This window comes from Lysinibacillus sphaericus OT4b.31 (assembly GCF_000392615.1).
In the GTDB taxonomy this organism is placed as follows: Bacteria; Bacillota; Bacilli; order Bacillales_A; family Planococcaceae; genus Lysinibacillus; species Lysinibacillus sphaericus_B.
The window spans coordinates 373,400-488,742 of sequence record NZ_KB933398.1; the positions used below are offsets into that span (position 1 = coordinate 373,400).

Consider the following 115,343-nt stretch of genomic DNA (forward strand, 5'->3'; position numbering starts at 1 on the left):
AACGGGGCTGTAACACCAACTTATGAAGTTGATTCTTTAACAGCTTTATTAAAACTAGTGAATAAGTTGTAATTTAAAAATGTACTGATTCCTCGATGAATCAGTACATTTTTGTTTTTTTAATTTTGTCGAAACAGTTTACAGCAGGTATGTTCTTTATAGTAAAAAATGGCCTGAGTACTTAAACTCGGGCCATTTTATTGATTATATAAAATTATAGGTCAATTGCTTTTACTTCGTCGATGTTTTCAAGTTGTGAAACAAATGCTAAGTCTTCATCTGTGACAACATTATCGACAGTTAGCATCATCACCGCAGTCCCGCCTACTTGTGCACGTCCAACTTGCATTGTTGCAATATTGATGTCTTTTTCAGCAAGCTTTGTTGCTACGCGACCAATTGCACCTGGTTTGTCTGTGTTTTTAATATATAGAAGGTGACCTTGTGGGATAACGTCAACAACATACTCTTCTACTTTGACAATACGTGCGCCAAGACCATTTAATAATGTACCTGCAACTGTATGTGTTTCATTAGCAGTTTTTACTTCAATTGTAATTAAGCTCGTGAAGCCTTTAGCTGTTGTTGTTTTGTGTTCGTTAATTTTCATGCCGATACGTTCAGATAGGTAACGAGCATTTACGTCATTTACATGATTACCATGATTTTTAGAAAGTAACCCTTTTAGTGCGTTTGAAGTTAATGGGCGCACATCATAGTTTGCTACTTCACCAGCATATGATAAGTTAATTTCTTTAACTGGTTCAGCAGTTATTTGAGATAAGAATGAACCAAGTTTTTCTGCTAATTCGAAGAAAGGCTCAACCTGTGCAAGTAGTTCTTTCGGAATTGAAGGCATGTTTACTGGGTTTGTAACAGTACCTGTTTTATAGAATTTAATGATGTCATTTGATACGTCAACTGCTACAGACTCCTGTGCTTCAATTGTTGATGCACCTAAGTGAGGTGTTGCAATGACCTGTGGTAAAGTAAGTAATTTATGATCTGTTGCTGGCTCAGAAACGAATACGTCAAGCGCTGCACCTGCTACCTTACCTTCTGCAATTGCATCGTATAAATCATCCTCATTGATGATACCGCCGCGTGCACAGTTAATGATGCGAACGCCGTCTTTCATCATAGCGAATTTCTCTTTATTAATGAGATTACGTGTTTCAGGAAGTAATGGTGTGTGCACTGTAATGAAATCAGCGGCTGCACAAATTTCTTCAACTGTAGATTTTATAACACCGAGCTCTTTTGCCCGTTCATCTGTTAAGAACGGATCATATGCCATGATATTCATACGTTGACCTTTAGCACGGTAAGCTACTTCTACGCCGATACGACCGAAGCCGACAACACCTAGTGTTTTATTTTTAAGCTCAACCCCAACATAAGATTTGCGGTCCCATTTACCGTTTTTAAGTGTGTTGAATGCTTGCGGAATGTGACGAGCAAGAGAAGTCATCATCGCAATTGTATGCTCAGCAGCAGAGTTCGTGTTACCATCTGGAGCATTGACAACAATGATCCCATGTTCAGTTGCAGCAGCAAGATCGATGTTATCTACACCTACTCCAGCACGACCGATTAATTTTAAATTTTTAGCCGCTTCGATTATTTCACGTGTCACAGTTGTTTGAGAACGAACTAGTAATACGTCAACATCCCCAATTTTTGCGATTAACTCCTCTGGTGCAAGGCCAGTATCGATAATAACATTTAAATCTAAATCTTTTTCTTGGCGAAGAGGGAAAATACCATCTTCACTTAGTGGATCAGCGATAAATACATTAATTGTTTTTGTTGCAGTAGTCATTTGTAATTAGCTCCTTTTAATAAAATTGATAGTGATGGTTTTTATATAGGACAATCTAAAATTTGTGAAATTGATACATCTTACAACATGCAAACAATCTCATTTCTTTGTTCGAAAACAATATAAAAGCCTTCCGCGCCTTACAAACACACTCATTGTGTCGTAAGGGGCGAAAGGCTGAAAAAACATTGGTTCGCGGTACCACCCTTAATCACTGCTTCGAAAAGTTATGCATTTTCTTGCAGTCTTAGCTATATGCGTAACGTGCATGTGACGGATAAGCTTACTTTGGATGTTCGGCTTATCTATTCAGGAGTGGAACTATATCGTAGAAATCACTGATTTACACCAACCATCAGCTCTCTTTGGATTCTCTTGCGACTAGCGTGTCTCCGTCGTTATATTTTTGTGTGATTAAATTTGATAACATCATAATCCCTATTGTTCACCTTTGTCAACAATATTTCTAAAAAAGATAAAAAAACTTCACTTCAAAAGTCTGAAAACTAACAAATTACGAACTATTTTATGCATTAATATAATTAATGTTCGTCTTTTTAGGGAGGACAATGAAAGCGCTATCGAAATATACTAATACAGTTAGCATGGGCGTTTATCGAATCTTAAATGTCAGAAATAATGTGGGAATAATTTGGAATAAAATAGATTAACTGAATAAAACTCACTTTCTTTTGATATGGAATACGAACGTTTTTACCTTGTCACACTTTTGTCATTTTTTTAAAGTAAATAGGTGGGAAAGTAACGCAGAGAGAAGAATGTATGTAAATAAAGTAAGATTTTCGGGGGTGTACCATGAAATATGATGTAGCAATTGTTGGTGCAGGACTAGCGGGACTAGTGGCCGCTTGTGAATCAGTTGATGCGAACAAAAAGGTACTGTTAGTAGATCAGGAACCTGAAAACTCTATGGGGGGGCAGGCATTTTGGTCATTTGGTGGCGTATTTTTAGTGAATACACCCGAGCAAAGAAGACTTGGCATTAAGGATAGCAAGGAGCTTGCATGGCAGGATTGGCTTGGGACGGCTGGCTTCGATCGCCTGGAAGACGAAGATTCCTGGGCCAATAAATGGGCGAGAGCATATGTCGATTTTGCTGCTGGTGAAAAATATGAATGGCTCAAATCGTTGGGCATTAAATTTTTCCCTGTTGTTGGTTGGGCCGAACGAGGTGGGTCATTAGCGGGAGGGCATGGCAATTCGGTTCCTCGATTTCATATTGTTTGGGGTACTGGCCCCGGCATTGTGAAGCCATTTGTTGACAAGGTGAAAAAGGCGATGAAAGCAGGTTATCTAGACTTTAAGCCAAGGCATCGTGTAGATGAGTTTATACAACAAGATGACGGCATTGTGGGCATTAGCGGAACAATTCTTGCAGAAAGTTTTGCACAGCGAGGAGAGAAGAGTTCCAGGCTTGGTATTGGAGAATTTTCATATGAAGCAACTGCAGTTATTGTAGCGAGTGGTGGCATTGGAGCAAATATGGATTTAGTACGGAAAAATTGGCCAGAGCGTCTCGGCACACCTCCGAAAAATATGGTTTGCGGTGTACCTGCTTATGTAGATGGACGCATGCTAGAAATTACGGAGCATGCGGGTGGACGTATCGTCAATCGTGACCGCATGTGGCATTATACAGAGGGCTTAAAAAATTGGGATCCTATTTGGCCGAATCATGGTATTCGTATATTACCAGGGCCTTCTTCATTATGGTTTGATGCAGCAGGTAATCGCTTCGGGGCACCAAATTTCCCAGGGTTTGATACGTTAAGTACGTTGGAAGCCATCCAGAAAACAGGGTATGATTATTCGTGGTTTATTTTGACAGAAAAAATTATTGAAAAAGAGTTTGCTCTATCAGGCTCCGAGCAAAATCCTGATTTAACAAATAAAAGTATTCGTGAAGTACTGAAACGTGTATTGCCTGGTCCTCCTGCATCTATTCAAGCATTTAAAAATCATGGCGAGGATTTTGTCATTGCCTACGATTTAAAAGGGCTAGTCGATGGGATGAATAAGCTAGCAGGCAATGACCTTCTTGATTTTATGAAAATTAAGGAGCAGATTTTAGCCAGAGACCGTGAAATTGACAATAAGTTCACGAAGGATTTACAGCTAACTGCTATTCAAGGTGCAAGAAATTATGTTGGTGATAAAATTGTGCGTGTTGCGAAACCACATAAATTTTTAGATACGAAAAATTGGCCTCTGATTGCAGTAAGGTTAAATATTCTGACGCGCAAGACATTAGGCGGTTTACAGACAAATCTAGATGGTGCTGTACTCGGAATGGATGGTAAGCCTGTACCTGGGTTATACGCAGCCGGAGAAGTTAGCGGCTTTGGTGGTGGCGGTGTGCATGGCTATCGCGCGTTAGAAGGCACTTTTGTTGGAGGTTGTTTATTTAGCGGACGACAAGTCGGACGATATTTAACATCTGATAAATAAGAACTGAAATAGCAGGCAGTATCTTATCGCTCAGGTGGAGAGGTTTACCGCTCGGGTAAGCCGAGTTATCGCTCAGGTAGTGTACCATACTGCTCTGCTAAAGTATTGTCCCTCTCAGGTAAGCCAAGCTCAACCCCACTCAGTTCTGAAGAAGTAATTGAAAGTTCAACTGGATGCATAAGTCGTTCTAATTCTAATATAGAATACTTGTCACTAATGTTGTCATGTACAGTGCAAAAAAGCATCTTCCTAGCTGATCTGCCCCGTAAAAGTTAGACACCAATCTAACTTTTACGGGGGTTTTAGAAGTTGCTTAACTAAATATGTCTAACTTTTTTGGGTCAGATCATAGCGGGAGATGCTTTTTCTTATTAATCATCAGACTGTACTCATTTTAAAAGTTATTTTGGAGATACTTGAGCCTGTGCAATTTTTGCGATTTGTTCCTCGACTTGCGTTGTTGTCCATTCATTTTCTACAACGAAGAAGTTATGTTCAGCACGACGGCAATCGTCTGAACAGCTGCGCATATAAAATGCCTCATGTTTTTCTTCGCATAGCATTAACTTATGGCAATTAGGGTTAGCGCAGTTTGTATAGCGCTCTGTCGGTTCACCCGTGAAGTAATCTTTTCCCACAACAACATGCTCAACCTGATTGATTGGAACACTGCGACGGCGGTCGAAGACAAACATTTGACCATCCCATAGCTGTCCTTTTACCTCAGGATCCTTCGCATAGGTTGCAATACCTCCATGTAATTGGCCGACACTTTCTCCATATCCTTCGCGTTTTAACCAGCCTGAAAACTTTTCGCAGCGAATACCGCCTGTACAATAAGTTAATATTTTCTTGCCAGCGAAATCTTCCTTGTGTTGTTCCATCCAAGCAGGTAAATCACGGAAGTTCTCGATATCAGGGCGCACAGCTCCACGGAAATGTCCTAGGTCAAATTCATAATCATTACGTGCATCAATGACAATCGTATTGTCCTCTTGCATACGTGTCATGAATTCCTTTGGCGTTAAGTAATCCCCTGTTATTTCTAACGGATTAATGTCATTTTCTAAACCGAGGTGGACAATTTCATGGCGAGGGCGGACATGCATTTTTTTAAAGGTATGTCCTTGTACTTCATCGATTTTCCACATAATATCGCTAAAACGAGTATCTGCTTTCATATGATTCATGTAGGTCTCTGTTTGCTCGACAGTGCCAGAAACAGTGCCGTTGATACCTTCTACACCAACTAAAATTCGACCAAGCAGTCCGATTTCCGTGCACAATGCTAAATGCTCTGCTGCAAATGCTTCAGGGTCTTCAATAGCAATATATTTATAAAAAAGTAATACACGATAGTCCATTTGAGTCACAACGATTTACCACCTTTAATTCAATATTCGTCATTAAATATAGCATAACAAGTGCTGTTTTGCGTAGGAGAGAAGGATTTTTCAGAAAAAACACGAATAGTATATAGTGAATGACTATTCATATTTGGGGGTGTAGAGCATGGAATTTACAACAATTACATTAGAAAAATTAGAGCGTCGTGCTACATTAACGTTAAATCGACCGCAGGCCATGAATGCGATGGATGATGTAATGATGCGGGAATTAGCAGAGTGTTTTGAAGCACTACAACAAGAGCAAGAAATACAAATTTTAGTTATTAGAGGGGAAGGTAAAGTCTTTTCTGCTGGTGGCGATATAAAAGCCATGGTAGATCCAACTAAGCCACTTGATATTGATGAAGCGATGGCGTATTTAACACGAATTGTAAAGGCTTATTATCAGCTACCAATGCTTGTCATTGCAGCAGTTCATGGTGCATCAGCCGGCTTAGGCTTTAGCTTGACGTTAGGAGCAGATATCGTTGTTGCATGCGAAAATAGCAAACTAGCTATGAATTTTATTGGAATTGGCTTAATTCCTGATGGTGGCGGTCACTTCTTTATGAAGGAACGTGTCGGCAATGTGAAGGCAAAACAAATGATTTGGGAAGGCAAAGTGTTATCAGCAAATGAAGCGCAAGATGCTGGCTTAATTGATTATGTAGCGCCAGAAGGTACTGTTTTTGCAATGGCTGATCAACTTGTTGGTAAAATGCTTGCGTCTCCGATTGTTTCCATGATTACCACAAAAAAAATACTACATGCGCAAAATCTACCACAATTAGAACGTATTTTAGAAATGGAAGCAGAGGGGCAATCAGCAATGCGCAAAACAGTTGATCACCTTGAAGGCATCCATGCGTTTGTAGAAAAAAGAATGCCGGTTTTTGCAGGTAAATAAAGAGCAATTAACCCTTGGCGTACTTGTATCATTGAACTGACGCTATTACATGTAGATCAAATGAAAAAATGAAAAGGCACTAGCATTAGTTTGCTACGTGCCTTTGTTTATTCCAACTTTTAAACATGGAATAAGATTAATTTACCAGATGCATTTACGAGTCGATGTGTTTTTTCTGAAACGCCCTTTTCATCAATTTGTTGTTGACCGCTTATTTTTGCGGCTTCATCGTTTTCAAATGTCCATGTTTCATCAAATAATGTTTCCCCTGTTCTTTCAAAAGCTGTAAAACGGTAATTCTCCATAGTCAAACCCCACCCTTTACTTGAAGATACTACTATTATACATAGAAGAATTATAAACTTCACGGTATAACTAGCGAATATTTTGATAATTTACAAAAAATGTGTAAATATTTTTACGATAGTAAGAAGAAATATCATTGAATTCATTTTTCATCTAGCATGAGTTATGATAAAATAGAACAAATATTCGCTTTTGGCAATAATCAGGACAAGTTCTACTCCATAAGAGTTAATTAATGGCACAATGAAACATGAGAACTTACATAATTGCGCAAAGGCGTAATTTATCTATTACTTGAGGTGATTGGATGACAACAATTCGTTTTTTCCACATGGCAGATTTACATTTAGATAGCCCGTTTAAGGGTTTATTTGGTTTACCAGAGCAAAATCTAAAAAAAATACGGACAAGTACTTTCGAAGCTTTCGAAAAAATTATTCACAAGGCAATCGATGAGAAGCCTGATTTTTTGCTAATTGTTGGTGATCTTTATGATGGAGAACACCGCAGCCTACAAGCACAAAGACGTTTCCAAGAGGCAATGGAAGTACTATTTCAGCACAACATACCAGTTATTTTAAGCTATGGTAATCACGATCATCTAAATGGCTCATGGACACGCTTTGCTTTACCTAGCAATGTTTATGAATTACCAGCTGAGACGAGTGTTGTACAATTGAAAATACGTGGTCAACAGGTTAATATTTATGGTTTTAGCTATGGTGAACGACATATAAAGGAATCAATCATTGAAAGTTACCCCATTGCAAATGATCAGCATGCTATTCATATCGGTATGTTGCATGGCAGTGAATCGAGTGATACAACACACGCTGTTTATGCTCCATTTAAAAAAGAACAACTTCTAGAAAAAAATTATCATTACTGGGCGCTTGGTCATATTCATAAGAGACAGCTTTTACACAAGGAGCCGCCAATCGTATATCCAGGAAATATTCAAAGTCGTCATCGTAACGAGCAAGGATTAAAAGGCTTTTATGATGTGACATTATCACAAAGTTCAGCTGATATGACGTTTGTGCCAACATCTGCAGTTGTCTATAACACAGTAGAAGTTGACTGTACAGGGATGTTTCATGCAAATGAATTACTTGAGAAGTGTGAAGCGGCACTAGCCGCTAATCGTCAAGAATACGGTGCATCTGTAGTAGAATTGCATTTAAAAAATATAGATGAGCAGGCAGAAGCCTTATTTGAACATGCCACGGTAGATGCTTGGCTTGAAACTATTCGAGAGGTAGAGGACGGTAATGAGCCGATGTGTTGGGTGCAAAAACTTATGTATCATCGAACGGCAACACCCTATGAACCAACTGCAGCTACTGAATCTGTGATAAATTTAATGGAGCAATGGGACATTTCAGCGTGGAAAGATATTTTAAAAGATCTGTATCAACATGCAGGGGGGGCACGATTTATCGAGCCACTTACGGAGCAAGACGTAGAACATTTAAAGTCTAACGCACAATCGTTATTAGCAGATGAAATTCAAAGGGCGTGAAGGACATGCTAACAATACAAAAAATCCAAATATACGGCTTTGGCAGACACGAAAATGTCACTATCACCTTACAAGATGGTGTTACAATTTTTTATGGTATGAATGAAGCTGGGAAAACGACGATTCAGCAGTTTATATTACAAATCTTTTTTGGCTTTCCAACAAAGCAACAAGCTCAGCGAAAATATGAACCGAAAACATCAACGAAATATGGTGGTCAGCTAACGATACTTCATCCGATGTATGGCCAGTGCACAATCGAGCGAGTCAAAGGCAAAGCGACTGGTGATGTGACCGTTTATATGGAGGACGGTGCTAAGGGCCATGAGGAACTTTTAGCGAAACTATTGCATGGCTATACAAGAGCATCATTTGAGGCAATCTTTTCTTTTTCTATTCATGAACTTCAAGGCATTGAAAAAATGTCTGAAGAAGAGTTAACACATTTATTACTTGCATCTGGCACGACTGGCATGCATCAGTTATCCGCACTTGAAAAGAAATTAGACAAGGATGCTGGAGAACTATTTAAAAAGGCAGGAAAGCTACCGCTCATTAACCAAAAAATTGAGTATATGAAGCAACTTGAAAAGACTGTTAAGCAAGAGCAAACAGCGATTCATACATTTGAGGACAAATCACTCACATTACAACAACTTGATCACAAGCTAGCGCATTTGAATAAACAACAAAAAGAGCTACAACAAAGCTGGCAGCAACTTACGATATTGAAGCAGGCAATACCACTTATTCATCAACAACAGTCGCTACAGCAGACCTTAAAAAACTATGTACAAGTCCAGTTCCCACCTGAAGGGATAAGACGTTATGAGCAGTTAAAGGACCGTCTAACCCATGAAACATTACAAATGGCGCAGCTAAAGGAGCAATATCAGGTTTTACAAAACAAGCTACAATTAACGGTAGATGAGACAATGGTTGATGAAATGGCACGACTGATGCATCAAGAAGCAACATGGAATCAGTTACTCGTTAAGGAGCAGAACTTAATCGATGAGCTTTTCTTAATCGAACAAGATATTGATGCGCAGTTTCGTTTATTAGGTGTCCAAGAAAAAGTAGCACAAAAAATCCTTCTTGAGGAAACCGTATCACTACAGCAAGAAGAAAAGTTTCAGCAGCAGTTAAGTGTTTTGCAAGAAACTGAAGAAGAGCTGAAATTTCATCTACATGCGATCGAGCAAATACATGTGGAGCTTGATGGTATAGCGCGACAGAAAAAGCAACTTGAACAGGAGTCATTAACGACTGAGGAACAACATATTTTAGCACAGTGGCCTCAACAAAAGAGAAGACTTGAACAATTGCGACAAGCGAGGTCGCAACGCACGAAACAAAAGCAGCCTACATTATTTATATTCTTTACTCTAGTTATAAGTTTGTTGGCTGTGCTATATGGCGCTTGGCAAAAAAATATGGCAGTTATCATTGGCGGGGTAGTGATGTCACTATTATCTATAGTGATTTTAAAACGTGCATGGCCCGTTGGTGAGACTACAAGCGAGCAAAATAAGCAGTTACTACGGGAATTAGAGCAAGAGGAAAATATTGTTCAAGTTTTACGCATGAAAAAGCAACGACTCGAGGATCGTCGGATGCTGATAACTGAGCAACAGCAGGAAAAAGAACGTCAATATGCACAGCTAGAACATAAAATTCAGCAGGCAGAGCAGGTAAATGCTGAAAGTACTCAAAAGCTGCAAAGTTTTTTAGGACGTTATCGTTTAGAAGGGAATGTGCCTAGAACTTTATTGCCAGAGCTGTTTATGCGTATTCGTGGTGTACAAGAACTGGAAACTAAGAAAAAAAGTATATCGAAACTATTTCAGTCTATACAAACTGAAAAAGTAACGCTATTTGAGCAGATACAGAAGGTACTACAGGAAAGTTATAGTGAGCAGGAAATTTTTATGCATCTGCGTGCATTCTATCTTACTGTACAAAGAGAACAACAAGACATGGTGCACACCAAAGAGCAGCTCACTAACCTGACAGACAACATGCAAGAAGTAGAGCCTCTTATGGAAAACTATGAATCTGAAATCGCTCAGTTATTTAGTACTGCAAATGTACAATCGGAGGACGCTTATTACGAGACTTTTGCACAGTACGAGCAACAGCAAAAACTAAATACGGAGCTACAAACAATTCAGAATCAGTTAGCCTCACTTGAAGTAATCAAACAAGAGACAATTATGACCGAAGAGCAACTCAGTGAGAAAATGCAAGCGCTAGAAGAACGTCGAAATGCAATCCAGTTAGAAATCGATCGTTGCTTAGAAGAGCGAGCCACACTACAAATGCAAAAAGAGTTTCTACTCAATGATGAAAAATATGGACAATTGTTGCAACAATTTGAGCAAGAAAAAACAGCACTACAACAGTTAATCGAGCAGTGGACTACTAAAAAGGCGTTAGCAACAGCGATTCATGAGACATTATTTCAACTTCGTGAGGAAAAATTACCCCAAGTACTTTCGCAGGTCAATGAAATTTTTAATACATTAACTGGTAGTCGTTATGACAAGCTCTTAATCAGTGAGGAAGGTCATTTTGAGGCACAAGCAGTTTCGGGATTGCGTTATCATGTCGCAGAATTATCGCAAGCCACGAAGGAACAAGCCTATATTTCTTTACGACTAGCACTTGCAAAAACCCTTGTAACAACTGCGCCTTTCCCATTTATTATGGATGATCCTTTTGTCCATTTTGATCGAAACCGCACAAACAAAATGGTACAATTGATGAAAGAAGTAGGATATGAACGTCAAATTTTATATTTTACTTGCCATGAAGCGATGCTCGGGTTTTGGCAAAAAGAGCAAATTGTCGATCTAGGAGCACTAGCAAATGAAAGGGGAGTGACGTCAACATGAAAGGTATTACGACGCTCCAAGTAGGAGAATCAGTTGATCAATTTTTATTAATTAAACAGGCGACAAAAGGTGTTACAACTGTAGGAAAGCCATTTATGTCACTGTTACTACAAGATAAGAGTGGAGACATTGAGGCAAAGCTATGGGATACAAATGAAGATCATGAAAAAATGTACCATGCAGAGGCTATTGTTCGCGTAGGAGGAGAAATCCATGACTATCGCGGCAAAAATCAATTACGCATTAAGACAATCCGTGTTGCAAAAGCAGAGGAGGGAATTGCTATTAACGATTTAGTGCCTTCTTCCGCTACTCCAAAAGAACAACTTTATGAGGAATTAACGCAATTCTTCTTTGATATTAAGAATCCAAATATCTCACGTATCACACGTGCAGCTATTAAAAAGCATCAGGATGCTATTTTAGTATTCCCTGCTGCAACGAAGAATCACCATGACTATGCATCCGGTTTACTGGATCATATGGTATCTATGTTAAAACTAGGAAAGGCAATCGCTGATTTATATCCAACATTAAATCGTGACTTGTTATATGCGGGTATTATTTTACATGATATCGGGAAGGTCGTTGAATTATCTGGTCCTGTTGCGACAATGTACACTGTTGAGGGCAATTTACTTGGTCATATTACAATTATGGTGAATGAAATTGCCAAAATTGCAGATGAGCTTGAGATTGACGGCGAAGAAGTAATGCTCTTGCAACATCTAGTGTTATCACATCATGGTAAAGAAGAGTGGGGTAGCCCTAAAAAACCAATGATTCAAGAAGCAGAAATCTTGCATTATATCGATAATATTGATGCCAAGATGAACATGCTCACGCGTGCACTCGGCAAAACAGCGCCTGGAGAATTTACCGAGAGACTATTCCCACTTGATAATCGCTCATTTTATAAACCGAATATTGAGTAAACAAAAAGGGTTACGCCTGTATGAGCGTAACCCTTTTTCATATAGTAAATTAATCACTATTTAGATTCTTTTTCAGTATCTTCAGCTTTACCTTCTGCTTTGTCTTCTTCAGCAGCTTTTTTAGCTTCTTCTTCAGCAGCTTTTGCTTGATCTTCACTTGTCGTTGTGAAGAATTCTAGTGATTGTTTTAAATCTTTATCAGATGTTTTGACGCCAGCATCTTTCGCCATTTTTGCGATGATATCTTTTAGAATTACTTGTGCTTCGCCTGTTTGGTTCAACTTACCAAGCATTGTTGTACGAATGTTTTCTTCTTCGTCTTCGAATTTGCCAATATCCTTCGTATCACGCTTGTCCGTAATTTCGATAACGTGGTAACCAAAGCTTGATTGAACTGGCTCACTTAATGTATTTAATTCAAGTGCATAAGCAGCATCGTTGAACTCATCTACCATCGTACCAACTGAGAACCAACCTAATTCGCCACCTTTTGCTGCTGAACCAGTATCTGTTGAGTATTCTTTTGCCACATCAGCAAACGAAGCGCCGCCTTTAATTTTTTCAATAGCTTCTTTCGCTGTTTTCTCATCAGCTACTAGAATATGACGACCATTTAATTCTGTTTTCATTTGTTCATAATATTTTTTTACGTCTTCTTCTTTAATTGCTTGATCTTTCAATGCTTTTTCTTGAAGAAGTTGAACACGTAATGAATCTTTAAAGCCACTTTCTGTTAAGCCACTTTCAGCAAGTGCTTGTGCAAAGCCATCACCAAATTGAGATGAAGTTGCGTCATAAGCTTCTTTAATTTCTTTGTCTGTTACTTCGTATTTGTCAGCTAATACTTTTTCAGTCAACATTTGTTGAAGAACATATGAGCCCGTTAAGCTTTTCGCTTTTTCGTTAAAGTCAGCTACTGAAATATCGCCTACTTTAGAAGTAACTAATGCTTTGTCATCGGCTCCGCTACAAGCACCAAGGGCTAAAATAGAAGCAGCTAATGTTAAAGATAAAACAGTCTTTTTCATAATGGATATTCTCTCCTAACTTTCATTTCGTCCATTTTTTACTATAACATAAACGATTTAAAAACAAAATGGTTCCCCCCTTGAGTATAGCCTATATTTCAAAATTCGAAGCGCATAGGATATAGAAAAGAAAGGGGGTGAAGTTATGAGCAACGGAGGATACGGTGGTGGCGGTGGCTACGGCTCAGGCTTTGCTTTATTAGTTGTGCTCTTTATTTTATTAATTATTGTTGGTGCAGCGTTCCTATATTAATTAATAAAATGGCGAAAAGCTAAGGGTTTCAAGTCCTTAGCTTTTCTTATCAATGTCTAGGCATTCGCGCCGCACGCATGAGGATGTGGCCAATAGAGTATTGGTCCAATTAGATATCACCTCCGCGCGTGCGGACGGGCGCGGATGCACTTTTCTTTTTCATTATACTGCAAATAAAATTTCAACATAAAATGAGACAAGTAAAATTGTGATGAGTATATTGATAGTTCGGAATATTTTTGGTTGGTTTTCTTCGGGAATTTCACGTCGCATGCAAAGTGCATAGGTCATGCGGTTGATTTGAAATAAATAGAATACCGAGAATAGAACTACAATCATTAATAGCAAGTCTATTCCTCCCCTCTTTCTGTATTACTAGCATAACAAAAAACGCCGATAGAACACAAGTACAAGCAATTTAGTTAATTGTTGGTGGAACTAAAATTTCATAGCCTTTAGGCGTTTCTTCAACTTGGGCATCTTTAGGTGAATTTAATAAATATTTCACGTAAAGTATATCAATTAAACATAAACTACAATGATACGCTAAAAGTAAGGTTCCGTAATGCGTATAGGTAGGTAATAGCAAAGTACCTAGCAGAATAATTGAATTTAGTACGATAAACGGCGTTAGTAATGCTAAAATATAACGGTTTTTTGATAAAGGTTCGCGAATACGCATGTGCAATACAGGAATAAAATAAAATTGGACACGCACGCGCAATTTGAGATGCTGGCGTAAGTCAAATAAAGCAAAAAAGTGAAGACATTTATGAATCGGATAAAGTGCTAGTACGGCAATAATGAATAGCCAGAACAAATGATCAGTAAATTGTTCATCATGAAATAAATTAAGTGTCACATAGGATACTGAAAAAGTTGATAAAAAAACAATCACAGCCAACATACTAATTCGTGTAGTCCCATAATGATGTTCTAGATTTAAAATTTTCCAACAATGCATTGAATATCAACTCCGGTATTAGGAAGGGTCCTATTTAATGTAAATTGATTTTTGCGAGAATGCAAGAAAAAGGAGGTATCTCAGAATTGTTTCTGAAATGCCTCCTTTTAGCATGATTTTGTGCGTAACACTAAAAGCACGATCAGTTCAATCAACGAATAAACAGCGAAGGCATAACTTTGCTAATGGAAGGTGCACCTTATCCTTTTACTGTTGGCCGTTGTTCTATCGTATCAAAGGTATCACGGAAGTGTTGGAATGAACGCTCGAAAATATCGATGAAGTCCTCACCGTAAATATTACGAATGACAGCCATAACATCTAAAAATTCTGGGAAACGACCATATAAGTCTTTTAGTGCTAACGAACCCTCGAGAACAGAGTGATACGTATTATGATAATTGCTATTCATCTCGATTATCAGCTCTGTACCAGTTTCTGTTAGTTCAACGTAAGTATTACGTTTATCGTCATCGCGTTTCGAAAACTTTAGGAATCCGCGCTCTTCCAATTTTTTTGAGAAGTTAAATGCTGTTGAAACGTGCATCACTCCAAATTTGGCTACGTCAGATATGGACGCTCCTTTTAAATGATACGAGATCCATAAAATATGATGCTCGTTAATGTTTAAATCGTAGGGTTTAATCCACTGCTGCCAATCTTTTTCAACCGCTTTCCATAAGGCTTTTGATAATTGCGCAATTCTTTGACTATAAAGCATCGCTTCTTTTTGAGTGTATAATTCCTCTGACAAAGCCATCACCTACTGCTTTCTTTAGCATTTTAAAAATATTATAGCAATAAAGGAAAAAAGTTTAAAGTTAGAAAAATTAAAAAATTGAAATGTGGTTGAAAAGTAATAATATAATCATAGTTTTTATTAATAAAAAATAATTTTTATCATCATTTATAGACTTTGGACCTACTTTATTTCTTGCGGTTTTTTCTTTTTATCAGTGAATTGTGCAATATTTTTCTCGATTTCGCTAATTGAATTCTGTAACGATTCTATTTCTTGTTGTAGATTATTCTTAGTAGGTTCGATTTCTTCAGTAAATTTAGTGATGGACTGTTTTAATTCATTTATTATTTTAGGTATATTATTTTTGGCTTCGTTTGTTAGTGAGTTTACAGATTGTTTAACATTGCCGGCTTGGTATTTTATATCTTGAAGCTTGTCCTTTGTATTATCAGCGTTTGACAGTAATGTAGTCCGTAATTGTTGTCCAGATTGAGGTGTTGAAAAAAGTACAGCGATGGTGCCACCTACGATTCCAGTTGTTAGTCCGATTAAAAATGGTTTTGCTTTCATGTTAAATCCCTCATTTCTATATTTGTTATCTTACCCTCTATTAAACCATGAAATGCGTATAGACAAAAAGAAAAAAGAAGCTAACCGAGTGATTTTACATCACGGCTTAGCTTCTTTAAATAGTGACTACGCTAAAATGCTCTTTTCACAGTTACATTGACAGTGAGAGCGGAGCATTTAACCCTTTTGCTATTTAAGCTTGAGAAATGGCTGTGTTAAATTTAGAACGTTTCACTAACTTCGCAACGATTGGATAAATAATCACAAAAGCAACAACGTTAAATGCGACGGCTGGTACCACAACACCTACAAAAAGCATTGCGAATGTAGCACCGACGTTAGCATTGAACACGAAAAGGGCAACCGATAAAAATACAGTACCCGATAAAATTGTTCCTAAACCAACTAAAACAGCTGAACCTACAAAATGGCTTACCACTTTTTTCAGCACGATTAGGACTGCCAAAAAGACAAAGCCAGTTACTGCTTTATCAATAATGTTAGGGACTAAACCTGCAGGAAATGTTGTAAATAAACCAGAGAGCACCCCTGTAGCTAAAGAAAGTAAAAACGTTTCTTTCACTGTAGGGAACAATAAAATTCCGATAAACATCATGGTTAACATGAAGTCAGGCTTCATGCCGTTTACCATACCTGGTGTGACCACATAAAGTGCAGCACCGACACCAACTAAAAGTGCCATTAAAACTAAATTCTTTGTATTCATTTCTAATCTCTCCTCGACTATGCTAATCTATTTGTTTCCTAAAGTGTCCTCTTGACCGTTAGCGAAACTTATTTGTGATTGTACGATAAAAATTATTAATTTGCAATATACTATTCTGATAATTAAATCACATATTTATGGGCTAATTACTTATAAAATCCTGCATAAAAAAAGACCATCAAAATGATCGTCTTAGACTGTAGAAAAACTCAAAAAATTGAGTTCGTTAAACAGACTTTTCTTTTAAAATAGAGGTATCTATATGAACCCGTTGATTTCCGCTATGGCAGGGTATGGCTTCAGTCTCCTCGTCGCTATGCTCCGCGGGGCCTTTTCGCTCATGCAATTCCCGCAGAGGTCACCGCCTGTGCTCCCATCAACTAGTGTATGACGACGAAATAAGGATTATCGCAAAAAACAAGTTCCTAACCATCAAAGTTTCTTCCAGTAGTTTCTCTCTTGGAAGTTCATTTTGGGAATAGACTTTAGTTGTTATTATCCATTAGTTGAACAAGCCATTTTTTTAAACCCTTAGTTAAATATAAAAAAGCCCTCAGAGCGTTTCTAAGGGCTTTCTAAGTGTCAAAAAAATTGCGGGTGGCATTAATAATAGTCCATCTGTAATCATATACGGATAAAGAAAACTAAAGATGGGCTTTAATGCTTTCTGCCACATCAGCTAATTGTTCAAGTGTATATTTTTGTGTTTGCCAATTTAAGCCTAAGCCTTCTTTTTCGTCGTAACGCGGAATAAAATGTAAGTGGTAGTGAAAAACAGTTTGTCCAGCAGCAGTTCCGTTGTTGTTTATGGTATTCATACCAATTGGATTAAATGCTGCTTTAATGGCATTAGCCACTTTTGGTGCAGCTGCATATAGATTACGTGCTACATCTTCTGGCATTTCGAAAAGATCTTGGCAGTGCTGCTTTGGAATTAATAGTGTGTGACCTTTTGCTACAGGTGCAATGTCTGCGAAGGCATATACATGGTCGTCTTCATAAACTTTAGTACTCGGAATTGATCCGTCAATAATTTTGCAAAATAGGCAATCGCTCATTCGTAAATCCCCCTTATTTATATATGTAATTTTATTCTATCATACTCATAACTGAATCATTTGCTAATTTTTGATAAAATAAAAACAAGAAGAGGAGTGAGGGCATGTCGGTATTAAACGTACAGCAAGTGACAGGTGGTTATACAAGAAAGCCTGTTATTAAAGAGTTATCATTTACGATTGAAAAAGGGGAACTTGTTGGGTTAATTGGTTTAAATGGAGCAGGTAAAAGTACAACCATTAAGCATATTATCGGAACAATGTTGCCAAAAGAAGGTGACATTCGTTTAAATGGTGTGACGTTAAAGGAAGACACGGACAAGTATCGTACGGCGTTTTCTTATATTCCAGAAACGCCTGTTTTATATGATGAGTTAACGCTACGTGAGCATTTACAGTTAACAGCGATGGCTTATGGTTTAGATGAGGCTTCACTTGCAGCACGTTCTGAAGTTTTGTTAAAGGAATTTCGTATGGAAAAACGACTCAATTGGTTTCCATCCCATTTCTCAAAAGGTATGCGTCAAAAGGTTATGATTATGTGTGCTTTTTTAGTCAATCCGAGTCTGTATATAATTGACGAGCCGTTTGTTGGTTTAGATCCACTGGGTATTCAATCATTGCTTGATCAGATGGACGAAAAGAAAAAAGAGGGCGCTTCGATTTTAATGTCAACGCATATTTTATCGACTGCCGAAAAGCATTGTGACCGAATTATTTTATTGCATGAAGGACGTGTGCGGGCACAAGGAACGATGGCGGACTTACGTAAGGCTTTTGGGATGCCACATGCTACATTGGATGATCTATATATTGCGATGACAAAGGAGCGGGACCATGAAGAACTTGCGTGATGTCTGGTCCTCTCGCTTCATGCATTATATAGGTGAAGTGCAAAAATATATGCAATTTATTTTTACAGGGCATATAGCAATTGTACTTGTATTTCTTATTGGGGCAGGGGGCTATCAATATAGTGAATGGCTGAAAATTATAGCAACCGATTTTCCAGCAGAGCCGTTAATTGCGTTAATAATTGGTGTTTTACTAGCATTTAGTCGACCGACGACATTATTACGTGAGCCAGACCAAGTATACTTATTACCATTAGAATCAAAAATGTCGCAGTATTTTACCAAGGCACTTGCATGGACATTTTGGTCACAGGTATGGATAGTTGCGATTGTTTATATTGTGACTATACCTTTGTTGAAAGCAGTTACAGAGTTAACGACATTCGAAATTTGGACGGTATTTTTCCTTATTATCGTACTGAAGTATTTCAGTGTACAAGGAGAGTTCCGTTATCGATATAGTGAACGTGGACAATTTATATGGGTGGATAGACTCGTACGTGCTGTAATATTTGGTGTAACCGTGTATATGGGACTTCAGACAAAGCCTATCCTTGCCTTTATTGCCGCTGTAATTGGTTGTGCATATATCGTGGTGTTCCGAAAAAAATCAGCAGGAGTGCCTGTGCCATACGAACATTTTGTAAAGTTAGAACAAAATCGTATGATGAGCTTCTACCGCTTTGCTAACTACTTTACGGACGTACCGCATTTACGTGGTAGTATTCGACGTCGAGGTTGGTTGGATTGGCTTTATAAGTTTGTGCCTTATGCAAAGGGAAATACCCAAAAGTATTTGGTGTTCCGTACATTTATACGCACAGACGATCATTTTTATTTATGGCTCCGATTAACGGTGATTTCTGCCGTTATTGCTGCTTTTGTAGATATTCCAATAGTTACGTGGATAGTTGCTGGTGCATTAAGCTTTGCAACAACGATTCAGTTAAAACAGGCTTTATTATCAAGCGGAGAATTCCGTATGGACATGCTATACCCATTGCCAGAGAACGCACGTAATGTAGCAGTCAAACAGGTAGTACGCCTTGCGATGATTGCTCAGACCATTATTGTAGGCCTAAGTGGTGTGGCACAGCCAATGTTCTATGTGACATTCATCATCGTATTTGTTGTAAGTGAATTGACTACGAAGATGTCAAAATCTTAACTAGCGTTGATAGTTTCACTCAGTTGAGACAGGGGAACGCTCTGGAGGCTTGAGTTACCGCTCGGGTAGGACGGAGTACCGCATGTGTAACCCAAGTTATCACTCAGGTCCTAGCTCTAAAAAAATAAAGCTCATTTTTTCCAAGATGATTGGAGAAAATGAGCTTTACCTGTTTTATTTCACAGATTGATATTCTAGAGCGGCGGTTAATAATACCTTCGCTGCAACGAGCATTCCTTTTTCATCGACATCGAACTTTGGATGATGATGTGGCGCGTACTCAACAGGTTCGGCTCCAGTGAAGAAGAATGTACCTGGTTTTTCTTCTAAGTAATAAGAAAAATCCTCACCACCCATTGTTGCTTCAATTTCAACAACTTTACAAATATCCTGTGCGACATCCCTTACAAATAATGTTTCCTTTTCATGGTTAACGATTGCCGGATAACCACGGCGGTAATCTAGTGCAATAGTACAGTCATGAGCAATTTCTGTGCCTTGTACAATACGTTTAAACTCACGTTCCATTGTTTCACGTATACCCTTATCAAATGTACGGATAGTCCCATTTAAATAGGCTGTATCAGCGATGATATTGTCGGCGTTAGATGCAACAAATGAGCCAACCGTGAGAACCGCAGATTCAGTTGGGGCAACACGGCGTGCAACAAGCTGTTGTAGATTCATAACCAGCTGAGAACCGATGACAATGGCATCCTTCGTTTGGTGAGGGTGAGCACCATGCCCGCCTTTTCCTTGAATTTTCATTTCAAAACTATCGACAGCTGCCATCATAGGTCCTACACGATAGCCAATCATGCCAGTCGGATGATTAGATGATAAATGTGTACCAAAAATGGCATCAACACCGTTTAATGCACCTGCTTGTACCATGCCGATTGCGCCTCCTGGATCAGCTTCTTCAGCATGCTGATGAATGAGCACGTACTCACCAGCTAATTCATCACGCATTTCCCAAAGTAGCTTACCTAAGATTAATAATGTGGCAGTATGGCCATCATGACCACAAGCATGCATCACACCAGGAACTTTTGACTTGTATGGCACATCCTTTTCATCTTGAATAGGGAGTGCATCAAAATCTGCGCGTAAAGCAATTGTTTTGCCTGGTTTGTTCCCTTTAATGCGTGCAATGAGTCCGAAGCCACTGACATTTGGTTCAACCGGGACACCGAGCTTTTCATAAAATTGAATAATGTAATTTGCCGTTTCTTGCTCGTGAAAACTAAGTTCTGGATGCATATGTAGATGGCGGCGAATAGCCACCATTTCATCAAAATGATTATCGATTTTTTCAAGTAAATTCTGTTTCATATGTGAATGCTCCTTTTTAAAATTAAGCTTCGTCTTCTTCTGTTGGAGCAACGCTATAAGTTGCAACATAGGCAGCGGCAGAGAAAATATTTTGCTGGCCTACGCCCGTTGGTTTTTCCCGCTCAGCGTGCGCTGTTTTATAGGCTTTGGAATTTTTCCATGCTTCAAATGAGTGCGGGCCATTCCATTGTGTCATGACGATATAGGTATCGCCATTTAATGGACGCAATAAACGAAAGGCTACGAAACCAGGCTCATTCTCGATAGCTCGCGCACGATTTAAAAAACGATGTTCAAATACAGGACGACCTTCATCAGTAACAGGGATATTATTGAAGACAAAAAAACCACGTTCTTCTAATTTATTGACAGTATCTAAAACTTCAAATTTACGTGGTGTGGCAAAGACAGATTTACCTTCAGTTTCATGTATGAGCACCGAGTTCCCATCTCCGTGTATTAGAATCATAGGCTCATTCTGATATTTATTTTTCACCTGCTCCATAAATTCAGACGTACCAGAAGTTAAATAAATATACATAAATTTGTCCTCCTTATGAATGTTCATAATAGCGTGATTATCTCCATTTAAGTGCAACTCTAACGCTTTGTCAAAAAAGAAGACACCAGAAAGAACAATTTTATGACATTTCTCTAGGAAAACTATACAATATCAAAGGAAGCGTTTACTATTGAAAACGGATATCAATAATAATGGAATAAACAAGAGAATTTTACGGATTAAATTATATCGAGGGGAAGGAAATATTCATGACAACATTTAACGATACACTTCTTCGTGCTGCACGAGGAGAAAGAACACAACATACACCGGTCTGGTATATGCGCCAAGCAGGACGCTCTCAACCAGAATATCGTGCGATTAAAGAAAAGTATTCTTTAGAAGAAATTACACATCAACCAGAGCTGTGTGCTTACGTTACAAAATTGCCGGTGGATAATTACAATGTAGACGCAGCTATTTTATATAAAGATATCGTTACACCACTACCTGGTATCGGCATTGATGTGAAAATCAAAGCAGGCGTAGGTCCCGTTATTTCTAATCCTATACGTACAGTTGCTGATGTAGAAAAACTTGGTGAATTCAATGCGAAGGAACATACTCCATTTGTGTTAGAAACGATAAAATTACTAACAGAAGAACAACTGAATGTACCACTCATTTGCTTTGCAGGAGCGCCTTTCACGCTAGCAAGCTATATGATTGAAGGTGGGCCTTCTAAAAACTATAATAAAACAAAATCATTTATGGTATCAGAACCACAAGCATGGTTTGCTTTAATGGACAAACTAGCAGATATGATTATCGCTGATGTTTCAGCTCAAGTTGAAGCGGGTGCCAAAGCGATTCAAGTGTTTGACTCATGGGTTGGGGCTTTAAGTGTCGAAGATTATCGCGTGTTTATTAAACCTGTCATGACACGCATTTTTGGCGAGTTAAAAAAAGAAAATGTGCCACTTATTCAATTCGGTGTCGGTGCAAGTCATTTAGTAAAAGAGTGGCATGATCTTCCGATTGATGTTGTTGGTTTAGATTGGCGTTTACCAATTAAAGAAGCGCGTGCAAAAGGCATTACAAAACCAGTACAAGGAAACTTAGACCCATCATTATTACTTGCTGACTGGTCTGTAATTGAAAAACGGACGAAAGATATTATCGATCAAGGTCTAGAGGTTCCAGGTCATATTTTCAACTTAGGTCACGGTGTGTTTCCAGAGGTTGATCCAGATGTGCTAAAACGCTTAACAACACTTATTCATGAATACAGTGCACAACAAATTCAAGCACGTTATTAAGTAAAGAATGCTGCCCAATAAGTACGAACAAATCTTATTAGGCAGTCTTCTAGTTTTTAGACGTTCGTGAGAAACACTTGTTTGCTTTCGTCACAATATGTTCAATAACATACAAAAAAGATAGTTTAACTATTATTTAGAGGTGAAAAGGTTAATGAAAGAAGTTAGAGGCTTATTAGTAATGGCATATGGTACACCCTACAAAGAAGAAGATATTGAACCCTATTATACGCATATTCGACATGGCCGCAAACCATCAGATGAGCACTTAGAAGATTTACGTAGTCGCTATGTGGCGATCGGTGGTTTATCACCTTTAGCTGCAGCTACGAAAGCTCAGGCGGAAGCTTTATGTGCACGTTTAAACGAGGTACAAGACGATGTAGAATACAAACTATTTATTGGTTTAAAACATATCCATCCATTCATTGAAGATGCGATAGAGGAAATGGTGGCAGCTGGTATTAAAGAAGCGGTTTCTATTGTGTTAGCACCTCATTTCTCAACATTCTCTATCAAATCATATAATGGTCGTGCAACTGATGCGGCAGATAATCGATTAACAATTACATCTGTGGAATCATGGTATGACGAGCCTAAATTTATTGAATATTGGAAGGACAAAGTAAATGAAACGTTTGATGCTATGTCGAATGAAGAACGTGAAAAAGCATGCTTAATCGTATCAGCCCACTCACTTCCTACGAAAATTAAAGAAATGGGTGACCCATACGAAGACCAATTAATCGAAACAGCTCGCCTGATTCAAGAAGCTACTGGTGTGGAGAATGTTGAGGTTGGTTGGCAATCAGCTGGACAAACGCCCGAGCCTTGGTTTGGTCCAGACGTGCAAGATTTAACACGTGATCTTTTTGAGCAAAAAGGTTTTCGTTCATTTGTTTATACCCCTGTTGGCTTCGTTACCGAACATTTAGAAGTTCTATACGATAATGATTATGAATGTAAAGTTGTATGTAATGAGCTTGGAGCAAACTACTACCGTCCAGCTATGCCTAACACTCATCCATTATTTATAGATGCGATGGTAGACGCCATTCATAAAAAACTAAGCTAAGCGAAAAGAAAGTGATGATGTTGGTGACTCAAAAAAGACGAAAGGTAGTTGTAGTAGGTGGTGGCATTACAGGCCTAACAGCTGCGTTCTATATGCAAAAGGAAGCGCGCGCAAAAGAATTGCCCTTAGATATCGTACTTGTCGAGTCGTCATTGCGCCTTGGCGGGAAAATACAAACACTAAAAAAAGATGGCTTCATCATTGAACGTGGACCAGAATCCTTTTTTGACCGTGAAAATCATATTCATGTACTTGCACAGGATTTAGGCATTGAACAACAGATAATCACAAGTAATTCAGGGCCAACTTACGTAGCTGTTGGTAGTCAATTATATCCTATTCCAAGCAGCCTAATGTCTGGAGCAACGCCACATATCTCGTCATTCATTACATCAGGGTTGTTTTCACTCAGCGGGAAAATTCGTGCAGCGGGAGACTTTGTTCTCCCAAAATCTGCACAGGATGACGACCAACCTTTAGGAGAATTTTTTAGAAGAAGATTTGGAGCAGAGATTGTAGAAAATCTAGTAGAGCCTTTACTAGCAGGAACATTTGCTGGTGATATTGAGCAACTAAGCATGCATTCTACATTTCCACAGCTGTATGAATTAGAGCAAAAGTATCGCAGTTTACTTATCGGAATGAAAAAGGCAGGTACGAATTTTTTAAGTAATAATCGCATTGCAAAAGATAAGGGGATTTTCCAAACATTTGAGAATGGACTGGAAACACTTATTGAAAAAATAGAAGAATCTCTCTTGCCAGGGACAGTTCTAAAAGGTGTCAAAGTAGAGGGAATTGAACATGGTAAAGATGGGACTGTGCAAGTTGTTTTAAATAATTTCTCTCAAATTAAAGCAGATGGAGTGATCCTTGCTACACCATTTAATGTGACAGAGAAAATGTTTAATAAGCACCAGCTATTAACTGAACTGAACTCTATGAAGGCTGCAACAATTGCTACGGTGACTATGGCTTTTAAAAAAGAGCAGATTGGAGATTTGGATGCTCTTTCATTTTTTGTCTCTCGAAATAGTGATTTTTCAATAACTTCCTGTACATTTAGCAATCGAAAATGGCCAAGTACTACTCCAACTGATTATGTGTTGTTACGTAGTTATATTGGACGTGTTGGCGATGAAGCCATTGTTGCACTTTCCGATTCAGAGATTGAAAAGACTGTCTTACATGATTTAAGAAAAACAATCGGTATCGATGGAACACCCGTAACAACAGTAGTTTCCCGATGGAAAAATGCAATGCCGCAATATACTGTAGGACATGAAGCAAAGATTGAACGTGTGAAACGAGAATTGAGCGAACATTTCCCAACAGTCAAATTGTCAGGAAGTTCGTTTGAAGGGATATCAATTCCTGAATGCGTTGAACAAGGAAAAAAAGTTGCTTCTGAATTATTAATTGAAATGTTTACACAAGAATGTATGTAAAACAATAATAGGATGTAGTGCAAACTGATGCTAATGAGACACTCAGAAGCAGAAGTTTGTACTTTTTTATTGCATTAAGAGAGTTGGGGAACATGACCAAATCATCTTCTTTATTAAAGCCATCTAACACTAGGTTGTTAATTTTGAACAAGAAAAGAAGGAGGTTAAAGCCTCCTTCTTCTCCTTTGTTGAATGATTGTAAATTTGCTAGGAAATACGATGACAAGACCACACTATCCCACCAGAGTTAGCTCCTCCAAGTGTAAGTGCAATAGTTAAACCATTAGCTTCATAAAATAGGTCGATGACATCACCAGCAGTTAAATTGACTTCACCTGCCAGTGTTACAGTACCGTTACCTAGAACTGCTCGTAAAGTTAACACGAGCGCGACATTTACATTTAATAATGGGAATAATCCACTTATTAAGTTTGTAGTAGCATTTCTGCGAATAGCAAATGATGGGTTTATCCCTCCACCTAAACTTATGCTTAATGCAGCAACTGTTGAATAGTTGATAGTAGCTTCAAATGCGTATCTTCCTGTTGTTGGAACAGTAAATACACCAGTAGTTGGATTAAAGGCAGGTGTTGTGAAATAAGGAGATGCTACGCTCCAGTTGCCAATAGTTGTAGAGCCGCTAACATTCAAACTGTTATTAAAGGCTGAGAAGCCTTCAGTCAATGCAGGACCAGTGGCCCCGGTAGTACCAGTTGATCCAGTTACGCCAGTAGCCCCAGTAGCCCCAGTAGCCCCGGTAGCCCCGGTAATACCAGTAGGACCTGTAGCGCCAGTAGCGCCAGTAGCGCCAGTAGCGCCAGTAGAACCAGTAGAACCAGTAGCGCCAGTAGCCCCAGTAGCGCCAGTAGCGCCAGTAGCGCCAGTAGCGCCAGTAGCGCCAGTAGCGCCAGTAGAACCAGTAGCGCCAGTAGAACCAGTAGAACCAGTGGCCCCAGTAGAACCAGTAGTGCCAGTAACCCCAGCAATACCCGTAGCGCCAGTAGGACCTGTAGTTCCCGTTACACCAGTAGCGCCAGTAGCGCCAGTAACGCCAGTAGCACCAGTGGCTCCAGCAATACCAGTAGCGCCAGTAGAACCTGTCGCGCCCGTTTCACCAGTAGCACCAGTAACTCCAGTAGCGCCAGTAGATCCTGTAGTTCCAGTTACACCAGTAACGCCAGTATCACCAGTAGATCCTGTAGTTCCAGTTACACCAGTAGCGCCAGTAGGACCTGTAGTTCCAGTTACACCAGTAGCGCCAGTAGCGCCAGTAACGCCAGTAACGCCAGTAGCCCCAGTGGCTCCAGCAATACCAGTAGCGCCAGTAGAACCTGTCGCGCCCGTTTCACCAGTAGCCCCAGTAGAGCCTGTAACGCCAGTAGAACCTGTAACGCCAGTAGAACCTGTAACGCCAGTAGCCCCAGTAATACCAGTAATACCAGTAGGACCTGTAGCCCCAGTAGCACCGGTAGAACCAGTAGCACCGGTAGAACCAGTAGCGCCAGTAGCCCCGGTAATACCAGTAGGACCTGTAGCCCCAGTAGAACCAGTAGTGCCAGTAACCCCAGCAATACCCGTAGCGCCAGTAGGACCTGTAGTTCCCGTTTCACCAGTAGCGCCAGTAGAGCCTGTAACGCCAGTAGCCCCAGTAATACCAGTAGGACCTGTAGCCCCAGTGGCCCCAGTGGCCCCAGTAGCGCCAGTAGCGCCTGTAACGCCAGTAGCCCCGGTAATACCAGTAGGACCTGTAGCCCCAGTAGCCCCAGTAGCACCAGTCACCCCAGTAGCCCCAGTAGCCCCAGTCACCCCAGTAGAGCCTGTACTGCCAGTGGGTCCTGTTATTCCAGTCGGTTTGACTGGCCAAACTGGGCATCTTTGAACTGGTCCATTATGACAACAACAAGGATAAGAATGACAATTGTTACAAATTTTATTTATATTAAAATCTTGGAATTTCATTATTTCACCTCCTCTCTCAAGTATCGTATTCATATAGTTGATAGAAGGAAGGGATTATTAACTACTTGTTTCTCTAAATATCTACCAAATAGTGATATTGGTACTTCCATATATTTTATGTGTCTAGTGTTTACTTACTGACTTCTCAAAAAAGCAGGGAAAGACGAAGAGAACCATGGAAATTATTGATAGGGCATTTTATTGAAAGAATTTTAAAAGAAATGTACTGAGATATTTAAACAAGGGGGATTATGAGAGATGGGGTTCACTGATAGTAAACCTCTTATGAATTGATTAAATCATTGAAAATTTTGGGAAATAGAGATGGCCCGGAAAAGTTTTGGAAATCAAGTGTCATCATAAACGCGGAAAAAGCAGACATTCTGATACTACCTAATAAAAAAAAGATGACTTAGCTAAGCTACAGTCATCTATCCATAATTTACGTTGGTACTCGCATTTATAATGAAGGCAGAAGGTTTCTAACTTTCCTTTTTTAAAATACGCTCAAAATAGTTCTTGTTAAACAAAATTTTCTTGTCATTAGGTAAGAACGTTCTTGCCAATTCATTGTGGGCATTCGCTAGTTCGTATTGTTGTAATCGATCATAGAGGACACATAGTTGTAAATGGGGTAACCAAGTAGTGAAGGATTTATCTTGAAAAGGTGCATTCGGTTTTTGTATGATTACAAGCGCTTGTTCGTACCAAAAAATGGCCTCATAATTTTTTACTTGTTCCATAAAGTGAAAGCCCAATCTACAGCATGCTTCAGGTCGCGGGATGTCGTATTCAAAACTCCTCAAGATAGAAGTCAGGTTATTTTCTTTGTCATTTAAATTAGAGTAACAATCTGCTAATTTAAAGCAGGTGCGAATATTATCTTCAATCCACCCCAATTTAGATGTCAGAAATTGCTCATAATAAAATATTGCCTCTTCATAATGCCCATGGTCCAATAATTCGTTGGCATAATAGAAAGTATCACGTGGCGACAGGGATTCTCCAGATTGAACAAGTTGTTTATAGATACTAATATTCCGAGTGTGATCATGGCTGAGGGGTAAATGGCTTACTGCCACATCACTGTCATGCAATGTTCCGCCCACTTCTAAGTATTCATGTACTGCACCAATCCATTGAAATTGTTTATCTCTTTTAACTAAACGATATCTTCTTAAAAGTGAATTAACGTTGCCTTCATCATCGAAACTCAAATTATAGTTCATAGAGATTGCATCACTATCAGCGGGAAATGAGTCTTTCAGTGCTTTGAATTTTTTTTGGTCTTCTTCTGTAAAAACATCATCTGCATCTAACCAAAGAATGAATTCCTTAGTAGCTTGCTGAAATGAATAATTTCGAGCAGCAGCAAAATGATGAATCCATTCAAAATCAAAAATACGATCCGTAAACTGTTCAACAACTTGCTTTGTATTGTCGGTAGAGCCTGTGTCTACTATATTAATTTCATCAACTAAATCCTTTACTGATTCAAGGCATCTACCAATGACCTCTTCCTCATTTTTTACAATCATACATAAACTTATTGTCACCATTTTGTGATTCCTCCTTGCAATAATCTTTGTAGTATATGTGAATTTAGATTTTCTGCTTAGATATGTGCTTATTTGATGCTGTTCTATATAAAAATTTGTAGAATTTGCTGGTTATGTTTGTCATAAATTTACCTTTCAAGTTTCACGCAGATTTCACAATTGTGAAGTATAGTATAGGACAGAGGTGATGACGTTGAAAAAATGGGCGTTCTTCATTTTTTCTTTAGTGCAAATTGCATGGCTAGCGGGATGTTCGGAGAAATCCTTTGAACCAATTGAACGCGAACGGAACTTTATTGCGTCACTAAATATACAAGAGCCATCGCTAGATTTTATAGATGAACATGGGAATGTGATTGCAACGTGGTCATTTGACAAAGCCTATTCAGGAGCATTACTACTCGGAGATGATCGTGTGTTACTATATGGTCATCAACTAGACAAAATAGATGTCTATACGTTATCGACCGGGAAAAAGCTCTATTCAAAAAAGGTAAATATTGGTACAACAAGTGTGTATTATGCTAAAAATGTTAACCAATTTTTTATTGCGAATAGCAAAATGAATACTGTGACAAGCTTTGATGAAGAAGGAAATGAGCTTGCATCACAGCAGCTGGGTAATTATCCGATGTCGATGGCTTCCTATAAGGACCAGTTATATGTAATCAACTATAAAGACACGAAACTTTCTGTGTTAGCAATCGAGGATTTATCGGTAAAGCAAGAATGGCCAATTGAAAAATCATCACATGGTATAGCAATTCTTGAAGAAACAAATGAGCTATGGATTGGTGGACATGGAGAAGGAAGTAAGCCAAATAGTTCAGTGAAGCGCTATGATTTAACGACGGGTGCAGTGAGAGGGGTAATTGAGATGCCTTTAATGCCAGTCGGGTTAACAAAGACAGAGGACAATGTATTAGTTGTTAGTCATGGACACAACGAATTATATGTAACCGATTTTCATGGAAATGTGGAATGGCACCAAGAGGTTGGCGCAAACCCTTTTGTTGTGAATCAGTTTAATGACTACATTGTTGTCGCTGGTTATGACGACCATACTTTATATTTTATAAAAGAGGGTCAAGTTCAAAAAACAGTTGATGTTGGGAAAGGCGCATTTCAATTGTTAGTGAGGGAGGAAAAATTGTGACTACCGTATTAATTGTTGATGATGAGCAAGATATGCGTAATTTGATTGAGATGATGCTGGGTAATTCTAAAATTGAGACCTTTACAGCTGCGAGTGGGACAGAGGCTTATGATATTATAGTGCGCGAACAAATCGATTTGGTACTACTTGATGTAATGATGCCACATGAGGATGGCTTTGTTGTTTGTCAGAGTATTCGTGCGATGTCCGATGTTCCGGTTATTTTCCTTACGGCACGCGATGCAAATGAGGATAAGGTGAAAGGGCTTACACTTGGTGGCGATGATTATATTGTAAAGCCATTTACAAATGACGAGTTGGTAGCACGAATACATGCGGTATTGCGAAGAAGTGGGACAAATATTACAGATTTACAACAGAAATATGTAATGTTTGGGCTAATTAAGCTCGATGAAATTGCACGTAAAGTATCGGTAAATGGTAAAGTTATTCCCCTTACATTAAAGGAATTTGAATTATTGCATTTATTTATGAAAAATCCAGGCAATGCGTATTCACGAGAACAATTACTTGAGCGTATTTGGGATATTGACTATGTAGGTGGAACACGGACTGTTGACACCCATATTAAAACGTTACGCTTGAAGCTTGGAAAGGAAGCAGCGGGGCATATTCAAACCGTCTGGGGAGTTGGCTACCGTTTTGATCCAGGCGAATGAAAAGGATTTCTACACGCATTTGGTTATTAATTTTTGCATTTTTAATCATTACGGTTGTATTTATGTATGTGCTAACAGACTTTTTGTACGAGCAACTCTATGTGGAAGATACGGAAAGTACGATGATTGAAGTAGGAACTAAGCTACAAACGATGTATTCAAGTGGCAAGGTAACAGATGAATTTATTGCAGATGTAGAACATTACAATGATTATTCCAATTTAAATATTTTTGCTGTGCGGAATCCACGTGAGCTTAGTGCTTGTGTACCGTTTGATATTGACTATGAAACACTGATTGGTGCAGAGGAACGTCAACAATTATTAGCAGGCGAATATGTACAAAAGATTGGTTATGAGCCAAGGTTTGATCGCCAACTTATTTCAGTTGTCTTACCCTTAGTAGATCAAAACAGATTAGAGGGCATCATTTATATTTATTTTCCACTAGCAAAAATTAGTGAACTGGCAAGTCAAGAGGTCATCCTCCTATTTGTCAGCGCCTTTTTCTTTTTAATCGTTATTAGCTTCTTTGTCTATAAGGGCTTACGACATATCATGCGTCCATTAAGTGAACTGCAAACAGCTGTCGAACAGATGTCGTACGGTAATTATGAAACACGGGTACCGGTTAATTCAAGTGATGAGATTGGCAAACTATCAAGCACTTTTAATGACATGGCAGAAGCGATCCAGCGTGAAGATGAGATGCAAAAGACTTTTTTAGCAACGGTTTCACATGAATTACGTACACCCATTAGCTATGTAAAAGGGTATAGTGAAGCAATGCAAAAAGGAATTATTGCAGAAGCACAAAAAGAAGAAACGATTCAGCTTATCGTGCGTGAAGCAAACCGGATGGAACGATTAACCAATGAACTTCTTCAGCTTGCACGAATGGAAAATGAACAAAAAGAAATTACTCTATATCCAATTCCCCTTGCGGAAACTTTACGGGAAGTACAGCAAATTTTAATTCATCAAGCTCAAAAAAAAGATATTACTCTACAACTTACAGCGGATGATTCATTGATTGTTAAAGCAGATGAAGTAAAGCTTAAGCAAATTTTTATAAATATTATTGAAAATGCCATCAATTATTCGCATGAACAGTCGAAGGTTGAAATTACAGCAGTTGAAAATAATGAATTTGCTCATATCACAATCAAGGACTATGGTATTGGCATTCCACAGGCAGATTTATCTCATGTCACAGAGCGTTTTTATCGTGTGAACAAAGCACGGAGTCGAGCAGATGGGGGCAGTGGACTTGGCTTGTCAATTGTCGAACAGTTATTAAAGCAACTGCATGGAAAAATAGAGATTGAAAGTGAAGTAGAAAAAGGTACAAAGGTCAACATTACGATACCATTAATGGAGGAATAGAAAATGAAGAAATGGTTGTTTGCATTAATAGCAGTACCGGCATTACTAGTAGGGTGTGGGGACAAGAAAGAACCAGCAGCTTTACCGGAACCAGAAATGCCTCAAATGTTGGAAGTTGAAATTTTAACGCCTAAAGAAGTCGCAATAAATGAACCAATTGAATTGGCGGCTCATGTTGTACAAGGCGGAGAAAATGTTGATGATGCAGTAGTAGAATTTGAAGTTTGGGAATCTGGTAAGCGTGATGAAGGGCAAATGATTGATGGGACCTTAGAAAAAGATGGAGTTTACAAGGCAACAACAACATTTGACCATGACAGTGTATATTATATGTTTGCACATACAACGGCTAATGGCATTCATAATATGCCGAAGCAACAAATTACTGCTGGTACACCTGATATGACAAAAATATTGCCAGAAGATGAAAAAACAGATACAAATATGATGGAACATGGCAAAAGTACATCGAATGATGCAGACCAAGGTGAAGATGAAAAAAATGAAAAAAATCATCATTAAATGCTTGCATTATTTTTAAAATAGGAATATGATAATGACCAGATGACCGAAATGGTTTTCTGGTCATTTTAATTTCCGTGTACAAAAGATGTATATAACCCAACAGGAAAGGATGTCACAAATGGATCGTAGGCAGGAAATTCTTGAAGCCGCTGCAAAATCCTTTACGTTGTTTGGCTATAAAGCAACAACAATGGAGCAAGTAGCGAAAATTGCCAATGTCGGTAAAGGAACAATTTATACATTCTTTGCGAATAAAGAGATTTTATTTCAAGAGATTGCTATGTCACTTGTACAAGAGATGAAGGCAGAAGCGGATGCGGTGTTGGATTCATCAGTAAGCTTTATGGACAATGCGCATAATGCTTTAATGAAAATGCTTCAGTTCCGTGAAAAACATCTTTTATTTGCGAAGTTAATAGAGGAAGAGAAGGAGTTACGCACTCCAGCAGTTAAACAAGTATTAATTCGCATCGAATCCGAAATATTATCATACGTAGCAGCTTTAATTCAAAGACGTATTGATAAAGGTGAGATACGAGATTGTGATGCCGAATTGGTAAGCTATCTGTTGTTAAAGGCGTATTTGGCGTTTATTGTCGACTGGCATGAGTTACATGACGACAAAATCCCAGAGGAAAAGATACTGAATCTTTTTAAGGAAACAATCTTTCGAGGACTAATTCTTTAAGAAAGAATCTACAAATTTTGCAAACTGTGAGGTTTGAGATTTTTTTTGCAGGAAATTGACCAAATGACGTTTTCGGTCAAAATGTATAGGAGTGAGAAAAAACATGATTAAAGCTGAATGGCTGAAAATCCTCAAAACAAGAAAAATGCTTGTTTCGATTATCGCTGTATTATTCATCCCTGTCATGTATGCAGGAATGTTTTTATGGGCGTTTTGGGATCCATATGCAGGCTTACCTAATTTACCAGTAGCGATAGTTAATGAAGATACTGGTGCGGAAATGGATGGAGTTAAGTTAGATTTAGGGGATAGCTTAGTCGATAAGCTTGTCGATAGCGAGCAGTTTAACTTTATTGAAGTATCAAAAGAAGAAGCAGAAAAGGGTTTAAATGGTCGTGACTATTACATGATCCTTGAAATCCCAACAAATTTTTCTGATCATGCAACAACATTATTAGACGACAAACCTTCTAAACTAGTAATCAATTATATTCCTAATGAAGGTTTAAACTTCCTTGGTGCACAAATTGGTGAAACAGCAATGGATCGTGTACGTGCAGAAGTAAATTCACAAGTTTCTGCTACATATGCAGAAAAATTATTTGATTCCATTGCAACATTAGGTGATGGCTTTACAGAAGCAGCTGATGGTTCTGTTAAGTTAGATGAAGGTGCGAAAAAAGTAGCGAATGGTGCCAAAGATTTAAAAGGCTATCTGGAGCAACTAGCATCAAGTACAATCGAACTTTCTAATGGTACAGACAAAATAACAAAAGGTGCTGGTCAAGCAGCAACTGGGGCTACTGAATTATCAACTGGTCTTGTGAAATTACAAGATGGTACAGTGCAGCTACAAAAAGGTGCACAACAAGCAGCAACAGGTGCAACAAATCTTGAACAAGGCCTATCTCAATATACACAAGGTGTAGCTAAGGTAGAAGCGGGTCTTACAACATTAAATGAAAAACAACAACAAATCATTGCTGGGACAGCTTCTGTTGCTGAGAGTGCGGGTACATTAAACGGTGCAGCTAATCAGTTAACAACTGGCTCTGCAAAAGTAGAAGCAGGTCTCACTGCTTTAACAGCTCAATTACAAAGTGCAATTGCTTCAATGCCAGAAGAGCAAGCTGCGGCATTAAAACAAACACTTGCAGAGCTACAAGCAGGAAGTGCAAGTGTGCATAACGGCTTAAATTCATTAGCAAGCGGTACAGAAAAATTACAGGCCGGCGCAAACCAAGTAAATTCTGGCGCAACACAAATTGCTGCAGGTCAAGCAGATGTCTTAGCAGGTGCCAATTCATTATCAGCAAAAAGTAATGCATTAGTTGAAGGTGCAAAAAATTTACAGGCTGGTAACGCAACACTTGCCAATAAACTAGGTGAACTAAATGCTGGTGTAAATACAGCAGTAGCTGGATCGAAAACATTGGCATCTGGTTTAAATGAATTAGCAACTGGCTCAACAACATTAAACAAAGGTACAACAACGCTTGCTTCTAAATCTGGCGAGCTAGCAGATGGTTCTTCGACATTAGCAGAAGGCTCAACTGAACTTGCAGATGGTACAGCAACATTATCAAGTAAGTTAGGCGAAGCAAGTGAAAAAGCAAATGAAGTACACGCTAATGACGACACATATGATATGGTCGGTAGCCCAGTAGAAGTTGATAAAGAATCTGTGAACCATGTACCAAACTATGGTACAGGATTCTCTCCTTACTTTATCTCACTTGGTTTATTCGTTGGTGCATTACTAATTTCAATTGTATTCCCACTTGTTGAACCAGCCATTCGTCCGAAAAACGGCGCATCATGGTTTACAAGTAAAGTGACTGTATTAGCAGTAGTTGGTTTGATTCAATCTTTATTAACTGTTGCTATAGTAAAATGGGGCTTAGGTCTTGAAGTGCAAAATTTAGGATATTTCGTACTCTCAGCTTTATTAACAAGCTTTGTTTACCTAGGTTTAATTCAAATGCTTGTTTCCATTTTCGGTGATCCAGGACGATTCATGGCAATCGTTGTATTAATTTTACAATTAACAACAAGTGCTGGTACATTCCCACTTGAATTGATTCCAGAGCCATTACAAATATTCAATAAATTATTACCAATGACTTACTCCGTTCAAGCATTTAAAGCAAGTATATCCACTGGTGATATGTCTTACTTATGGCAAAACTATGGTATGTTATTTGGATACATGGCTGTCTTCTTAGCTATTACTTTCGGTTATTTCATGCTATTACACACAAAACGTTACTCAAAAGTAGCGGAAGAGAATTAATAATAGCGTTTTTGCACTCACCATAACTATGGTGGGTGCTTTTTTTATGGCTGAGGGGTGATGCTGTGGGTCTTGGATGGGGTAACGGGGCGTATTGGGTAATCGTACTTACCGCTCAGGTGGAGTGTAGGGGCGCTCGGGAAGTGAGGAGCTTACCATTCAGGTGGGGTCCAGTATCGCTCAGGAACGTCCGATTACCGTTCGTAAAAGCGTGATTAACACTCAGGTGTTAGTGGTGACCTCTCCGGTAAGCGGAAAGATATCTCAACTTAGTGAGGCTGGGGTAGGCAAAACTAAAAAACAGCAGCCGATATGAGCGTATCAGCTGCTGTTTCGTAAGTGTAAGAGATTTAATTAAGGGTTCATCAAAAAATATGATGAGAGGTGTCATTATTATTACGTGTGGGGCACGTATATGACGATCACAGAATAGGCAAATGCTTATAGGCAGTTACATTTTTCACAAGTGTTGCTGTAGCATTCGCTTTGTTCATCGATTTTTTCACCGCATTCTGTGCATTGCTTTGCAGGTAAATTCTTGAAAAATTCAACTACGTTTTCTAACATTGTGGTCTCCTCCTTTAAGTTCATCTGTACTATTACTGTTTTGATATTTCTTAGTGTATTATAACAGATGCGTTTCGTCAACACAAAATGCCTAATTTACGTTAAAATAAATATGGATATTTTGTGAAGGAGGAAACGCGATATGATTTTCGTTGACAATAAAGGGATTCATGATCCACGCATTAACCTTGCTATTGAGGAGTATTTATTAAAAACAATGGACATTGAGAAGGAGCCGGTGCTGTTATTCTACATAAATCAGCCCTCCATCATTATTGGTAAGAATCAAAATACAATTGAAGAGATTAATACAGATTATGTGGAGGATAATGGCATTATTGTGGTACGCCGTCTTTCAGGTGGTGGTGCTGTGTATCATGATCTTGGGAATTTGAATTTTAGCTTTATTACAAAAGATGATGGCGATAGCTTTATGAATTATAAAAAATTCACACAGCCAGTTGTTGACGCACTTGCAAAATTAGGTGTTAATTCTGAATTATCAGGTCGTAATGATATTTTAGCGGAAGGACGCAAAGTATCTGGAAACGCACAGTTTTCTACAAAAGGCCGTATGTTTAGTCATGGTACATTAATGTTTGATACAGAAATTGACGCAGTGGTCTCGGCATTGAAAGTTAAAAAAGATAAAATCGAATCAAAGGGCATTAAATCGATTCGTTCACGTGTAGCAAATATTTCTGAGTTTTTACAAGAACAGATGACAGTTGAGGAATTCCGATTAGAAATCTTAAAATCCATCTTCGGTGGTGAAGAGAATATTCGCTATTATGAGTTAACAGAGGAAGATTGGTCCAATATCCATAAACTTTCAGCAGAACGATATCAAACATGGCAATGGAATTATGGTAAGTCTCCACGCTTTAATATTCAAAAAACACATCGTTTCCCAACAGGGGGCATCGATATTCGCTTAGAAGTCAATCACGGCATTATAGAAGAAGCACATATTTTTGGTGATTTCTTCGGTGTAGGTGATATGGAAGATGTAGAACAACGTTTAGTTGGGACAAACTATGACCGCACTGCACTTGCTGAAGCATTAGCAGACATTGATATTCCAAAATACTTCGGTGGTGTCACAACAGAAGAGTTTTTACAGTTAATCTATTAAGAAAAGCTGCCGGGGGAGTTGACTAACGCCCTTACCTCCAAAATATTTTAGCTGATGCTGTAGACTTTCGTTGCAAAGTCTTTTGCAGCTGACAGCAAGCATCTTTCAGTGTAGAAACTTGAGGCAAGATTACATTTTCTCCCCAGTAGAAATATCTGGCTGTCGCTTAACAGTCGTTACAGAAAAAAGGTTCGTTGGCAATTATGTCGTCGAACCTTTTTTTGGTACAATATGATAGAGAGAAAGGAGTGTAGATATGGAGAAGCATCGGATATTCATTGTCGAGGATGATGTAAAGATTGCATCATTGCTCGCGGAAACGCTTAGAAAATACCAATACGAAGTTGAAACAATCCAAGACTTCGATCGGCTCATTGATGAGTTTACAGCTTTTAATCCACATATGGTATTGCTTGATATAAATTTACCAGCATATGACGGCTACTATTGGTGTCGTCAGTTGCGTCAATATACAACATGTCCAATCATTTTCATTTCGGCGCGCTCTGGCGAAATGGACCAAATTTTTGCGCTTGAAAATGGGGGCGATGATTTTATTACAAAGCCATTCAATTATGAAATTGTATTGGCTAAAATCCGAAGTCACTTGCGCCGTACATATGGTGAATATGCTGCGAGACAAGAAGAACGAACGATAAAACAGGGGCAGCTTGTATTACATTTAGAACGTATGGAGCTGCATAAAAATGATTTAGAAATTCCACTGCAAAAGAAAGAGTGTATCATTCTAGAGCTTCTCATGGGACAGGCACCAAAAGTAGTGACGCGTGAGCAATTGCTGGAGGAGCTTTGGGATGATCAGGCATTTGTAGATGAAAATACATTGAATGTAAATATGACGCGAGTACGTAAAAAGTTAGCTGATTATCAGATTTCGTCTACGATAGAAACAGTTCGTGGTGCGGGCTACCGTTTTATTTTAAGTGCTGGTGAGCTGTAATGAGCTGGAAATTATTTTTGCGAGATTATGCATCATTTTTCATTTTCCAGCTCTTATTAGTCGGTTTTATCATGGTGTTGTACTGGCTAGATGGCTTTCGGAATGTCGATACTGCTATTTACTCAGTCAGTATTAGCTTGGTGTTGTTGTGCTCATTTTTATTTGTTCGCTATTTAATGCGCCAAAGCTATTTGATGAAAATATCACAGCTCCCTAAAACGATGGAAGATGTACTTCAAAAAAATGCAAAAACACCAGAGGCTGGGCAAACAGAAAAATATATGCGTGAGCTCTATCGACTGTATCAACATGAACTGCATTCGTTGTATGCCAGCCAAAAGCGACACGATCAGTTTATGAACCAATGGGTACATCAAATGAAAACACCGATTTCTGTCATTGAGATGTTGTTGCAAGATGAGCGCCCTCTTGACAAAAAGAATGTGCAAGAAGAAATTGATCGATTGCGCAGGGGGTTAGATATGGTGCTTGTTAATGCCCGATTGGAAAATTTCGAAGAGGATATGCAAGTAGAACAGGTAGCGTTAAAAACGATTATGACTGCAACTGTTAATGAAAATAAACGTTTATTTATTACGAAACGTGTTTTTCCTGAAATTCATATTGAGGATGACATCATCGTAGCAAGCGATTCTAAATGGCTTCGTTTTATAATCGGACAATTCATAACAAATGCGGTGAAATATACATTTGAAGCGAATAAAAAAATAGTGATTTCTGCCATTAAAAAAGATGAACACATTCAGTTAGCAATCTGTGATGAGGGCATTGGTATTCCTGCTTCCGATCTTTCTCGTGTGACAAAGGCCTTTTTTACTGGTGAAAACGGACGTAAGACTGGTGAATCGACAGGTATGGGCTTATATTTAGCCAATGAAATATGCGAAAAGCTTGGTCATGAGTTAGACATTAAGTCCGAGGTAGGAAAAGGAACGGTTATTACAGTCACATTTACGAATTAAGGGGGAGCAAGAATGAAAGAAGTACGTATTGAAGATTGGATTTTAAATATTGAGGTTGAAAAAACAACAGCTATGTATGAGCAAGTTACAGAAGTTTGTGATTGCCTATATTGTGAAAATTTTCGTCAGGCGAGTCTTTTACTTGATGAAGAGGTGCTGCATTTTTGTCATGTACTTGGGTTAGATTTACATAAGCCAAGTGGCATGAATGCTTTTCCTGTAGAGGGAGAACAAGTGATGTACAGTGGCCACTACACAATTTGTGGGGACATCATTGCTGGTGAATTTGAAGCCTGGGATAAAGTCGTTGGAACGCATTGTTTTAGTCTTATCGAGGCGGATGACAAGAAGCCAAGTTTAGGAACGGAGCCGCATTTTCATATCGGCTTTGAAGTTGTTTTGCAATGGCAATTACCGGAGTCTATGGAATTAATCAAGAAATAAGGTGAATAAGGTATGCCTATTTTACAAATAAAAGATGTTACAAAGGTGTATGAGGGGAAGGTAACTCATCGTGCGCTCAATCAATTAAGCTTTGAAGTAGAAAGCGGTGAGTTTTTGGCCGTCATGGGGCCATCTGGAAGTGGGAAGACCACATTACTAAATATTATCTCTACGATTGATGAACCAACAAGTGGAGAGATAATTTTAGCTGGGATGAATCCCCATAAGTTGAATGCAACCGAACTTGCTTTTTTTAGGCGACGTCAGCTTGGATTTATTTTTCAGGACTTTAATCTATTGCATATGCTGACAGTGGAAGAGAATATTGTGTTACCGTTAACACTTGATCAGCAACCATTAGAGGTCATGGAGGAGCGGCTTGCAAGTATTGTAGAAAAACTTGACTTAACTTCCTTCTTGCAAAAACGACCGAATGAAATATCAGGTGGGCAGGCGCAGAGAACAGCGATTGGACGTGCACTTATTCACAATCCGAGCCTTATTTTAGCAGATGAGCCAACGGGAAATCTAGATTCTAACTCTTCACGTGATGTACTTGAACTTTTAACCAAGGTAAATAAGGAGAGACAAACGACGATTGTCATGGTGACGCATGATCCAATTGCAGCAAGTTATTGTGATCGCGTGTTATTCATAAAGGACGGAGAGTTTTTCAACGAAATTTATAAGGATGATCGCCGTCAAATGTTTTTCCAACGAATTTTAAATGTATTGAGCTTACTAGGAGGAGGGCAAGTAGGTGACCTTTCGACAATTCGCTTACCGTAATGTCGTGCGGAACAGCCGTATTTACGGTGCCTTTTTTATGGCAAGCTTTTTTTCAGTAGCCGTATTTTTTATCTATTCAATGCTCATGTTTCATCCAGATATTGAGCGAGGAATCTTAGGAGAAGTATCACTAATTGGGATGATAGGTGCAGAAATTATACTCGTCCTCTTTACGTTATTCTTTTTATATTATTCCATGAGTGCATTTTTAGAGGCAAGATCACAAGAGTTTGCGATTTTATTGCACTTAGGTATGGAAAAACGCCAGATGAATAAGCTTATCTTTTTGGAGACAATGATTATTGGTGTAGGTTCGATAATCGTTGGCATTATTTTCGGCTTTTCATTTTCAAAGTTTTTTTTCATGATTGTACGAGAAATTTTGCATTTAGAGCAATTACCGCTCTATGTATCTTGGGAGCCGTTTTTACTGACCATTGGCGTCTTCACAAGTGCCTTTGTGGTCATTTCTTTTATTAGCGTGTACTTTTCACGAGAAAGAAAATTGCGGGATCTAATAAAAGGAGACGCTTATATAAATAGCACTGCCACTTTTTCAAAAGTTCGCGCGCTATATGGGATAGCATTAATTTTATCGACCTATGCACTGGCATTCATAGTTTCGCACACATCAATGATTGGTTTAACATTATTAATACCATTCTCAGCAACCTTTGGAACATATTATTTTTTTAGTGACTCAGTACCATTCTTTTTAGATATAGCACGTGGCCAACGGAAATTCCATTGGCAACGTTATCGCCTTTTGTCACTTGCAGAACAGACACACGTTATGATGGATAATGTGAAGATGTTCTTTGTCGTAACGATGGTGTCAACAATGGCGTTTTTATCTGTTGGGGTATTGGCCACAATGTCCTCGTATACGACACAGTATGACCGTTTAAATCCTCTTGGGCTTATTTATAAGGGAGATGTCGACAATCAGTATGAAGGTAAGCATATTAACTCTCTTCGACTACAATTGGAGGACAAGGGTCTGTCTTATCATTTATCTCGCTTTGTAGTTATAAAGCAAACCTCTTCATATACACACAATGAGGTCGAAGTATTCCGAGAATCAGATATGAACGTTTTGCTCACTTCATTTAGTTATCCGATGCTTAATCTAGCTTCGGGTGAAGCAGTTTTCATTCCTTATTCGGAGGATTCCTTGAAAAAACTTAAAAATAAAGTGGTCCATACGGTACTAGAAGAGAATTCAATTCCTTTAATCATTGATAGTGTATACCCTGAAATTGTGTTTCCTGGCTCTATTGTAAGCGTAAATTCTATTGTCATTAGCGATGAGGACTTTATAAGACTGATTAAGCCTATTGCGGATGAAAAAGTTGTGCAACCGAGCTATCATCTCTTTACGTTCTATATTCCCCAATGGATGGAAACGAAGGAAATTGGCAAGGACATTGATGATTTAGCGACGACCGAATATTTTATTAAGAAGGATAAACATAGCCCATTCTATTTCGAAAATGCAGGATTAAATTATTCTTATATACTAGCTACTTACTCATTATTTACTTTGGTAGGTGTGTTAGTGGCGACGGTATTTTTACTCGCGGCGGGTAGCTTTGTGTACTTTAAATTGCATACTTCTCTTGAACGAGAAAAGCGAAAATTTGATGTGTTAAAACGAATGGGTCTAACAGATACAGAGCTGAAAAAACTGGTTAATCGTCATTTGTTTCCCCAATTTTTCTTGCCATGGGGTGTTGCAATGATGCATAGTGCGTTTGCTTTTCTTATGGTTCAGAGAATATTGAAGGACATTGCCAATATTTCGATTGTTAAGGAAGTTTTCTTTGCATTTGGTTTTTTTGTATTAATACAAGTCATTTATTTTTATTTAATTCGTTGGCGATACATCTCACATATACGTTCTTAAAAATATGCTTAAAAGAGAGAAAAATGATATTTTTAACGCAAATTACGACATGGAATAAAAAGATTCATTGTCTTTTAGATATATTTCTTATATAATATTAATGAATAACGATTCATTTTATACGATAAGGGGATGGTGTAATTGAATTTAGTTTCATGTGTTCGTCAGCAAGCGTTAGAGCAACCAGAAAAAGTTGCGTATCATTTTATGGGGAAAGATACGTCTTATGGTGAGTTTGAAAACACAGTTAGTCGCTTTGCACAGGGGTTACAGGATTTAGGGGTACAAAAAGGGGATCATGTGGCATTTTTACTCGGCAATACGCCACATTATTTAATGGCTTTATATGCAACACTGCGTTTAGGTGCAACCGCAATTCCAGTGAATCCAATATACACGCCAGATGAAATATCATATATTTTGCATAATGGTGATGTAAAGGCTGTCATTGCACTCGATGCATTACTTCCATTAGTTGAAGTGGGTGTACAAGCCTTGCCTCAAGTCGAGGTATTTATTATTTGTGAGACTGCGGCAGATGCTGCGGAAAAGGTAGCTTCTTTATCAGATGCAGCTCGAGCTAAAACACATTTATTTACGCAAGTAATTGCCACTGCTTCAGGCTCATTAGAACCAGTAGAAGTAGCGAATGATGAAAATGCTATTATTTTATACACATCAGGTACAACGGGCAGTCCAAAAGGTGCGATGTTAACTCACGGCAATATTTACTCAAATGCTCGTGATGTAGCAGATTATCTAGGCTATCAAGCAAATGACCGTATCATTGCAACTTTACCAGTTTTCCATGTATTTGCACTAACAGTTGTTGTAAATGCACCATTAATTAGTGGTGCAACGGTATTACTTGTTCCACGCTTTAGCCCGGCTGAAATATTCGAATTAGCGAAGCAACATAAAGCAACTGTCTTTGCGGGAGTACCGACGATGTATAATTTCTTGTATCAATTACCTGAGGGCAATCCAGAAGATTTCTCGTCAATACGTTTAGCAATTTCAGGTGGCGCATCACTACCTGTTGCACTATTACATAATTTCGAAGAGAAATTCAATGTACGTGTATCAGAAGGTTATGGCTTATCGGAAGCTTCACCCGTAACGGCCTTCAACCCTTTAGATCGTGATCGTAAAGCAGGTTCAATTGGTACATCCATTAACAACGTTGAAAATAGAGTGGTTGATGCCAATGGACAAGAGGTACCTGTTGGCGAAGTAGGAGAGCTAGTTGTTCGTGGACCAAATGTGATGAAGGGATATTACAAAATGCCTGAAGAAACAGCTATGGCTATTCGTGATGGCTGGCTATACACAGGTGATTTAGCTAAAGTTGACGAAGAAGGTTATTTCTATATCGTTGATCGAAAAAAGGATATGATTATTGTGGGTGGCTATAATGTTTATCCTAGAGAAGTAGAGGAAGTGCTTTTTACACATAAAAATATAGTTGAGGCAGCAGTTGTCGGTTTCCCAGATCCTAATTTTGGTGAGGCCGTTCATGCATACGTAGTTCTTAAGGAAGTAGCAGCAACTACGTCAGACGATATTTTAACGTATTGCACAAAACATATGGTGAAATACAAAGTGCCGAAAGTAATTGAAATTATGGAAGAACTACCGAAAAATACAACAGGTAAAATTTTACGTCGCTCGTTAAAAGAAAAAGTATAGAGTAGAGGGACAGCCAGTCAAGCAGGACCTCACAGTTGCATTAGCAACTGAGGGGCTTGCCAATCCAACTCGAAAAGACAGTGAACTTTTTTACAACAAAAAATTAATAGTATAATCCAGAAAGAAATTTGACAAAGAGCTTTAAGACAGCTCTTTTTTTTTTATGTCGTAAAAGACATAAAGTGAAAATTAACAACTAATGTGGCTATTAAATTAGTTGAGCACGCAAGGCTGTAATGATAAAATCAGTCATGTGCAAAACTTCTACATACTTTAAAAGAGCAAGTCATATAGTGAGGGGAGTAGTAACACAAATATAGGTTAAACATCTGTATATAGACTGGAACCCTTTGATGCATAGGAGCGTCAAAGTTTTTAAGTAAAATTTAACTGAAAGAGAGCATACAAAAAATGATAGGACTCGTACAAGAGTTAATTAGTTTTATTATGCATATCGATGTGCATTTGGAAGAAATCATTCGTGATTTTGGTAATTGGAGTTATCTCATTTTATTTGCCATAGTTTTTGTGGAAACTGGTGTCGTGATTTTTCCATTTTTACCGGGAGACTCATTACTATTTGCCAGCGGTACATTAACAGCGGCAATGGGTGCGTTTGATTTGTGGATATTAATTCCTGTATTTTTAGCGGCAGCTATTTTAGGAGATACCATGAACTATCATATTGGCCATAAAGTGGGGACATCTATTCCACCAAAGAGCTTCCTCGGCCGTATTATCAAAAAAGAACGGATGGAAGCTGCAGAGAAATTCTTTAATACACATGGTGGAAAAACGATTGTCATTGCACGTTTCATGCCTTTCATTCGTACGTTTATACCCTTTGTTGCAGGGGCAAGTAAAATGCACTATAGCTATTTTTTATTTTATAATATTTTTGGTGCGATACTATGGGTATTCAGCTGTACATTACTAGGTTATTTCTTTGGTAATATTCCAATTATTAAAGATAATTTCTCAGTAGTCCTTATTTTAATTATTATTATTTCTGTTATACCAGCAGTAATTGGTGCGTTTAAATCAAGATTTAGTGCAAAATAAAAAGGTGCCTCAGGAGTGATTCTGAGGTATTTCGGACTGTAGACAAACTTGTGTTTGTTTACAGTCTTTTTTCTGCACTATAGAAAGCAAGAATAATCAGGTTCGAAAAAGTAACTCCCTTGTCGCTGACAAATCCTCTAGCGTTCTCCTTCGCTCGCTTCGTGCGGGGTCTAACTGACACGTTCTTCCACAGTCGTGCCGTAGCTGTTTCCTATACTTCAACGTTAACATCACAATTTAAAGAAATTATAAAAGGGTTAAATTTCCATTTATATAGGAATATACTAATTGCACTGTAAGAAGAAAATACTATAGTTTTGAAAAAATAAGCGAATAGAAACGAAAGATGCTATAATAATTACTAGAAAATGGAGAATTGGGGGGCAACGAAATGGAAGTATTTATCGGAAGGCAGCCAATCTTTAATCTTCATGAACAAGTCGTTGCATATGAATTGCTATACCGAAGTAAAAATATAAATTCATTTCCAATGGTCGATTCCGATGCGGCAACAGTTGACGTTTTAGTAAACTCATTTTTAACAATAGGTATCGACGAAGTAACGAAAGGTAAGCCCTGCTTTGTTAATTTTACAGAGAATTTACTTATGAGTTCAATAAATGAATTTATAAATCCTTCGGAAGTTGTTATTGAGATTTTAGAGGATGTACCACTCACACCGAAATTAGTAAACCGCGTAGTTGAACTGAAATCATACGGATTTAAAATTGCTTTAGATGATTTTATTTTAGATGATGACGTACAAATCTATGACGAACTTTTCGTACATATTGATTTTATAAAAGTTGATTTCTTATTGACGTCTTTACTCGAACGAATGCAAATTGAAAATAAGGTAAAAGAAAATTTTCCTCATATTAAACTGCTTGCTGAAAAAGTTGAAACGCGGGACCAATTTGAAGTGGCAAAGCATTCTGGCTACGAATTATTTCAGGGTTATTTCTTTGAGCAACCCCAAATTATTAAAGCAACAGATATACCAGGGAATGCCATTCAGTATTTTCATATTATCTCATTATTAAAAGAAGAGGAGCCAAACATTGAACTGTTGGCTGAAAATATAGAGCGTGATATTTCGTTAACGTATAAATTATTGCAAATGATTAATAATTCTAAAAGACGCCAAAAATCGAAAGTACGCTCTATTAAGCAAGCGATACTCTTGCTCGGTTTAGCGAATCTTCGTAAATGGATTTATTTACTGGCTATGCGTGAAATTGATGTCAATTCGGATTCAGACCTTTTTAAAGAAATCATGCGAACATCACTATTCAGAGCGAAGGTATGTGAAAAACTAGCAAAGCTTTCCTTTAAGCAAAATTTCTCGGAATACTTTCTGATTGGCATGTTTTCGTTAATTGATACTTTATTACAGCGACCAATGAATATGATTTTACAGCAATTACCTTTCTCAGAAGAGATTACAGAAACTATTTTAGGTGGTCAAACAGAGATGGCACCATACTTAGAGTTTAGTATGGCATTAGGTAAATTAGATTGGAATCGCTTAGAAGAATTGTCATCTCAACTTAATCTTGATATGACAAATATCGAATTTTTATATAATGAATCATTGGAATGGGCAGAAACCTCATTTTAAAACACAACGAATATGGACAAACAAAATAAGTTACCTGTTACTTCAGGTAGCTTATTTTTTTGTTAATGCCTCTAAAATTCTCATAAATGGACTATACCTTGACAATATGCTGAATTAACTATCTCTTCATCAAGATGAAGTTCTCAACGTGAAAACTATTTGCTATAATCATCTCGTCTTTAGAAAAATTCAGATAGTTGAAGTGGGCGTGGGGAAATGAATCAAACACAGGATGTAAGAGCAAGTATTTTGGAGTATGTGTATGTTATTGTTGGTGCGGTAGTTGTGGCAATAGGCTTTAATGTTTTCTTATTACCAAATCAAGTGGCGTCTGGAGGAGTTAGTGGAATCAGTACCATTTTGAATGGTTTATTTGGCTGGAATCCAGGACTTGTACAATATATGTTTAATATTCCGTTATTTTTAGCTGGTGTTGTGTTACTTGGTAAAAAATTTGGCGTAAAATCCTTTGTCGGTACAGTGACATTACCATTTGTCGTATTGTTAACGAATAATTGGGAACCATGGACAGACAATCCTTTACTAGGTGCACTTTTTGGGGGAATTGTTGTCGGTTTAGGAATAGGACTTGTCTTCAAGGGGAATGCTTCTACTGGTGGCACTGATTTACTAGCGCAGATTATTACAAAATATACCGGCATAACGCTTGGTACCAGTGTACTGTTGATTGATGGTGTTATCGCTATTAGTGCAGCAGTTGTTTTTGACTTAGAGAAAGGTTTGTATGCCCTAATCGGTTTGTATGTGACAACAAAAACGATTGATATTATACAACTCGGCTTTAGTCAATCTAAAATGGTTTATATTATTACGACGAAACAAGATGAAGTCCGTGATGCCATTTATGCTGAAATTAATCGTGGGGTAACAAAATTACCCGCCATTGGTGGATATACAGGGGAAGCAAGACCAGTACTGATGGTTGTTGTCTATCAAACAGAATTCACAAAGCTGAAACAACTCATCAAAAACGTTGACCCATCAGCGTTTGTCATCGTATCTGATGCTTATGAGGTATTAGGAGAAGGTTTCAAACGTGCATAAATTTGGTATACTATCGAGGTAAGATGTTTATCTATTATTATGAGGAGGGGTACTAATGAAGAAAGCAATGTTAACATTAGTGTTCGGTTCTGCAATTTTCTTAGCTGCATGTGGTGGCGGAGACAAAACTGCAACAAATAACAACGAAGGTGCAACTGCTCCAGATGGTGAAGCAATCGCAATGAAATCATGTATTTCTTGCCACGGCGGGGAGTTAAAAGGTCAAGGTAATACACCAGCTCTAAATGATGTAGGCTCTCGTTTATCAGAAGAAGAAATTTTAGATATTATTAATAACGGTCAAGGTAACATGCCTCCTGGTGTTGTTAAAGGTGAAGATGCCGAAGCTGTAGCAAAATGGTTAGCGTCTCAAAAATAATGTTAAAGTGAAAACTAGCGGAGCTGGAGAGCCGCTAGTTTTTTGTTTTAGACAGGAATATACTTTAGTGAGGTTTATAGTATTGCTCATTTGAAAGAATATGAGAGAGATTTCCATAGAGCTTCACCTATTATCAAGTGCAAAATCATTTCTTTTATACATAGACATGCTAAAATAAAACAATATTCAAGTCGTTTGAATGGAGGCTACAAACATTGGTCGTAGTATTAACAAGGGACGTAATGGAGAAATTTAAGTTAGAGCTATTAGGCGGCGAGGAGGGAATCGGAAGAACGATTGCCACAAGCGATATTTCAAGACCGGGACTGGAGATGGCTGGATATTTTACCCATTACCCAGCGAACCGAGTACAGTTGCTTGGCAAAACGGAACTTTCCTTTTTCGAAATGTTATCAGCAAATGTTAAACTCGAACGTATGCGTTTGCTGTGCTCTCAGGATACGCCAGCAATTATTATCTCACGTGACTTAGAGGTGCCTGAGGAACTTATTCAAGCATCCAATGAAAAGCACGTACCAGTTTTTAAAACACATATGACCACAACTAAATTTTCGAGCAGGCTGACAAATTATTTAGAAGGGCGCTTGGCACCAATGACTGCAGCGCATGGTGTTTTAGTCGATGTGTATGGCATCGGTGTATTGATTATCGGAAAAAGTGGTGTTGGGAAAAGTGAAACGGCACTCGAACTTGTGAAAAAAGGTCATCGATTAGTCGCTGATGATTGCGTAGAAATTCGTCAAGAATCAGAAAATTTATTAATAGGTAGCCCTCCGCCACTTTTAGAGCATCTACTTGAAATCAGGGGTATTGGCATTATCGATATTATGACACTCTTTGGCGCAAGTGCGGTGCGACCTTATAAGCGTATTACATTGATAATTGAGCTTGAAATCTGGGATCCAGAAAAGGTATATGATCGTTTAGGTTTAGAAGAAGAAAAAATGAAAATAATTGATACTGAGCTGACGAAGTTAACAATTCCAGTAAGGCCTGGACGGAATGTTTCCGTCATTATTGAAGTAGCTGCAATGAATTACCGGCTGAAAAAAATGGGCGTCAATGCAGCGGAGGAGTTTTCAAGACGATTAGATGAAGTCATTACATCTACAGATGAGTTAGACGATTAGCTTTCTGCATGTGTGATAGCTAGATAATGAGAGGAGCATAAAATGGACTTATTACTATTAGATATAAACCCGATTGCTTTTCATTTAGGACCTATAGCCGTTCGCTGGTATGGTTTATTAATAGTTTCGGGCATTATTTTAGCGTATTTTGTAGGGCAAAGAGAGGCTGTGAAACGAGGTCTGCCAGAGGATTTTCTAGCTGATCTATTATTGTGGGCAGTTCCCATTTCAATTCTATGCGCGCGTATTTACTATGTATCAATGCGTTGGGACTACTATGGACAAAATCCCGGCAAGATTATTGAAATTTGGAATGGCGGTATTGCTATTCATGGTGCGCTTTTAGGTGCGTTTGCGACAGCATACATATTCACACGTGTAAAAGGAGTAAGCTTTTTACGAGTGGCAGATATTGCGGCACCAAGTATTTTAATTGGACAAATTATCGGTCGTTGGGGAAATTTTATGAACCAAGAGGCGTTCGGTGGCCCGGTAACACGTGGGTTTTTAGAAAATCTGATGCTTCCTGATTGGATCATCAATCAAATGTACATCGAAGAATTAGGTACTTACGTACATCCAACGTTTTTATATGAATCTGTCTGGAATTTCATCGGTTTATTAATTTTATTAGCACTGCGTAAAGTGAATTTAAATCGTGGAGAAATTTTCTTTAGTTATTTGATTTGGTACTCAATTGGTCGTTTTTATATCGAAGGCTTACGTACAGATAGCCTCTATTTAGTTGGAGATTTACGTTCGGCTCAAGTTGTCTCGATTATAGGCATTGTAGTGGGTCTTGGTGCGATACTTTATCGACGCTGGAAGGTAAAACCTACTGTGAAATATTTAGATGAATAAATAAGGGGTGCAACACATGGTTGTAAAGGCATTGCTATTTGATTTTGATGGCACTCTACTCAATACCAATGATTTAATCATACAAACATTCATGTATATTTTAGAAGAAAGATTTCCTGGGCAATATTCGCCAAAAGATTGCCTAAATTTCATTGGCCCGTCATTAAAACAGACAATTAGTGACATATCACCTGGGGAAGAAGATGAAATGATTGCAAAATATCGTGCTTGGAATGTGCTGCATCATGATGAGCTTGTGACAGAATATCCAGATGTAGTATCAACTTTAGAGCAGTTAAAGTCGATGGGCATTAAATTAGCAATTGTCTCATCAAAACGTAATGATATGATTGACCGTGGACTTTCAGTACTAGGTGCATCCCATCTATTTGATGAACGCATTGGTACGGATGATGTAAAGAATGTAAAGCCTGATCCTGAGCCCGTATTACTTGCTCTTGAACGCCTTGGGGTATCGAAAGAAGACGCCATTATGATAGGTGATAATTCTCACGATGTGGAGGCGGGACATAATGCAGGTGTAAGATGTGCTGGTGTCGCTTGGTCGATAAAAGGTGCGGATTATTTACAGCAATTCAAGCCAGAATATATGTTGCAACATATGACAGATTTATTTGACATTGTGAAAGAGGGGTAAGCTGATGGCCCGTAAAACGGAACGTTACCGTGTTGAAGGAGCGAACTCGCTATGGAATATTTATGATACGGTGTCCTTTTGGAAGGTGATGAAGTGCTTTATTGTCATTCAAATTGGGCGCATCACACCGTTTTTACGTATGAAGAACTGGCTGTATCGTTCTTTTCTAAAAATGGATATTGGTGATAAAACATCTTTAGCTTTAATGGTCATGCCGGATACAATGTTCCCTGAGCGCATACATGTCGGAAATAATTCAGTTATTGGTTTTAATACGACAATACTGGCACATGAATATTTAATTGAAGAATATCGTTTAGGAGATGTTCATATTGGCAATGAAGTAATGATTGGTGCCAATTCAACAATATTACCAGGTGTTACGATAGGTGACGGAGCAATTGTTTCAGCTGCAACCCTTGTACATAAGGATGTGCCAGCTGGATGTCTAGCAGGCGGTAATCCTATGCAAATTATATTTACAGCAGAACAGATGGTAGAGCGTAAACGCAAGGAAGTTGTAGAATGGAGTACGCCTAAAAAGTAACATAAAACTCACGTTGTGTAGCTACGCAACGTGAGTTTTTCTTTTCCCTATAGTCAGAGGAATAACGATAACAACAAGTACACGTGAACGCTTTGCGTGTCGGAAAACTCACTGAATAAAGCTCTACTTAAAATAAATAGGTGTATAATTAACAGAATAATAAGTGTCTAAATTATTAGGTAATTGATAAGGGATTACATTGACTGATTAGTGCGAATGAGTTAGAATGCTTTTGTAATCTAATTCTCTATCACTCTAGTGAATTAAAGTGAAATGTGAGGAAGTGTCAAAATGTCATCGATTAAAATGTTTGAAAAGCCACTTGGTATGCGTGATACATTTCCACAGATTTACGAAAAAGTAGAAGCTGTAAGACAGACAGGGCGAAAATTTTTACGCTCAAGGGGCTATGAATTTATAAAAACGCCGACGGTAGAATATTTTGATACGGTTGGTAAAGCATCTGCAATTTCTGATGCACATCTATTCAAGTTAGTAGACAGCCAAGGCAACACGTTAGTACTTCGTCCAGATATGACCACACCAATTGCTCGAGTCGCTACATCAAAATTATTAAAAGAGATGATTCCGCTACGCTTAGCTTATTTTGCAAGTGTCTTTCGTGCACAAGAAACAGAAGGCGGCCGACCAGCAGAATTTGATCAAATGGGTATTGAGCTAATTGGTGATAACTCAGTATTTGCAGATGTTGAGGTCATTGTGACGGCAATGGAGCTATTGAAGCAATTTGGATTAAAAGATTTCAAAGTAACAATTGGACATGCAGGTGTACTAAATTGTATTTTACAGGACTATACAGAAAGCATTGAGCAAGAAAATACTTTACGCACATTACTTGTGCAACGCAACTATGTAGGCTTTGAGGAAGCTGTGGAATCATTTGATTTACCAAAAACAAAATCTGATGCGTTGCTGCAATTTATTGAGGAAGCAATGACTGTTAATGAAATTAAAGATATTGAAAAGTATGTACGTAAAAATGATGCACTAGAATATATGCAACAACTTGCAAAATTACTCGAGGTAGCGAATTTGGCTGATTATGTAGCGTTTGATTTTACACTTTCAAGCCATATGAATTATTACACAGGAATGCTGTTTGAGGTATTTGCATCTGGCAGTGGCTTCCCACTTGGAAACGGTGGTCGATATGACGGTTTACTTGAAGTATTTGGCTCAAAAGTAGGTGCTACAGGATTTAGTATCCGGGTGGACCGTTTGCTAGAAACGTTAGCAGGACAAACCGTTGAGAAGGAAGAGACATTTGTGGTGTTGTTTGAGGAGGAACACTATGAAGCGGCTCTTGAAAAGGTACAAGCCTTACGAGCGGCTGGTAAGAAGACAACTTTACAATTGGCAAGCAGTCTAGGCGATAAAGCTGCCTTTCAAGCACATTTTACAAAGGTAGTCGTTGTTGGACAGGGGGAAGATGACGGTGAATGAATTAACAATTGCTATGCCGAAAGGGCGTATTTTTGAAGAGGCATACCAAATGCTTATTGAAGCAGGCTTTAATTTACCGGAAGAAGTAGAGATGTCACGTAAATTAATGATTGAAATCCCTGAAGAGAAAATTCGTTTTATTTTAGCAAAACCAATGGATGTTCCTGTCTATGTGGAGCATGGTGTAGCTGATATTGGTATAGCGGGAAAAGACGTATTATTGGAGCAACAGCGAGTGGTGCATGAATTGCTTGATTTGAAAATTAGTGCATGTTATATCGCTTCAGCAGGCTTACCTCATACAACGATGAACGAAATTGCACCGAGAATTGCGACGAAGTATCCAAATATTGCGATGAAATATTATAAGGGTATTGGGGAGCAAGTCGAAATTATTGAATTAAACGGCTCAATCGAATTGGCGCCAATGATTGGTTTAGCTGATCGCATTGTCGATATTGTATCAACAGGACGTACGCTCAAAGAAAATGGCTTAGTCGAGTATGAACATATTACAGAAGTTTCATCTCGTTTAATCGCCAATCCAGTAAGCTATCGCATGAAGGGCGATCGAATAATCGACCTCGTGAAACGCTTAAAACAATGCGTCAATTAAAGGGGGCTTTGTGAATGAAGATTACCAAACTAGCAAAAGGAATTTCTTTAAAACGTCCACTTGAGGGCGGGAATGAAGAACAGTTACAGGTTGTGCGGCAGGTATTAGCAGATGTTCGAGCACAAGGCGATACAGCTGTACGTACCTATACAGAAAAGTGGGATGGCTTTGTACCAGATGAGTTACGTGTCACAAAAGAAGACATTGTAGCGGGTGCCAATGCGCTTGATGCTCAATTATATGCTGATTTGAAGGAAGCAGCGGATAATATTCGCCTCTATCATGAACAACAAATGCGCACAGGCTATCGTTTAGACTTAGCTGATGGCTCTTGGCTTGGACAGCGTATAACAGCACTGGAAGCAGTCGGTCTCTACGTTCCAGGGGGGACAGCAGCCTATCCATCATCGGTGTTAATGAATGTTATTCCTGCGAAAGTTGCAGGTGTAAAGCGTATTGTGATTACATCACCTGCAGGACGAGATGGGAAATTACCAGTTGGTGTGCTTGCAGCTGCGCATATTTTAGGGATAGAGGAACTATATAAAGTAGGTGGCGCACAGGCAATAGCGGCACTTGCATACGGCACAGAAACGATTGCAGCAGTCGATAAAATAACAGGCCCAGGCAATATTTTTGTAGCACTTGCTAAACGAGAAGTTTTTGGGGAGGTAGCAATTGATATGATTGCGGGACCAAGTGAAATTGCAGTACTTGCAGATGACACAGCCTTTGCAGATGAAGTAGCAGCGGATCTGTTATCGCAGGCAGAACATGATAGACTGGCCTGTGCAATTTTAGTCACAACTTCTGAAGAGCTTGCACATAAGGTTGCAATTGAAGTGGAAAAGCAATTAGCCCTATTACCGCGTGAGGAAGTAGCGCGAGCATCCATTGAAAAATTTGGTGCGATTTATATTGCAGAAACGATGGCAGAGGCTGTTGATGCTATTAACTCATTGGCACCTGAACATTTAGAAATTGTCACGAAAAATGCAGAAGCTGTGGCACAGCAAGTACGTCATGCGGGTGGGATTTTCATTGGACGTTATAGCTCGGAGCCGGTTGGGGATTATTTTGCTGGTACAAATCATGTGTTACCAACCAATAGTACGGCACGCTTTGCAAGTGGTTTAAATGTTGACGATTTCGTGAAAAAATCGAGCATCGTTTATTATAGTGAAAAAACGTGGGCAGAAAATGTACCGAAAATTGCACGCTTAGCACGCATGGAAGGCTTAGAGGGCCATGCCCGTGCAGTAGAATCGCGTGGATGGGAAAAGGAGTAGCACGATGACAGAAAAGAAACGCTATGCAATGGTAGAACGTAAAACAAAAGAAACGCAAATTTCTGTGGCTATTGATTTAGACGGCGAAGGAAAAGCAGACATTAAAACAGGTGTTGGCTTTATGGATCATATGCTTGATTTATTTATTAAGCATGGTCTTTTTGACGGCACTATACAAGCTAGTGGTGATACATATATTGACGATCATCATACGACAGAAGATTTAGGCATTGTTTTAGGCCAAGCAATTCGTGAGGCGTTAGGAGATAAAAAGGGCATTAAACGTTATGGGAGTGCTTTTGTTCCGATGGATGATGCCCTTGCGCAAGTTGTGGTGGATTGTTCAAATCGCCCCCATTTAGAATACCGCGTACCAGACCTAAAAGAGAAGGTAGGCACGTTTGATACAGAATTAGTGCATGAGTTTTTATGGAAATTCACGCTAGAAGCACGTATGAATGTCCATGTCATCGTACCATATGGACATAATACACATCACATTATCGAAGCAATTTTCAAAGCCTTAGCACGTGCGATAGATGCGGCAGTAGAGATTGATCCACGTGTCAAAGGCGTGCCGTCAACAAAGGGGCTGTTAACGTGAAAATTGGTGTGATTGATTATGGGATGGGCAACTTATTCAGTGTTGAACAGGCTCTAAAGCGTCTTGGATGTGACGTCAATGTCACAGCGGATGTAAATGAGCTTGATACTGCTGACGCTCTTTTATTACCAGGAGTTGGTGCGTTTCCTGATGCGATGAAGCGACTGGCTGACACAAATTTAACTAGTTATTTACACAAGGTGAAAGCAGAAAATCGTCCATTGCTTGGCATTTGCTTAGGAATGCAATTACTATTCGATGACAGTGATGAGGTTTCATCAACGAAAGGCTTAGGTTTCTTTAAAGGGAGTATTCAACGTTTTAGCGGTGTGCACGAGGGGCAACAATACCGTGTGCCACACATGGGTTGGAATGAACTAGTTATGGCTAACCGCCCAGCTTGGCTAAAGGACGAGGTGCCGGCGAAGCATGTCTACTTCGTCCATTCATTTTATGCAACGGGCATGGATGCCAATGAGCTTGTTGCTTATGCAGATTATCAAGGAATCAAGGTACCAGGCATTGTCGCGAATGGTGCTATTACGGGAATGCAGTTCCATCCTGAAAAGTCGGGAGAACTTGGTGTGTACTTATTAGAACAATGGTTAAAAGGGGTGGCAACGTGCTAACAAAGCGTATTATTCCATGTCTGGATGTCAAAGAAGGGCGTGTTGTCAAAGGTGTTCAGTTCGTGTCATTAAGGGATGCAGGGGACCCTGTAGAGCTTGCAAAGTTTTATGATGAGCAAGGGGCGGATGAGCTGGTGTTCCTTGATATTTCGGCATCCCATGAAGGGCGTGAAACTATGGTAGATGTGGTGCGCCAAACAGCAGTGGCACTTGCCATTCCCTTTACGGTCGGTGGTGGTATTCGTACACTAGATGATATGAAACGAATCTTGCGAGCTGGTGCTGATAAAGTATCCGTCAATACCTCTGCTTTAGAACGTCCAGAGCTTATCAAAGAAGGTTCTGACTACTTCGGGGCACAATGTATTGTTGTAGCAATTGATGCGCGCTATAGTGAAGAAGACGGCACATGGATGGTCTATACACATGGTGGGCGCAATAAAACAGCTTGGCAAGTAACTGAGTGGGCAAAGGAAGCTGTGCGTTTAGGTGCTGGTGAGATTTTATTAACAAGTATGAATCAAGACGGTGAGAAGTCTGGTTTTGATTTGGCATTAACAAAAGTGGTACGAGAGGCTGTGACAGTGCCTGTAATTGCTAGTGGCGGTGCAGGGAATGCCGAACATTTTTACGAAGTATTAACAGCAGACGTTGATGCAGATGCAGCACTTGCGGCATCCATCTTCCACTATAAAGAAACGAGTGTAGCGCAAGTAAAAGAGTACTTACGTGAAAAAGGAGTGGCAGTAAGATGATTGACAACATTAAATTTGACGATATAGGTCTTGTTACGGCAGTAGTTCAAGACGCCAATACAAAGGAAGTATTAACCGTAGCATACATGAACAAAGAATCCTTGGATAAAACAATTGAATCTGGTGAAACTTGGTTCTACTCACGTTCACGTCAAGAACTTTGGCATAAAGGTGCTACAAGTAGTCATACCCAAAAGGTCGTATCCATTAAAGCGGATTGTGACGGCGATGCACTAGTCATTGAAGTGCTTCCAGCAGGACCTGCTTGCCATAACGGTACGACTTCTTGCTTTACAGAAATTCTTCAAGAAAATGCGAAAGTTGGCTCAGTCGGTATTATTCCAGAGCTTATGAAAATCATTGAAAAACGTGAACAAGAAATGCCAGATGGTGCGTATACTACATATTTATTTGATAAAGGCATCGATAAAATTTGTAAAAAAGTTGGTGAAGAAGCTACAGAAGTTGTCATCGGTGCGAAAAACCGGGATGCAGAGGAAGTTAAATGGGAAGCGGCAGATTTAATCTATCATTTATTAGTATTGTTACAAGAACAGAAAGTAAATGTTTTTGACGTATTACATGTGTTGGAAAAACGTCACGAGGAGAAATAACAGCATATCGCTTATAGTATGGTATAATGAAAGTTACTGTAAAAGGAACGTGTGATGCGTTCCTTATTTCTTGTTTCGGAGGAAATATTTTGGAAAAGAAACGTCAAAAAGAAAGTCAAACGAATGTCGTATCGTTCATTCCAACAGGCGACTATTATTATAAAAAATCAATTCAAGCGATGAATAGTGGGCAAATGAATAAAGCGTATAAATATCTACAACGTGCTGTGGATTTAAGCCCAGATGATCCGATGATTTTAATGCAACTAGCGATTGTAGAGCTGGACGGTCAACGTTTTGAGGAAGCGTATGATCTACTTCGTCGTGCCTATCAAATAGACCCAGATGAGCCAGAGATAATTTTTTATATGGCTGAGGTGTCTGGATGCGTCGGAATGATTCAGGATGCGAAACGATTTGCACAGCAATATTTGCAAATGGAGCCAGAGGGTGCCTATGCAGATGAAGCGGCTGAAATTTTGGATTTTGTCGCTTTTGAGCAGGATGATTTTGAAGAGCAAGAAGGTTCAGGGGAGGATTTATATCGTCAAGAACAGGCACGACGTTGCATGGAAAAGGGCGATTTCCCTGAAGCTATTAGCATTTTGGAAGTTTTAATTGAAGATAGACCTGAATTTTGGTCGGCTTATAACAATTTAGCATTGGCTTATTTTTATGTTGGAGAGGCTGAGCAAGCAAAAGCATTATTGAATACAGTATTGCGTGATAATAAGGGGAATTTACATGCATTATGTAATTTAACTGTCATCGCGTACTATGAAAAAAACGATGAGGAATTAAAGGCACTTTTAGAGGTGCTTGTGAAAATTCAGCCATATGCTTGGGAGCATCGTTATAAACTAGGCGCAACGTTAGCGCTTATCGGACAATATGAATTAGCCTTTAAATGGCTGCGTAGTATGCAAAAACGTGGTTATTTGGGGGATGCGGGATTCTATTTCTGGTTATCACATGCGGCTTATTTTTCGGGGCATGAAGATATTTCAAAAAGTGCTTGGGCACTGTTGCTAGAACAAGATCCAGAAAAAGAGGGCTTTGAGCCTTGGCGTCAACAGGAAAACATCTTTGAGCTTGATGCATTAGAACACGATCGCGAATTTATTGTGGAGAAGCTCGAAAGTAGTTATGCAAGCGACCGAATCTTTGGCTTATTTTTATTAAGCCGTACAGCGCATAAACAAGAGATTATAGCTCACCCAAAATGGATTGATGTTGAGCAATATAATGCGTTTGAAAAACTGTTTTTGGCCTATGCACTAGGCCATCAATTTGATGAGAAAAACAAAGTGGAGGCAAGCTTTTTACGTGCAGTAAAGGTACCAGAGATTCTACTAGAGCAGTATGGGAAGCTCACATCTGTTGTCACGCCAATGTTTCAAATGTGGTTTGTACTATGTGAACAAGCACTTACGCAAAATTATCGCTTTACGAACCCAGCGGCGATTGCTGGAGCAAATGATTATTTATTCCGCTCATCTCGCATGTTAAAGGTGACGAAAAAGGACATTGCTGCGCAATATGGAATATCTGTATCAACATTATCGAAATACATTGATGACATTTTGCTATTTTTACCAAACAGTCATAATTAGACTGTGAGCAACATAGTTGAATAACTTTATACTTTCACATACGATGAACATACTAACATTATTATAAAGTGAAGCTTTAATCGGTAGGGTTTTTCTTCATCCTCGCTGATTATTCGTTGAACCACTCAGGTATTACAGGTGCTTGATTTATGACTTATCCTGCAATTCTAAGTGAAGTCGTGGCACCTGTGAGTACGAGAAAAAAGCAATAAAAGTTTAGGGGGAAGTATTTATGTCAGAAGAAAAAATTTATGATGTTGTCATTATTGGTGCAGGTCCTGCTGGGATGACTGCTGCAGTATATACATCACGTGCGAATCTTTCGACGTTAATGATTGAACGTGGTATTCCAGGCGGTCAAATGGCAAATACCGAAGAAGTAGAAAACTATCCAGGCTTTGATACAATTTTAGGCCCTGAGCTATCTACAAAAATGTTTGAGCATGCGAAAAAGTTTGGTGCTGAGTATGCTTATGGTGATGTAACAGAAATCATCGACGGTGAAGAATACAAAACCATTAAATCAGGTGCTAAAGAATATAAAACACGTGCAATTATTCTTTCTACAGGCGCAGAATATAAAAAAATGGGCGTTCCAGGTGAAAAAGAGCTTGGTGGTCGTGGTGTTAGTTATTGTGCAGTATGTGATGGTGCGTTCTTTAAACAAAAAAATCTTGTTGTCGTAGGTGGCGGAGATTCAGCAGTTGAAGAGGGTGTATACTTAACACGTTTTGCTGATAAGGTAACAATTGTACACCGTCGTGATAAACTACGTGCACAAAAAATTCTGCAAGATCGTGCTTTTGCGAACGACAAAATTGATTTCATTTGGAATGCAACGGTCAAAGAAATTAATGAAGCTGACGGTAAAGTAGGAAGCGTAACATTGCAATCAACTGTCGAGGGTACTGAATCGGAATTTGCTGCAGATGGGGTATTTATTTACATTGGGATGCTACCACTAACAAAACCTTTTGGAGCACTAGGCATTTTAAACGATGCAGGTTACATTGTGACAAATGATAATATGGAAACAAGTGTACCAGGTATTTTCGCAGCGGGTGATGTACGAGAAAAATCACTTCGACAAATTGTAACAGCTACAGGTGATGGCAGTATTGCAGCACAAGCCGTCCAGCATTACGTGGAAGAATTACTAGAAAAAATTAAAGCATAATTACATTTCCGGTTAATGCCGGAAAAAAATACAATTTTTAATAAGGTTTTAATATTGCTGTAACTTGAATGACATATAAAAGGTGTATTATACAAAGTGTAATTAGCAATCCCCCTTTTATTTTGTTTAGTAGGTTGTTTCCGCCTAAATTAGGTGGTGGCAACCTATTTTTTTGATGTCTATGCATCACATGCTTGATTTGACTATTGAACCCTACATGCTTGCAGCTAAAGGGCATGTAGGATGTACTTTTTCACCAGATTGACGCTGTTTGTTATTTCCATGATGTTTTAGCAATAGGGAAAAAATTTTGCACATACACTAGTGTCATAGCAGACAATAATGTTGTCATGAAAGACGATAAAGTCAGTGGCAAAGGCACAAACTGCATTTACTAGTGAAAGAAGCACATAGATGTGAAATCAGGACAAACGCTGACAGGTCTTGTTATAATAAGAGGTAGAATGCAAAAGAGATTAGAGGTGTGTCTATGCAAAGAATTGCGAATTTAATTGCCATAAAAGACGGCCAAGTATTGTTACTTCAAAAGCCAAGACGTGGCTGGTATGTAGCACCAGGAGGGAAAATGGAGAGCGGTGAGTCGATATATGAAGCCGCTGTACGTGAGTTTCAAGAAGAGACAAATGTAACACCAGTAAATGCACATTTAAAGGGTGTGTATACAATGGTCATAAAAGATAATAACGTCATGGTTGACGAATGGATGCTTTACACCTTTGTTGCGAAAGATATAGAGGGTGTACCATTTGAAGAAACGAGAGAAGGTAAGCTTGCATGGCACCCAGTTGAGGATTTGAAGCATCTGCCAATGGCTGAGGGTGATCGAACAAATTTACAATTTGCTGTTTCACAATCGGGTGTTCAGTATGGTACGTTTGAATATACGTCGAACTTTGAATTACTTCATGAGAAAATACAAATATCATTAGAACAATAAAGGAGTTGCATGACAGTGGTGGTTGAGAGCCAACAATGTACGCATGAATTGGTCATTATTACAGGAATGTCTGGAGCTGGAAAAACAGTAGCTATTCAAAGCTTTGAGGATTTAGGGTATTACTGTATTGATAATTTACCACCAGCATTACTTACAACTTTTTTAACCTTGCTTAAAGATTCAGGTAAAAATTTTACACGTATTGCAGCTGTCATGGATATGCGTGGCGGCGACTTTTTTGATTCTCTTATAGGCGCACTTGACCATATACTAAAAGAAGGCGGTATTGTTGTGCGCATTTTATTTTTAGATGCGGATGACGGAACCCTCGTTAGACGCTATAAAGAAACGAGACGTGCGCATCCATTAGCTGTAACAGGTTTACCATTAGACGGCATAAAACAAGAACGGGAATTATTGTCTGAGGTAAAAAGTCGTGCTAAATTCGTTTATGATACATCGAACATGAAACCTAGACAGTTACGAGAAAAAATTGTCAAAGAATTTGCAAGTGATGCAGACAATATTTTTTCTGTAAATATTATGTCCTTTGGATTTAAGCACGGTATGCCAATCGATGCGGATTTAGTTTTCGATGTCCGATTTTTAAAAAATCCTTATTATATAGAAGAATTACGCCCTAAAACAGGTTTACAAACAGAAGTTTCTTCCTATGTACTTGCTTTAGCGGATACACAAATACTTATTCAAAAACTAACTGATTTGTTTGAATTTATGATTCCACTCTATAAACTAGAGGGGAAATCGCAACTTGTTATTGCTTTTGGTTGTACAGGGGGACAGCATCGATCGGTGACATTAGCAGAATATTTTGGTGAATATTTAACCAAAAAAGAAAATGCTGTTATTACGCACCGTGACATCAATCGAAGAAAGGATTGAGTGAATGGGAAAAAAGCAAACCAGGCTTGTTGTTATAGGTGGCGGGACGGGGCTTTCTACGTTGCTCCGTGGCTTAAAGCATCATCCGTTTGATATCACTGCTATTGTCACAGTAGCAGATGATGGAGGCTCTTCAGGGCGTTTACGGGATGATTATGATATTCCCCCTCCTGGGGATGTCCGCAACGTAATTGCTGCTTTATCGGATGTAGAGCCACTTGTAGAGCAAATGTTTCAATACCGTTTTTCAGCATCAGAGGATTTAAGTGGACACTCGTTAGGTAATTTAATGTTAACAGCTTTGACAGATATAACTGGAGATTTTAATCATGCAATTAGCGAAATGGGGAAGGTATTAAAAGTACATGGTCGTGTGATTCCAGCGGCTAATAAGAAAATTTCATTACATGCAGAGCTAGAGGACGGCTCAATTATAGAGGGTGAGTCTAAAATTCCATTAGCTAAAAGTCGCGTTAATCGAGTTTTTTTAGTACCAGACAATGTGCAACCGTTACCAGAAGCAATCCGTGCTATAAATCGGGCAGACTATATTTTAATTGGTCCAGGCAGCTTATATACAAGTATTATTCCAAATTTGCTTGTGAAAGGAATTGGAGAAGCTGTTGTAAAGGCCAAGGGGCGTAAAATATATGTTTGTAATTTAATGACACAAAAAGGTGAAACTATTTCTTATACAGCAGGCGATCATGTTCAAGCTATCTATAAACATGTTGGGGATTCCTTTATCGATTCTATTTTAGTGAATGACGAAAAATTACCTCATCCTGTAAAGGAGCTTTATAAGGAAGAATGTGCTGAGCCAGTAACATTTGATGTTGCGAAGCTTGAAAGTATGGGTTTAGAGGTTATTAAACGAGATATTGCCACAATTCGACCGGATGGAACGGTTCGTCATAATGCTGCTAATTGTGCTGAATGGCTTGTAGATTATGCCAATATCTATAAACGTAAAGAAGTGAACCTATAATAGAATCATAAAGAATGCTTGTTGTATATGGTAAGATGAACATATACATAGAAATAAAGGTTGAAAGGGGGGCGTGACATGTCTTTTGCTTCTGAAACAAAAAAAGAGTTAACTCAAGTAGAAGCGGACGATCATTGTATGAAAGCGGAAGTATCTGCCTTAATTCGAATGAATGGTTCATTATCTTTCGCTAACAAGCAGCTTAGCTTAGACGTGCAAACTGAAAATGCTGCCATCGCAAGAAGGCTTTATACGATTATGAAGAAGTTATATTCATATAATGTTGAGCTTCTTGTCAGGAAGAAAATGCGTTTGAAAAAAAATAACGTTTATATTTGCCGTGTGCGAGATGGTGCGCGTGAGCTACTAATTGATTTGGCGATTATTTCTGATGATTTTCAATTCAATCATACGATTTCTAGAGAGCTTATTAAAAAGAGCGGTCAAAAAAGAGCTTATTTACGAGGCGCTTTTTTAGCAGGTGGCTCGGTAAACAATCCGGAAACGTCAGCCTATCACTTAGAAGTATATTCTTTGTATAAAGAGCACGGTGAGGCACTTATGGATTTAATGAATGAATTTGAATTAAATGCGAAAACAATTGAGCGAAAAAAAGGCTTTGTCACATACTTAAAAGAAGCTGAAAAAATTTCTGATTTTCTTAATATTGTTGGTGCACATCAAGCGATGATGAAATTTGAAGACGTTCGTATCTTGCGCGACATGCGGAATAGTGTCAATCGTATTGTGAACTGTGAAACGGCGAATTTGAATAAGACAATAGGGGCGGCGCTACGACAGGTAGAAAATATTCGCTTAATTGAAAATTCAATTGGTTTAGATCAGTTGCCAGAAAAGCTTAGAGAAATTGCACGCCTACGTGTTGAATATCAGGATGTCACATTAAAAGAACTGGGTGAGATGGTATCAAGTGGCACTGTTAGTAAGTCTGGTGTCAATCATCGCCTACGAAAAATTGATGAAATAGCAGAAGCATTAAGACGAGGAGAAAAAATAGGCGGTTAACTTTCATATATAAAAGGTATGAAAGTAATGCGCAATCGCTTATTGTTCTTTTACCATTAAGTGAGGTAAGATTAAACTAATAAGATGAACGGTAGTGAAGGGGAGTTTTGCGAATGACTGAGAGAACAGTCCAAGTAAAGTTAAAATTAGGACTACAAGCTAGACAAGCAGCGCTATTTGTGCAAGAAGCAAATCGCTTTAGCGCTGATGTTTTTCTTGAAAAAGATGAGAAAAAAGTAAATGCCAAATCTATTATGGGTGTCATGAGTTTAGCCATAGCAAAAGGTACAAAAGTTGTCTTAAGTAGCGAAGGTAGCGATTCGGAGCAAGCGGTTACATCATTAGCGGCACTTATTGAAAAAGAAGATTAAGTTAAAAAATGGCGTGTATGCAATCTGTGGTTAAAAGCGCCTAATCAAAAAAACATCTGAATCAAAATGATCCAGATGTTTCAGACTGAAGTCAAACTTTCTTTATCGAGTTTGATTTCAGTCTTTTTCTTTGGAAGTAAGTCCTGACATCTATCTTTCGTGCGGGGCTAGCTGGCTCGTTCTACCGCAGGAGTCTTGACTTGGCGACTCGAGGAGACCCTGGCTTTAACTTCAAAAAAACAGGTTTCGGGATTTCCGAAACCTGTTGTCTTCAATCTGATCCTCTATTAGAGGATATTTTATTATTTACGGTCGCTACGTTCAAAGATATGATCGATTAAGCCATATTCTTTGGCACGTTCAGCTGTCATGAAGTTGTCACGATCAGTATCTCTTGAAATGACTTCAAGAGGCTGGCCAGTACGTTCCGATAAAATACCGTTTAATTTTTCACGTAGGAATAAAATACGTTTTGCAGCAATTTCAATTTCAGTCGCTTGCCCTTGTGCACCACCAAGAGGTTGGTGAATCATTACTTCTGCATTTGGTAATGCACAGCGTTTACCAGGCTCACCAGCAGCTAGAAGGAATGCTCCCATTGATGCAGCCATACCGATACAAATTGTTTGTACTTTCGGCTTGATAAATTGCATTGTATCATAGATGGCCATACCTGCTGTGATAGAACCACCAGGTGAGTTAATGTAAAGAGAAATATCTTTTTCTGGATCTTCTGCTTCTAAAAATAGCAGCTGCGCAACAATTGAGTTAGCAACGTTGTCATCAATCGCACTTCCTAATAGGATAATACGGTCTTTTAGTAGTCGTGAATAAATGTCATATGCACGCTCACCACGGCTTGTTTGTTCAATAACTGTAGGAATTAAATTCATGTTAAATCCTCCTTTAAAAGCTAAATTCGAATACTCTTACTGAAATCACTCATTGAATTTCAGCTGTAACCTTATCATACACATTATAGTCAGGGAAGGTCAAATATTAACACTGATAATAAGAAATTAAATCTACAAAAAAAAATTTAAAACATTTGCATTCTATAGTTGAATTGTGAGCAATACGTTTGTATAATAGAAAGGTCGCAAGTTAAAGTACAGTACACTATTTTGCAGGTATGCTTCAAAAATGAGGGTTATATCTACATGATGCTTTACCGTAAAGCCTAGAGTGAGTACTTTTTTTTTATGTTCAATTGCCCTCGTGGTGTAATGGATAACACGTAAGATTCCGGTTCTTGCACTGGGGGTTCGATTCCCTCCGAGGGCGCCATTTTACTGAGAAATTGATATATTTTTATAGCTCGACTCTCTAATAAGTAGCTTAGCAGCCTGCTTAGCGGAGAACGAGAGGAACATAGTGGAAATACAGCCTATTTGGCATTATTCCCGTATTTATTCCTTTCAAACCTTCAAAAAAGCAACAACTCCAAATTATTTAGTGAACATAACTGAACGTGAGGCTAGCACGCTAGTCCAAAAAAAGAATCCTTTTCTGAGGGGGATTCTTTTTTTTGTGCCCAAAATTATCTTATTTTTGGATAAATATTATATCAACAATGTATTAGTATACATTTACTGTTGTTTAATCGCTAAGTTATGCATTATTTTTCTAAATAATGGATGTTATATTTATTATTATGAAATTACTATTACTTTTATGCAATATAGTATTGTATATGGACTCTATTATTACTATAATTGACCTAATAGTCTAACATTTCTGAATTGATAGAATTGAAGTGTGTGGAATATTATTTACTTACATTAGGGGGAACAACTATGAAAAAACGTATATGGACGTTATTAATGATTGTTGCAGTGTTTACACTAGTCCTAGCAGGCTGCGGCACGAAAGAAAATACATCTTCAAGTGATGGTGGCACTTCGGAGAATGATGGAGCCAAGAAACAGGTTTATAAAGTAGGGACAGAGGCTACCTTTGCACCCTTTGAATCAGTAGATGATAAAGGAAACATTGTGGGGATTGATGTAGATGTTTTGCAAGCAATCGCTGATGAAATGGACTTTGAAGTAGAATGGCAAAATATCGGTTGGGAACCAGTATTCCAGACAATTAAAAATAGTGAAACAGATATCGGTGCATCAGGTATTACCATTAACGAAGAGCGTAAAGAATCATTTGATTTTACAGAGCCATATTATGAATCTCAGTTATTAATCGTAGTAAAAGAGGATTCGAACATAAAATCATTAGCTGAATTAAAAGATAAAAAGATTTCGGTACAAATTAATGCAACTGGTCATATGGCTGCGAAAAAATTACAAGGTGATGCAAGTACAAATATTATGGCGTTTGAAAGCCAACCAGTTGCCATTCAAGAAATGTTAAATGGCAACGTAGATGCAACAATTGGTGATAATGCGGTTATATATGAATACATGGAGGCAAATCCAAAGGCGAAACTAAAAGTAATTAAAGATGATGCATTTGAAAAAGAATACTATGGTTTCATGGTGAAAAAGGGGAATACCGAATTACTAAATAAATTAAATGAAGGTCTGCAAAAAATTAAAGACAATGGTAAATTAAATGAAATTACAGGTACGGACTTTAAGTAATAGAGGATGCCGCTAGCCTAATTATGCTAGTGGCTCATTTGATTTTTTAGGGTAATTCATCAAGGAGAAATTGAAAGGGAAAGTAGGGGTTCAGATGGACATCTTTGACTTACGCTGGGACATAGTCTGGAACTACCGTGATATGTTTATACGTGGTATTGGTGTAACAATCATTTTAACGTTAAGTGGCTATTTCGGAGGGATTATTTTAGGTTTACTGTTAGGGTTGGGAAAATTATCAAAGAAAAAATGGATTTACTGGCCATGTAAGCTCTATGTTGATTTATTCCGTGGGACACCAATGCTTGTACAAATCTTGCTAATTCACTTAGCGGTGATTCCAACGATTTTTGGGCATTCATTAGGATATATGGTGTCAGGTATTACCGCACTGGTTTTAAACTGTGCAGCCTATAATGCAGAAATATTCCGTGCAGGCATTCAAAGTATTGATAAGGGGCAAATGGAAGCCGCACGTTCTCTTGGTTTAACGCACAATCAAGCAATGCGTAAAGTGATTTTACCACAAGCTTTCAGACGGATGATTCCGCCACTTGGAAATGAATTTATTGCTTTATTAAAAGACTCATCTTTAGTAACGGTTATTGCAGCACCAGATATTTTATATGCAAGTAAAGTAGTAGCTGGCGCAAGTTTCCGTTTCTGGGAGCCGTATATTGTCGCGGCATTGTTATATTTAATCTTAACGTATGGTGTAACAAAGGTTGTAGCATATATAGAGAAACGTTTCAGTAATAGTTATGTCCCTCGTAAAGTAGAAGGGCGGGAAGCACGATGATTAAAGTTGAAAACTTGCACAAATATTTTGGGAAGCTAGAGGTATTAAAGGGCATTGATTATGAAATAAAAGAGCAGCAGGTTGTATGTGTAATTGGGCCATCAGGGTCGGGAAAAAGTACTTTCTTACGTTGCATCAATATGCTGGAGGAAGTGACAGATGGTGCAATATATGTAGAAAATGTAAAAATTAATGATCCCAAAACGAATATAAATGCAATTCGTGCGGAAGTTGGTATGGTGTTCCAACAATTTAATCTGTTCCCGCATATGACTGTACTTGATAATGTGACAATGGCTCCTATGCAAATTCGTCATCTGAATCGTGTGGAAGCTGAGGCACTTGGCCATGAGCTTTTGAAAAAAGTGGGTTTAGATAGCAAAGCGTACAACTATCCTGAGCAGCTTTCAGGTGGCCAACAGCAACGTGTTGCAATTGCCCGTGCACTAGCAATGAAGCCAAAAGCGATGTTATTTGATGAACCAACGTCAGCTCTTGACCCAGAAATGGTAAAGGAAGTGTTAGATGTTATGAAGAATCTAGCAGCTGAAGGGATGACAATGATCGTAGTGACTCATGAAATGGGCTTTGCACGCGAAGTAGGTGATCGTGTCGTATTCATGGACGGCGGTTTTATTGTAGAAGAAGGGACACCTGAAGCGCTTTTCGGCAATCCACAAAATGAACGAACAAAAGCATTTTTAGGAAAAGTTCTTTAATTATTTATAGAAGGAAAAACGAACGGTGATCGTTCGTTTTTTTTGTACTTTATCAGATAAATTAGAAAAGATGGGCGATAAAATAGAAAAGTGTTGCGATAAATTTTAATTTTACATCACGTTACGTGGTTTCATGTATACAAAGAAGGCAGTCCCTTGTGATTTTTTATCACCTTGGGGACTGCACTTTTTTTGTATTTAATGAAGGGGATTTGTGGTAGTAGCAAAGGAATCAAGCATCGTACGCATATCTTGTTGTGTGTATTGAGGTACTTGATAGTAGCCATGCTTATTTTGGTAAATGGATAATTCGTATGCCATCTCGATGCAGTTGGGAATACTATCAGCAACAACACGTCGAACAACAGGGTTTGTTGTTTCTGTTGCTGCAGCAGTCATACATTTTGCTGCACCCTTTTGTGCACCAAGTAAGAAGCCAGAAATCGTTTCATCATTAATTTCATTTGCATTTTGCATTGGCTTTTTCGGTTGTGAGGGTGTTAGGCCATATTTAAAATCATTTCCCGTTTCCATTTGATAGCGCCCTGTTGGAACAGAAGGATCGTGTCCTGTTTTAAAGGATTCAACAATCGTGTTGTACATACCTAGGGTGAAATTATATTGGCGATCCAAAATGCTTAGTAGCTCTTGATCTTTTACGTGTGGACGTAAAATAATGCATTGATTTAGTCCTGCAATGATTTCACCAATTGTTTCATGCATGTCCATTACTTCGTGTCCACCATGATTTAGGCTTTGTTGTTGGTTGAGTGATGCGTCAGATGACTCATTATAAAATGATTGTGACAAAAAAAATTCCTCCTCTATGTCATATTTTGTTGTTGTTGCAGTATTTAGTATGTCTACTTAGCCTTATTTCATACGATGTAAATACTTTTGCATATATAGAGAATAGTGTTGTTTTTTTAGCAACACATTAGTGGTAAGGCAAGAAAGTAGAGGAGGGTTTAAAAATGAAAAAATTACTTGGACCAGTAGGAATTATTATGATTGTCATTGTTCTATTAGCATTACTATTTATACCAAAATACAATAGCCTTGTGACGGCTGAAGAAAACGTTGATTCGAAATGGGCGCAAGTCGAAAATCAGTTGCAGCGTCGCTACGATTTAATCCCGAATTTAGTGGAATCAGTAAAGGGTTATGCCAATCATGAACAAGAAGTTATTGCAAGTATTACGCAGGCACGTGCGCAGATGGGCAGTGCAAACACGCCTGAAGAGCAGGCATCGGCAAATGATGCATTGAATGGGGCATTAAGTAGATTGTTAGTCGTTGTGGAAAATTATCCGACCTTAAAAGCGGATGCAAATTTCCGTCAACTAATGGATGAATTAGCGGGAACTGAAAACCGTTTAGCTGTAGCACGTGAAGATTACAATAATGAAGTGCAAGGGTTTAATAAAATAGTTAAGCGCTTCCCAGGTAATTTAATTGCGGGGTTGTTTGGCTTTGAACAAAAGGAATATTTTAAGGCAGCTGCAGGAGCTGAACAGGCTCCGTCAGTAGATTTTAGTGAATCGAGTAAACAATAATGAAACGTTTTACATTGCTACTAGTAATCGTTTTTTGTGCCTTTACAGTGAATATAGGCATCACACAAGCAGCGATGCCAAAACCGATGAAAAATACGTATATCCATGATTTTGCGAATGTGCTATCGACGCCTGTGGAAGAGGAGCTGAATCATTATTCTGAGCAGTTAGACAAAGGCACAGGAGCTGAAATAATGATTGTGACACTAGATACCTTAAACGGGCAAGAGGCTAAAATGTATGCGACAAAAATGATTAGACAATGGGGCATTGGCGATGAAGAAAAAAATAACGGTGTACTTATATTAGCGACATTTGGACAAGGAGAAGGTAATAATGATGTCGTAATTGGTGTTGGGCAAGGTCTAGAAGGTGCTTTGCCAGACGGCAAATTGGGACGAATTTTGGATACAGCTTTTTATCCATATGCAAGTGATGGCGAAATCAGTAAAGCCTTTCAAGCTACCTACGCCGAATTATTCCAAACAGTGGCACAAGAATATAATTGGGATGGCGTTAGCCCAGCTCAACAGGAAACGGATGAATCGATGCCTACATGGGTCTTTATATTACTTATTATTTTAGTGCTCATTGTTATTACATTCTCATCTCATGGTGGCGGTGGTGGTCCACGTTCAAGAGGTCGTGGAGGTTATCCAGGTGGTTTCGGTGGAGGCTTTGGTAGTGGTGGGTCACGTGGTGGAGGCTTTGGTGGTTTTGGAGGTGGCTCATCCGCAGGTGGCGGTGCAAGTCGAAAATTTTAAATGAGTCAGCAGCAAATACACTGAGGTGCGGAATGGATTTTTACTTTAACAAAACATACAAACAACTATAGTAATTAAGTGGCTTGTCTAAAGACAAGTCGCTTTTTTTCTTGGTTAAAAAGGAAATTTCATTTAATTATTATCATTTATTGACAAAAATGATGGAGTTGTTATAATTTTATTATATCGACAAGCGATATAACGCGAACTGATATAAGGAGGAGTCATTTTGAAAAAAAGATTTTTAACAGCATCATTAGCAGTCATTTTAACAACATCTGCTGTCTACCCTGTTTCGATGCAGGAAGTACGCGCTGCCAATGAAACTAGCAGTCAAGTAGAAGTAAAAGAGGAAAGTCTATCTGCTAAGGATTTTCTAGGTTTAACTGTAACAGCTCTAACATTCCAACATGGTTCAGAGACAATGCGCCAGCAAATCACTGATAAGTGGGTAAAAGGCGAAGAATTAAAAGATTTAAGTCTTCATATTAAACGTGATGAAGCAGCACGTATTTTAGTAAGAGCTTTAGATAAAGAGGAAAAAGAAGCTACACTTGCTGAGTATCAAGAAAAAGCCAATAAGCTTGGTTTATTTAACGGTCTTTCAAATGGTGAAACGATTTCTAAACAAGATGCAGTCAAGATTTTAAACAATGCTAAAAATGTGAAAAATGGTGTGAGTAATGAAGGCGTGAAAGAAGTTTCCGTAGAAGATTTCATGAAAAATCCGGGAAGCTTTGGCTATTCTCTTTCTCCAGACGGTAATTACATTAATTATTCCTCTGAATGGGAAAATCGTTCAAATGTTTTCGTGAAAAAAATGAATGATGATAGCGAGCCAGTACGTGTATCTAGCTCAACGGATCGTAATATCGCTGGATCCTTCTGGAAAGATGATAATTTACTATATTTAAAGGATAAAGGTGGCGATGAAAACTTCCACATTTATTCAACATCATTTAATGGCAATGAGGAAAAGGATTTAACACCATACCCAAATGTAACAGTTGGGTTATTAAGCGGTTTACAAGGCGTTAAAGACGAAATCCTTATTATGATGAATAAAGAAGATGCAAAAGTCTTTGATGTGTACAAGCTTAATGTTAAGACTGGTGAAACTACACATGTTGCTAAGAACCCAGGTAACATTACTAGCTGGGTAGCGGATCGTGATGGCAATGTACGTATGGCGGTTGCTTCAGATGGTGTAGTCGGCACTGTTCTTTATCGTGATTCAGAAAAAGATGAATTCAAGCCATTTATTGAAATGGAAGCAGGAGATCAAGTTACGCCACTTGCATTCTCTAAAGACAATAAACATATTTTCGCAACTTCTAATAAAGGAAGAGACAAAGTAGAAGTCGTTAAATATGATTTAGAAGGCAAAGAAGAAGTTATTATGTCTAACTCAGAAGTGGATGTATCTGGTGTATTATATAGTGCTGAAAAAGATAAATTATTATATGGTGCATATATAACAGATAAGCCACATTATCAATTCTTTGACGAAGACTTTGAAAAATTATTCCGTAAAATCCAAAATAAATTAGGTGTGCATGAAAGTGAATTAGGCATCAGCGATTACAATAAGGAAATGACAAAATTCATTGTTAGCGTTTCTAGTGACACTGTTTATGGAAAGTATTATTACTACGATTCAACAACAGATGAACTGAAAGAATTGGCTACATTAAGTCCTTGGTTAAACCCACAAGAACTTGCAGAAATGCATCCAGTTTCTTATAAGAGTCGTGATGGCTTAACGATTAACGGGTATTTAACATTACCGAAAAACAAAGAGGCTAAAAACCTACCACTTATCGTCAATCCACACGGCGGTCCATGGGCACGTGATATGTGGGGCTTTAACCCAGAAGTCCAATTACTTGCAAACCGTGGCTACGCTGTATTACAAGTGAATTTCCGCTCTTCTACAGGTTATGGTAAAGAATTCCTAGATGCAGGTAATAAGCAGTGGGGTCTGAAAATTCAAGACGATATTACAGATGGCGTACAATGGGCTATTGATCAAGGTATTGCAGATCCTGAGCGTATCGGTATTTACGGTGCATCATTCGGTGGTTATGCAACATTAGCAGGTATTACGAAAACACCTGATTTATATGCAGCGGCAGTTGATTATGTAGGTGTATCAAATATCTTCACATTGTTAGATACAATTCCACCATATTGGGAAACAATGCGTAACATGTTCTATGAGCGTGTAGGACATCCAGAAAAAGATAAAGAGCTATTAACAGCTGCTTCACCGGTCTTCCATGTAGATAAAATTAAAACACCGTTATTCGTAGCTCAAGGCGCTAATGACCCACGTGTAAATCAGGCAGAGTCTGATCAAATCGTAAAAGCGTTACGTGATAGAGGTGTTGATGTGGAGTACATGTTGAAGGACAATGAAGGGCATGGCTTCCAAAATGAAGAAAATCGCATTGAGTTCTATAATGCTATGCTTAAATTCTTAGATAGCCATTTAAAAAAATAATAACTAGACTGTGTAGGAAGTAATCTTCTTGCACAGTTTTTTTTCTAGTAACAGGCTCACACAGAACAGACTATTTCGTTTTATAATAGCGTTAGGAGGTGGGACAGAATGAACGTAAAATTTTTTAGTCGATCTAATTGTGAACTATGTGAAGTGGGCTTACGTACTTTGAAGCTTGTGCAAGAAGATATCGCGTTTGCTATAGAAATAATCGATATTGAGGCAGACGAAGTCATACATGAAAAATATATGCTCATGATTCCTGTAGTGGAAAAGGATGGTCATATTTTACAATATGGTAATTTGGATTACGCAACCCTTGCGGCAGCGCTTGTATAGCTCGAATTGTCTACTTAATATTTGATGGAAGGGGCTCTGCTCATGTATATACCAGCGGCATTTAAAATCAAAGATACATCTGAAATGATAAACACGATACAAGTGAACAGTTTTGCAACTTTGTTTTCAACTTATGAAGGGATGCCTTACGCCACACATCTTCCTTTATTGTTCGATGAAACGCAGAATTGTTTGATTGGCCATTTTGCAAAAGGCAATCCGCAATGGAAGAACATCGAGCACCAACATGTTTTAGCGGTCTTCCAAGGTCCTCATTGCTACATATCTCCATCATGGTATGAAACAAATCAAGCTGTCCCTACATGGAATTATGTAGCAGTGCATGTTTACGGAGATATAGAGCTTATTGAGAAGGAAGCGGAATTAGTCAATTCTTTTAACAATATGATTTCAAAATATGAAGGCAAGGATAGTCCCTATAGCTTATCTGAAGTGGATGCACAGTTAATAACGAATTTAAATAAAGGCGTTCAGGGCTTTAAAATAAACATCTCACGCATGGAAGGTAAAAAGAAATTGAGCCAAAACCATTCAATAGACCGACAAAATTTAGTCATTCAGCATTTAGAAGAAGTAGAGCAATCAAACGAACAGCAAATTGCCCATTTAATGAAGCAAAATATGAAATAATTATAAACACTCAGTTTAAAAGGAGCGCTCTTTTAAACCGAGTGTTTTATTGTTTATGCCTATAAAATATTAGTTTTCACAAATTGTTCAATGAAAGCGTTTTGAATATGAACAGTTTGTGAAGAGCTTCACGTAAAGCTTTCTTTTAAAGAAAATCGGAGTACAATAGGAAGCAGTAAGAAGTTGTTATAAGACAGTTCGAATGAAATTATCACATTTTAGTGTTTGTTATATTACAAAAACAATTTGAAGGGAGATTTTACAATGTGGGTTATTACAGTATTTGAGAAAAAGGATATTCGTATTTTTGAATACACAAACAAAAATGAGGCTACAAAAGCTTTAGCAAGTTTCAAGAAAAACGCTGTATTATCTTTTACAAATTAATTGACAAAATCTCGTAACCGCAATTGAAGGTTACGAGATTTTTTTTGTAGAGGGTGAGAACGGATTGTTTCTTAATACCGAAGTACACGGTTTTCAAAACAATGATGCTCCTAAGTTTTTTTTATCCTTTTACAAAATACCTATTTTTGGTTTTATAACGATTAATTAGGTAAAAATATTCATGGAAATCTATTGGTAAATAAGTTATTGTATGGATTGGATTTAACAAAAGGGCAGGGAAGTGTATTGTTTGAACATTCATTTTTTTGAAATTCTTTATTTCATACTTTTTTATGTTATTTGGTCTTTGATATATTATAGGACTGCTAAAGCAAATGGTTTCGAGGATGTTGCATATCTAAGTTTTATACCTATCATCAACATATATATAATGTTTTTACTTATTGCAAAAGGCAATTCAGATATCGAACGAAGAGCTTCAGCTAAGAAAATGATAATTCTTTTTATTTGCTTATTTATTGTCGGAATTATTCCAGCAATAAGATTTTTAGCAGCAATTCCGTTTATATTTTTTGTATATTATTTAATATACCGTATATTTTATCGATGGGTAGGTGATAAAACCTATGGCATTTTTTATATGGTTCTAAATGTATTTACTTGCGGAATCTTTTTCATTATTTACGGGTTGTTACATATGAATAAACCATTTCGTGTAGCTTAATCATGTTCTACATATAAAATAAAACGATTTTAAAATGAGAAACCACAAAAAAACTATAAAAAAGTTTTTTTGTGGTTTTTTACCTTTGCCTGCTAGGTCAAATAAATAAATGTGAATACCATTATTTACTTGCCCTTTTTTAATTTAAGTAATATAATGAAATTACAAGTGGGACATAATTTTATATAGTGGGATAAAAAACGTCCCATTATAATAGAAAGGTAGTAGATGTGTATGTTAACCATACCAGAGGCACAGCAAAGACTACTTCCGGAAATGTATCCGCTTCTTCAATCAAGATATCGCATCTTGCAATCAATTCAACTAATGCAACCCATTGGACGACGAACACTTGCAGAATCACTAAAAATGACAGAACGTGAAATACGAAAAGAAACAGACATTTTACGTGAGCAAGGGTTATTAGATATTCAAAAATTGGGTATGGTATGTACGAGTGATGGCATCGCCGTTATTGAGCAGCTACGAGCATTGGTTTACGAGTGGTCTGGACTTACACAGCTTGCTAAATTACTCGAAAAACGTTTTGGATTGCAACATGTGATTGTTGTACCAGGCGATTATAATGATGATGAAACGGTATTGACATTGCTTGGTAAAGAGGCAGCACACCAATTTTTATCAAACATTATTGGTGAGCAAGTTGTCGCTGTTACAGGTGGCAAATCGGTGGCTTCGCTTGCGCAATTTTTACAACCAATTGATTCCAAGCAGAACGTAACATTTGTTGCTGCACGTGGGGGAATTGGACATGAAATGCAAATGCAGGCCAATACACTTGTCGCGACATTTGCAATGCAGATGAATGCCCAACATCGAACTTTGTTTTTACCAGAGCATTTAAGTGAGCAAGCATATCAAGCGATGCTGAAAGAGCCAATGGTTATTGAAATGATGGCTTACTATGATCGGGCAGACTGCGTGATTCATGGTATCGGCTCTGCGGAGGAAATGGCAGTTCGTCGTAATTCGTCGCCAGAGGATTTACGGATTCTCGAGGAAAAAGGAGCTGTCAGTGAAGCGTTTGGCTATTACTTTAATGCCGAAGGAGCAATTGTCCATCGTATTCGTACGATTGGTATTCAGCTTGAACAAGTAGAGCAATGTAAGCATGTCATTGCGGTGGCAGCAGGTAAACAAAAAGTGAACGCGATGCTTTCTTATTTTAAAGTAGCGCCAAAGCAGACTATTTTTATAACGGATGAAGCGGCAGCAAAAGAAATTGCTGAACGTTACCTGTAAGTATAAATACAAACATTATTGGAGGAATTGACAATGGTATTAAAATTAGCAATTAATGGATTTGGACGAATTGGACGATTAGTATTTCGTGAAGCAATGAAGCAGGAAGAGTTTGAAGTCGTTGCAGTGAATGACTTAACAGATGCTGGCCAACTCGCGCATTTATTAACATATGATTCTGTACACGGTATCTATGATGCTGAAGTATATGCAGATGGCGATTCTTTCGTAGTGAATGGTAAAAAAGTTAAAGTATTTGCTGAAAAAGACCCAGCGCAATTACCTTGGGGTGAGCTTGGTGTTGATGTGGTGCTTGAGTGTACAGGTAAATTCCGATCAATGGAAGAAGTAAGCAAACATATTGAAGCAGGTGCAAAAAAGGCAATTCTTTCAGCACCAGCAAAAGGGGATATGCCGACGTTTGTAATGGGTGTAAACCATCAGGATTACAATCCAGAAACTGATGATGTAATTTCTAATGCGTCTTGTACAACAAACTGTCTTGCACCAGTAGCAAAAGTGCTAGATGAAAAATTTGGCATTGAACGCGGTATGATGACAACAATTCACTCATACACAAATGACCAACGTATTCTAGACTTCCCGCACTCTGATCCTCGTCGCGCACGCGCAGGAGCAGTATCGATGATTCCAACAACAACAGGAGCAGCCGTTGCGGTTTCTAAAGTATTACCACAGTTAAAAGGTAAATTAGATGGCTTCTCTATGCGTGTTCCTACACCAAATGTTTCATGTGTGGATTTAGTCTTAGAACTTAAAGCAGAGGTTACGAAAGATGCCATCAACGCGGCTTTAAAAGAAGCTTCTGAAAATGAGCTAAAAGATATTTTAGGTTACAATGAGTTACCGCTAGTATCAATTGACTACAATGGCAACCATAGTTCTTCAACTGTCGATGGACTTTCTACTATGGTATTAGAAAATAGTATGGTGAAGGTTCTTGCGTGGTATGACAACGAAATTGGTTACTCTACTCGATTAATGGACTTAGCGTTATATATTGCAGAACAAGGTTTAAATGATAAATAAGTGTCATAATTCGTAATTTGAAGTAAAAAGTGTGACATAATACCGCTTTTTACGCATAAAAAGTATAGCCTTTATAATGTCTAAAAGATATAATATACAAGGGTAATGGGAGTAGGGGACGTTTACCCTTACTCCCTTTTTTAGATAAAAAATTAATGCAGCATTTAAAAGACATATTACGAGACATTTGCTACTATTTAGTAAAAGTTAATTATCACAAATAAAGGTATCAGTAGAATGTGTGTAGACCAAGATGGGTGAGGCACATGACAGACACGAGCCAAAAAACTTTGAAGGGGGTTTCTTCATGTTAAATAAAAAGACAATGAAAGATATCGATGTAAAAGGGAAGCGCGTTTTTGTACGAGTTGATTTTAATGTTCCAATGGCCGATGGTGCTATTACAGACGAAACACGTATTCGTGCTGCTATTCCAACAATTGAGTACTTAGTAGAGCAGGGGGCTAAAGTAATTTTAGCATCCCATTTAGGTCGTCCAAAAGGTGAAGTAAAGGAAGATATGCGTTTAACAGCAGTGGGGATTCGCTTAGCTGAGTTGATAGGCAAGCCGGTGACAAAATTGGATGAGTCAATTGGCGAAGCAGTAGAAGCAACTGTTGCCAACATGCAAGACGGCGATATCGTACTACTTGAAAACGTGCGCTTCCATGCTGGTGAAGAGAAAAATGATACTGCACTTGCAGCACAATTTGCAACAGTAGCAGATATTTATGTCAATGATGCATTTGGAGCAGCACACCGCGCACACGCTTCAACAGAAGGAATTGCGAAGCATATACCTGCTGTATCCGGCTTCTTAATGCAAAAGGAACTAGATGTTCTTGGTAAAGCCTTATCTAATCCAGAACGTCCATTTACAGCAATTATTGGTGGGGCCAAAGTAAAAGATAAAATTGGTGTGATCGAAAGCTTATTAGAAAAGGTAGATCACTTAATTATCGGTGGAGGACTATCATTTACTTTTATTAAAGCACAGGGGTACGATGTTGGTAATTCCTTATTAGAAGAAGATAAAATTGAGTTAGCAAAATCTTTCATTGAAAAAGCGAAAGCAAAAGGCGTGCAATTACATATGCCGATTGATGCAGTTGTAGCAAACGAATTTTCAAATGATGCTGACACGATGATCGTAGATGTAAATGCGATTCCATCAGATTGGATGGGTCTAGATATTGGACCAAAAACAGCTGCAAACTACGCTGAGGTTATTAACAATTCTAAATTAATCATCTGGAATGGACCAATGGGCGTCTTTGAAATGGAAAAGTTTGCTGATGGCACAAAAACTGTCGCACATGCCATGGCAACAACAAATGGCTATACAGTGATCGGTGGCGGTGATTCTGCTGCGGCTGTGGAAAAATTTGAAGTAGCAAACAAAATGGATCACATTTCGACAGGTGGGGGTGCTTCACTAGAATTAATGGAAGGTAAAGAGCTTCCTGGTATTGTCGCGTTAAATGATAAGTGACATGTTAATCGGTGGGGATTTCAAATAAACTAAAATACCCGTTAGTTCGGGATAAATAAAAGATAGGGGACACCTACGATGCGTAAACCAATTATTGCAGGAAACTGGAAAATGTATAAGACATTTGATGAGGCGATTCAGTTTGTCGATGCCGTACAGGACAAACTCCCTTCAAATGACAAAGTAGATGCTGTTATTTGCGCACCGGCGCTATTCTTGCCAACACTTGTACAAGTAGCTAGCGACTCAGAGCTAGCCATCGGTGCACAAACGATGCATTATGAAAACGAGGGTGCATTTACCGGGGAAATTAGCCCAGCACAACTTGCGAGTGTTGAAGTAGACTATGTGATTTTAGGACATTCTGAACGACGTGAATTTTATAATGAAACAGATGAAGCGATAAATAAGAAAGTCGCAGCAGCTCTTGCGCACAATATTGTACCAATTATATGTTGTGGTGAAACGCTTGAGGAACGTGAAGCAGGTATTACTGAACGCAAGGTAGCTGGTCAAATTACTGCAGCCCTTGCCGGTTTTTCTGCACAAGAAGTAGAGCATATGGTCATCGCCTATGAACCTATTTGGGCGATTGGCACAGGTAAAACAGCAACAGCGGACGATGCCAACCAAGTATGTGGAGCAATTCGTGCAGTTATGAAAGGACTTTATGATGTTGAAACAGCAGAGGCTGTGCGCATTCAATACGGCGGTAGCGTGAAACCAGACAATATTAAAGAATTATTATCAAAAGAACATATCGATGGTGCACTAGTTGGTGGCGCGAGCTTACAACCAGATTCCTATTTAAAATTATTGGAGGCGGCAGCAAATGCCTAAAAAGCCAGTAGCATTAATTATTTTAGATGGCTTTGCATTCCGTGATGAAACATTTGGCAATGCAGTAGCCCAAGCCAAAAAACCAAATTTTGATCGTTATTGGAATCAATTTCCTCATGCAACATTAACTGCGGCTGGTGAAGCAGTAGGGTTACCAGACGGACAAATGGGGAATTCTGAAGTAGGACACTTAAATATCGGTGCTGGCCGTATTGTGTACCAAAGTTTAACACGTCTAAACAAGTCAATTCGTGATGGTGATTTCTTTACGAACCAAGCTTTTTTAGATGCGGCGGCACACGCAAAAGCACACAACTCGAAGCTACATCTCATGGGCTTACTATCAGATGGTGGGGTGCACAGCCATTATGAGCATCTATTTGCCTTATTGAAATTGGCGAAAGAGCAAGGTTTAGATGACGTTTTTGTTCATGGTTTCTTAGATGGTCGTGATGTTGGTCCAACAACAGCCATGGCCTATATCGAAGAAACTGAAAAACAAATGGCTGCAATCGGCATTGGGCAAATTGCCTCCATTCATGGACGTTATTATGCCATGGATCGCGACAAACGATGGGACCGTGTAGCACTCACTTACAATGTATTAGTTGATGGAGTCGGCCAATCAGCTGAGAGTGCTAAAGGTGGCGTAACTGAATCATATGAACGCGAGGTAACCGATGAATTTGTTATACCTTTTAGTGTTCAACAGCATGGAGAAGCGGTGGCGACAATTGGTGATAATGACGCTGTTATTTTCTTCAACTTCCGTCCTGACCGAGCGATTCAACTGTCTAAAGTGTTTACGAATAATGATTTCGATGGCTTCGCCTTATCGGCAAAACATCCTAGAAATTTAAAATTCGTATCTTTCACTCATTATAGTGATGAAGTGAACGCACAAGTTGCCTATGCCAATGACAATTTAAAAAATACGATTGGTGAAGTATTAGCTTCTAATGGCAAAACACAGCTTCGTATTGCAGAAACAGAAAAGTATCCCCATGTTACGTTCTTTATGAGCGGAGGACGTGAAGACAAATTCGCTGGTGAAGAGCGTATTTTAATTGCCTCTCCAAAAGTAGCGACATACGATTTAAAACCAGAAATGAGTGCTTATGAAGTAACAGAAGCATTACTTGCAGAGATTGCTGCAGATAAATTCGACGGTATTTTATTGAATTTTGCTAACCCAGATATGGTTGGGCATAGTGGGATGTTAGAACCAACGATTAAAGCAATCGAAGTAGTAGATGAATGTTTAGGTAAAGTAGTAGATGCCCTTCTTGCAAAAGGTGGCGCAGCTATTATTACAGCTGACCATGGTAATTCTGATGAAGTTATGACTTTAGAAGGACAGCCAATGACAGCTCATACAACAAATCCTGTTCCAGTGATTGTGACAAAATCAAATTTAATGTTAAGAAATGGTGGTATTTTAGCCGATTTGGCGCCTACCATGTTAGAATTATTAGAGGTGTCACAACCTATTGAAATGACAGGTAAATCATTAATTGAAAAAGAGGAGAATTAATTATGCCATTTATTACACAGATTTATGCGCGCGAAGTTTTAGACTCACGTGGGAACCCAACAGTAGAAGTAGAAGTATTTACGGAATCAGGCGCTTTTGGCCGTGCAATCGTGCCATCTGGTGCATCTACAGGTGAATACGAAGCGGTAGAATTACGCGACGGTGACAAATCACGTTACCTAGGCAAAGGTGTATTAAAAGCAGTTGAAAATGTAAATACAATAATTGCAGAAGAATTAGAAGGTAACTTCTCAGTTCTTGACCAAGTTGTGATCGACAAAGCTTTAATCGAGCTTGACGGCACAGAAAACAAAGGAAAGCTAGGCGCTAATGCAATTTTAGGCGTATCAATGGCAGTGGCACATGCTGCGGCAGATTATTTAGATGTACCTCTTTATCAATATCTTGGCGGTTTCAACTCAAAACAATTACCAGTCCCTATGATGAACATCATAAATGGAGGCGCTCACGCTGACAACAACGTAGATATTCAAGAATTCATGGTAATGCCTGTAGGCGCTGAAAGTTTCCGTCATGCACTACGCATGGGAGCTGAAATTTTCCATAACTTAAAAGCCGTATTAAAAGACAAAGGCTACAATACAGCTGTCGGTGATGAAGGCGGTTTTGCACCAAACCTTGGTTCAAACGAGGAAGCAATTACAGTAATTCTTGAAGCAATCGAAAAAGCTGGCTATAAAGCAGGTGAAGAAGTGAAACTTGCAATGGATGTTGCTTCATCTGAGTTATTCAACAAAGAAGATGGCAAATACCACTTAGATGGTGAAGGCGTTGTGAAAACTTCTGAGGAAATGGTTGATTGGTACGATGAGTTAACTGCTAAGTATCCAATTATCTCTATCGAAGACGGCTTAGACGAAAATGACTGGGCTGGTCATAAGTTATTAACAGATCGTATTGGCTCTCGCGTACAATTAGTAGGTGATGACCTATTCGTAACGAATACGAAAAAATTAGCTGCTGGTATTGAGCAAAGTGTAGGGAATGCCATCCTAATTAAGGTAAACCAAATCGGTACATTAACAGAAACATTTGAAGCAATTGAAATGGCAAAACGTGCTGGCTATACAGCTGTTATCTCTCACCGTTCAGGTGAATCTGAAGATGCTACAATTGCTGATATTGCAGTGGCAACAAACGCTGGTCAAATTAAAACAGGTGCTCCATCTCGTACAGACCGTGTGGCGAAATACAACCAACTTCTTCGCATTGAAGATCAACTTGGTGAAACAGCAGAGTATTTAGGGTTAAATTCTTTCTATAATTTAAAATAATATTAACTATATGTGATGTTTAATTGCTTGGTACATTTTGTATGCCGAGCAGTTCACTAAAATAAGTTGTCTCAAAAGTATAGCAATGCTTTTGAGGCAATTTTTTTATTGGCATAAGCAAACTATTATTCAAAAATTGCAGTTGAAAAACCAGACTATTGCAGCACATGCTGAAGAATGGTCAGTAACGTATAGGAAGTATTGCGTTAGAGAATAAGGGACATATTCATTGAAATATTGTACACAAAAGGGTCAGTTCTAAGTGATAAATAGCATCACTTAGGACTGACCCTGCTTTTGTTTAAGGCTGTTCCCAATATTTGTCTAGTTCCTGATTTAGATATACCCAGCCTTTCCACGCAATATGAATGGTATCCATAATGAAATATGGATCGTACTCGTGGTCAGAGAAATCGACATAAGGAACATCAGCAGCTGTTAACACTTGCTCCATTTTTTTATAGTATTCCTGACGACGATCTTGTGGATATTCTGCGTAGTCGTACCAGCGACCATTGACTGGAATAGACACAAATAGAGGCTTAGCACCGGCATCTTTCAGCACATCGATGACTAGCTGAAAGTCCTGGTATTCTGGTGACTCTGTATAGTCCACATGTTTTCGGAAGCCCTCTAACTTTTTAAGATTGGAATTTTCCAGTCGTTTGTAAAACTTATTTTCGATCATTAATTCATTGGATACACGTTTTTGACCATATGCTTCCGCATGCTGTAGTTGCTGTTCAAATGTTTGATTCGTAATAAGCTTGTCATTACTTTTTAAATTATGAGAAGTACTAGGAAAAAGAGAGTAGTATAAATCCTTTTTCTCCAGTAAAGCCTTTTGCACACGGCCTGCCATCATTGCAAGACGTCCTACAATCGGCCTTTCCTTACCGTCAGACATTTTAAATTGATACATAGCTCTTAACAAATGGTCCCGCTTTACCGTATCGAACTGTAGCAGACGCTCCATGGCATCATTTCGAAGCTTTGGATCAATCTCTTTGTTAAAAGCTAAATCATAGGCATGTAGCATGGAATAGTTAGGTGAAAAATGAAGCTCTTCCATCCCTTTTGCTGTAAACCATTGTGGCGAAATGATAAAGACAATCTTTTTATCTTTTAAATTTCCCTCTTGGGCAGCAAAATTTAAAAAGTGCGTAATGGACTGCATACCGCCACGGCCAATCATAAATGTAGAATAGGGAGCATCCGTCGCACGTACGTAATTATAAGGGTGAAAGGGATCGAAACGATTCAACTCTGAAGACCCATATAATGGCATCGAATTAGACTCTTGTAACATGCGTTCCTGTAAATACATGCCTTGAAACATCAGAGGGGCCATACTGGTCTTTGCCTGCTCTACATGTGCATCTGAAATCCACGCCTTTATCCAAGAATTAGGAAAGAATACAAAGGCAGCAAATAGAACAAATGCTACTAAAAGTGATAAGAAACCCTTTTTTATCATTGTCTTTCAGCTAATTTCGCAGCAATACGATTTGGCGTGTTCCATTCCTCACGATTAAAATCTGTGATAGGTACAGAGATATCAAAGCGATTTTCAATTTCTACTAATAGATTGATTGTGCCAAAAGAATCAAGAAGTCCTTCTTCAAATAAATCCATGTCAGGGTTTTCTAAAACTACATCATCCTCACATAAGTCTACGAGCATTTCGAGTATTTGTTGTTTTTCCATTTTAGTAATTCTCCTTTAGTGTTTAAAATAATTGACCTGAAAAAATATAGAAACCAAAACAAACCGCATTAAAAGTGATAAATATGCCTAAAGCATGCGTCCATTTATTTTTTGGCCAGCGCTTATGTTTTTTGTTCCAGCGTTCAAATTTATCGAAGCTAATGATTAGCATGGCATGATATAGTCCGTACACGACATAGTGCCATTCGAGTCCATGCCAAATACCCATTAAAAAGAACAGCAAAAAGAAGCCGATATATGAAATTGCGTACTTGTTTTTAATCCATTTTTTTTTCGTCATCCACAGTACAAACCGCATATATACATAGTCCCTAAACCAGAAAGAAAGACTCATATGCCAGCGATTCCAGAAATCTTTAATATTACGACTTGTAAATGGTCGGTTAAAGTTAATAGGTGTTTGAATGCCCATAATGCGACTGACACCAACAGCAAATGCACTGTAACCTGCAAAATCGAAAAACAAATAAAAACTATACATATACATATACGCTATATGCCCTTGAAAAGGTGTCAAATAATTATACGTATGGTTGGGTAAATAGATAAGCGTATAATTATAAATGAGGTAAGCTAAGATAAATTTATATAGAAAACCTACAAATATATAATTAATGCCGCTTAACAGTAGCTTTTGATAATCATTAGCAGAAGGTACTGTTTGCATGTCTTTGTAAAAGCGTCGCCAGCGATCAATTGGACCAGATGATACTGTTGGGAAGAACAATAAGAAGTAAGTAAGTTCCACCACAGAAATTTTGTCTTTTATCAGGCCATCACGCGTTTCTAAAATCATTTGTACGGATTTAAAGGTAATGTAGGAAACACCAAGAAAGCCAAACAAATGATGAAGGCCGAGTATTGGTAGCACCTTTACAAGTACCAGTGGGAAAATAGAAAGTAATACGGCTATGACAAATACAATACCGCTGTTTTTTTGCAACCGATACTTTTGGTACGTAATAATAAGTATTAACTGAAATAAGGTGAAGAGTACGAGCGAAACAGTTCCATTTATAGAATGGCCAAAAATAATGGCTAAAATGAGTATGGAAATGAAAATATTATAGCGTTTGGCTGATTTCCCTCTTAGCCCTAATAGAATGGTAGGCATTAACAAAATACTAATTATGATAAAGAAAATTATATTTCCATAAGGCGTCATACTTTCTCCATAACCGCCAATCCTTTACGATCAACTTTACCATTGGTATTTAAGGGTAAGGAATCAATGTATATGAATTTTTTTGGAATCATATAGGAAGGTAATCGTTCTGATAATAATGATTTAAGCTGCTTTGTCATCTTGAAAGCCGATTCTAAAAGCTGTTCACGGAGAACAACATAAGCACTTAGCGAAACAATGTCATCCCCTTTTAAAACAGGTACAACTACACATCCATTTACAGGAGATAGATCGCCAATCTGTTTTTCTATCTCTTCAATTTCTAATCGGTAGCCATGCAATTTCACCTGAAAATCCTTACGCCCAGCAAAGAATAGGTAGCCATCCTTTTCATAGCCAATATCACCTGTTTTATAAATCCGTGCGCCCTCTACTGAAGGGAACGCTTTTGCCGTTAAGTCGGGTGCTCCAAGATAGCCTGCACTTACAGTTGGCCCAGATATGATGATTTCGCCATTGTCGTGTAAGGATAAATTAGGCTCAGACATAGGAGCAATTGGTAACTGTTCAAATCGTTGTAGAAGTTCTTTTGTTACCTCCACATATGAAACTGCAACCGTTGTTTCAGTCGGTCCATATAAATTGAAGATAGATGCTTGTGGAAAACGTAACATTAATTCTTTGACGACTTTTTTTGGTAAAACCTCTCCACAGAACAGGAATGTATTTAATTGTGGCATTAATCCCTGATGCCAATCCTTATTCATTAAACACATTTTGGCAAAAGAAGGAGTGGAAGTCCAAACACCTATCCCTGAGTCCGCTAAATCATCGAATAATGATTTTGGATTAGCTATTTGTTCGTGGGTAATGGCGTAAAGCGTGTGACCTCCTACTAGTGCAGGATACAAATCCATCACAGATAAATCAAAGGAATAGGGAGCTTGATTTAGAAATACACCTGATTGCTGAATAGGGAAGTGATTATTCATCCAAACGACAAAATGTGCTAAATTATCTGCTGTAATTTGAACACCTTTAGGCTTACCTGTAGAGCCTGACGTGTAAATGATGTAATGAATGTCATGATTCTTTACCCAAGTGGCAGGCTGAGTTGAAGTAGTTGTTGTTCGTGTTACAGCATCCCTTACTGCTATTACAGGAATTGATAGGGGCGTACTTAATTCCTCCGTAGTGAGTAGCAGGCAAGCTTCAGATGCTTCGATAATGACCTGAAGGCGCTCCATTGGTGTGGAGGAATCGACGGGTACATAAGGATGCCCTGATTTAACGGCGCCTAAAAAAGCAACAATTTGTAAAGGGGACATATGCCCGTAAACAATAATAGGCTGTTGGTTTTTTAATTCTAGAGCCATTAAATGATGTGCTAAACAATCCGAGTAATCCCAAAGTTCACCATACGTTAATGATTCATTACTGGTACGATAAGCAGGATGATTCGGGTTTTGTAGGGCCACATTTTGAATAGCGGCTAATACACTTAACATAATAAAATCTCCTTTTTCTAAAATTCCGTATATATAAAAGGCCCAGCGTTCATATCATGGAAACCATGAATCAGAAACAGCAGTACCAAAACGATGAAATAAAACAGCGTATAACCTATAAAACGACAATACTCATTATTTTTGATGGATTGCATTTATCCACCTCCGATTTTGAAAAAATGTAAAAAATAACAACTTGTGTAAATATACTAGATTTCGTCATGTTTTTTCAAGTTATTTTTGTATATTTATTTTTAACACTGTTTTGACGGTATGTGTAGAAAAATGTTGCAAATTAATAGAGAATTCATAAAATAGTAAGATTAATTTAAGATTAAATTAAGATTCTTTGGAAGTAGATAGATATGAAGGAGAATGAGGGAATATTTCAGAAAAATAGTGTGTCTTATTTTATACGAAAACTATACGAAGGACAATGACTTGAAGGAAGAAAGAATGCGATGTCCTCAGTTGAGAAAACTGATAACATCGCATGCAAGTTTATTTGACCCCGCTTTAACGGTCAGTAAGCCGCTCATCATGGTCCGAACAACTGACCGTAAAAGCCCGATTGGTTCAACTAACAATCAGTAGTTCACTGATTGTAGTTTCACTTTATCGTATTTAATACTTTTTCTGATACGTAGAATTCTGAGCCATTGTAGACATTAATTGTATCAAAAGTTTGCGTTTTTGAAGTTGCTTCACCATTCGTTGAAACTTGATCATAAATCACTATATTCTTGTTAACGGGAATAGTTACTGTCATATCGCCTTTTTTAGCAATAAATTTTGGGTTCTCTGTATCAGCCAGGTCAATTTTTGTTGTGAAGCCTTTTGCTGTTAATTCTTTCGTTGCCGGTTTGTATAAATTGTCCGTAAGCTTTGCTAAATCAAAGTCCATAAACTGAGCCATTGCATGGGCTAAATCAGTATTTTCTACAAGACCAGTCACTTTTGATGGACCGAATGAGTATAAGAATACATCCTCACCAGTATGACCACCAGTTGTAAAGCCGATGTTTGCACGGTTCGCCAGCATTTTTACCATCTCACTGCCTAAATCTTTAGCCGATTTTAACGTTGAAAGCTCGTCCTCTGTTAAATTGTCTAAACCGTATAATGCAGCTACTTCTACCAGATTTGATTTGTCTTCTTTTAATTGACTGAGCGCACCTTCAACTGTCATTGTTGCTTTTTTCAATGGGTCGATATAGGCAGAGACAGGTATGCTTGAATACGTACTTGTTGTATTGGCATTTCCCATCGTAATACCGCTATTACCGTGGTCTGTTACGGCGATGACCATCGTGTTACTATCTTCTTTAGCGAAGTCAATGGCTTCTTTGACAGCATCATCGAACGATAAAATATCACTAATCATGCCGATTGTATCGTTGGCATGTGCTGCCCAGTCTACCTTACTACCTTCCACAAATAGGAAGAATCCGTCCTCGTCTTTTTTTAGCGTATCAATTGCTTTGTTTGTCATTTCAGCAAGAGTTGGCTCAGAGGCTCTCGTTTTCTCACGGTCTAAATCATAGGCAAGTGCACTTGGTGCAAAGCTGCCCCAAATTTTAGCTGATTGACTATTTAGTAGCTCGTCTCGTGTTTTAACAAGCGCGTAATTCTTCTCTTGTAAGACGTTCACTAAATTTTCGCCATCTTTGCGTGCATTCTTCGTTGTACCTGGTGAGAGCGATTCTAAACCGCCGCCTAATACAACATCAATGTTTTGATAAACCTGTTGCTCAGCTATGTCGCCGTATTGACTTCTATTTTTAACATGAGCAGAAAAACCTGCTGGTGTTGCATGTTGAATCTCTGAAGTGGAAATCAATCCAGTTGCTTTACCCTGTTGTTTCGCTCCTTCTAAAACATTGGCTACAGGTTTAAAGCCATCTTCTTTCGCAATCTGCTCTAGCCCCGGAGAGTTGATGACAGATGGTAAAACACCCACGTATTTATCATTGGATTTATGTCCAGTTGCTAACGCCGTTGCTGCAGGAGCCGAGTCTGTGATAGCTGATTCAGCGGAGTACGTACGCATAGCACCCGTTAAAATTTCGTCCATTGCCAAGGCTTCACCTTTATACCAACGGGAAAGAGTGATGGCATTATTACTGCTACCATCCATTACGAGCATAATAACATTCGTTGGTTTTTTCACTTCTGCGGCTTGTACTTCTGGTAGTGTGATGCTAAGCGACGATAAGGTAATAGCGCTTGCTAAAAACAATGAACTCCATTTTTTTGAGTATTTCATGATTTTCCTCCTTATAGGTGAATTCGTTACTAATTGTAAAGGAGTAATGTAAAGAGAAAATGATAGATTTGTTAATAGATTATGGTAATTTTGTTAAAGTTAATATATCTGTTTATTATGGAAGTATTTTTTTACTAACCTCACCGTCAATTGTTTCATAGTAAAGTACATCATTTTCTGTGTAGAGATTAAGCACTTCCTGCTCAAGCAAAACTTCCTCCTGTCCATTACTCGTAAGAATTTTTGTTAAATAGCCTGCGTTATCATAATCACTACAATAGATAGCATCATGATGGACAGCTAAATAGTAGCACGATGTATCTGTAATTTGCTTATTACTATTGGTTGTTAAATCATACTTATAAACCTTGCCGTCCTGAATGTCGTTATAATAAATCGCTTTATTTTCTGTATCTGCATACCACATATTATGCATAAAAGCATAGCCATCGCTTGTTGCAGCATGATAGTTTTCCGTTTGCCAAAGATGATCTGTGCTTAGTTTTTCATCATTTAATAAAAAATATTCGTAGGAAATTGCATACGGTTCATTAGCGTCGATGTCATTCCAAGTTGTATCAACATGGTACCAATCATCATCGACATTCACTAAATTCCAGGCATGCAATTCGTCGTCGCTATAGCCATATACGTAGTCTGCTTCAAGACCAGCAGCTAAAAATAAACGATATGCTAATAATGCGTAAGCTTGACAAACGCCAGTGCCATCTTGAATAAGCTCATAAACTGTCTGTCCTTCTGTAACGCCTTCTTCTGTATAAGTGGCTAGCAAAACGACGTAATCATTGACCGCCTTCGCTCGTTCAAAATCGTTCATATCAGCTGAAATATATGTATTCACAAAGTTTTTAACATACGCATCGATATGTGCTTCTTTTTCTACATCTGTTAAATAGGTTATCTTAAATTCAACAGAAAATCCTTTATCCTCTTCCCAATATGTCCATTGATAGTCAAGGAAATAACCAGCAGTATAGGGATTCACATAAGAAAGTAAACTCGTAATATCATTAAGCTGCTGCTCAAAAGCATCGCTCTTTAGTTTCCCTCTATACGTTACTTCAAAGTCTTTATCAAAATTTGCAATATGCTGTTCTATTTTTTTTATGAATTGCAACAGTGCAGGATCTTCGTCAAACAATGTAGTAGAAAAAAGATCATTGGTTGATAGATTAGTGGATAAGGCCTTACTTTCAGGTTGCTTTAGCTCTTCGCCATCTTCCGCAGTGTCTAGTGAATCCTCAACTTCTACTTTCTCTTGAAGTGTATCGACATCGTGTGCACAAGCAACAAGTAAGCTTACAAGACAACTGAACAGTAGTAGCGATATTTTGTTCTTCATACATAACCCTCCTGTTTTTTTCATTTTAATCCATTTTATTCTAGAAGGTTAGCGCCGTAATGTCTATTTTATAGGAAATCTACTAAAGATAGACAAATATTGTGATTTTGTGTTCTTAGATTGTCATCGTACCCTTTTTTTGTTATAATGTAGTGTGTTGTGATGTTTCAAAGTTCGGGAGGTGCAGTAGATGCATACAGTAGTATTAGTATCATTAGTTGTCGTATCATTAGCATTGGTTGTTGTTGTATTACTTCAATCAAGTAAAAGTGCAGGCTTGTCAGGTGCCATCTCGGGTGGAGCTGAACAACTATTTGGCAAACAAAAAGCACGTGGTATGGATTTAATTCTTCACCGTGCAACAATTGTGTTAGCAGTATTATTTTTTATTTTAGCAATCGCTATTACAAAAATCTAATAGTTGAAGATGTATCGCCTAACCACGCATGGTTGGGCGTTTTCTTTTATCTACATACTAAAGAAGATTCTACCTTAATAGCTGACAAGATGACTGTGATTGTCCTTCATTGTCAGTGAGTGTTTATACATCGACTGAGTGGCTAAACACCATGTTGATCAAAGCCTCCGGACGCAATTACGCAAATGTGTAATTGATCTGGCTATAATAGATATAATATGTATTAGGATGAAGGAGAGCACGCAATGAACAAATCACTATCTCAGCCATTTTTCTTTCAAGCAGGACCGCGTGCAGTATTATTACTGCATGGGTTTACGGGGAGCTCTGCAGATGTGCGTATGCTTGGACGATTTTTAGAGAAGAAAGGGTATACTACATTAGCACCTCATTATAAAGGTCACGGTGTGGAACCTGAAGAACTAATCACAACTGGCCCAGCGGACTGGTGGCAGGATGTTGTAGCGGCCTACCAACAATTACAGGAAGCGGGTTACCGAGAAATTGCCGTAGCGGGACTTTCACTAGGCGGTGTAATGGCCTTAAATGTTGCCCTGAATAATCCTGTTAAGGGCATCATTACGATGTGTGCGCCTATGACAATGCGGACAACCGATATCATGTTCGAAGGTGTATTAAAATATGCCAAAGACTATAAAAAATACGAAGGAAAAAATGAAGCACAGATTGATGCTGAAGTTTCTTTAATTGCAGAGAAAGGAATGCCTTCTTTGCAAGACTTACGTAATTTTATCTCGCAGACACGTAAAGACATCGATATGATTTATGCGCCAATTTTTGTCGTTCAAGCTACAAATGATGAGGTAATTGACACAGAATCTGCCAACATTATATATAATCAAACTGAGTCACTTGAAAAACACATCAAGTGGTATGAAAACTCAAAGCATGTTATTACATTAGATCAGGAAAAAGAGCAATTACATGATGATATTTATCGTTTTTTAGAAAGCTTAAATTGGGCAGACTAATATGTAGAGTTAGGATTTTCACAAGAAGGAGGGAATATGTATGACAGAACATAAAGATTCACTACAAAGTCGTTTAGTCGATTTTTTCGGTGAAGAAGAATATAAGCCATTAACAGTTGGTGAAATCGAGGACGAATTTGGCTTTGAGGATGCTGAAGAATTTAAAGAACTAGTCAAAACACTCGTGCGTATGGAGGGACAAGGTTTAGTAGTCCGCTCACGTTCAAATCGCTATGGCTTACCAGAACGTATGAATTTAATGCGTGGTAAATTTATCGGACATGCAAAGGGCTTTGGCTTTGTTGCACCTGATATTGAAGGAATGGATGATGTGTTCATTCCACCGCACGAAGTAAATGGTGCGATAAATGGGGATACGGTACTTATTCGTGTGTTAAAGGAATCATTCGGTGATCGCCGTGAAGGAACAATTACGAAGGTAGTTGAACGTGGACAAACGAAATTTGTTGGCACATTCCAAGCAAACCGAGGTTTTGGCTTCGTCGTTTTAGACGACAAAAAACTGCCAATGGATATCTTCATTGCCAAGGGCGATACATTAGGAGCTGTTGATGGACATAAGGTTGTTGTGGAAATAGCCACATGGCCAGAAGACTTAAAATCAGCAACAGGCTATATTACAAAAATTTTAGGACACAAAAATGATCCAGGTGTGGACATCCTGTCTATTTTATATAAACATGACATTCCACCAGAATTCCCAGACGAAGTAGTTACGGCTGCACAAAGAGTGCCTGATGAAATTTCACAAGCTGATTTAATGGGACGTCGTGATTTACGTCATGAAACGATTGTCACAATTGATGGAGCAGATGCAAAAGACTTAGATGATGCTGTAACAGTAACGAAAAATGTGGACGGTACTTACAAACTTGGCGTACATATTGCAGATGTTAGCTATTATGTAACACAAGGTTCTGTGCTAGATATCGAAGCATATGATCGTGCGACAAGTGTATATTTAACTGACCGCGTTATTCCGATGATTCCACATCGACTATCGAATGGTATTTGTTCATTAAACCCACACGTAGATCGTTTAACGCTGTCCTGTGAAATGATTATTGATGCGAATGGTAATGTAATTTCACATGAAATTTTCCAAAGTGTAATTAAAACAACGGAACGCATGACATACACAGACGTCTATAAGATATTAGAGGAGCAAGATGAAGCACTTATTGCTCGTTATGAACCACTTGTTCCAATGTTTAAAAACATGGCCGAACTTTCTAAGATATTACGCCATAAACGTGAAATGCGCGGCGCAATTGACTTTGACTTTAAGGAGTCTAAGGTAATTGTCGATGAGGATGGTTGGCCAGTCGATATCGAGTTGCGTGAACGTACTGTGGCAGAGAAATTAATAGAAGATTTCATGCTGGCAGCCAACGAAACAGTTGCCGAACATTTCCACTGGATGAATGTCCCGTTCCTATACCGTATTCACGAAGATCCAAAGCCAGAAAAACTACAACGTTTCTTTGAATTTGTCACGAACTTCGGTATTTTAATTAAAGGTACAGGAAATACCGTGCATCCTAAGGCATTACAAGATGTCTTAACGGCAATTGAAGGTATGCCAGAAGAGCCTGTTATTTCAACAATGCTCCTACGTTCGATGCAACAGGCGAAATATTATCCTGAAAGCATAGGCCACTTTGGTCTATCAACGGATTTCTATACGCATTTCACTTCACCGATTCGTCGTTATCCGGACTTAGTGGTACATCGTTTAATCCGTACGTATTTAATTAACAAGGATACATCAAGAGAGACGGTTGCACAGTGGGGCATGGCAATGGATGAAATTGCTGACCATACTTCGGAGCGTGAACGTCGTGCTGTTGATGCAGAACGTGATACAGATGCACTGAAGAAAGCACAATATATGTCCGATAAAATTGGTGAAGAGTTTGAGGGCATTGTCTCTTCCATTACGAACTTTGGGATGTTCATTGAGCTACCAAACACCATTGAAGGACTCGTACACATCAGCAATATGACCGATGATTATTACCGTTTCGATGATCGTCAAATGATTATGATCGGTGAACGTACAAACCGTCAATTCCGCATTGGGGATGAAGTAACAGTACGTGTAGCGAATGTTATCATTGAGGAATCATCTATTGACTTCGAAATCGTCGGGATGGTAACGTCGTATGGACGTACTCGTAAAACAACACCGACCGTTATCCATGCACGTAAAAATTATAACGACAACAAGGATGGCCGCAAAGGACGTCGCGATGATGATACTAAATCAGTGCGAGGTGATTCTTCGAAACGTGGAGACTCAAACAAACGCGGCGATTCATCTAAACGCAGCGACTCATCGAAACCTGGAGAGCGACGTGAAAGTGATCGCGATCCACGTGGTCGTCGCAAAGATGGCTCAAGCCCAGGTCCTAAAAAAGGCGTAAAACAAAAGCAAAAGTTCTACGAGGGCGTTGCTAAAAAAGGTAAAAAGAAAAAATCAAAACGATGATAACAAAAGGCGAAAAGCATCCATTTACCTCGGCAGTGCTGGAGTATACTTGTACTTTATATGCATATGTACACCGTGGGTGGGTGCTGGAAGCTAGATAAAATTCAGAAGGCGAAAGTGCGCTTTATGGCACTTTCGTTTATGTGATTATAATCCTGTGTGGGCAGGTATCATCCTGCTCCACCTTTGAATAGAGGGTGAATCGTATGGCAAAAGGTGCTGGAAAAGTATTAGCACAAAACAAAAAGGCAGGGCATGACTACTTCATTGAAGAGACGATTGAAGCAGGCATGGTACTTACGGGGACAGAAATTAAATCAATTCGTGCCGGCAAAGTCCAATTAAAGGATTCCTACGTAAGAATCAGTAGTGGCGAAGCATGGATTAGCAACATGCATGTCAGCCCGTTTGACCAAGGGAACCGTTTCAACCACGACCCACTGCGCTCTCGCAAATTACTCTTGCATAAAAAGCAAATCGGTGAGCTAGTCGGTGCAGTAAAGCGGGACGGCTACACAATTGTCCCATTGAAAATGTACCTGAAGGACGGCTATGCCAAGCTCCTAATTGGCGTTGGTAAAGGGAAAAAAGACTACGACAAGCGTAACGACATGCGCAAAAAAGAAGCAAAACGCGAAATGGAACGTGTTTTCAAGGCAAACAATCAAGTTTAAGAGAATCACAGCTCACCATACGATGTGGTGAGCTTTTTTTGTTTGTGGGATGTGATTGGCGGAGGGAGTGTGGAGTGGTGGATAGAGAGGTTGAACTGACGGATAGAGTGGCCAAAGTGACGGATAGAACGGTTGAACTAACGGATAGAGAGCTACAATTGATGGATAGAAAGCCGTAACTGACGGATAGCGAACTCAAACTGACGGTCACAACTTGGAAATAGCCGACTTTAAGTTCTAAATATAGGGTTAGAAAATATAATAAAGAACGAACTGGCAGCTAGCGATTTAAGGAGGAGAAACGATACTTACGATTAAGCGGAAATTAATGTTTGTGGAAATGGAGCATATTTACTTTGCGGAACAATGTGACGATATAAAAGAAAATAAAAAACTAGTTTGCTATACACAAACGAAGCGACCTGAGCAAAAACTTGAAGGCCATACGACATTGCAAATAATCTTGCAGCAAGAGGAGGACGTGTTATTAGCTGATTTATCGAAAATGAATCGCTACATGCTTCGGCGTGCAAAAAAGGAGCCTTATCAAATCATTGTTAAAGAACAGCCAACAGATTTAGAGCTACAGGAATTTCAGCAATTTTACAATGCATTTGCAAAAATGAAGGATACAAACCGCGTGCGTAAATTTCATATGCAAACCTTAAAACTTCTCCGTGAAAAAGGTGCATTGGTCTATACAAAGTTGCAAAATAATGAAGGTGATGCACTATGCTATCGTATTTACATTGTAGATGGCGATATGGCATTGAATCTATACACGGGTACGGCTGCCTGGATAAAAGATCGACCCGATTTAAAGCAGCAAATACGTTTTGCCAATCGTTACTTACTGTGGGAAAATATCATGATGTTCCGAAACAGAGGCTTTGCTCGCTATGATTTCGGTGCATTGACAAACAAAGAAGAAATCAAAGAATTTAAGCTGGGCTTTGGCGGGCAAGAAGTGGATGTCTATTTTGGCTATCTCACAGACTCCATGATAGGAAAGCTATTTTTACAATTGAGAAAGCTGAAATTTAAGGTAGTGAAATAATCATCCAAGGCGGCGCACTTGAAGTGTCGCTCTTTTTGTTCTATAATATGAATTACTGATTGCCAGATTTAATGGAAGCGTACTTTTGGCTCCCACCGTACTAGAAGAAATTCTAGCCTACTTGAATGCTTTTCTTTTTGGAAAGCTATAAAGGTTACAAGACACGACTAGTCAAGGAAATGAACGAGCAAGTACCACAGCATACATCAGTACATGAGGATGCGAGTGAGTGAATGGACGAAGACATACGATGTGTATTGTAAGCCATATCAAGGGGACGTTACGGATTCGACAGGGATGGTTCAAGCTTTAGTCGCGCGTCGGAGGTCTCGGCTCCGTCATCAACGGAAGTTATATAATAACTGGCAAACAACAAAACTTAGCTTTCGCAGCGTAAGCTCTTAAGCGCTCTGCCTATGCATCGCCCATGTGCATAACGTAGGGCCCAACTTTAGTGGGATACGGTCGGTGGTACCACCTGAGTCACCGGCAAGAGATTTCCAGGTTAGCGTACAGGACGCCTGTTTGTCGGCATAATGCTACGTGAAATGCGAATAGGCAAACTACACGCGTAGAAGCTGAAGTATTGGAGTCTTTGGACGCGGGTTCGACTCCCGCCGTCTCCATAATACGGAATCAAATGATTTCAATGAGTGTAATTTTAAGTATATTTTTGCCGTTTTGGCAAGGATATACTTAATTTTATTTTAGGCAAGGTTATACTTAAAAAATTCATGCATGTGATATTAGTGTGTGAAAGGAACCATAAAATTTCCGTTTGGAAACTTTATGGTTCCTTTTATCTTAAAAGACTAAACATTATTTTATTTTTTCAAATCCATAATAGTATTGCTCAATATCCATTTCTGTACAAGCTTCTCTATTCTTGGTAGTTCTTTATGACATTTGCCTTTTATAAAAAAAGAGGTCTTCTTTAACGGATGCATTAGTAAAAAGGACAGCGTCGTATAGACGTTGTCCTTAATTAAAAGTACTTTTGTTAAAACTCTTTTCTAAGTCTCCCGCTTAATTGTGCATAAATCCGAGAGATTTGCTCTTCTCATGCCCCATAGCATATTCATTAGAAATAAAGTTGTTTAAATCGATATGAATAAAATTTTTTAAAAATTGCTCTTATTTCCTTGAAGTCCTAATCTAGAAGTAAATATAGATTACTAGGTTTCATGCTGGGAAATCAAGTGATTTGTCATTCTAAAAAAATATATAAATGCTAATCATAGTGATGACGTAACATAATAACCCGACTACTCTATAAATTTACGGAGAGCTTTTGGTCAGTATCTCGAAAATCGGAGGGACTATTAAATATTATTGAGACATCGTCTAAGCTCAGTGAATTTTTACTTATTATAGACTTTATAACCTCTAAACCTATCTTCTCTGAGAACTGGTTTTTTTCTGTTGAAAGAAATCGCTCAGAAGCTTTATCATATAAAGATTTTAGCTTAGGTATTAAGTGACTGTATAAATAGATAATAAAGAAAATATCATTATCCTCAGCATCAAGAAGTTTCAATTTTTGTGATTGACTTACATAAATCTGTGTATTAGACTCATAATCAATTGCGAAAACAATGTCTATATCTTCGTTTCGAAGTCTAGCGGTAATTGTCCTCAATATTTCACCGTTACTTATAAAAGCTTTAGTTATAATCAGTTCCGATGTTTGATCAGAAATTCCCTTAAAGACGTTATGCTCATCTGCCGTGTTCCCGATAAACCCGCCAATATTCATCAAATTAAGACCCTCACCCAGGGAACCATTGTTTTCAATAAACTGAAAAAAGAGCCAGTTAAATAAATCTGAAGGTATCTCATATTCTTTATCAGCATTAGCTATGAAACTTGTCCCGACTAGTTGTCTTACCCTCACTTGGTGAGCATCATTTGATGAGCAAATAATTAAGTGAACAGAGTTATTAAACGACATGAAGTAGGTTACTACTTGAGTGTAATTTACTCTTTGCGTTTTCGGGAGAATATTCCCATTTGAGTCTTTTTTTCTTCTTTTTGGATATTCAATATTTGCAGTAGCACTAAAGTACTCTACACATAATTCCTTCTCTTCTTGATTTTCACCTATCGTCTGTGATTTGAGTTCATTAGGTTCAGATATATCTCCCCAAGTATAATAAAAGTTTTTCTCATCTTCTGGCAAACTACTAATTAGTTTACCGTCACGTTTTGAAACCATTAGAGGCTCAGCAAAACTTCTATTTAAAATATTTATTTTTACATCGTCCAAACTGTTTATCCCTGTCAGTTTGAACAATTTACAGGTTATTTTAGAGCTTGTCAATCTACATCCCCCTCACAGTTTACTTTCAATGGTTCATATTTAACTGATAATAGATAACCAGAAAGAGTTTTTCCAAGTTTCCCAAACTTAGTAGATACAATTACATAGTCCAAATAAGTTTCTGCACTCTTAACTCGTATTGGCTTAACTTTAAACCGCTCGTTTAATTTATGGGATTTCCCACTAAACGTTCTCCCTTTAATATCTATTTTCCCCAGCAAATCTACGGAGATCTTTCTTTCATAAATATTAAAAACCTGATTCGCTTCACAATCCCACCTATCTGAATAGGAAACATCTATTAACTCAGGGTTAAAATAAACATCCAGTGTAACTCCTAATTTTTTTATTAATAAGTTTGATAGCTGACCCTTAGGTTGAAGAGTAATTTCTATTTCAACGTCCTGGGAGTCGTATTCATAATTAGAAGGAGTAAATTTGATGGTTTCTTTTTTTCTCCCATTAATTATCGTAATAAGGGTAACATCCATCTTTTTAATTATCGAAGTAATTGCTGACCATAAATATGATATTAAAATAGAGAGTAACCCAATTAATAATGTTATTACAGCACTAAGTACAGTTTTTTTCAGTACATCATTCTCATATCCTAGCTTATCTAAAATATTGTAAATTAGATTTTGATTGCTAGTTGCTGTGAATGCAACAATTAATGTAATTACAAATGTTTTTAATAATTGAACTGCAATTTTCATACAAGCACCGCCGGACCAAAACCAAGAAAGTCTATTAATTTCTTAATATCATTAATCTCGCCTTCAGACAATTCACTATCTACTCCTAGTACACCATTTGATTTTAGAGTGATCATGTGCTTATCTTTTGATCTGAAGTATACCTGTAAAATTTGAAACTTGTGATTGTCAATTATAATATTTAATGTTTCAGGATCAATTTTTTCTCCTTGCAAAAAGGAATCAATATCAATATTATTTCCCAATTTACAATCAACTATGTTTAAATTAAATTCATTTTGCCTATTTATGAGATTTAAGAATTTATAATTAGTCATTATAAGTTGTTTTACCGAGCTATGTACAAATATTTCAAATATCTTTTCGTCCATTAACCAAGTATTATAGGATTCAGGTGAGTACTGAATCCCAAATGAATATCCATTTTTACCAACTAGAGCGGTGTCATTCAAAGATAATTGCTTATGCAAAGGGGTTGTTTTCTTGCTTGCTTGAAATAAGATTTTATAGAAATTCATGGTATTCCCCACCCCCAATCAAAAAATGTATCAGAAATAAGCCTATTTGTACGCTAAATTTAGTAATGTCACTTTTGTCAACAAAAAGTAGTTTAGCTTTTTGCCTACTCCTTTTCATGAAAAATCATATAAAATCACAACATATAGAATAAATACAATGAATATACGAAAAGCCAAACAGCAAAAAACTCAATTTGCATACTTTCATTATAAGGCAAATTTGTAAATACTGTACAATATTTAATCTTCCATAAAGTGAAATTATCCATGATTATTAATTAAGCTATTATAATTTCAAGAGAAAGTTGTTCAACAATCGGGCCATATTGTTGAATAACATTTTTCTGAATGGCAGTAACATATAAATAGAATCTCAATGAAATGCTATACTTAGGAGTGTATTGTTTTAAGCTGTTCCGCAAACGGACCAGATTGTAAAAAAAGTAGTTTATTTTGTATGGGGGATGAGATGAATGGATGTACAAATTATACAAGCACCAGTAGAACAAAAAAATGTATTAAGACACTTACTTGAATTATATACATATGATTTTAGTGAGTTTGATCCCTTGGATGTAAATGAACAGGGATTATACGGATACGAGTATTTTGATCATTATTGGACAGAACCAGAACGTTTTCCTTTTTTGATTAAGGTGAATGGAAATTATGCTGGATTCGCCTTGGTTTGTAAAATAACCCAAGAGGGCGAGAACTATGAACCTTATTTTGAGATGGCTGAGTTTTTCGTTATGAAAAAATACCGAAAAGATGGTGTTGGCAGGCAAGCTGCATTTTATTTATTTGATTCTTTTCCTGGAAAATGGAGAATCGCGGAAATGGAAGTGAACGTTCCAGCACAAAAATTCTGGAGGAAAATCATTTCTGAGTATACTAAGGGTAATTATAAAGAAATTCAAAAGGCGGATTGGGAAGGGCCAATCCAAATGTTTTTTACTGGCCAATAATCTGATGCTGTTTTATCTTTAATTTTCCGCAATCGGGCGCTTTTCTGAATAAGGAAAGCGTCTTTCTTCATGGAAAAGGCCAGATTGTGGAATAACGAATTTAAAAAATTTGAGGGAATTATGTTAAAATAGGGGTCATTGTGTTCAACCAATTAATACCTACATAAGAAGGAGTAAGATAATGCGTTCTACGAAATTAATGTTATTAGGTATCTCAATAATGATAATCTCATTATTTATTCAAAATGAAGAAGGAATTAGATTTTATGGTAACGAGATATTTATATTAGCTTTTGGTTTTATCTTGACACTAATTGGATTCTTTATTAAAGGGAAAAGTAATAACAGTTAAAGTATATATCCTAAAACGAGAATTAAATAATGAACTTCCACAATCGGGCGCATTTCTTTAGTAAGGAGGAATGCGTCTTTCTTCATTTAAGGGCCCGTTTGTTGAATAACATCGTTAAGGAAATTTAGGGTAATTATGTTAAAATTTAGGTTATATTGTGAATTAATGTACTTAAACTAACGAAACAGGTTAGTTTAAAATTTAAATGTAGATGAATCAATTTCATATCTCTGAGCCCTTTGGGCTCTAAGTTTAAAACGACAAAAAAATAGGGTACCTCCCCAAATCCTGTATAATGAGAGTTACGACACACACATTAACAGACTGGAGAGATACCCCTATGTCCATTATACGACAAGAAAGCGTCCGCCGTAGCGGAAATCAATCGTTTCATATAGGTACTTCTATTTTTAAAAGGCCAGACTGTCTACAACCTCAATCTTTTGAGGTTGTAGACAGTCTGGCCTTTTACTTGGGCATGAGGATTTTTTATGTTTAGAAGTGAACGCCTGGCTTGTCAGAAAGTTTGCAACCAGTGCCATATTTTGCTTTTAATGCACCTTTGAAATTGGTTTGTTCTAACTCAGGGTATGCCTGTTTCCATAACTCAAATACATTATGATTAGATGCTACACCGTCTTTTGTTAAACGGACGATATGAAAACCATACTCATCATTACATCTAGCTAACGGGCGATTTTCACGAACTGTAATGATACGACCGCTCGCAGTAATTTCATATAAACCTTCAAAGCCAGACACTACTCGTTTGTCTTCACGAAGCTCTGCTGTTTTTTCATCCGTTTCTACTTCAGAAGCTTCTTCAGCGGTATTTTGCGTAGGTAGATCCTCTACAATTATAAAATCCTTGTTTGAAGCTTTGTCGCTCATCGTGGCCATCACGTTCATGATTGCGCCTACATAATGCATTGGTTTTTCATTACCTTCTTCATAAACAAAAATATTATAGTCGGTTTTATTGACCTTCTTTATAATTATATTGCCTGTTGAAATAGTAAAACCGATAAATTGATTTTTATTGAGTGCTTGTAATGCTTCTTGCTTTGTTAAAATCATCATTAAATCTCCTAAAAAAATATTTTCTCTATTTTACCATAAATTAAGGTCAATTGTTTTTTTCATAAAAGGGCAACAAACATAGCTATCCTATAAAATATAAAGATGGTAATATTAAGTATTATTTGTTTTTGTAAATATTTATTAATTTTTCATGACATTTGTAAAATATTACAAAAGGAGTGTTTGTAGTTTGATTAATGTATTAGGGGGCATCGGTTTATTCTTACTCGGTATGACGATGCTTACTAACGGTTTAAAAGAGCTAGCAGGGGATGCTTTGAAAAAATGGTTGAACCGTTTTACCGGAGGCACAATTAGTTCGGTACTATCAGGCACATTGATGACGATGATAGTGCAATCCTCTACTGCGACAACGTTGATTACAATCGGCTTTGTCAGTGCGGGACTCTTAACATTTGTACAATCCATTGGGGTCATTATAGGTGCAAATATTGGGAGTACAAGTACGGGATGGATTATTTCGTTAATTGGCTTCAAGATTAATATGCAAACCATGTCACTGCCTTTCATTGCATTTGGTGTATTTGTGCAATTATTAGCACCTCGTGATGTTAAAGCAGCAGGGGGCCTTTTTACAGGCTTTGGCTTATTATTTTTAGGCATTGATGTACTTCAAGGCGGAATGGCCTCTGTACAGGATATGATTCCATTTGATTCGTTTCAGGCGGATACAATTGGAGGTAAAGTCATTTTAATCGTGTTGGGGCTTATCATGACAGTCATTATGCAGGCATCAAGTGCAGCAATTGCTGCTACATTGACGGCGTTATATGCAGGGGCTATTGACTTTGAACAAGCGGCATATTTAGTCATAGGTCAAAATATTGGTACGACCGCAACCGCACTATTTGCAGCAATTGGTGCTTCAACCGCTGCCAAGCGAACAGCGATGACGCATGTGCTATTTAACGTTGCAACAGCAATCATTGTAACACTCGGTGCCACGCTCATGTTTAAACTAACTGAATTTGTGACAATAACCATTAATAATAGCTTCGATGCAACACTAGGTATTGCAGTATTCCATACACTGTTCAGTGTTGTAGGTGCAATTATATTTGTGCCATTTGCACGGCCATTTGCACGATTAATTGAGAAAATAATTCCTGAAAAGGGCAGCTATTTAACGCGCAATCTTGATGATAGCGTAGCAAAGGTGCCAGGAGTCGCTGTGGAAGTTTCATTTAATACACTCCAGGATATAACAAGGGAATTAACAACAGTTATTGTGACGCTCATTCAAACGCAAAAGATAACAACAGAAGCTGAAATTAAGTTAAATCAAATTGATGAGGCAATTGAAAAAACGCGTTTGTTCATGGATGCCATACAATCAACATCTAAGAAAGACCGTTATAAGCATATTTCACTGTTACATGCATTGGATCATTTGTATCGTTTGGCAAAGGCACTTCGTGAACAACATCCCAATACACTTCAATTACAACCAAGATTAACGAAAAAATGGCTGACAGTGCTGGAGGAAGTGCTGATCATTATAGATGAGGATAGCCGCCTCCCAGAGATTTCGATGCTTTTACAGGAAACATCGGCTGAAATGGCAGCTGAACGACGAGATAAACGCAATGCTTATTTTGAGAACTCTGTTGGCAACATGGTAGAGTTAGAAACCGCGGTGTCGAAAGTAGAAGCATTACTGTGGATCGATCGCCTTGTCTATCACTACTGGCGTACAACTGCGCGTTTAGCAGAATATCAAACTGCGACGAAAAAAAGCCGCCATGGGGAAGCAACGAAAAATTATGCTTTAACAGATTAATAGGATGCCCGACTCTCTTTTGGTTAGAGGACGGGTATTCTTCAGATAGACGTCATTTACTATCCTTCCAATTGAATGGTCACCTCTCGGGTGGTAGTTGGACTGCTCAGGTGGGTAGCTGTTACCGCTCGGGTAACCACAGTGACCGCTCAGGTAGGAAGCACTATCGCTCGGGTAGCCACAGTGACCGCTCAGGTAGAGAGCTTTACCGCTCGGGTCCCAGCTCTAACCGCTCAGGAAATGCGCCCCATCGCTCGGGTCCCAGCTCTAACCGCTCAGGAAATGCGCCCTACCGCTCGGGTCCCAGCTCTAACCGCTCAGGAAATGCGCCCCATCGCTCGGGTCCCAGCTCTAACCGCTTCGGTAGAGAGTCTGTTATAGAAACTTTAACTATTTTCATAGGAACACACCACAACACACCATTCTAGTTTGTTATAAATACAAGGCGATACTATTATTCACATGACTGAAAGGGAGAGATGTAGATGGTTCAACATATGTTTCGTATGAATTTGACATGGTCAGAGGGAAGAAATGGTACAGGTGATTTATCTACGAGTCAATTGAACACCAAGATTTCTATTCCTCAGGAAATGAATGGACCCGGAATTGGCACGAATCCAGACGAGATGCTACTTGGTGCGGCGGCTACATGTTATTTAATTACACTGGCAACGCTATTAGAAAATTCAAAAGTACCTGTGGTGGATTTGTCGATGCAAGCAGAAGGGTTTGTAGATGTTACAAATGGTGTTTTTACATACGAGCGAATCGTTCATAAGCCCACTATACTTGTCAATGACCTAACTGATCGTGAGCACAAGCGCATATTTCGATTAGCTGAGAAGGCAGAAAAGACTTGCATGATTAGTAAAGCGTTACAAGGCAATGTACAAATTGAATGTCAAATTCAAATTGTACAAGGTTAACGCAAAAGCTCAGTAACTAAAAAAACAATCCATTTTCACCTGCAAATTTTAAAGGAGTTATTTCAGAATCATATCTGAAATAACTTCTTTTTTTTCACAATAACTGTGATTTTGCTTTGCTTGAAACAGTTCTATTAGTGCGCGAAATGAATATATAAAGTTAAGTGCTAAAAAAATGCAAAGGATGATGTATTGCACGTGCAGGCAACTGAGACTATCACATTTTACGGTCAGTATGGGAAGCGAATTTTAGATATTGTAGGGGCACTACTCTTACTTTTAATAACAATTCCTCTTATGTTAGCGGTAATCCTCATTTTATTAACTACCACAGGTCGCCCCATTTTCTTTAAACAAATTCGCACAGGCTCTGATCATCAGCGGTTTATCATTTGGAAGTTAAGAACGATGAACATTCAGGCAATCCCTGTAAATATGCCTGCGATGTGTGCTGATGGCATACCGGATGATTATTATTTTAAAACTGACCAAGATGCGCGTATTACAAAGGTGGGGGCTATTCTTCGCAAGTTAAGCATTGATGAAATTCCACAGCTCATTAACGTTTTAAAAGGGGACATGAGTATTGTCGGACCACGGCCAGATGTGCCAACAATAACAAATGCTTATAATACATTGCAGTCACGGCGTTTAGAAGTTAAGCCGGGGTTAACAGGGCTTGCTCAAATTAACGGACGCTCAACTATTTCACATGGGCAAAAAATATCATATGACATTCAATATGTTGATAATTTTTGCTTTTGGATGGATTTAAAAATCGTTGTCAAAACCTTAGTCGTAGTGTTAGCGAGAACAGGTGCTTACTAATAAAAAGTGGGGAGGTGATGGATACTGAAAATTGTTCAACTCATAACGCGCATGGATAAAGTAGGAGGCGCGCAAAAGCATGTAGAGGCACTTGCAATAAAATTAAAACAAGATGCTCACGAGGTAACGATAGTAACGGGCTTATATGATGAATCGCTGTGGCGTTTGCAAGATGAAGAAATTAATGTTATCAGTATACCTGCTATGCAACGAGCGCTGCATTTATCGAAAGATATACAGGCACTGTGGCAATTGAGATCTGCTTTAAAAATTATAAAACCCGATGTAATCGCGGCTCATTCTTCAAAAGCAGGTGCCATTGGGCGTATAGTGGGTAAATTTTTACGTATTCCCACAGTTTTTACTGCCCATAGCTGGAGCTTTACAGACGGGGTTCCACCAAAAAAGAAACTTATGTATCGGCAGCTTGAAAAAACAGTGCAACCGTTAACGACGACCATAATTACAGTATCTGAGTATGATCGTAAGCTAGCTCTTACAAAAGGTATAGCTCCTGCCCATAAATTAACGACGATTCATAATGGCATCGAGCAATTAAGCGAGTGCGTTACACAAAGTAAAAACAGTCTAGAATATCCGCTGATTATGATGGTTGCTCGTTTTGAAGTGCCAAAAAGGCAAGATGCACTATTGGAAGCATTGATAGAACTAACAGAAGTGCCGTGGCGGATTCAGTTTATCGGTGAAGGTTCACGACGTCCGGCACTTGAAAAATATGTTGCAGATAAAGGTTTTACAGACCGTGTAGCGTTTTTGGGCAATCAAACAGAAGTCACAGAACTGCTCGCAAGAAGTCAAATATTCGTTTTATTGTCGGACTGGGAGGGGCTACCGATTTCAATTATCGAGGCTATGCGAGCTGGGCTCCCTATCATTGCAACGAATGTAGGGGGCGTAAGAGAGCTAGTCACCGATAACGTCAATGGTTATTTAATTGACCGTGATGATAAAGAATTGCTTAAACAAAGAATGACACAATTACTAACAGATGAAACACTACGTCAAAAAATGGGAGATGCAAGTGAACGTCGCTTTTTAAGAAATTTTACATTCTCACCGATGTACCAGAAAACATTATATGTTTATGAACAGGCCGTCTTAAAGTTAGCTAAGAAAGGTGATTAAAGTGCAATTAATACGTATTAGAACTGATGATGAGCTTACATTATATAAGGAAATCTGGGATAACATTTTAGCGAGTGAACATAATGATAATCCGTTTATTGAATATGCTTGGTTTTATAATTGGTGGAAATTCATCGGAAATAAAGAGCGAGTGGAGTTATATGCTGTTAAAAAAGAAGACGATATCATCGCTTTTTTCCCATTCACTGTGCGAAAGCAATGGGGGGTTGTCATGTATGCTTTTGCAGGTGAAAATACGGCTAATTATTCAGGTATAGTAGCGCGTAATAAGTGGAAATTACCGACTGCAACCTTTGTGTTTGAGGAAATAATAAAAAAGCACCGCCATCTCATCTTTTCGTTTCATGGATTATTGGAGAGTGGTGAATCTTCGAAGGTAATTGAACAATATTTCGTTGAAAAGCAGATACAACCAAGTATTTTTCGGGTAATAACACCGTATCTTGCCTTTAACGAAATAGATTTTTCAAGTTATTTTAATAACCGCCGCAAGATGCATGGGGTAGATAGACGAGAAAGAAAGCTACGAAACTTAGGCGCCTTGAGTAGTAAAATTCCGGAACCGAATGAGCTGTGGCAGATGTTCAGCTTGTTTGATAGACGTTGGGCCAAAAAGGTAGATACGAGCAGTTTCACGAAAGGAAAGAAAAAGGAGTTTTTCGAGCATCTAACACTTCTTACAGGTGATGCGTTGAAAGTAGATATACAGGCTTTGGTGTTTGAAAATCAGTGGATTGCTTTCACATACGGGTTTTGCTGTCGAGGACGATATGTGTCTTATGTACTTGGACACGAGCCGAATTTTAATTCATTTGGGGCCGGTCGTATTGTGAATCAACATATGATAAAGCGCTCCTTTAATGAGGGCTATAGCAAATTTGATATGAGCATTGGCTATGAGCCTTATAAGTTTGATTGGCGTTCAGGCATAGATTTTACAAGGCATTTGATTGTCAGCAGCGGTTCGAGGCGTGCAAAGCTTGTAAAAAGTGGTTTTGCACTAAAGGAACGAATAAAGGAAACGTTAAAACGTAACCAACGGATGGTGGAGTGGAAACGTAATACACTTGGGCAATTGCGTTATTTAGTAAAGTATGGAAAAGGAAAAGATTGGCTAGAATATGGACAACGATTCGTAGAAAAGTTTTTTCGTTTTAAGCAAGTAGATTTATTTGAATTACCCCCCACAGATAGTGAAACACCACTTCGACCTGTCGGGCAGTTGTTTGAGGAAATGTCAATTCAAGAGGCCATACATCTCGATCAGGAAGTAATTATTTCCTTGTTCTATCAGGGGTATACAATCTACAAAGATTCTTTTGCGGAGACGAGTAAGCCTGCGTTTGCATTGCACACGGATAACTGGCGTGTAGACACTTTGCACATTGTTGAATCTTTGCCTAAGCAGACCTATTTTTTAACATATGATGTCTATAAAAATATCGATATTATTACAGCCTTCTTTCAAAAAATAAAACCAGCACACACACTTTGGGTAACAGCAAGCATTTGGCAATGGCGAAAGCGTAAACGATTGCAGCAACTAGGCTATAAACGAATTTCTCGAATGAAACATTTCAAATGTGCTCGCTATGAGCGAAAACATGTGGAAAAATACACAGAGAGTGGGGGCGATGTTCATTCTATCCATTAGAAGTAAGCGATGGAATATCGCAATGCAGCATATTTATTTTGCAGAGAAACCAGCCAATATTAGAAAGCCAATGAACCTTGTATGTCATACACATTCACTTGTGCCGAGTCGCAAGCTTGCCAAAAGCGAAACTGTTCATATTAGACTAACAGATAATGAGCGTACCATGTATGCAGCATTGTCGAAGAACAATCAAAAAATGCTCCGCCGTGCACAGCAAGAAGCTTATCAAATGCTTTTATATGAAAAACCATCAGAGGAGAATTTGCGTGCATTTCAACACTTTTATAATAATTTTGCCAAAAGGAAAAAACTTGAGCAACTGAGTAAATCTCACATGGAGTCTATTTCGTTGATAAATAACAAAGGAGCTTTGTTATTATCCGAGTCACGTAGCAATTGTGGACAAACACTATGCTATAGACTGGATATTGTCCACGCTAATAAAGCCATGTCTTATTATGTGGCGACTTGTCACCCTTCATCAATGCCTGCACATTTAAAGCGACCTATACGATATGCTAACCGCTTCTTGCTATGGCATAATTTATTGCATTTAAAGCAACAAGGCTGTTTGGTGTACGATATGGGAGAGTTGACAGATATAAAAAATATTCGAGAATTTAAGCTTAGCTTTGGAGGACAAGTTGTAGATGTTTATTCTGGTTTCATTGCACAATCGAAAATCAGTGCTTTGTTACTGGGCGTGCAAAAGTGGAGGAAACAGCAATTAAAGTAAAAAGTGGTGGGTTCGTTATTTCTTTGGATTTTGAGCTGAACTGGGGTGTCCATGATGTGTTTAAACATGGACAATATGATGAAAATTTATATGGAGTACGCCATGCATTGCCTAAAATACTTACATTATTTGAGCAATACGGCATTCATGCAACGTGGGCAACGGTGGGTTTATTGTTTGCAGAAACGAAGGATGAAATGGCACATTATTTGCGAGGAATCCCAGTAAAATATGATCAAATACGCTTTGCAGCGCATTTGCAGCTTGCCAATGTAGGCGAAAATGAGCAAGAGGATTCTTTACATTTTGGCAAATCCTTAATTGAAGCAATCATTTGTACACCGCATCAGGAAGTGGGTACCCATACGTTTTCACATTACTATTGCTTGGAGAATGGTCAAACAGAAGATAATTTTCGAGCAGATTTGCAGGCAACAACAATGATAAGTGCAGATTATATCGCACCTATGAAATCTATTGTTTTCCCTCGCAATCAGGTGAACAGCAGTTATTTCGAGGCATGTCTGGAAGCGGGACTTGTATGCTATAGAGGAAATGAAGCACACGCATTATACAGCCCTAAAAAGTTCACAAAAAAAAATAGGCTATTGGGTGCGATGAAATGGCTAGACAGCTATGTTAATATAACAGGCAATCATTTAATACGATTGGAAGAAATGAAGAACGAAGGATTCGTTAATGTACGTTCGAGCGCATTTTTAAGACCATACTGCAAGCGACTGTGGATTTTAGAAGGACTAAAGGTAAGACGAATTAAGGAAGGAATGCTTGCCGCTGCAAAGGCAGGAGCTTTTTATCATTTATGGTGGCATCCGCATAATTTCGGCAAGCATACAGAAAAAAATTTAGCTATGCTGGAGGAGCTTTTACGATATTATCGAGAACTACAAACAAAATATAATTTCCAAAGCTATTCTATGCATGAGGTAGCACTGCTTTGTAAGCAATAACATTTCTAAACAGAATGTTATTGCTTTTTTGTATCCCGCAGTAACGGTCAGTAAGCTGCCACCTCAAGTGGAGAGGTAACAACGAGTGAACGGAGTGGACGAACAACTGACCGTAACAGCCCGATTCGTTCAACTACCAAGCAGTGGGAAATGAGAACCCCCACTGCTTGAGTTTCACTGTATCCCGCAGTAACGGTCAGTAAGCTGCCACCTCAAGTGGAGAGGTAACAACGAGTGAACGAAGTGGACGAACACCTGACCGTAACAGCCCGATTGGTTCAACTACCAAGCAGTGGGAAATGAGAACCCCTCACTGCTTGAGTTTCACTATATACGGTCAAATGTTGGGGATATTTTGTGAGAATAAGAGGAAAAATGCCGAAGGATGACGAAATTGAAGATAGAAGATAAGCCTTAGTATATAGGGGGAGTTAGGGATGAAGGGAATGTCTCAGAAGCCAATTTGGATTCAAAATATTTCACAATTAGTGACACTGGCCAGCGATAAAAAAGGGCCACGTGTACGGGAAGAAATGCGAGAGCTCGCTATAATTGAGGGTGGGAGTGTATGGATTGAAAATGGCTTGATTCAAGATTTGGGTACGACACGTGAAATGATTCTAAAATATATACATCGAGCAGAAGAAGCTGACATTGTAGATGCAACCGGAAAGATTGTTACACCAGGATTAATAGATCCTCATACGCATGTTGTTTTTGGGGGCAGCCGTGAGCATGAATTTGAGATGCGTTTAGAAGGTGCGAGTTATATGGATATTATGAATGCTGGAGGTGGTATTCATGCAACAACACGAAAAATGCGCACACTATCAGAAGAACATATTTTCAACCAGACTGCGAGAAGGTTGGACTTATTTTTACAGCATGGTGTCACGACACTCGAAAGCAAAAGTGGCTACGGGCTGGACCTAGAAAATGAGTTAAAGCAATTACGTGTAATGCGAAAATTGCATGAAAAGCATCCAATGGATATTGTCCCAACCTTTATGGGAGCACATGCGGTGCCAGAGGAGTATAGGGAGAACCCAGATAAGTACGTCCATTTAGTCATCGAAGAAATGATCCCAGCAGTTGTTAAAGAGGATCTTGCAAAATTCATTGATGTATTTTGCGAAGTCGAAGTCTTTACCCCAGAGCAATCTGAGCAAGTTTTACTAGCTGGCAAGGAATATGGGCTTATTCCAAAAATTCATGCGGATGAAATAGAAGAAAATAAAGGTGCGTATGTCGCAGCAAAGGTAGGGGCTATTTCTGCAGAGCATTTATTAAAAGTATCAGATGAAGGGATTGAAGAGCTTGCAAAATCAGGTGTTATCGCTTGTTTATTGCCAGCAACGGCACTGTATTTAGGAGAGAAGCCGGCACGTGCACGAGACATTATCGATGCTGGTGTACCTGTGGCCATTTCTACAGATTGTAACCCAGGGTCATCCCCGACAATCTCATTGCCACTTGTCATGAACTTAGCTTGTATTACGATGAAAATGACACCAGCAGAAAGCTTATGCGCCGCTACGTATAATGCTGCTTGTGCTCTTCAAATTGAGGATCGTGTTGGCTCGATAGAAGTAGGGAAGCAAGCAGACATTGTACTATGGGATGTGCATAATCATCAAAAGTTACATTATATTTTCGGTGTTAACCATGTGAAAACAGTATGGAAAAAAGGCGTAAAGGTGGTCGGTTAAATATGTTCATTCAACCTGAATGGCTTTGGAAGCAAGAAAATGGCTCAGGCATGCATCAATGGATAAAACAAAAAGAAAATCCACATCCGAGTGATGTTGATGTCATTGTATATGGAGCATTATTCTCATATGCAAATGAGCCATCTCAAAAAGCACAGTATGCACATGCTTTTCGCAAGGCATGGTCAAGCTTTCAATCTTATAATCTAGATGAGCAAGTGGATTTACGTGCACTGGCTGTCGTTGATATCGGTGACGTCGCTTTTCATGCGACAGATAAGATGCTCTCAGAATCGGCTATTGAGGCTGCAGCAGAAAACTTAAGTATCGCCTATCAGAAAAGCTTTACCTGCCTTATTGGTGGAGATCATACGATAACAGCTTGTTCCCTACGTGGCATAAAAAATGCCTTCCCGCAGGAACGGATCGGTGTTATTCAAATTGATACACATTTAGATGCAAGGAATCAAGAGGAAATTGGGCTAGCAATGGATTCTCCTATACAGCAGCTGATAGCAGCAGGTGTGGTGGAAGGAAAGCATATTTATAATGTAGGCTTGCATGGATTTTTCAATTCACCGGAGATGATTCATTATGCACGTGAACAAGGTATTCATATGATTACCTTAAAGCAAATGCGTCGGGATGGTATACAGCTTACCATTCATGAAATGCTTCGTCAGCTAATGTTCGAGGTAGACCGTATTTATGTATCAGTTGATCTGGATGCACTTGATATCACGTTTGCACCTGATGTACCTGCTGCGACACCGGGGGGATTAACGGCTTATGAATTATTTGATATTGTAAAGCTCATTGGCGAAAATGAAGGTGTGCGTCATATTGATTTTGTCTATGCGGACCCTAAAGAGGGACAGTTACGCATAGAGACGGTGAAAACGGGTGTGACTGCATTCTTACAATGGGTTACAGGTATTCAACTTGATCATCGGCATCGCATCTCGAAAAAATGAAGAGCAGGCTATGGGTACAATCCATAGCCTGCCTATTTTATGTGATACCGTTTTTACGTGCTAGGGTAACAATCCTTGCATCATCATTAGGTAGACCCTGTAGCAAGTCCATTAAAATGTTTGCGCCAAGCATGCTATAAACAGTACCGTTGCCCCCATGTCCAAGTAAATAATAGTAGTGAGGGTGATCGGGATGTTCACCTATATATGGTAGATAATCTATTGAATCTCCGAAGGTTGCACAATAACTGTAATCTATTTTCACATCAACTTGAGGGAATAGCTCATGCAATAATCCAAGTAGCTTATTTGATTGTTTTTCCAGTTTTGCCTCTGATTTTGGTACTTTAGCTTTATCTTCATCAAGACCTCCGACTATTATCCGATTGTCTGGCGTTGTGCGCATATACAAATAAGGACGCTTCGTTTCCCATATGAGTGATTGTTCATACCATGGTTTAAAATTATCGATAGCATTGGTCACAATAGCATACGACCGTTTTAAATTCGTGCCTTTTAACTGACCATAAGGTAGATTTTGATAGCCAGTAGCGAAGATTACATTGCGTGTAGCAAATTGACCGTTAATGGTATGCAAAATAGTGCCCTCATTTGTATCTTCTAACACATTGACCATAATATTTGTGTAAATATGGAGACCTTTTTGTTGGCATTGCTCTGCAAGACACTGAACGAACTTTACAGGATTAAATTCAGCATCATTCAATGTAACAAGGGCGCCATCTTTTTCAAAGCCAAGGCGCTCTTTTATAATAATGTCATTCCAATACTCACAAGGGAATCCATGTGTATGCAACGCTTTAAATTCACGTAACAACTTGGTCGTATCACGAGTTTTACTAGCAAAGCAAATACTTTGTCGGCGTCGAAAATCTGCTTGGTCAGGTAGTGTTTGAGCAATCGTTTCAATATCTAGAATGGCTTCATAGCACATGCTATAAAAACGAACCGCATTTTTTTCGCCAATTTGCTCAATTAGTTCATGCAACATAATGTCATTACTATAGTGTAAAATTCCTGTGTTAGCGGCAGTACTGCCCATTGCAATGTCCTCTTTTTCAATCAGGGCAACTTTTAGACCTGCTTCTAAGCATGCGTGTGCAGCTAGAAAACCAGCTATGCCACCCCCGATAATAATGACCTCATAAAAAGGTGCAATCGGATTTTTTATAATAGAAAGGTCGTTGTCAGTAGTCGTTGGCCAATATAAAGTCCCACTATGAATTTTCATATTAATAATCCCCCTTATATTATCTTTTATGATTCATTCCCATTTAAAGCACAGTTCAATCATTGTTGATATAATAAAGGAATGTTGGATAGAAAGGATTTTTAATGATGACAACTAAACCAAAACTTTTAATTGTAGATGGCATGGCTTTATTATTCCGGTCATTTTTTGCTTCAGCAGCAATGGGACATTTTATACGCCTAGAAGACGGTACACCAACTAATGGTGCGCAAGGGTTTGCACGACATGTATTGACAGCACAGTCGATCATGCAACCAACACATATAGCAGTATGCTGGGATATGGGTTCACATACGTTTCGTAATGAATTATATGATGGGTATAAAGCGAATCGCCCTGCACCACCAGAGGAAATGCTGCCGCAATTTGATATGGCGAAGACCCTATCTGAACAAATTGGTTGGCAAAACTTTGGTGTTACTGGTATGGAAGCCGATGATGTAATTGGTTCAATGATTTCGAAATGGCAAGACTTTGCTGATATAACAGTCATTAGTGGTGATAAGGATTTATTGCAACTGTTAACGCCTTCAACAAAGATTGCCTTTACCAAAAAGGGTTACTCGGAGTACGATGTGTACACGCATGCACGATTTATAGAGGAATACGGTATTGAACCAATGCAGTTTGCACAGGTTAAGGCCTTTATGGGTGATACAAGTGATGGTTATCCTGGAGTAAAAGGTATTGGGCCGAAGCAAGCATTGACGCTTATTCAAACATACGGTTCGATCGATAAGGTTATTGCTTCTTTAGAGGAGCTAAAGCCAGGGCAACGTACTAAAATTCAAGATAATGTTGATATGCTGAGATTATCGCACGAACTCGCGACGATTCAAACAAATGTACCAATAGAAGCCGAGTTTA

At 38.4% G+C, this 115,343-nt stretch carries 108 protein-coding genes, 1 tRNA gene and 1 other RNA gene (2 of these 110 running past the window's edge); 80 read left to right on the plus strand and 30 right to left on the minus strand.

The window, feature by feature from the left end:
- Window positions 1-72, plus strand: partial view of an HAD family hydrolase gene (locus H131_RS01770; RefSeq protein ID WP_010857328.1) — the final stretch only. The gene continues 717 nt to the left of window position 1, outside the view; 72 of the gene's 789 nt are visible here — the last part of the coding sequence; its start codon lies beyond the left edge, outside the window; its stop codon occupies window positions 70-72.
- 142 nt (window positions 73-214) lie between these two features.
- On the opposite strand, the gene serA is transcribed toward H131_RS01770, so the two are convergent.
- On the minus strand, window positions 215-1,822 hold the full coding sequence (gene serA, locus H131_RS01775; protein ID WP_010857329.1) for a phosphoglycerate dehydrogenase: 1,608 nt from the start codon (window positions 1,820-1,822) through the stop codon (window positions 215-217).
- A gap of 816 nt (window positions 1,823-2,638) precedes the next feature.
- Between serA and H131_RS01780 the strand changes: the two genes are divergently transcribed.
- Window positions 2,639-4,291, plus strand: a complete 1,653-nt coding sequence (locus H131_RS01780; RefSeq protein WP_010857330.1) for an FAD-binding dehydrogenase — start codon at window positions 2,639-2,641, stop codon at window positions 4,289-4,291.
- Between the two features lie 65 nt (window positions 4,292-4,356).
- Here H131_RS01780 and H131_RS24900 read toward each other — a convergent pair whose 3' ends face one another.
- Together H131_RS24900 and trhO are read right to left on the minus strand one after the other, a co-directional pair.
- Window positions 4,357-4,536 (minus strand): hypothetical protein, encoded by a 180-nt coding sequence (locus H131_RS24900; RefSeq protein WP_036129712.1) that lies wholly within the window; start codon window positions 4,534-4,536, stop codon window positions 4,357-4,359.
- 156 nt (window positions 4,537-4,692) lie between these two features.
- Window positions 4,693-5,664, minus strand: a complete 972-nt coding sequence (trhO, locus tag H131_RS01790) for an oxygen-dependent tRNA uridine(34) hydroxylase TrhO (protein WP_010857331.1) — start codon at window positions 5,662-5,664, stop codon at window positions 4,693-4,695.
- 139 nt (window positions 5,665-5,803) lie between these two features.
- On the opposite strand from trhO, the gene H131_RS01795 reads away from it, so the two are divergent.
- Complete coding sequence (locus H131_RS01795; protein ID WP_010857332.1) at window positions 5,804-6,586, plus strand: enoyl-CoA hydratase; 783 nt, start codon at window positions 5,804-5,806, stop codon at window positions 6,584-6,586.
- Window positions 6,587-6,705: 119 nt separating this feature from the next.
- Here the strand turns inward: H131_RS01795 and H131_RS01800 are convergent, their stop codons facing one another.
- Window positions 6,706-6,891: a YhzD family protein gene (locus tag H131_RS01800; protein WP_010857333.1), complete on the minus strand. Its 186-nt coding sequence runs from the start codon at window positions 6,889-6,891 to the stop codon at window positions 6,706-6,708.
- A 308-nt stretch (window positions 6,892-7,199) separates the two neighbouring features.
- On the opposite strand from H131_RS01800, the gene H131_RS01805 reads away from it, so the two are divergent.
- From H131_RS01805 to yhaM, 3 genes are read left to right on the plus strand one after another with little or no spacing between them, the layout of a single operon-like run.
- The gene (locus H131_RS01805; protein ID WP_010857334.1) at window positions 7,200-8,414 is read left to right on the plus strand and encodes a metallophosphoesterase family protein; all 1,215 of its coding nucleotides are present in this window, start codon (window positions 7,200-7,202) and stop codon (window positions 8,412-8,414) included.
- A 5-nt stretch (window positions 8,415-8,419) separates the two neighbouring features.
- The gene (locus H131_RS01810) at window positions 8,420-11,311 is read left to right on the plus strand and encodes an ATP-binding protein (RefSeq protein ID WP_010857335.1); all 2,892 of its coding nucleotides are present in this window, start codon (window positions 8,420-8,422) and stop codon (window positions 11,309-11,311) included.
- Window positions 11,308-12,246 carry a 3'-5' exoribonuclease YhaM gene (gene yhaM / locus H131_RS01815; protein WP_010857336.1) on the plus strand — a complete coding sequence of 313 codons (939 nt, stop codon included), beginning with the start codon at window positions 11,308-11,310 and terminating at the stop codon, window positions 12,244-12,246. The genes H131_RS01810 and yhaM overlap by 4 nt, the downstream gene beginning before the upstream one ends.
- A gap of 56 nt (window positions 12,247-12,302) precedes the next feature.
- Here yhaM and H131_RS01820 read toward each other — a convergent pair whose 3' ends face one another.
- Entirely contained in the window at window positions 12,303-13,274 is a 972-nt protein-coding gene (locus H131_RS01820; RefSeq protein WP_010857337.1) for a peptidylprolyl isomerase, read from the minus strand.
- Window positions 13,275-13,419: 145 nt separating this feature from the next.
- Between H131_RS01820 and H131_RS23375 the strand changes: the two genes are divergently transcribed.
- Window positions 13,420-13,527 (plus strand): YjcZ family sporulation protein, encoded by a 108-nt coding sequence (locus tag H131_RS23375; protein ID WP_080647610.1) that lies wholly within the window; start codon window positions 13,420-13,422, stop codon window positions 13,525-13,527.
- Window positions 13,528-13,689: 162 nt separating this feature from the next.
- On the opposite strand, the gene H131_RS01825 is transcribed toward H131_RS23375, so the two are convergent.
- The 6 genes from H131_RS01825 to H131_RS01850 form a co-directional block, all read right to left on the minus strand.
- On the minus strand, window positions 13,690-13,875 hold the full coding sequence (locus H131_RS01825) for a hypothetical protein (protein ID WP_010857338.1): 186 nt from the start codon (window positions 13,873-13,875) through the stop codon (window positions 13,690-13,692).
- 70 nt (window positions 13,876-13,945) lie between these two features.
- Complete coding sequence (locus H131_RS01830; RefSeq protein WP_010857339.1) at window positions 13,946-14,491, minus strand: DUF3267 domain-containing protein; 546 nt, start codon at window positions 14,489-14,491, stop codon at window positions 13,946-13,948.
- A gap of 199 nt (window positions 14,492-14,690) precedes the next feature.
- Window positions 14,691-15,251 carry an HTH-type transcriptional regulator Hpr gene (locus tag H131_RS01835; protein ID WP_010857340.1) on the minus strand — a complete coding sequence of 187 codons (561 nt, stop codon included), beginning with the start codon at window positions 15,249-15,251 and terminating at the stop codon, window positions 14,691-14,693.
- Between the two features lie 162 nt (window positions 15,252-15,413).
- Window positions 15,414-15,803: a YtxH domain-containing protein gene (locus tag H131_RS01840; RefSeq protein ID WP_010857341.1), complete on the minus strand. Its 390-nt coding sequence runs from the start codon at window positions 15,801-15,803 to the stop codon at window positions 15,414-15,416.
- Between the two features lie 193 nt (window positions 15,804-15,996).
- Window positions 15,997-16,530, minus strand: a complete 534-nt coding sequence (locus tag H131_RS01845; RefSeq protein WP_010857342.1) for a tryptophan transporter — start codon at window positions 16,528-16,530, stop codon at window positions 15,997-15,999.
- 644 nt (window positions 16,531-17,174) lie between these two features.
- Window positions 17,175-17,588, minus strand: coding sequence for an HIT family protein (locus tag H131_RS01850; protein WP_010857343.1), 414 nt, complete (start codon window positions 17,586-17,588; stop codon window positions 17,175-17,177).
- 104 nt (window positions 17,589-17,692) lie between these two features.
- Between H131_RS01850 and H131_RS01855 the strand changes: the two genes are divergently transcribed.
- Together H131_RS01855 and H131_RS01860 are read left to right on the plus strand one after the other, a co-directional pair.
- Complete coding sequence (locus tag H131_RS01855; protein ID WP_010857344.1) at window positions 17,693-18,442, plus strand: ABC transporter ATP-binding protein; 750 nt, start codon at window positions 17,693-17,695, stop codon at window positions 18,440-18,442.
- Complete coding sequence (locus H131_RS01860) at window positions 18,426-19,610, plus strand: ABC transporter permease (RefSeq protein WP_010857345.1); 1,185 nt, start codon at window positions 18,426-18,428, stop codon at window positions 19,608-19,610. Before H131_RS01855 ends, H131_RS01860 begins: the two co-directional genes overlap by 17 nt.
- A gap of 174 nt (window positions 19,611-19,784) precedes the next feature.
- Here the strand turns inward: H131_RS01860 and H131_RS01865 are convergent, their stop codons facing one another.
- Together H131_RS01865 and H131_RS01870 are read right to left on the minus strand one after the other, a co-directional pair.
- Complete coding sequence (locus tag H131_RS01865; RefSeq protein WP_010857346.1) at window positions 19,785-20,945, minus strand: amidohydrolase; 1,161 nt, start codon at window positions 20,943-20,945, stop codon at window positions 19,785-19,787.
- Window positions 20,946-20,967: 22 nt separating this feature from the next.
- Entirely contained in the window at window positions 20,968-21,486 is a 519-nt protein-coding gene (locus H131_RS01870; RefSeq protein ID WP_010857347.1) for an antibiotic biosynthesis monooxygenase family protein, read from the minus strand.
- 230 nt (window positions 21,487-21,716) lie between these two features.
- Here H131_RS01870 and hemE point away from each other — a divergent pair, with 230 nt between their 5' ends.
- From hemE to hemY, 3 genes are all read left to right on the plus strand, one after another.
- On the plus strand, window positions 21,717-22,766 hold the full coding sequence (hemE, locus tag H131_RS01875) for a uroporphyrinogen decarboxylase (protein WP_010857348.1): 1,050 nt from the start codon (window positions 21,717-21,719) through the stop codon (window positions 22,764-22,766).
- A gap of 154 nt (window positions 22,767-22,920) precedes the next feature.
- Complete coding sequence (hemH, locus tag H131_RS01880; protein WP_010857349.1) at window positions 22,921-23,841, plus strand: ferrochelatase; 921 nt, start codon at window positions 22,921-22,923, stop codon at window positions 23,839-23,841.
- 14 nt (window positions 23,842-23,855) lie between these two features.
- Window positions 23,856-25,289, plus strand: a complete 1,434-nt coding sequence (hemY, locus tag H131_RS01885; protein ID WP_036129716.1) for a protoporphyrinogen oxidase — start codon at window positions 23,856-23,858, stop codon at window positions 25,287-25,289.
- A 207-nt stretch (window positions 25,290-25,496) separates the two neighbouring features.
- On the opposite strand, the gene H131_RS01890 is transcribed toward hemY, so the two are convergent.
- Window positions 25,497-27,248 (minus strand): collagen-like triple helix repeat-containing protein, encoded by a 1,752-nt coding sequence (locus H131_RS01890; RefSeq protein ID WP_010857351.1) that lies wholly within the window; start codon window positions 27,246-27,248, stop codon window positions 25,497-25,499.
- A 482-nt stretch (window positions 27,249-27,730) separates the two neighbouring features.
- Window positions 27,731-28,807, minus strand: coding sequence for a glycosyltransferase (locus H131_RS01895; RefSeq protein ID WP_010857352.1), 1,077 nt, complete (start codon window positions 28,805-28,807; stop codon window positions 27,731-27,733).
- Window positions 28,808-29,000: 193 nt separating this feature from the next.
- Between H131_RS01895 and H131_RS01900 the strand changes: the two genes are divergently transcribed.
- The 6 genes from H131_RS01900 to H131_RS01925 all read left to right on the plus strand — a co-directional run bounded on the left by H131_RS01900 (window position 29,001) and on the right by H131_RS01925 (window position 35,534).
- Entirely contained in the window at window positions 29,001-29,963 is a 963-nt protein-coding gene (locus H131_RS01900; protein WP_010857353.1) for a YncE family protein, read from the plus strand.
- Entirely contained in the window at window positions 29,960-30,643 is a 684-nt protein-coding gene (locus H131_RS01905) for a response regulator transcription factor (RefSeq protein WP_010857354.1), read from the plus strand. Before H131_RS01900 ends, H131_RS01905 begins: the two co-directional genes overlap by 4 nt.
- Window positions 30,640-32,028 (plus strand): sensor histidine kinase, encoded by a 1,389-nt coding sequence (locus H131_RS01910; RefSeq protein ID WP_010857355.1) that lies wholly within the window; start codon window positions 30,640-30,642, stop codon window positions 32,026-32,028. The genes H131_RS01905 and H131_RS01910 overlap by 4 nt, the downstream gene beginning before the upstream one ends.
- Before the next feature lie 3 nt (window positions 32,029-32,031).
- Window positions 32,032-32,550: a FixH family protein gene (locus tag H131_RS01915; RefSeq protein WP_010857356.1), complete on the plus strand. Its 519-nt coding sequence runs from the start codon at window positions 32,032-32,034 to the stop codon at window positions 32,548-32,550.
- Window positions 32,551-32,671: 121 nt separating this feature from the next.
- Window positions 32,672-33,241 (plus strand): TetR/AcrR family transcriptional regulator, encoded by a 570-nt coding sequence (locus H131_RS01920; RefSeq protein WP_010857357.1) that lies wholly within the window; start codon window positions 32,672-32,674, stop codon window positions 33,239-33,241.
- Window positions 33,242-33,344: 103 nt separating this feature from the next.
- The gene (locus H131_RS01925; protein ID WP_010857358.1) at window positions 33,345-35,534 is read left to right on the plus strand and encodes a YhgE/Pip domain-containing protein; all 2,190 of its coding nucleotides are present in this window, start codon (window positions 33,345-33,347) and stop codon (window positions 35,532-35,534) included.
- Window positions 35,535-35,975: 441 nt separating this feature from the next.
- Here the strand turns inward: H131_RS01925 and yhfH are convergent, their stop codons facing one another.
- Window positions 35,976-36,101 (minus strand): protein YhfH, encoded by a 126-nt coding sequence (gene yhfH, locus H131_RS23380; protein WP_010857359.1) that lies wholly within the window; start codon window positions 36,099-36,101, stop codon window positions 35,976-35,978.
- Between the two features lie 142 nt (window positions 36,102-36,243).
- Between yhfH and H131_RS01930 the strand changes: the two genes are divergently transcribed.
- The 29 genes from H131_RS01930 (at window position 36,244) to H131_RS02070 (ending at window position 64,359) form a co-directional block, all read left to right on the plus strand.
- Complete coding sequence (locus H131_RS01930) at window positions 36,244-37,236, plus strand: lipoate--protein ligase (protein WP_010857360.1); 993 nt, start codon at window positions 36,244-36,246, stop codon at window positions 37,234-37,236.
- 256 nt (window positions 37,237-37,492) lie between these two features.
- On the plus strand, window positions 37,493-38,197 hold the full coding sequence (locus tag H131_RS01935) for a response regulator transcription factor (protein ID WP_010857361.1): 705 nt from the start codon (window positions 37,493-37,495) through the stop codon (window positions 38,195-38,197).
- Window positions 38,197-39,180, plus strand: coding sequence for a sensor histidine kinase (locus H131_RS01940; RefSeq protein ID WP_010857362.1), 984 nt, complete (start codon window positions 38,197-38,199; stop codon window positions 39,178-39,180). The genes H131_RS01935 and H131_RS01940 overlap by 1 nt, the downstream gene beginning before the upstream one ends.
- A 12-nt stretch (window positions 39,181-39,192) precedes the next feature.
- Window positions 39,193-39,624 (plus strand): hypothetical protein, encoded by a 432-nt coding sequence (locus tag H131_RS01945; RefSeq protein WP_010857363.1) that lies wholly within the window; start codon window positions 39,193-39,195, stop codon window positions 39,622-39,624.
- A 12-nt stretch (window positions 39,625-39,636) separates the two neighbouring features.
- Window positions 39,637-40,413: an ABC transporter ATP-binding protein gene (locus tag H131_RS01950; RefSeq protein WP_010857364.1), complete on the plus strand. Its 777-nt coding sequence runs from the start codon at window positions 39,637-39,639 to the stop codon at window positions 40,411-40,413.
- Complete coding sequence (locus H131_RS01955) at window positions 40,385-42,319, plus strand: FtsX-like permease family protein (protein WP_010857365.1); 1,935 nt, start codon at window positions 40,385-40,387, stop codon at window positions 42,317-42,319. The genes H131_RS01950 and H131_RS01955 overlap by 29 nt, the downstream gene beginning before the upstream one ends.
- 141 nt (window positions 42,320-42,460) lie before the next feature.
- The gene (locus H131_RS01960) at window positions 42,461-44,008 is read left to right on the plus strand and encodes a fatty acid--CoA ligase family protein (protein WP_010857366.1); all 1,548 of its coding nucleotides are present in this window, start codon (window positions 42,461-42,463) and stop codon (window positions 44,006-44,008) included.
- A gap of 414 nt (window positions 44,009-44,422) precedes the next feature.
- Window positions 44,423-45,070, plus strand: a complete 648-nt coding sequence (locus tag H131_RS01965) for a VTT domain-containing protein (protein WP_419185155.1) — start codon at window positions 44,423-44,425, stop codon at window positions 45,068-45,070.
- Window positions 45,071-45,461: 391 nt separating this feature from the next.
- Complete coding sequence (locus tag H131_RS01970) at window positions 45,462-46,691, plus strand: EAL and HDOD domain-containing protein (protein WP_010857368.1); 1,230 nt, start codon at window positions 45,462-45,464, stop codon at window positions 46,689-46,691.
- A gap of 216 nt (window positions 46,692-46,907) precedes the next feature.
- Entirely contained in the window at window positions 46,908-47,756 is an 849-nt protein-coding gene (locus H131_RS01975; protein ID WP_010857369.1) for a YitT family protein, read from the plus strand.
- Window positions 47,757-47,811: 55 nt separating this feature from the next.
- Entirely contained in the window at window positions 47,812-48,135 is a 324-nt protein-coding gene (cccB, locus tag H131_RS01980) for a cytochrome c551 (RefSeq protein ID WP_010857370.1), read from the plus strand.
- A gap of 215 nt (window positions 48,136-48,350) precedes the next feature.
- On the plus strand, window positions 48,351-49,286 hold the full coding sequence (hprK, locus tag H131_RS01985) for an HPr(Ser) kinase/phosphatase (RefSeq protein ID WP_010857371.1): 936 nt from the start codon (window positions 48,351-48,353) through the stop codon (window positions 49,284-49,286).
- A gap of 42 nt (window positions 49,287-49,328) precedes the next feature.
- A complete protein-coding gene (lgt, locus tag H131_RS01990) occupies window positions 49,329-50,147 on the plus strand; it encodes a prolipoprotein diacylglyceryl transferase (RefSeq protein WP_010857372.1) in 819 nt (272 codons plus the stop codon).
- A 16-nt stretch (window positions 50,148-50,163) separates the two neighbouring features.
- The gene (gene ppaX, locus H131_RS01995; protein ID WP_010857373.1) at window positions 50,164-50,805 is read left to right on the plus strand and encodes a pyrophosphatase PpaX; all 642 of its coding nucleotides are present in this window, start codon (window positions 50,164-50,166) and stop codon (window positions 50,803-50,805) included.
- 4 nt (window positions 50,806-50,809) lie between these two features.
- Window positions 50,810-51,352 (plus strand): acyltransferase, encoded by a 543-nt coding sequence (locus H131_RS02000; RefSeq protein ID WP_010857374.1) that lies wholly within the window; start codon window positions 50,810-50,812, stop codon window positions 51,350-51,352.
- Between the two features lie 291 nt (window positions 51,353-51,643).
- Window positions 51,644-52,816: an ATP phosphoribosyltransferase regulatory subunit gene (locus tag H131_RS02005; RefSeq protein WP_010857375.1), complete on the plus strand. Its 1,173-nt coding sequence runs from the start codon at window positions 51,644-51,646 to the stop codon at window positions 52,814-52,816.
- Complete coding sequence (gene hisG / locus H131_RS02010) at window positions 52,809-53,432, plus strand: ATP phosphoribosyltransferase (RefSeq protein WP_010857376.1); 624 nt, start codon at window positions 52,809-52,811, stop codon at window positions 53,430-53,432. Before H131_RS02005 ends, hisG begins: the two co-directional genes overlap by 8 nt.
- A 14-nt stretch (window positions 53,433-53,446) precedes the next feature.
- Entirely contained in the window at window positions 53,447-54,721 is a 1,275-nt protein-coding gene (hisD, locus tag H131_RS02015) for a histidinol dehydrogenase (RefSeq protein WP_010857377.1), read from the plus strand.
- Window positions 54,722-54,725: 4 nt separating this feature from the next.
- Window positions 54,726-55,325 (plus strand): imidazoleglycerol-phosphate dehydratase HisB, encoded by a 600-nt coding sequence (gene hisB / locus H131_RS02020; RefSeq protein ID WP_010857378.1) that lies wholly within the window; start codon window positions 54,726-54,728, stop codon window positions 55,323-55,325.
- Window positions 55,322-55,954, plus strand: a complete 633-nt coding sequence (gene hisH, locus H131_RS02025) for an imidazole glycerol phosphate synthase subunit HisH (protein WP_010857379.1) — start codon at window positions 55,322-55,324, stop codon at window positions 55,952-55,954. The genes hisB and hisH overlap by 4 nt, the downstream gene beginning before the upstream one ends.
- The gene (hisF, locus tag H131_RS02030; RefSeq protein WP_010857380.1) at window positions 55,948-56,709 is read left to right on the plus strand and encodes an imidazole glycerol phosphate synthase subunit HisF; all 762 of its coding nucleotides are present in this window, start codon (window positions 55,948-55,950) and stop codon (window positions 56,707-56,709) included. Before hisH ends, hisF begins: the two co-directional genes overlap by 7 nt.
- The gene (hisIE, locus tag H131_RS02035) at window positions 56,706-57,323 is read left to right on the plus strand and encodes a bifunctional phosphoribosyl-AMP cyclohydrolase/phosphoribosyl-ATP diphosphatase HisIE (RefSeq protein ID WP_010857381.1); all 618 of its coding nucleotides are present in this window, start codon (window positions 56,706-56,708) and stop codon (window positions 57,321-57,323) included. Before hisF ends, hisIE begins: the two co-directional genes overlap by 4 nt.
- Before the next feature lie 89 nt (window positions 57,324-57,412).
- Window positions 57,413-58,936: a tetratricopeptide repeat protein gene (locus H131_RS02040; protein ID WP_010857382.1), complete on the plus strand. Its 1,524-nt coding sequence runs from the start codon at window positions 57,413-57,415 to the stop codon at window positions 58,934-58,936.
- Window positions 58,937-59,168: 232 nt separating this feature from the next.
- Window positions 59,169-60,113: a thioredoxin-disulfide reductase gene (gene trxB / locus H131_RS02045; protein ID WP_010857383.1), complete on the plus strand. Its 945-nt coding sequence runs from the start codon at window positions 59,169-59,171 to the stop codon at window positions 60,111-60,113.
- Between the two features lie 490 nt (window positions 60,114-60,603).
- Window positions 60,604-61,071 carry an 8-oxo-dGTP diphosphatase gene (locus H131_RS02050; RefSeq protein WP_010857384.1) on the plus strand — a complete coding sequence of 156 codons (468 nt, stop codon included), beginning with the start codon at window positions 60,604-60,606 and terminating at the stop codon, window positions 61,069-61,071.
- A 9-nt stretch (window positions 61,072-61,080) separates the two neighbouring features.
- Entirely contained in the window at window positions 61,081-61,974 is an 894-nt protein-coding gene (rapZ, locus tag H131_RS02055) for an RNase adapter RapZ (protein WP_036129722.1), read from the plus strand.
- 4 nt (window positions 61,975-61,978) lie between these two features.
- Window positions 61,979-62,962 carry a gluconeogenesis factor YvcK family protein gene (locus H131_RS02060; protein WP_010857386.1) on the plus strand — a complete coding sequence of 328 codons (984 nt, stop codon included), beginning with the start codon at window positions 61,979-61,981 and terminating at the stop codon, window positions 62,960-62,962.
- A gap of 78 nt (window positions 62,963-63,040) precedes the next feature.
- The gene (whiA, locus tag H131_RS02065; protein ID WP_010857387.1) at window positions 63,041-63,988 is read left to right on the plus strand and encodes a DNA-binding protein WhiA; all 948 of its coding nucleotides are present in this window, start codon (window positions 63,041-63,043) and stop codon (window positions 63,986-63,988) included.
- Window positions 63,989-64,101: 113 nt separating this feature from the next.
- Complete coding sequence (locus tag H131_RS02070) at window positions 64,102-64,359, plus strand: HPr family phosphocarrier protein (RefSeq protein ID WP_010857388.1); 258 nt, start codon at window positions 64,102-64,104, stop codon at window positions 64,357-64,359.
- A 302-nt stretch (window positions 64,360-64,661) separates the two neighbouring features.
- Here H131_RS02070 and clpP read toward each other — a convergent pair whose 3' ends face one another.
- Window positions 64,662-65,252, minus strand: a complete 591-nt coding sequence (gene clpP / locus H131_RS02075) for an ATP-dependent Clp endopeptidase proteolytic subunit ClpP (RefSeq protein WP_010857389.1) — start codon at window positions 65,250-65,252, stop codon at window positions 64,662-64,664.
- 319 nt (window positions 65,253-65,571) lie between these two features.
- Between clpP and H131_RS02080 the strand changes: the two genes are divergently transcribed.
- The 4 genes from H131_RS02080 to H131_RS02095 all read left to right on the plus strand — a co-directional run bounded on the left by H131_RS02080 (window position 65,572) and on the right by H131_RS02095 (window position 68,474).
- Window positions 65,572-65,646, plus strand: a tRNA-Arg gene (locus H131_RS02080).
- 509 nt (window positions 65,647-66,155) lie between these two features.
- Window positions 66,156-66,956, plus strand: a complete 801-nt coding sequence (locus H131_RS02085) for a basic amino acid ABC transporter substrate-binding protein (RefSeq protein ID WP_010857390.1) — start codon at window positions 66,156-66,158, stop codon at window positions 66,954-66,956.
- Between the two features lie 94 nt (window positions 66,957-67,050).
- Complete coding sequence (locus H131_RS02090; RefSeq protein ID WP_036129725.1) at window positions 67,051-67,755, plus strand: amino acid ABC transporter permease; 705 nt, start codon at window positions 67,051-67,053, stop codon at window positions 67,753-67,755.
- Entirely contained in the window at window positions 67,752-68,474 is a 723-nt protein-coding gene (locus tag H131_RS02095; RefSeq protein ID WP_010857392.1) for an amino acid ABC transporter ATP-binding protein, read from the plus strand. The genes H131_RS02090 and H131_RS02095 overlap by 4 nt, the downstream gene beginning before the upstream one ends.
- A gap of 198 nt (window positions 68,475-68,672) precedes the next feature.
- On the opposite strand, the gene H131_RS02100 is transcribed toward H131_RS02095, so the two are convergent.
- Window positions 68,673-69,284, minus strand: a complete 612-nt coding sequence (locus H131_RS02100) for a spore coat protein (RefSeq protein WP_010857393.1) — start codon at window positions 69,282-69,284, stop codon at window positions 68,673-68,675.
- 164 nt (window positions 69,285-69,448) lie between these two features.
- Between H131_RS02100 and H131_RS02105 the strand changes: the two genes are divergently transcribed.
- The 12 genes from H131_RS02105 to eno all read left to right on the plus strand — a co-directional run bounded on the left by H131_RS02105 (window position 69,449) and on the right by eno (window position 82,833).
- Complete coding sequence (locus H131_RS02105; RefSeq protein ID WP_010857394.1) at window positions 69,449-70,030, plus strand: LemA family protein; 582 nt, start codon at window positions 69,449-69,451, stop codon at window positions 70,028-70,030.
- On the plus strand, window positions 70,030-70,794 hold the full coding sequence (locus H131_RS02110; protein ID WP_010857395.1) for a TPM domain-containing protein: 765 nt from the start codon (window positions 70,030-70,032) through the stop codon (window positions 70,792-70,794). The genes H131_RS02105 and H131_RS02110 overlap by 1 nt, the downstream gene beginning before the upstream one ends.
- 229 nt (window positions 70,795-71,023) lie before the next feature.
- Window positions 71,024-73,297, plus strand: coding sequence for a S9 family peptidase (locus H131_RS02115; RefSeq protein ID WP_010857396.1), 2,274 nt, complete (start codon window positions 71,024-71,026; stop codon window positions 73,295-73,297).
- 108 nt (window positions 73,298-73,405) lie between these two features.
- Window positions 73,406-73,636, plus strand: a complete 231-nt coding sequence (locus tag H131_RS02120) for a glutaredoxin family protein (protein ID WP_010857397.1) — start codon at window positions 73,406-73,408, stop codon at window positions 73,634-73,636.
- 42 nt (window positions 73,637-73,678) lie between these two features.
- Window positions 73,679-74,287 carry an FMN-binding negative transcriptional regulator gene (locus H131_RS02125; RefSeq protein ID WP_010857398.1) on the plus strand — a complete coding sequence of 203 codons (609 nt, stop codon included), beginning with the start codon at window positions 73,679-73,681 and terminating at the stop codon, window positions 74,285-74,287.
- A gap of 264 nt (window positions 74,288-74,551) precedes the next feature.
- Window positions 74,552-74,674, plus strand: a complete 123-nt coding sequence (locus H131_RS25810) for a hypothetical protein (protein WP_010857399.1) — start codon at window positions 74,552-74,554, stop codon at window positions 74,672-74,674.
- Between the two features lie 919 nt (window positions 74,675-75,593).
- The gene (locus H131_RS02135; protein WP_010857401.1) at window positions 75,594-76,622 is read left to right on the plus strand and encodes a sugar-binding transcriptional regulator; all 1,029 of its coding nucleotides are present in this window, start codon (window positions 75,594-75,596) and stop codon (window positions 76,620-76,622) included.
- A gap of 33 nt (window positions 76,623-76,655) precedes the next feature.
- Window positions 76,656-77,672 carry a type I glyceraldehyde-3-phosphate dehydrogenase gene (gene gap / locus H131_RS02140; RefSeq protein WP_010857402.1) on the plus strand — a complete coding sequence of 339 codons (1,017 nt, stop codon included), beginning with the start codon at window positions 76,656-76,658 and terminating at the stop codon, window positions 77,670-77,672.
- A 307-nt stretch (window positions 77,673-77,979) separates the two neighbouring features.
- Window positions 77,980-79,164: a phosphoglycerate kinase gene (locus H131_RS02145; RefSeq protein ID WP_010857403.1), complete on the plus strand. Its 1,185-nt coding sequence runs from the start codon at window positions 77,980-77,982 to the stop codon at window positions 79,162-79,164.
- A gap of 78 nt (window positions 79,165-79,242) precedes the next feature.
- Window positions 79,243-80,004, plus strand: coding sequence for a triose-phosphate isomerase (gene tpiA, locus H131_RS02150; RefSeq protein ID WP_010857404.1), 762 nt, complete (start codon window positions 79,243-79,245; stop codon window positions 80,002-80,004).
- Window positions 79,997-81,538, plus strand: coding sequence for a 2,3-bisphosphoglycerate-independent phosphoglycerate mutase (gene gpmI, locus H131_RS02155; RefSeq protein WP_010857405.1), 1,542 nt, complete (start codon window positions 79,997-79,999; stop codon window positions 81,536-81,538). Before tpiA ends, gpmI begins: the two co-directional genes overlap by 8 nt.
- Before the next feature lie 2 nt (window positions 81,539-81,540).
- Window positions 81,541-82,833 carry a phosphopyruvate hydratase gene (gene eno, locus H131_RS02160; RefSeq protein ID WP_010857406.1) on the plus strand — a complete coding sequence of 431 codons (1,293 nt, stop codon included), beginning with the start codon at window positions 81,541-81,543 and terminating at the stop codon, window positions 82,831-82,833.
- 301 nt (window positions 82,834-83,134) lie between these two features.
- On the opposite strand, the gene dltD is transcribed toward eno, so the two are convergent.
- From dltD to H131_RS02195, 7 genes are all read right to left on the minus strand, one after another.
- Window positions 83,135-84,310, minus strand: a complete 1,176-nt coding sequence (gene dltD, locus H131_RS02165; RefSeq protein ID WP_010857407.1) for a D-alanyl-lipoteichoic acid biosynthesis protein DltD — start codon at window positions 84,308-84,310, stop codon at window positions 83,135-83,137.
- Window positions 84,307-84,540 carry a D-alanine--poly(phosphoribitol) ligase subunit 2 gene (gene dltC, locus H131_RS02170; RefSeq protein ID WP_010857408.1) on the minus strand — a complete coding sequence of 78 codons (234 nt, stop codon included), beginning with the start codon at window positions 84,538-84,540 and terminating at the stop codon, window positions 84,307-84,309. The genes dltD and dltC overlap by 4 nt, the downstream gene beginning before the upstream one ends.
- 22 nt (window positions 84,541-84,562) lie before the next feature.
- Window positions 84,563-85,726: a D-alanyl-lipoteichoic acid biosynthesis protein DltB gene (gene dltB, locus H131_RS02175; protein ID WP_010857409.1), complete on the minus strand. Its 1,164-nt coding sequence runs from the start codon at window positions 85,724-85,726 to the stop codon at window positions 84,563-84,565.
- Complete coding sequence (dltA, locus tag H131_RS02180; RefSeq protein WP_010857410.1) at window positions 85,723-87,195, minus strand: D-alanine--poly(phosphoribitol) ligase subunit DltA; 1,473 nt, start codon at window positions 87,193-87,195, stop codon at window positions 85,723-85,725. Before dltA ends, dltB begins: the two co-directional genes overlap by 4 nt.
- A gap of 17 nt (window positions 87,196-87,212) precedes the next feature.
- Entirely contained in the window at window positions 87,213-87,350 is a 138-nt protein-coding gene (locus H131_RS02185; RefSeq protein ID WP_036129727.1) for a teichoic acid D-Ala incorporation-associated protein DltX, read from the minus strand.
- 455 nt (window positions 87,351-87,805) lie between these two features.
- Window positions 87,806-89,461 (minus strand): alkaline phosphatase, encoded by a 1,656-nt coding sequence (locus H131_RS02190; RefSeq protein ID WP_010857411.1) that lies wholly within the window; start codon window positions 89,459-89,461, stop codon window positions 87,806-87,808.
- 115 nt (window positions 89,462-89,576) lie between these two features.
- Window positions 89,577-90,824 carry a transglutaminase domain-containing protein gene (locus H131_RS02195; protein ID WP_010857412.1) on the minus strand — a complete coding sequence of 416 codons (1,248 nt, stop codon included), beginning with the start codon at window positions 90,822-90,824 and terminating at the stop codon, window positions 89,577-89,579.
- 190 nt (window positions 90,825-91,014) lie between these two features.
- Here H131_RS02195 and secG point away from each other — a divergent pair, with 190 nt between their 5' ends.
- From secG to ssrA, 6 genes are all read left to right on the plus strand, one after another.
- Window positions 91,015-91,242: a preprotein translocase subunit SecG gene (gene secG, locus H131_RS02200; RefSeq protein ID WP_010857413.1), complete on the plus strand. Its 228-nt coding sequence runs from the start codon at window positions 91,015-91,017 to the stop codon at window positions 91,240-91,242.
- A 245-nt stretch (window positions 91,243-91,487) separates the two neighbouring features.
- Window positions 91,488-92,234: an alpha/beta hydrolase gene (locus H131_RS02205; protein WP_010857414.1), complete on the plus strand. Its 747-nt coding sequence runs from the start codon at window positions 91,488-91,490 to the stop codon at window positions 92,232-92,234.
- A gap of 40 nt (window positions 92,235-92,274) precedes the next feature.
- Complete coding sequence (gene rnr / locus H131_RS02210) at window positions 92,275-94,746, plus strand: ribonuclease R (RefSeq protein ID WP_010857415.1); 2,472 nt, start codon at window positions 92,275-92,277, stop codon at window positions 94,744-94,746.
- Between the two features lie 206 nt (window positions 94,747-94,952).
- Window positions 94,953-95,420 carry an SsrA-binding protein SmpB gene (gene smpB, locus H131_RS02215; RefSeq protein ID WP_010857416.1) on the plus strand — a complete coding sequence of 156 codons (468 nt, stop codon included), beginning with the start codon at window positions 94,953-94,955 and terminating at the stop codon, window positions 95,418-95,420.
- Window positions 95,421-95,748: 328 nt separating this feature from the next.
- A complete protein-coding gene (locus tag H131_RS02220) occupies window positions 95,749-96,477 on the plus strand; it encodes a hypothetical protein (protein ID WP_010857417.1) in 729 nt (242 codons plus the stop codon).
- 273 nt (window positions 96,478-96,750) lie between these two features.
- Window positions 96,751-97,106, plus strand: a transfer-messenger RNA (tmRNA) gene (ssrA, locus tag H131_RS23385).
- A gap of 641 nt (window positions 97,107-97,747) precedes the next feature.
- On the opposite strand, the gene H131_RS22960 is transcribed toward ssrA, so the two are convergent.
- Genes H131_RS22960 through H131_RS02235 form a run of 3 tightly spaced genes read right to left on the minus strand, consistent with a single transcriptional unit; the run spans window position 97,748 to window position 100,031 of the window.
- Window positions 97,748-98,797 (minus strand): hypothetical protein, encoded by a 1,050-nt coding sequence (locus tag H131_RS22960; protein ID WP_010857418.1) that lies wholly within the window; start codon window positions 98,795-98,797, stop codon window positions 97,748-97,750.
- The gene (locus tag H131_RS02230; protein WP_010857419.1) at window positions 98,794-99,513 is read right to left on the minus strand and encodes a hypothetical protein; all 720 of its coding nucleotides are present in this window, start codon (window positions 99,511-99,513) and stop codon (window positions 98,794-98,796) included. Before H131_RS02230 ends, H131_RS22960 begins: the two co-directional genes overlap by 4 nt.
- Window positions 99,510-100,031, minus strand: coding sequence for a hypothetical protein (locus H131_RS02235; RefSeq protein WP_010857420.1), 522 nt, complete (start codon window positions 100,029-100,031; stop codon window positions 99,510-99,512). Before H131_RS02235 ends, H131_RS02230 begins: the two co-directional genes overlap by 4 nt.
- A gap of 473 nt (window positions 100,032-100,504) precedes the next feature.
- Between H131_RS02235 and H131_RS02240 the strand changes: the two genes are divergently transcribed.
- A complete protein-coding gene (locus H131_RS02240) occupies window positions 100,505-100,999 on the plus strand; it encodes a GNAT family N-acetyltransferase (RefSeq protein WP_010857421.1) in 495 nt (164 codons plus the stop codon).
- Between the two features lie 847 nt (window positions 101,000-101,846).
- Here H131_RS02240 and H131_RS02245 read toward each other — a convergent pair.
- On the minus strand, window positions 101,847-102,428 hold the full coding sequence (locus tag H131_RS02245; protein ID WP_010857422.1) for an NUMOD4 domain-containing protein: 582 nt from the start codon (window positions 102,426-102,428) through the stop codon (window positions 101,847-101,849).
- Window positions 102,429-102,621: 193 nt separating this feature from the next.
- Between H131_RS02245 and H131_RS02250 the strand changes: the two genes are divergently transcribed.
- The 9 genes from H131_RS02250 to H131_RS02295 all read left to right on the plus strand — a co-directional run bounded on the left by H131_RS02250 (window position 102,622) and on the right by H131_RS02295 (window position 113,203).
- On the plus strand, window positions 102,622-104,232 hold the full coding sequence (locus H131_RS02250; RefSeq protein WP_010857423.1) for a Na/Pi cotransporter family protein: 1,611 nt from the start codon (window positions 102,622-102,624) through the stop codon (window positions 104,230-104,232).
- A gap of 485 nt (window positions 104,233-104,717) precedes the next feature.
- Window positions 104,718-105,161 (plus strand): SACOL1771 family peroxiredoxin, encoded by a 444-nt coding sequence (locus H131_RS02260; RefSeq protein WP_010857424.1) that lies wholly within the window; start codon window positions 104,718-104,720, stop codon window positions 105,159-105,161.
- 198 nt (window positions 105,162-105,359) lie between these two features.
- The gene (locus H131_RS02265; protein WP_010857425.1) at window positions 105,360-105,989 is read left to right on the plus strand and encodes a sugar transferase; all 630 of its coding nucleotides are present in this window, start codon (window positions 105,360-105,362) and stop codon (window positions 105,987-105,989) included.
- A gap of 51 nt (window positions 105,990-106,040) precedes the next feature.
- Window positions 106,041-107,135, plus strand: coding sequence for a glycosyltransferase family 4 protein (locus H131_RS02270; RefSeq protein WP_010857426.1), 1,095 nt, complete (start codon window positions 106,041-106,043; stop codon window positions 107,133-107,135).
- 1 nt (window position 107,136) lies between these two features.
- Window positions 107,137-108,810, plus strand: a complete 1,674-nt coding sequence (locus H131_RS02275) for a GNAT family N-acetyltransferase (protein WP_010857427.1) — start codon at window positions 107,137-107,139, stop codon at window positions 108,808-108,810.
- Window positions 108,761-109,549 (plus strand): hypothetical protein, encoded by a 789-nt coding sequence (locus tag H131_RS02280; RefSeq protein WP_230491810.1) that lies wholly within the window; start codon window positions 108,761-108,763, stop codon window positions 109,547-109,549. Before H131_RS02275 ends, H131_RS02280 begins: the two co-directional genes overlap by 50 nt.
- Entirely contained in the window at window positions 109,525-110,520 is a 996-nt protein-coding gene (locus H131_RS02285; protein WP_230491811.1) for a polysaccharide deacetylase family protein, read from the plus strand. Before H131_RS02280 ends, H131_RS02285 begins: the two co-directional genes overlap by 25 nt.
- A gap of 446 nt (window positions 110,521-110,966) precedes the next feature.
- Window positions 110,967-112,229: an imidazolonepropionase gene (gene hutI, locus H131_RS02290; protein ID WP_036130951.1), complete on the plus strand. Its 1,263-nt coding sequence runs from the start codon at window positions 110,967-110,969 to the stop codon at window positions 112,227-112,229.
- Between the two features lie 2 nt (window positions 112,230-112,231).
- Window positions 112,232-113,203, plus strand: a complete 972-nt coding sequence (locus H131_RS02295) for an agmatinase family protein (protein ID WP_010857431.1) — start codon at window positions 112,232-112,234, stop codon at window positions 113,201-113,203.
- A gap of 37 nt (window positions 113,204-113,240) precedes the next feature.
- On the opposite strand, the gene H131_RS02300 is transcribed toward H131_RS02295, so the two are convergent.
- A complete protein-coding gene (locus tag H131_RS02300; protein ID WP_010857432.1) occupies window positions 113,241-114,455 on the minus strand; it encodes an NAD(P)/FAD-dependent oxidoreductase in 1,215 nt (404 codons plus the stop codon).
- Between the two features lie 107 nt (window positions 114,456-114,562).
- Here H131_RS02300 and H131_RS02305 point away from each other — a divergent pair, with 107 nt between their 5' ends.
- Window positions 114,563-115,343, plus strand: partial view of a 5'-3' exonuclease gene (locus tag H131_RS02305; RefSeq protein WP_196228854.1) — the 5' portion only. The gene runs 107 nt beyond the window's last position; 781 of the gene's 888 nt are visible here — the first part of the coding sequence; the start codon lies at window positions 114,563-114,565; its stop codon lies off the right edge, out of view.

What these genes read in the sequence shown, in the direction of transcription:
- serA (WP_010857329.1), bottom strand. Translation starts at nt 1,822, where the DNA reads ATGACTACTGCAACAAAAACAATTAATGTATTTATCGCTGATCCACTA.
- H131_RS01780 (WP_010857330.1), top strand. Translation starts at nt 2,639, where the DNA reads ATGAAATATGATGTAGCAATTGTTGGTGCAGGACTAGCGGGACTAGTG.
- H131_RS24900 (WP_036129712.1), bottom strand. Translation starts at nt 4,536, where the DNA reads ATGCTTTTTTGCACTGTACATGACAACATTAGTGACAAGTATTCTATA.
- H131_RS01795 (WP_010857332.1), top strand. Translation starts at nt 5,804, where the DNA reads ATGGAATTTACAACAATTACATTAGAAAAATTAGAGCGTCGTGCTACA.
- H131_RS01800 (WP_010857333.1), bottom strand. Translation starts at nt 6,891, where the DNA reads ATGGAGAATTACCGTTTTACAGCTTTTGAAAGAACAGGGGAAACATTA.
- H131_RS01805 (WP_010857334.1), top strand. Translation starts at nt 7,200, where the DNA reads ATGACAACAATTCGTTTTTTCCACATGGCAGATTTACATTTAGATAGC.
- H131_RS01810 (WP_010857335.1), top strand. Translation starts at nt 8,420, where the DNA reads ATGCTAACAATACAAAAAATCCAAATATACGGCTTTGGCAGACACGAA.
- yhaM (WP_010857336.1), top strand. Translation starts at nt 11,308, where the DNA reads ATGAAAGGTATTACGACGCTCCAAGTAGGAGAATCAGTTGATCAATTT.
- H131_RS01820 (WP_010857337.1), bottom strand. Translation starts at nt 13,274, where the DNA reads ATGAAAAAGACTGTTTTATCTTTAACATTAGCTGCTTCTATTTTAGCC.
- H131_RS23375 (WP_080647610.1), top strand. Translation starts at nt 13,420, where the DNA reads ATGAGCAACGGAGGATACGGTGGTGGCGGTGGCTACGGCTCAGGCTTT.
- H131_RS01830 (WP_010857339.1), bottom strand. Translation starts at nt 14,491, where the DNA reads ATGCATTGTTGGAAAATTTTAAATCTAGAACATCATTATGGGACTACA.
- H131_RS01835 (WP_010857340.1), bottom strand. Translation starts at nt 15,251, where the DNA reads ATGGCTTTGTCAGAGGAATTATACACTCAAAAAGAAGCGATGCTTTAT.
- H131_RS01840 (WP_010857341.1), bottom strand. Translation starts at nt 15,803, where the DNA reads ATGAAAGCAAAACCATTTTTAATCGGACTAACAACTGGAATCGTAGGT.
- H131_RS01845 (WP_010857342.1), bottom strand. Translation starts at nt 16,530, where the DNA reads ATGAATACAAAGAATTTAGTTTTAATGGCACTTTTAGTTGGTGTCGGT.
- H131_RS01850 (WP_010857343.1), bottom strand. Translation starts at nt 17,588, where the DNA reads ATGAGCGATTGCCTATTTTGCAAAATTATTGACGGATCAATTCCGAGT.
- H131_RS01855 (WP_010857344.1), top strand. Translation starts at nt 17,693, where the DNA reads ATGTCGGTATTAAACGTACAGCAAGTGACAGGTGGTTATACAAGAAAG.
- H131_RS01860 (WP_010857345.1), top strand. Translation starts at nt 18,426, where the DNA reads ATGAAGAACTTGCGTGATGTCTGGTCCTCTCGCTTCATGCATTATATA.
- H131_RS01865 (WP_010857346.1), bottom strand. Translation starts at nt 20,945, where the DNA reads ATGAAACAGAATTTACTTGAAAAAATCGATAATCATTTTGATGAAATG.
- H131_RS01870 (WP_010857347.1), bottom strand. Translation starts at nt 21,486, where the DNA reads ATGTATATTTATTTAACTTCTGGTACGTCTGAATTTATGGAGCAGGTG.
- hemE (WP_010857348.1), top strand. Translation starts at nt 21,717, where the DNA reads ATGACAACATTTAACGATACACTTCTTCGTGCTGCACGAGGAGAAAGA.
- hemH (WP_010857349.1), top strand. Translation starts at nt 22,921, where the DNA reads ATGAAAGAAGTTAGAGGCTTATTAGTAATGGCATATGGTACACCCTAC.
- hemY (WP_036129716.1), top strand. Translation starts at nt 23,856, where the DNA reads ATGATGTTGGTGACTCAAAAAAGACGAAAGGTAGTTGTAGTAGGTGGT.
- H131_RS01890 (WP_010857351.1), bottom strand. Translation starts at nt 27,248, where the DNA reads ATGAAATTCCAAGATTTTAATATAAATAAAATTTGTAACAATTGTCAT.
- H131_RS01895 (WP_010857352.1), bottom strand. Translation starts at nt 28,807, where the DNA reads ATGGTGACAATAAGTTTATGTATGATTGTAAAAAATGAGGAAGAGGTC.
- H131_RS01910 (WP_010857355.1), top strand. Translation starts at nt 30,640, where the DNA reads ATGAAAAGGATTTCTACACGCATTTGGTTATTAATTTTTGCATTTTTA.
- H131_RS01915 (WP_010857356.1), top strand. Translation starts at nt 32,032, where the DNA reads ATGAAGAAATGGTTGTTTGCATTAATAGCAGTACCGGCATTACTAGTA.
- H131_RS01920 (WP_010857357.1), top strand. Translation starts at nt 32,672, where the DNA reads ATGGATCGTAGGCAGGAAATTCTTGAAGCCGCTGCAAAATCCTTTACG.
- H131_RS01925 (WP_010857358.1), top strand. Translation starts at nt 33,345, where the DNA reads ATGATTAAAGCTGAATGGCTGAAAATCCTCAAAACAAGAAAAATGCTT.
- yhfH (WP_010857359.1), bottom strand. Translation starts at nt 36,101, where the DNA reads ATGTTAGAAAACGTAGTTGAATTTTTCAAGAATTTACCTGCAAAGCAA.
- H131_RS01930 (WP_010857360.1), top strand. Translation starts at nt 36,244, where the DNA reads ATGATTTTCGTTGACAATAAAGGGATTCATGATCCACGCATTAACCTT.
- H131_RS01935 (WP_010857361.1), top strand. Translation starts at nt 37,493, where the DNA reads ATGGAGAAGCATCGGATATTCATTGTCGAGGATGATGTAAAGATTGCA.
- H131_RS01940 (WP_010857362.1), top strand. Translation starts at nt 38,197, where the DNA reads ATGAGCTGGAAATTATTTTTGCGAGATTATGCATCATTTTTCATTTTC.
- H131_RS01945 (WP_010857363.1), top strand. Translation starts at nt 39,193, where the DNA reads ATGAAAGAAGTACGTATTGAAGATTGGATTTTAAATATTGAGGTTGAA.
- H131_RS01950 (WP_010857364.1), top strand. Translation starts at nt 39,637, where the DNA reads ATGCCTATTTTACAAATAAAAGATGTTACAAAGGTGTATGAGGGGAAG.
- H131_RS01970 (WP_010857368.1), top strand. Translation starts at nt 45,462, where the DNA reads ATGGAAGTATTTATCGGAAGGCAGCCAATCTTTAATCTTCATGAACAA.
- H131_RS01975 (WP_010857369.1), top strand. Translation starts at nt 46,908, where the DNA reads ATGAATCAAACACAGGATGTAAGAGCAAGTATTTTGGAGTATGTGTAT.
- cccB (WP_010857370.1), top strand. Translation starts at nt 47,812, where the DNA reads ATGAAGAAAGCAATGTTAACATTAGTGTTCGGTTCTGCAATTTTCTTA.
- lgt (WP_010857372.1), top strand. Translation starts at nt 49,329, where the DNA reads ATGGACTTATTACTATTAGATATAAACCCGATTGCTTTTCATTTAGGA.
- ppaX (WP_010857373.1), top strand. Translation starts at nt 50,164, where the DNA reads ATGGTTGTAAAGGCATTGCTATTTGATTTTGATGGCACTCTACTCAAT.
- H131_RS02000 (WP_010857374.1), top strand. Translation starts at nt 50,810, where the DNA reads ATGGCCCGTAAAACGGAACGTTACCGTGTTGAAGGAGCGAACTCGCTA.
- H131_RS02005 (WP_010857375.1), top strand. Translation starts at nt 51,644, where the DNA reads ATGTCATCGATTAAAATGTTTGAAAAGCCACTTGGTATGCGTGATACA.
- hisD (WP_010857377.1), top strand. Translation starts at nt 53,447, where the DNA reads ATGAAGATTACCAAACTAGCAAAAGGAATTTCTTTAAAACGTCCACTT.
- hisB (WP_010857378.1), top strand. Translation starts at nt 54,726, where the DNA reads ATGACAGAAAAGAAACGCTATGCAATGGTAGAACGTAAAACAAAAGAA.
- hisIE (WP_010857381.1), top strand. Translation starts at nt 56,706, where the DNA reads ATGATTGACAACATTAAATTTGACGATATAGGTCTTGTTACGGCAGTA.
- trxB (WP_010857383.1), top strand. Translation starts at nt 59,169, where the DNA reads ATGTCAGAAGAAAAAATTTATGATGTTGTCATTATTGGTGCAGGTCCT.
- H131_RS02050 (WP_010857384.1), top strand. Translation starts at nt 60,604, where the DNA reads ATGCAAAGAATTGCGAATTTAATTGCCATAAAAGACGGCCAAGTATTG.
- rapZ (WP_036129722.1), top strand. Translation starts at nt 61,081, where the DNA reads ATGACAGTGGTGGTTGAGAGCCAACAATGTACGCATGAATTGGTCATT.
- H131_RS02060 (WP_010857386.1), top strand. Translation starts at nt 61,979, where the DNA reads ATGGGAAAAAAGCAAACCAGGCTTGTTGTTATAGGTGGCGGGACGGGG.
- whiA (WP_010857387.1), top strand. Translation starts at nt 63,041, where the DNA reads ATGTCTTTTGCTTCTGAAACAAAAAAAGAGTTAACTCAAGTAGAAGCG.
- H131_RS02070 (WP_010857388.1), top strand. Translation starts at nt 64,102, where the DNA reads ATGACTGAGAGAACAGTCCAAGTAAAGTTAAAATTAGGACTACAAGCT.
- clpP (WP_010857389.1), bottom strand. Translation starts at nt 65,252, where the DNA reads ATGAATTTAATTCCTACAGTTATTGAACAAACAAGCCGTGGTGAGCGT.
- H131_RS02085 (WP_010857390.1), top strand. Translation starts at nt 66,156, where the DNA reads ATGAAAAAACGTATATGGACGTTATTAATGATTGTTGCAGTGTTTACA.
- H131_RS02090 (WP_036129725.1), top strand. Translation starts at nt 67,051, where the DNA reads ATGGACATCTTTGACTTACGCTGGGACATAGTCTGGAACTACCGTGAT.
- H131_RS02095 (WP_010857392.1), top strand. Translation starts at nt 67,752, where the DNA reads ATGATTAAAGTTGAAAACTTGCACAAATATTTTGGGAAGCTAGAGGTA.
- H131_RS02105 (WP_010857394.1), top strand. Translation starts at nt 69,449, where the DNA reads ATGAAAAAATTACTTGGACCAGTAGGAATTATTATGATTGTCATTGTT.
- H131_RS02110 (WP_010857395.1), top strand. Translation starts at nt 70,030, where the DNA reads ATGAAACGTTTTACATTGCTACTAGTAATCGTTTTTTGTGCCTTTACA.
- H131_RS02120 (WP_010857397.1), top strand. Translation starts at nt 73,406, where the DNA reads ATGAACGTAAAATTTTTTAGTCGATCTAATTGTGAACTATGTGAAGTG.
- H131_RS02125 (WP_010857398.1), top strand. Translation starts at nt 73,679, where the DNA reads ATGTATATACCAGCGGCATTTAAAATCAAAGATACATCTGAAATGATA.
- H131_RS25810 (WP_010857399.1), top strand. Translation starts at nt 74,552, where the DNA reads ATGTGGGTTATTACAGTATTTGAGAAAAAGGATATTCGTATTTTTGAA.
- H131_RS02135 (WP_010857401.1), top strand. Translation starts at nt 75,594, where the DNA reads ATGTTAACCATACCAGAGGCACAGCAAAGACTACTTCCGGAAATGTAT.
- gap (WP_010857402.1), top strand. Translation starts at nt 76,656, where the DNA reads ATGGTATTAAAATTAGCAATTAATGGATTTGGACGAATTGGACGATTA.
- H131_RS02145 (WP_010857403.1), top strand. Translation starts at nt 77,980, where the DNA reads ATGTTAAATAAAAAGACAATGAAAGATATCGATGTAAAAGGGAAGCGC.
- tpiA (WP_010857404.1), top strand. Translation starts at nt 79,243, where the DNA reads ATGCGTAAACCAATTATTGCAGGAAACTGGAAAATGTATAAGACATTT.
- gpmI (WP_010857405.1), top strand. Translation starts at nt 79,997, where the DNA reads ATGCCTAAAAAGCCAGTAGCATTAATTATTTTAGATGGCTTTGCATTC.
- eno (WP_010857406.1), top strand. Translation starts at nt 81,541, where the DNA reads ATGCCATTTATTACACAGATTTATGCGCGCGAAGTTTTAGACTCACGT.
- dltD (WP_010857407.1), bottom strand. Translation starts at nt 84,310, where the DNA reads ATGATAAAAAAGGGTTTCTTATCACTTTTAGTAGCATTTGTTCTATTT.
- dltC (WP_010857408.1), bottom strand. Translation starts at nt 84,540, where the DNA reads ATGGAAAAACAACAAATACTCGAAATGCTCGTAGACTTATGTGAGGAT.
- dltB (WP_010857409.1), bottom strand. Translation starts at nt 85,726, where the DNA reads ATGACGCCTTATGGAAATATAATTTTCTTTATCATAATTAGTATTTTG.
- dltA (WP_010857410.1), bottom strand. Translation starts at nt 87,195, where the DNA reads ATGTTAAGTGTATTAGCCGCTATTCAAAATGTGGCCCTACAAAACCCG.
- H131_RS02185 (WP_036129727.1), bottom strand. Translation starts at nt 87,350, where the DNA reads ATGCAATCCATCAAAAATAATGAGTATTGTCGTTTTATAGGTTATACG.
- H131_RS02190 (WP_010857411.1), bottom strand. Translation starts at nt 89,461, where the DNA reads ATGAAATACTCAAAAAAATGGAGTTCATTGTTTTTAGCAAGCGCTATT.
- H131_RS02195 (WP_010857412.1), bottom strand. Translation starts at nt 90,824, where the DNA reads ATGAAGAACAAAATATCGCTACTACTGTTCAGTTGTCTTGTAAGCTTA.
- secG (WP_010857413.1), top strand. Translation starts at nt 91,015, where the DNA reads ATGCATACAGTAGTATTAGTATCATTAGTTGTCGTATCATTAGCATTG.
- H131_RS02205 (WP_010857414.1), top strand. Translation starts at nt 91,488, where the DNA reads ATGAACAAATCACTATCTCAGCCATTTTTCTTTCAAGCAGGACCGCGT.
- rnr (WP_010857415.1), top strand. Translation starts at nt 92,275, where the DNA reads ATGACAGAACATAAAGATTCACTACAAAGTCGTTTAGTCGATTTTTTC.
- smpB (WP_010857416.1), top strand. Translation starts at nt 94,953, where the DNA reads ATGGCAAAAGGTGCTGGAAAAGTATTAGCACAAAACAAAAAGGCAGGG.
- H131_RS02220 (WP_010857417.1), top strand. Translation starts at nt 95,749, where the DNA reads ATGTTTGTGGAAATGGAGCATATTTACTTTGCGGAACAATGTGACGAT.
- H131_RS02230 (WP_010857419.1), bottom strand. Translation starts at nt 99,513, where the DNA reads ATGAAAATTGCAGTTCAATTATTAAAAACATTTGTAATTACATTAATT.
- H131_RS02235 (WP_010857420.1), bottom strand. Translation starts at nt 100,031, where the DNA reads ATGAATTTCTATAAAATCTTATTTCAAGCAAGCAAGAAAACAACCCCT.
- H131_RS02240 (WP_010857421.1), top strand. Translation starts at nt 100,505, where the DNA reads ATGGATGTACAAATTATACAAGCACCAGTAGAACAAAAAAATGTATTA.
- H131_RS02245 (WP_010857422.1), bottom strand. Translation starts at nt 102,428, where the DNA reads ATGATTTTAACAAAGCAAGAAGCATTACAAGCACTCAATAAAAATCAA.
- H131_RS02260 (WP_010857424.1), top strand. Translation starts at nt 104,718, where the DNA reads ATGGTTCAACATATGTTTCGTATGAATTTGACATGGTCAGAGGGAAGA.
- H131_RS02270 (WP_010857426.1), top strand. Translation starts at nt 106,041, where the DNA reads ATGGATAAAGTAGGAGGCGCGCAAAAGCATGTAGAGGCACTTGCAATA.
- H131_RS02280 (WP_230491810.1), top strand. Translation starts at nt 108,761, where the DNA reads ATGTGGAAAAATACACAGAGAGTGGGGGCGATGTTCATTCTATCCATT.
- hutI (WP_036130951.1), top strand. Translation starts at nt 110,967, where the DNA reads ATGTCTCAGAAGCCAATTTGGATTCAAAATATTTCACAATTAGTGACA.
- H131_RS02295 (WP_010857431.1), top strand. Translation starts at nt 112,232, where the DNA reads ATGTTCATTCAACCTGAATGGCTTTGGAAGCAAGAAAATGGCTCAGGC.
- H131_RS02300 (WP_010857432.1), bottom strand. Translation starts at nt 114,455, where the DNA reads ATGAAAATTCATAGTGGGACTTTATATTGGCCAACGACTACTGACAAC.